The following is a 109767-nucleotide window of genomic DNA, read 5'->3' on the forward strand; positions in this document are numbered from 1 at the left end:
ATTTGGGCCGGGCAGGGCGTTGCGAAGCTGCGGGAGATGCCGGCCGCCGCCCTTGTGGAGAAACTCGTCACGGAAGCAAGCGGCATAGATCGGGCCGATAGGGGAGTAGGGGAGTAGGGGAGTAGGGGAGTAGGGGAGTAGGGGAGTAGGGGAGTAGGGGAGTAGGGGATGTGTTCCAGAGTGCATCTACACCACTCACATACTGCCTTACTCCCCTATTCCCTTACTGGTCTCAAATGCCTTCGCCGGCAAGCTCTTCGGAAAGTGCGGCGACCTGGTCCTGGGCGCTGCGCATCATCGGATAGATGCCGAGAACGCGCTGCCAGGCCTCGAGCGCCGACTGCTTGTGGCCGGTTTCGGCCATGATCTGGGCCAGGCCGGAAAGCGCGCCGAAATGGCGTGGTTCGAGCTGCAGGGTACGGTCGATGTCCGACATCGACTTCCCGTAGTTCTTCATCATGAAATGAACCGTGGCGCGCCGGTTCCAGCCTTCCGCATAGGTCGGCTGCAGGGTTACCACCTGATCGAGGAAATCGAGCGCAACATCGAATTTCTGGTTTTCAGTCGCCTTTTGCGACCATTGCATCATCAGGTCGATCGAGGCACTGCCCGACTGGGACCACTCGCTGCCGATGCGCCCGGCGATGCGCTCGGCCGCCTTTTCGTTGCGTTCGCGCTTGAGATCGGCAAACAGCTGATCGAGCCGCGCCTGTTTCGTCATCACAACCGGAGGTGCTGTCGGCCGATTTGCTGTCGGATCTTCAGCCCACGCCGGCAGCGAGACAGCGCTGGAAACGAAGAAAGCCGTGAAAAATGCAAAAAGAATCCGCATCGCGGGAATCTAGCCCCCGACGCCGGATCGTCAAACTGAATTTAGCGTGAGAGGCGTATCATGCGCACGGAGGCACGCAGCCTCCGGTCAAAAACTCAACCCTGGCGCGCCTTGTAGCGCGGAGCGGTCTTGTTGATGATGTAGACGCGGCCCTTGCGACGAACCAGCTGGTTGTCGCGGTGACGCGCCTTCAACGCCTTGAGCGAATTCTTGATCTTCATGGTCTTGCCCGTCGGTCTGGGCCCGGTCCCGGGCCGAACTATTAAGGCGCGCCCACAGACGCGCCTTTGAACTGTGCGTGGCTCATAGACGAGGAGCCTTGCCCGTGTCAACCGCAAGCGCGTTGCCTAAACGATACGGACCGTTTCGTATCATCGAAATACCCGCCAACGGCGCCTTGCGGCATTGCGCGGGCTTGAGACGGCTGGAATGATGCGGTTGCGAATTGGAGATCACCATGCGCCGAATTCTTGTGTCCGCCTGTCTTGCCGTCCTTGCGGCAGGTTCTGTTGCCCATGCGCAGGAATGCGACCGCAACGACGACAGCCAGCAGATGATGAACATCTGCGCCGACGCGGACTACAAATCCGCCGACGCCAAACTCAACAAGGCCTACCAGGAGCTCATCAGCGCAAGCGATGCAAAAGCCAGGAAGCTGTTGCAGACGGCGCAGCGCGCGTGGATCGCCTTTCGCGACGCGGAATGCAGCTATTCCGCCGCGGACAGCGAAGGCGGCTCGATCTATCCGATGCTGATATCGGAATGCCTGACGCGGCTGACCGACGACCGCACCAAACAGCTCACCGCCGATTCGACCTGCGCGGAAGGCGATGTGAGCTGCGCCAGCCCCGACGAGGACGAGAGCGGCGACATCCAGTAAGCGTAGGTTCTAACTTTTGTTTGAGCATGATCGTTCCCGAAAACCGGATTCCACTTTTCGGGATCATGCTCTAGCTGCGGCGGCTCACGCGCGTGAAATGGCCCATCTTGCGGCCGGGCCGCGCCTCGGCCTTGCCATAGAGGTGCAGCATCAGATCGGGCTCGGCGAGAAGTTCAGGAACGCGCCGGATGTCGTCGCCGATCAGGTTTTCCATGACGCAGTCGAACTGCCGTGCGGGATTTCCCAGCGGCAGGCCGGCGACGGCGCGGATGTGCTGCTCGAATTGCGAGATGGTGCAGGCGGCCTCCGTCCAGTGACCGGAATTGTGGACGCGCGGCGCAATCTCGTTGGCCAGCAGCGAACCGTCGGCCAGGACAAAGAATTCGACGCCGATGACGCCGACATAGTCGAGCGCTGCAAGTATCTCGGCCGCCGCCGTTTGAGCCGCAGCCGCCGTGTCGGACTTCACCCCGGCCGGCAGCGTCGAACTGTGAAGAATACCGTTGCGATGGACATTCCAGGCCGGATCGTAGGCGGCGAGCGAACCGTCGATGCCGCGCGCGGCGATCACCGAAATCTCGCGCTCGAAGGCGACGAATGATTCCAGGATCAACGGCACGTTGCCCATCGCCTCGCAAGTGCCGGCAAAGCCGCCTGTTTCCATGTTGCGGAAGACACGCTGGCCCTTGCCGTCATAGCCCATCCGGCGCGTCTTCAATATGCCGCTGCCGTTGAACTTTTTCAGCGCGGCCGTCAGTTCCTCGTCATTGTCGACGGGGCTGAAATCCGCGGTCGGTATGCCGATGCCGTTGAGGAATTTCTTTTCCGCCAGCCGGTCCTGAGCCACTTCCAGTGCGCGTGCCGGCGGATAGACCGGGACCGTGGTGGCAAGTGCCGCGGCGGCCGCAACCGGAACGTTCTCGAATTCGTAAGTAACGACGGCACTGGCCGCAGCCAACTCGCCGAGCGCGGCCGCGTCGTCATAGGCGGCGACGATCTGCCGGTTGGCGACCTGTGCCGCCGGGCAGTCCGGCTGCGGCTCCAGCACGACGATGCGGTAGCCGAGGCGGGCCGCGGCCATCGCCAGCATGCGGCCGAGCTGGCCGCCGCCAATGATGCCGATGGTCGATCCGGCGGGCCGGCTCACGGCGTGTCCGTCGGCTCGGCGGCCACCTTGGCGGTCTGCGCGGCGCGCCAGCTGTCCAGCCGGGCGGCAAGCTTTTCGTCGCTCAGCGCCAGCACCGCGGCGGCCAGAAGGGCGGCGTTGGCAGCGCCGGCCTTGCCGATGGCCAAAGTGCCGACCGGAATGCCGGCCGGCATCTGCACGATCGAAAGCAGCGAATCCTGGCCGGACAGCGTCTTCGATTCCACCGGCACGCCGAACACCGGCAGTGGCGTCATCGCTGCCGTCATGCCCGGCAGATGCGCCGCACCGCCGGCACCGGCGATGATCACCTTGTAGCCGGCGCCCTTGGCGCCCTTGGCGAAGTCATAGAGCCGGTCGGGAGTGCGGTGGGCCGAGACGATCAGCCGCTTGTGCGGAATGCCAAGCGCCTCAAGCGTTTCGGCGGCGTGGCGCATCGTCGCCCAGTCGGACTGGCTGCCCATGATGATGGCGACGTCGGCGCGGTGATTGTCCAAGCTTCTGCTCCCCGGCGGCAAACGCGCGCATTAGCGGAAATCGAGGGGAGCCGCAAGGATAGGAGCGTCCCGCACTCGGGCGAATGGCGCCATCGCTACCTAATCCGGCCAGCGCAAAGCCCCGGCAGACTGCTTGCGAGCGGACTTCATCGCATCCGCGGGCCGCTCAGCAGCGCTCAACACCGCCCGCAGGCGCTCGGCGACGATCTCCGCCTCGCCGGGGTGCAGATTGCACGGATCAAGGAAGAAGTGGCCGCGCTCGACCTCGTGGTTGCGAACGATAATGGGGGGCGAACCCGCCGCCAGTGCCGAGGCCAGCCCGGCGGCGGTGAACCGGCTTTCGGGCGCAACAAACACCTGCAGGCGCTCGAGAGGATTTCCGGTCGGATCGGGAATGATGTTTGCTGCGATGCCGGGCAGGCCCTGCAATGCGGTTTGCCACAGATGCAGTGCGGCTTCTTCCCGCTGGCGGATGCCGGCATGGTCGCGCCGTTCCCAGGCTTCCAGGGCCGCCATGGTGCCGGCAATGCTCTCCTTGCCGACCTTCATGGCGCGCGCAACGCCGCGGTTCTGGAGATAGGCGGCCCGCACCAGATCCTTGCGGCCGGCAACGATGCCGCTTGTCGGCCCTGAGAGAAATTTGTGCCCGCTATAGACGACAATGTCGGCGCCGCGCGCCAGAAAGCCGCGCAAATCGTATTCCGAGGCGGCGTCGACGATCACCGGCACGCCCTTGGCGTGGCAGATCTCGCAGAACTCTTCGAGCGAGAGCATGCCGTATTGCACGGTGTGGTGCGCGACGACGTAGAGGGCTGCCGCCGTCCGGTCCTGGATCGCCTCGCCTACATGATAGTCCTGCGTAACGCTGACCGTGCCGGCGGGCACTGCCTTGGCTCCGGCAAGCCGGATCGACTGGTCGATCGGCGCGCCATAATTGACGATGTGGCCAAGCTGGACGATGACCTCCGATTTGAGGCCCTCGGTGTCGTCCGGCAGCCGCTCGATCGCAAGAAGGCTGGTTCCGGTCATCGCGCCGGCAATCGCCATGGTTATGCCGCTGGCGCAGCATGCGGTGATAAAGCCGGCCTCGCCGCCGGTGAGGCGTGCAATCACCGTGCTTGCGGCGCGCTGCAGATCGTCCATCTCCACCCATTGCGAGGCGATTTCCGACATTGCGGCAATCGCTTCCGGCACGATGATCGAAGCGCCGAGCGCCGTCATCGTTCCGGAAACATTAATGATCGGGCGAAGGCCGAGCCGTTCGCGGATTGTCGTATTGGAACGGTCAGCGGAATAGGTCGTCATCTCTGTAGATCCTGTTTTCAGGCGGCGATCTCGACGACCGCCTCGATTTCAACTGTGATGTTGCCCGGCAGCGAGCCGACACCGATCGCGGAACGGGCGTGTCCGCCAAGCGTATCAAAGACGGCCGCGAAAAGATCGGAACAGCCATTCACCACCTTGGGGTGCTCGCTGAATGTCGGCGTTGCATTGACAAAGCCAAGCAGCTTGACGACGCGCACGATGCGGCCGAGGTCGCCGGCCGCGGCATGCATGACGGCGAGCAGGTTCAGGCCGGTGAGACGGGCATGCCCATAGGCCTCCTCCACGGAAACATCCTCGCCAACCTTGCCGGTGCAGAGCGCGCCATCAGCGCGCAACGGCCCCTGGCCGGAGAGGAAGATCAGCCGTCCGCTCTCGGCATAGGTGACGAAGTTGGCGATGGGCTTCGGCGGCTCGGGCAGCGTCAGGCCCAATTCCGCGAGCCGGATGTAAGGCGTCATAAAAGCTCCTTGCGACAGCTTTCGCCGTCCGGTGTCAAAAATGCGAGGCGCGAAACCGCGCCAGGAAGCTGCGAAGGCGTTCATTGTCGAAGTCCGCAGCCAGAATCTCGGCGGGAGGTCCGACGGCACTGACGCCGCCATCCGCCATGAAAACGATGCGGCTCGATGCGTCGCGTGCAAAAGCCATCTCGTGCGTGACCATCAGCATCGTCATGCCGTCTTCGGCCAGACTACGTACGACCTCGAGCACCTCGCCAACCAGTTCGGGGTCGAGCGCCGAGGTTATCTCGTCGAGGAGCAGGATCTTCGGCTCCATCGCCACGGCGCGGGCGATGCCGACGCGCTGCTGCTGGCCGCCGGAAAGCTCGGCCGGCAGACTGTCGGCCTTGTGGGCGAGCCCGACCCGGCCGAGCCAGTGCTCGGCAATGGTGCGGGCCTCGGCATTGCTCTTGCCGCGCACCTTGCGCAGGCCGAGCATGATGTTGCCGGTCGCAGTCAAATGCGGAAACAGATTGAAGCTCTGGAACACCATTCCGGTCTCGGCGCGCATCGCCGCAAGGTCGCGCTCGCTGCGTCGCTGGCGTGTTCCCGCCTCGCGGTAGCCGACCTCTTTACCGTCGATACGGATCGAGCCGTTATCATAGCTCTCCAGGAAATTGACGCAGCGCAGCAGGGTGGTCTTGCCGCTGCCGGATGGGCCGATGACCGTCACCACCTCGCCGCGCGTCACCTTGAGGCTGACCGAGCGCAGGACCTCGACGGATCCAAAGGCTTTGGAGACCTCGGAGATATCGAGAAGCGCCGGATTTGCGTGCGAGGCTTTGGACATCTTGTTATTCCCGGATGAAGGAGAAACGCCGCTCCAGCCGCCGGCTGGCCAAGGAGAGGGCGTAGTTGACGGCGAAGTAGACGAGCGCGCCGAGGATGTAGAGCGGCATCGCCTCATAGGTGCGGCCGATGACCTGGTTGATCGCTTGCATCAGGTCGGTGATGCCGAGCAGCGAGACCAGCGCGCTGCCTTTCACCGCGTCGGTGACGCCGTTGATCCAGGGCGGCAGGAAGCGCCTGAACGCTTGCGGAAAAATGACGTAGGCCAGCCGCTGGCGGAAGGTCAGCCCGATCGCCATCGCCGCCTCCGACTGACCCTTGGGAATCGAGCCGACGGCGCCCCTGAGATACTCGACGACTTGTGCGGTCTTGAAGAGGGTGAGGGCGAGTACGGCCGCCCAAAAGGACTCAAGATGCAGTCCCACCGCGGGCAGGCCGTAATAGACGAAGAAGATCAGCACCAGGATCGGAATGCCGCGTATGGTGTCGCTGAAGACGCGCACTGCCCAGCGCAGCGGAGCCGGACCATAGACGAGGCCGACACCCATCAGCACGCCGGCGATAAGCGATAGCACCACAACCAGCAGCGACACCCACAAGGTTACGGCAAAGCCTTCGGCGAGGAACGGCAAGGCATAGATGATCTGGCTCAGCATGTCAGCGCGCCGCCTTGAACCGGCGCTCGACCAGCCGCAGCGCGAAAAGCAGCGCGTAGCCGGTCAACAGGTACATCGCAGTCACCACCAGATAGACCTCGACAATGCGGAAGGTGTTGAAGTTGATCCACTGGGCGCCATAGGTGAGCTCGGGTACCGAGATGACCGACGCCACCGACGTGTCCTTGAAGAGCGATATGAAAGTGTTGGAAAGCGCCGGCAGCGTTATGCGCAGCATCGTCGGCAAGCGTACATGGAGCAGTCTCTGCCAAGGGGTCAGGCCAATCGCCTTGCCGGCGTCGAGTTGTCCGCGCGGCACCGCCTCGAGCCCGGAGCGAAATACCTCGACCAGATAGGCGCCGCTGTAGAGCGACAGCGTGGCAATGAACGAGGTTTGCGCGCTGTAGGCGATATCGACCACGGTCGGCAGGCCGTAGAAGACCAGGTAGACGAGCAGGATCAGCGGCACGTTGCGGATGAACTCGACATAGCCCGCGATGACGGTCCGCACCGCTCGCCCGGCCGACACGTACCAGACCGCCAGAAGCAGCCCGATGACGATGCCGATCGCGATGGAGATGACAGCCAGCTCAAGGCTGAGCAGCAGCCCCCCCCAGAGCTTGTCGAAATGCCGCCAGATCAGGTTGAAGTTGAGGGTATAGCCCATGCGTCCTGCTTAGTGCCGACAGTCCGGGAACGAGGCGGAAGGGCGCCGGAGGCATCCTTCCGCCTGATGGATCAGATAACCGGGAATCCAGGATGGCGGGCCGGCGGCTCCTGTCCGAAATAATCCTTGAACGCAGCGTCGTAGAGTGCCGTTTCATGGCCGAACATGGCGATGGTGAAGGACTGGTTGACGAAGGTCAGCCAGTCGAGGTCGCCCTGCCGCAGTGCGGCACCATAAAGCATCGAGAACCAACTCTTGCCGGCATCGAAGTATTTGTCCGGATTGCGCGAGGCGAGCCAGCGGACCGTCGACAGATCGACGGCCGCGGCGTCGGATCGCTTCGATTCCAGTGCCTGCAGCACGTTGGCCTGCGTGTCTATCTGCATCACCTGCGCCTCCGGCAGGACGATGCGCACGTTTGCCTCGGCATCGACGTTTTGCAGGATGGAAATCCGGGTCGCCGAACCGGCGGCAAGCAGCTTGTCGAAGGTCTTATTCTCGGCGTTCGGAAGGGTCAGCAAGGCGATGCCTTCGACATAGTAGGGCCTGGAGAAGTGGATCAGCTGCGAGCGCTGGGCGGTCATGGTCATGAACTGGATGGTGATGTCGACCTTGTTGGTGGTCACGTTCGGAATGCGCTGAGCCGGATCCTGCATGACGAATTCGACTTTGGTCGGATCGTCGAAAAGCCCCTTGGCGAGAATGCGACCCATGGTTATGTCCATGCCCACCAGTTCGCCGGCATCGTTCTCGAAGTGCCAGGGCGCGTTGGTGCTGCCGGTGCCGACGATCACCTTGCCGCGCTCGAGAACGGTGCGCAGCAGGCTGTCAGGCGCTGCCTGGGCCGCAGCTTTCTGGACATCGACCGCAGTGGCGGCACTCATCACTCCGGCCGTTGCAAGCCCGGCCATTCCCAGTTTCAGAAATTCACGCCTTTTGGATGTGTCGTTCACGGCGACCTCCTTCGTGTTGTGTTCCCCGTTGGACCAGCAGCGCAGGCATCGGTTGCAACTGACGTCATTGTCCCTTACAAGGGACGCCTGTACTCTGTACAAGACAGATTAACATCAGGAATCGATAATGCAAGAAGGCAATGCCTTGGCCGCTCGACCGGACGCCGGTCTGGACGAAGACAAGAATTCGGGCTCGCGGGAGAAGGGCCTCAACCGGGTCCTCCAGATTCTGGAGTTTCTCCACGCGACCCAGCGCGCGATCGGCATTGGCGATCTTGCCAGAGGGGTGAACGCACCGCGGTCGACGACCTATACGCTGGTGCGCTCGCTGGTCGACGCAGGCCTGCTGGAGATGGCCGGAGACGGCAATCGGGTCTATTTTGGAAAGAAGCTCTATCTCTACGGAATGGACTATGTGCGGGGCAACGACCTGCTCAGGCGAGGGCGGCAGGAAGTCGACCATCTGTCACGCGAGTCCGGCGAGACCTCGGAGCTGTGCATGCTGCAAAGCGGCCGCTACACCATCGTCCATTCAAGCCCGGGAACCAGGCCATTCAGGATCAGCTCGGCGACGGGTCTGCAAATACCGCTCCCCTGGACAGCTTCCGGGCGACTGCTCCTCGCCGGCTTCGAAAGGGCAGCGATCGAGGATATGGTCTCGGAAGACGACCTCGTACTGCCGGACGGCCGCAGGTTGCAGCTCGACGATTTCATAGCCGATATCGCGGTGGCCAAGTCGGCCGGCTACTGCGTCACCTCCGGCCTTGTCGATGCCTACACGAAATGCCTGGCCGCGCCGGTCTTTTCAGCGCCGGGCAGGGTCGAGGCGACGATGTGCCTGGTGGTTCCCATCGATACCTCGACCGAAAAGACCGATGACCTGATAGAGCTGTTGCTCGAGCGCGCCGCGCGGCTTTCGATCGCGGCATAGGCCGCCTTTCCAGCAGGCCAGCGCCGGCGTCCGTTCAAGCGATAATGTCTGGAATGATCTTGTCTTCGAGCGCCATCAGCCTGTCCTTCAGGAAAAGCTTCTTTTTCTTCATGCGCTGGATCTGCAGCGGGTCGCAATTCATGGCGATCATCGCATTGATGGCCGCGTCGAAATCGGCGTGTTCCTGCTTCAGCCGGGAATATTCGAGGCGGATATCTGCCTGTTCCTGATCGGACATTTTTACCGTCTGCACGTCTGCGGCGCCCAAACTATGGGCCTGATTGGGCGGGACCGGGGGTCTTCTTGCACCGGCGCGCAGCCCATACCACATTTCATATTGTCGTGGAATGCTACCACGCAGCATTCGACATCGGTGCGCGATGGTGGCACACTGTCATTATGCCGTCACAGAAGCGAGCCTGCGGTGGACGTGCCATGACGGCTGCAATCCGAGGAAACCATGAAAGGGAGAACCAATCATGTCTCTTGCATCCCATCTTGATGAGCTGCAGCGGAAACACGGCGACATCGAACGCGAAATCGACGATGCGATGACCCATCCGTCGGTAGACGACCTCGAAATCGTGAATCTCAAGCGGCGCAAGCTGGCGCTCAAGGACGAGATTGAAAAACTGAAGGCGAAACCGACGACGCATTGACGCCCATCCAGGACTAGCTGCGCCGCCTGGCGCGCGATTTCTTTCCGGTGACATGTCTCTATGCTGCCGGAAACGCTTATGGATTTGCGGCAAGCTGCCGTCTTGCCATTTCCGATTTGCTAGGTCTGCGCGCCAGTCGCCATTGACAAGCCATCTTTGCTCCTCCACCTCATGCCCGGACCTTCAAGATTAAAGGCAGCCGGCATGACCGGATATTTTTCCTCACCCTTCCCGCGCCGCAGGTCGGTCGGTGTCGACGTCGGCGGCGTGATGGTCGGCGGCGGCGCCCCAGTCGTCGTCCAGTCGATGACCAACACCGACACGGCCGATGTCGACCAGACGGTGGCGCAAGTGGCGGCGCTGCATCGCGCCGGCTCCGAGATCGTGCGCATAACGGTCGACCGCGACGAAAGCGCTGCCGCTGTGCCGGCCATCCGCGAGCGACTGGAGCGGCTCGGGATCGACGTGCCGCTGGTCGGCGATTTCCATTACATCGGCCACAAGCTCCTGGCCGATCATCCGGCCTGCGCCGAGGCCTTGGCCAAGTACCGCATCAACCCCGGCAATGTCGGTTTCAAGGACAAGAGGGATCGGCAGTTCGCGGCGATCGTCGAGATGGCTATCCGATACGACAAGCCGGTGCGCATCGGTGTCAACTGGGGTTCGCTCGACCAGGAGCTGCTGACCCGGCTGATGGACGACAACCAGGCCCAAGGCTTTCCGCTGACCGCGCAGGAAGTGACGCGCGAAGCGATCGTGCAGTCGGCGATCCTGTCGGCCGAAATGGCCGAAGAGATTGGCCTTGCGCGCGAGAAAACCATCCTCTCGGCCAAGGTCAGCGGCGTGCAGGATCTGATCGCCGTCTACACCGAGCTTGCCACCCGTTCCAACCATGCGCTGCACCTCGGCCTGACCGAGGCCGGCATGGGCTCGAAAGGCATTGTCGCATCATCGGCTGCGATGGGCATCCTTCTCCAGCAAGGCATCGGCGACACCATCCGCATCTCGCTGACGCCGGAGCCGAACGGCGACCGCACACGCGAAGTGCAGGTGTCGCAGGAGCTGTTGCAGACCATGGGCTTCCGGCAGTTCGTGCCGATCGTCGCCGCCTGCCCGGGCTGCGGCCGCACGACCTCGACCGTGTTCCAGGAGCTTGCCCAGAACATCCAGGCCGACCTGCGCAAGAACATGCCGGTGTGGCGCGAACAATATCCCGGCGTCGAGAACCTCAAGGTCGCGGTGATGGGTTGCATCGTCAACGGTCCGGGCGAATCCAAACATGCCGATATCGGCATTTCGCTGCCCGGCACCGGCGAGATGCCGACCGCCCCGGTATTCGTCGACGGCAAGAAGGCGGCGACGCTGCGCGGCCCGTCGATTGCCGCGGATTTCGAGAAAATGGTTTCCGACTACATCGAACGGCGGTTTGGGCAACACGGCAAAGCCGCGGCGGAGTAGTTCGATGCGGCGTTTGCTTGGGGCGACGCTGGCTGTCATTTGCGGGCTGGGCTGGGCGACGGCCGTCCAGGCCGATCCGCCGCGGCCGGCCAAGCAGAAGCTGATCGATCGAGTTTGCGATCTTATCGAGACGCATGCCGACCAGAACGGCCTGCCCCGGGATTTCTTTGCCCGGCTGATCTGGAAGGAGAGTCGCTTCGATCCCAATGCGGTCAGCCCCGTCGGTGCGGAGGGTATCGCCCAATTCATGCCGGGTACCGCCAAGATGCGCGGGCTCGCCAATTCGTTCGATATCGAGCAGGCTATCCCGGCCTCGGCAAAATACCTCGCCGAAATGAAGACCGGCTTTGGCAATCTGGGCCTCGCCGCAGCCGCATACAATGCCGGCGAGAGCCGGGTGACGCGCTGGCTGAATTCCGGCGGCTTCTTGCCGATGGAGACCGAAAGCTACGTTTTGGACGTCATGGGCGAGCCGGCCGACAGGTTCACCGATGCCGCGTATGCCGGCGTCATCCGGCCGCTCGACAAGAAGGCGAGCTTCGCTGCCGCCTGCCGCACGCTGCCGGTGATCATGTCCAGAACCGTGCCGATGTCGTCGATCAACATCAAGCCATGGGGCGTGCAGGTGGCCGGCAATTTCCGCCGCGCCGCGGCGCTCAATCAGTGGAGCAATGTGAAACGGCGGTTTCCAGCCTTGCTCAGCGGTCGCAATCCGGTGGTCAGCCGGGTGCGCACACCGATCGGCAGGCGCGGCATCTATGCGGTGCGGATCGGCGCCGACACCAAAGCCAAGGCCGACGATATTTGCCAGAAGCTGCACAGCGTCGGCGGCGCATGCATTGTGGTGCGCAACCGGTAAAGCCATATGTCGGCGCGTTTCGCGCCATTGCTGCCCATCTCGCTCCCGCTGGGCGCTTCATCTTCGACACGCGATCACATTTTCCGTGAACCCTTAAGCAGAACCGTCAGGCAGGTCTTGCATCGTCGTTGATGCGGGGTAAGGTCCCCGCGATTTTTCGCGAAAGGGATCAGCATGGCCGACTTCAAGACACTGGACGACATCGGCAATATCAGCGGCAAGCGTGTGCTGGTGCGTGTCGACCTCAACGTTCCCGTCACTGAGGGCAAGGTCACCGACGCCACCCGCATCGAGCGCATTGTACCGACCATCGCCGAGCTGTCCGGCAAGGGCGCCAAGGTCATCCTGCTTGCACATTTCGGTCGTCCCAAAGATGGACCGGCGCCGGAATTCTCGCTCGAGCCGATCGCCAAGGCGACGGCGGACGTGCTCGGCCGTCCGGTTGGCTTTGCCACCGACTGCATCGGCGACAAGGCCGCGAGCGCCGTCGCCGCCATGGAAAGCGGCGATGTGCTGCTGCTCGAGAACACCCGCTTCTACAAAGCCGAGGAGAAGAACGACCCGGCCTTCACCGAAAAGCTCGCCGCCAACGGCGACATCTTCGTCAACGACGCCTTCTCCGCTGCGCACCGCGCCCATTCGTCGACGGAAGGGCTGGCGCACGTGCTGCCGGCCTTCGCCGGGCGCACCATGCAGGCCGAGCTCGATGCGCTGGAAAAGGGCCTCGGCAATCCCGTCCGCCCGGTTGTCGCCATTGTCGGCGGGGCCAAGGTCTCGACCAAGATCGACTTGTTGATGAACCTGGTGAAGAAGGTCGACGCGCTGGTCATCGGCGGCGGCATGGCCAACACGTTTCTCGCGGCACGCGGCACCGACGTCGGGAAATCCTTGTGCGAGCACGATCTCGCGACCACCGCCAAGCAGATCATGATCGAGGCGGCCGAGGCCGGCTGCGCCATCATCCTGCCCGCTGACGGCGTTGTCGCCAGGGAGTTCAAGGCCGGTGCCGCAAGCGAGACCGTCGCCATAGCAGACGTACCAGCCGATGGCATGATCCTCGATGTCGGCGCGAAAACCGTGAAAACCATTGCCGAATGGATCGACCGTGCCGCGACGCTGGTCTGGAACGGGCCGCTCGGTGCCTTCGAGATCGAGCCGTTCGACCATGCGACGGTGGCGACGGCCAGGCACGCGGCAGCGCGCACCAAGGCCGGCAGGCTGGTCTCGGTGGCCGGCGGCGGCGATACGGTGGCCGCCCTCAACCATGCCGGCGTCAGCGATGATTTCACCTATGTCTCGACGGCCGGCGGCGCTTTCCTCGAATGGATGGAAGGCAAGCCCTTGCCCGGCGTCGACGTCTTGAAGCGCTGAGCGCGGCGTTAATAACAGCGCGAAGCAGTGCGCTCGCGATTTTCAATCGATTCGCGCTTCTCCGACGAAAGGGTTCGACTTGAACCTGCGTTGCTCTGGTGGTCTGCTGGGTACGGGTCAATTCTTTCAGGAGAAGCACGATGAGCGAACGTCTCGAGGACATTGCCGCCGCGATGGTGGCCAACGGCAAGGGCCTGCTGGCTGCCGACGAGAGCTCCGGCACTATCAAGAAGCGCTTCGACGTCATCGGCGTCGAGTCGACCGCCGACAGCCGCCGCGACTATCGCGAGATGATGTTCCGCGCCAGCGATGCAATGACCAAGTACATTTCCGGCGTTATCCTCTATGACGAGACCATCCACCAGAAGGCCGCCGACGGCACGCCGCTGGTCGACATCATCAAGGCATCAGGCGCCATTCCCGGCATCAAGGTCGACGCCGGCGCCAAGCCTCTGGCAAGATTTCCCGGCGATACCATCACCGAAGGCCTGGACGGCCTGCGCGAACGCCTCGCCGACTATTACAAGCTTGGCGCCCGCTTTGCCAAATGGCGCGCGGTAATCGACATCGATGTTGCCAAGGGGGTGCCTTCCGCCACCTCGATCGGCTCGAATGCCCATGCGCTCGCCCGTTACGCCGCGCTTTGCCAGGAAGCCGGCATCGTGCCGATCGTCGAGCCGGAAGTGCTGATGGACGGCGCTCATGACATCGACACTTGCTACGAGATCAGCAAGGCGACACTGACAAAGCTATACACCGAGCTCTATGCGGCCCGCGTCGTCCTCGAAGGCACCATCCTGAAGCCAAACATGGTTCTCGCCGGCAAGAAATCGGGCAAGGTCAGCAGCCCCGACGAGGTCGCCGAAAGGACGATAAAACTGTTCCGCGAGACGGTGCCAGCCGCGATCGGAGGCATCGCCTTCCTTTCGGGCGGACAATCGGACGAGCAAGCGACCGCCAACCTCAACGCCATCAACGCCATCGGCCCGCATCCGTGGAAGCTGACCTTCTCCTACGGCCGCGCCTTGCAGGCCGCTCCGCAGAAGGCCTGGAGCGGCAAGGCGGCGAACGTCGCCGCCGCGCAGGCCGCCTTCGCCCATCGCGCCCACATGAACCATCTGGCAGCGCTTGGACAATGGCAGCCGTCGCTGGAGCAAGCCGCTTAACCGAATCCATCTTGCGTTTCTCCCGACCCGGGCCACGTGCCCGGGTTTTGCTTGAAAGCAGCAAGGGCTGCAATTTTCTTGCAACTGAAATGCAGCTCGGTGTCGGCATTCCTCGCTGCCGAACGTCCTCCGTGAAAAGAGGAGCAGACCTATGCCAAACAACAAGACCGTTTCGCAGGAAGACTGGTTTCAGGCGCACAAGGCGCATCTGGCGCGCGAAAAGGAATTGACGCGCTTTCGCGACCGCGTCGCCGCCGAACGCCGCGAATTGCCATGGCTGAAGATCCGCAAGGACTACGTCTTCGAGACCGAGCAAGGGCCAAAGAAACTGCCCGACCTGTTTGGCGGCAACAGCCAGTTGATCGTCTACCATTTCATGTTCGGGCCGGGCGCCGATTATCGTTGCGAGGGCTGCTCGTTCCTTGCCGACCACATCGACGGCGCCAACCAGCATCTCAGGCACCACGATGTTTCGCTTGTCGTGGTGGCGCGGGCGCCGCTGGCCGAGCTTCTGCCCTACAAGCAGCGCATGGGCTGGAAATTCGACTGGGTGTCGTCCTACGCCTCGGACTTCAACTTCGATATGCAGGTGTCATTCACCGACAAGCAGATCGCGGCCGGCGACACGACCTACAATTTCGAGCGGCGCGCGCGGAGATCGAAGGACCTTCCCGGCACCAGCGTGTTCTATCGCGACGAGAAAGGCGACATCTTCCTGACTTTCATCTCGCGCTCCAGAGGCGGCGATCCGCTGATCGGCGCCTATCACTATCTCGACCTGACGCCGAAAGGCCGCAACGAAACCGGGCCGCATCATAGCCTCGCCGACTGGGTGCGGCTGCATGACGAGTATGAAGACCAATCCGGGACGCATGACTGCTGCCATTGAGGCGACAGGCTGTCGCTGCAAGGTCGTTCACCTTCAGTGCAACATGCGCTAAGTGCTGTTCGCTGTGCCCTAAAAGGGATTTGCCATGCGGCGCTTTCCGACCCTTCTCACCTGGCTCGCCTTTCCGGTCTATGTATGGCAAGGACTTGGCGTGCGTCGCCGCACCACCCGCATGCTGCCGGCACAAGGTCCGGTCATGCACGAGATATCAGGCCAGGCGCCGGCAATCTCGCTGCTGGTGCTCGGCGATTCCTCCGCCGCCTCAGTCGGCATCGGCAATTCCGAAAACGGATTGGCCGCGCAACTGGCCGTTCTAATTGCGCAACGCACCGGCCGCACCGTGCGCTGGCGGGCAGCCGGCTTCAACTCGGCAACCTCTGGCCAGATCCGCGATCATGTGCTGCCCAATCTGTCGGCCGATCCGTGGACGCATATCGTGCTCGCCATCGGCACCAACGACACCAAGAATTTTCATTCGGTACCGCGCTTCAAGCGCGATTTTGGCGGCCTGCTCTACGCGCTGCGCGCCAAATGGCCGGAGGCGCGCGTGGTGTGGTCGCCGGTGCTGGAGTTCACCCGGGCGCCGGCAATGCCGCCGCTGCTCGGCAAGATCCTCGAGATCCGCGCCGGCGAGATGAACCGGATGGGCGAGCGCCTTTGCCTCGAGCGCGGCGCCATACCGGCGCCCCGCCTGCCGATCACTGACGCCGAGGCCGGCTTTGCGTCGGATGGATTTCATGCTTCGGAAGCCGGCTACCGCGCCTGGGCGGAACATCTGGCCGGCTTGGTGCTCGCCAACGAACCGGGCGTCGCGTAGCGGCTGCCGGCACTAAAGCGCGTCGCGTTCGATTGGCCTCATGCGACGCGCTTTAGGTTCTTTGTTTTACGTATGTCGTTGGCGCAAAACCGCTGCACACTTTTGCGCGACATGCATTACGTCCAGTGTCCGAGCACCGCCGTAATCGAAATCGCGGCCATAGCCAACAGCGCCAGCTTCCAGAAATCGCTGCGCCGCTTCAGCCCCGGCCAGCCGAGCGGCTTGATGAGCTGGATGACCATCATGGTGATGATGACGAGCGCGAGAAGTTTCGACATGCAGCCTTTGATCAGCATCGCGGCTGGCTGTCAAAGCGGCTCCGCGATCGCGGTCTTTCCACCGCGGCACGCCTCTTTTCAGCACTGTTCGATCACTTCGGTGGACAAATTGGAACGCCGGTCATGAGAGCCGCACCCTCCTGACAGACTGTTGTCAGTAGGGGTGTGCGATAGTGCCTGCATCGAAAGAGAGGAGACCAGCCATGAACGGTTTTACCATTCTGCGTAGCGTGCAGCACTATGTCGGCAAGATCCGGACGATGCGCAATGAGATCCGCACCCAGCGTTTCATGAACACCCTGCCGGCGGACATCCGCAAGGATATTGGCTGGCCGGACATGTATGGCGACCGCCACAATGGCGGCAATTGAGGCAATCTTTCTGCCCGGCGTTTGGATGCGGCCCGGCGATGAGCTTAAACAGGCATGCTGAAGCCTCCTGACAGTATGGTGTCAGGAGGCTCGTGCCATAGTGGGATGGCCGTCAGAGACGGACGGCCGAGAGGACGATCGATGAAAAGCTGGACCGACAGGCTGAACACGCCTGGCATCAACGGCATAACACCGTCGCCACGCACCATCGCTGATGTCGTCGAAGGCCAGCCGATGCTGGTTCCTACAGCTCGCCAGGTCGATGCATTCATCCGCGCCATCCCCGAAGGCATGGACATGGATATCCGGGCTTTGCGCATGGCGCTCGCCATCGAGCACAGTGCCGAGGTGACATGTCCGGTCACCATCGGCTATCATCTGCGTACCGTCGCCGAGGCCGCCAACGAGGATCTTGAGCGTGGCATGGCGCTGGGCGACATTGCGCCGTTCTGGCGGGTGCTCGACGCAAGCACGCCGACAACGAGGAAACTGTCCTTCGGCGCGGCCTCCGTCGCCGCGCAGCGCAAGCGCGAAGGGCTGGAGCAATAGACGCCGAGGGACCATACGATGCGCCGCGCCGACAGGCTCTTCCAGATCGTGCAGCACCTGCGCGGTGGCCGTCTGGTCACCGCCCAGAAGCTGGGCACGTGGCTCGAGGTTTCCGAGCGGACCATCTATCGCGACATCGCCGACCTGCAGTCGACCGGCGTGCCGATCGACGGCGAAGCCGGTGTCGGCTACATGATGAGGGAGGGTTTCGACCTTCCGCCGCTGATGTTCACGCGTGACGAGATCGTCGCGCTGGTCGCCGGCGCCCGCATGGTGCGCGCCTTTGGCGGCGCGGCCATGGCGCGAGCCGCCGACGAGGCGCTGGTCAAGATCGGCGCCGTGCTGCCCGACGCCGAAAAGGACCGCATCGCCCGCACCGAGATCCACACGCCGATGTGGGTGGTAAGCGACGCCGCCCGCGAAGCCATCGACCTGATTGAGCGGTCCATCGAGAAACGTCAGGTGCTGACCATCGACTATTCGGATGAGGCCGGCCGCAGCACCGCGCGCGACATCCGCCCGCTCGGCCTGTGGTTCTGGGGCAAGGTGTGGACCTTGGTCGCCTGGTGCGAGATGCGCGGCGATTTCCGCGCCTTCCGCATCGACCGCATCGCCTCGGTGGTCATCGCCGGCCGCACCTTCAAGCCGGAGCGCGGCAAGCAGCTCGCCGATTTCTACCGCGCGGTGGAACGCAGCGAGGACTACGGCATGGCACCGGACCGGGCGGCGCGAAGCTGACACGGAAGATCGAAAAAAAAGCCCGCTTGAAAGCGGGCTTTTTGTTTTGGATGCGAGACCTCTATTCCTCTTCGTCCGTATCCTTGTCCTTCGACTTCAGCGCCGAAAGCTTGGCGAAGACGGCGTTGGCGTCGAGTTCGCGGTCCTCGTCCTTCGGCTTTTCCGGCGCCGGCACCAGCCGTTCGGTCAAGGCGGCCGGCAGCAGCGTATCGCCGACCGGCTGCGCCTGCTCGCGGCCGCGCGAGGCGCGGTTGATTTCCATGTCGAGGTCGATCTGCGACGTCAGGCCGAGCGTCACTGGATCCATCGGCTGGAGATTGGCGGAGTTCCAGTGTTTTCTGTCGCGGATCTGGTCGATCGTCGACTTCGTCGTGCCGACAAGGCGGGAAATCTGCGCATCCTTGAGCTCGGGATGGTTGCGCACCAGCCAGAGGATGGCGTTGGGCCGGTCCTGGCGCTTGGACAGCGGCGTGTAGCGCGGACCCTTGCGCTTGGATTCCGGCACCCGCACCTTGGGGTCGGAGAGCTTCAGCCGGTGGTTCGGGTCCTTCTCGGCGCGCGCGATCTCGTCGCGAGTGAGCTGGCCGGTCATGATCGGGTCCATACCCTTGATGCCTTGCGCCGATTCGCCGTCGGCGATCGCCTTGACCTCAAGCGGATGCAGTCCGCAGAACTGCGCGATCTGCTCGAAGGAAAGCGCTGTGTTGTCAACCAGCCAGACGGCGGTCGCTTTTGGCATCAGCAGCGTATTGGCCATTACAAAAATCCTTCTCGTTCGCCCGCGTTCCCGCGCGGGCGGTGGTTTACAGCCACCAAAATGGGAAAATCGCGGTCTATATAACTGCTCACTCGCCATTTCGCAATGTTTTTGGCAGGCGCGCGTCAAGGACGGCATGGCGGCGCGACCAGCAGACCGCGAAGGGTCGGCACATGAAGCCATGCAGTCGAAAGCTTCAAAAAGACAAAGCCCGCCAGACCAAGGTCGGGCGGGCTCGGAACCGACGACGGAAATCCGTCTGCTACGGCTCTGGCTTCTAAGGCTTGATCCCGAACCGCGGCTCGGCGTTGCGGAAAAGCAGCGCCCGGTCTTCGGACAGGATCGTGCTCGAGATCAAAGCCCTTGGCGGGCGATTCTCTCTATGTCGCCGCGGTTGATGCCGAGATCATTGAGCTGACGAGCGTTCAGCCGGTTCAGTTCGCGCACGGTTTCGTTGTACATGCGCCAGTTACGGAAAGCGCGGATCGGGTTCATGGTAGTCCTCCATCGTTTCGATGCCGCGCAAATAGGCATCGGCGATGAAAAATTGAACAGACGCTTTTGCATGGCGGCAATGCGTTTGTTGCATTGCACCATTAAGCCTTCGTTCAGCCTGTTTACCGGCCGTCAGGCGACATCGAGCACAATCTTGCCAATGTGCTCACCCTCCTCCATCCGCTCATGCGCCCGCCAGGCTTCCTTGAGCGGGAAGATCGTGTCCATCACCGGTGCAACCTTGCGCGTGCCGAGCAGCGGCCAAACCTGCGCCTCCAGCGCAGCCGCGACTGCCGCCTTGAAGTCCACCGTGCGTGGCCTGAGCAGCGAACCCGTGTGCACGAGTCGCTTGGCCATGATTTTGAAGAAATCGGCGCTCGCCACCGCTCCGCCCTGCGTCGCGATCTGGACGATGCGGCCCTCCACGGCCGCAGCCTCGTAGTTTCGCGCGACATAATCGCCGCCGACCATGTCGAGGATGACGTTGGCGCCCTTGCCGCCGGTTGCCTCCTTGACCGCGGCGACGAAGTCCTCCTCGCGGTAGTTGACCGCCCGGTCGGCACCGAGCTTGAGGCAGGCGTCGCATTTCTCCTTGCTGCCGGCGGTGGTGACGACATAAGCGCCGAAAGCGGCAGCAAGCTGAATCGCCGTCGTTCCGATACCCGATGAGCCGCCATGCACGAGCAGCGTCTCGCCGCTCTTCAGGCCGCCGCGCTCGAAGACATTGTGCCAAACAGTGAAGTAGTTTTCCGGCAGCGCCGCCGCTTCGGTGTAGGTAAAGCCGGCGGGCAGCGGCAGCACGCTGCCGGCATGAACCTTGACATATTCGGCATAGCCGCCGCCCGCCGTCAGCGCGCAGACCCGGTCGCCGACGCGCCAGCGCGATATCTCGTCGCCGAGGGCGGCGACTTCGCCCGCCGCTTCCAGGCCCGGCAGATCCGACGCACCTGGCGGCGGCGGATAGGCGCCCTTGCGCTGCTGCACGTCGGGCCGGTTGACGCCGGCGGCACGCACCCGGATCAGGATCTCGCCAGGGCCGGGTACCGGCACGTCGCGGGTTTCCGGTTTCAGCACCCGCGGCCCGCCCGGCTCCGAGATGGCGATCGCCATCATCCTGGCCGGAATTTTCTGTGCGTTCGCCATGAATTTTCCCGTCGTGTTTCGCCGGTTTCTAGCGCCAGCTATTGCCTGCCATTTGCATCCATACCCCTGCCCTATGTATGCTCATTGGCAAATCAGGCAAATGGGCAATCAGGGAGGAGCGACGATGGCGGTCTTCGACGACGAACCCAAGAAGAAAGCGCGCCCGCACGAGATCGGGCAGGATCTGTCGCTGCTTTCTGTCGATGAATTGTCCGAGCGGATCGGCATCCTGCGCGGCGAGATCGCCCGGCTGGAAGCCGAGCTCATGACCAAGGGCTCCACCAAGTCGGCGGCAGAGGCGCTGTTTCGCCGCGGATAGTACTGCGGGCAATTCCAAAAGCTCGGGCACGCCGCCGAAAAGCCCGAATGCCGCTGTCTCCAGACCTGTGCCCCGAACCCCAGCCGGATTGAACAATGTTCGCAAGCTACAGACCGATCCTCTCGCTGCTGCGCGGCACCGCGTTCCTGCTGGCGGCATCCGGGCTGCACGGGCTGCTGTTGCCGCTGCGCGGCCAGGTGGAGGGCTTCTCGACCGCATCGCTCGGCCTGATGGGCACGGCTTGGGCCGGCGGCTTCGTCACCGGCTGCTTCTTTGCGCCACGCATCGTGCGCCGCGCCGGTCATGTCAGGGCTTTCGGCGCCTTTGCCGCATCGGGAGCGATCGTCGCACTGCTCACCGGCCTGATCATTGATGAATATACCTGGATCCTGCTGCGCGCCTTCACCGGCTTCACCATGGCCGGTGCTTTCATGGTCATCGAAAGCTGGCTGAACGAGAAGGCCACCAACGAAAACCGCGGCACCGTCTTCGGCCTCTACATGATGGTCACCTATGCCTCGATCATGGGCGGTCAGATGATCGTTGCCGGCGGCGATGTGAAATCGGCGTCGCTATTCATGATCACCGGCATTCTGTTTTGCCTATCACTGATCCCGACGGCGGTCTCGACGGCGTCGCACCCCAAGCCGCTGCAGGACGTGTCGCTTGACGTCAAAGGGCTCTACGTCAATTCGCCGGTGTCGGCGATCGCCTGCGTGCTGATCGGCATCGCCAACGGCGCCTGGGGCACGCTTGGTGCCGTTTATGGAGCTCGCATCGGCATCTCGACGGCCGAGATCGCGCTCATGATGAGCCTGGTGGTCATCGCCGGCGCCGCCATGCAGCTTCCGGCCGGGCGGCTCTCCGACACGACGGACCGTCGTTTCGTGCTGGCGGGCGCGGCTTTCGGCGCTGCGCTGTTCGCCATCGCCATCTTCCTGTTCGAACCGCGCTCCGGCGTCTTCGTTATCGTCTGCACCGCCGCCTACGGCGCCTTCGCCTACACGCTCTATTCGATCGCGGTGGCGCATGCCAACGACCATGCCCGATCGGAAGACTTCGTCAAAGTGTCGGGCGGCCTGCTGCTGCTTTATGGCTTCGGCACGATGATCGGCCCGCTGCTGGCCGCCGGCCTGATGGGCTGGATGCGTCCCGAGGGGCTGTTCCTGGCTACTGCGTTGGCGCATCTCTGCCTGGCCGCCTATACGCTGCTGCGCATCAGCCGTCGCGCGCCGGTGCCAATCGAAGGCCGCGATGCCTTCAAGACCCAGCCGGCCGACCGCTCGGTGACGCCGGAAGCGTTGCGGCTCGACCCGCGCAGAAAAGCTGAAACCGACGGTTGAGATTCGAGACGCTTTGCCCCACAAATAAGGCATGATGCTTTCCGACGCCTTCATGGCGATTGCCGATCCCAACCGGCGCTATCTCTTGGAAGAGCTCCGGCGCGGACCGAAGACCGTCAACGAACTGGCCTCTGGCTTGCCGGTGTCCCGCCCGGCCGTTTCGCAGCATCTGAAGGTGCTGCTTGATGCCGGGCTGGTCAACGCCAAGCCGGAAGGCACCAGGCGCGTCTATACGGTCAGCAATGCCGGCTTCCTAAAGCTCAACATCTGGCTCGACCAGTTCTGGGATGCAGAGCAGCTCGGTTCACCCGGAAGCTGAGAGGCGTCGTCCGCGCGTCGGGCAGCTCGTGCAGCCTCGGGCCTGGAGCAATTCCAGGAAAAGTGTGAAACGGTTTTCCGTCCGGAATTGCGCAAAAAACAAAAGGATCGAGCGGTTCGGCGTTTCCGTGAAACGATGAACCACTCTCTAGCCGTTGTTGTAGGGGAAGAGCTTGAAATAGGGCTGCGCTTCCTCGATCACACGGGCAACCGACGGGCGCCGCAGCAGCCGGTCGTGATAGCGCCTCACCGCAGGATATTTGTCGCCGAACGGCTCGACCTTGTTAGCGTAGAACAGCGCGGGGGCGGCGGCGCAGTCGGCCATGGTGAAGCTCCCGCCCACCGCCCATGTCCTCGACTGCATGTCCTGTTCGATGACGGCGTAGGAGCTGCGCAGCTGGGCGCGCGCCTGCTCGACGCCGAACGGATCGGTCTTGCCCTCCGGCCGCAGCCGGTCGCCGACGATCTTCTGCATCGGTTCCTGGACGTAGAAGTCATAGAAGCGGTCGGCGAGCCGGGTCTGGCGAGCGAGATCGACATCGGCGGGGATCAGTTCGGCCGGCCCAGGATAATACGCGTTGAGATATTCGATGACGATTGTCGATTCCGGCACGGTCCGATCCAGCGCTTCATCACGCAGTACCGGCATCTTGCCGAGCGGCCACAATTTCAGAAACGCCGCGCGCGACTGTTCATTGCCGAGATCGACGACAACGGATGTGAATGGCGTGCCGTTCTCATAGAGCGCGATCAGCGGCTTCCAGCAGAAGGAGGCCAGTGGATGAAGATGCATAGTCAGGGACATTGGTTGTCGTTCCTTGGGTGGTTCGTCTCGCGGAAATTCGGTGTTGAGGTCAGGCTTGGTACTATTTGGCTTGGCTGTGGGTGACGATGGCATCGATGATCGCGGCCCAGTCGTCGGGATGCAGCTCGTGGCCGCCGCTCTCGATCCGGACCAGCCTTGCGCCGGCGACCGCGTCGGCAAGAGCGGCGCCATGCTCGACTGGAAAGATCGGATCGTCGGTGCCGTGGATAACGAGGAGCGGGATCTTCATCTCGTGCAGCCGCCCCGTCCAGTCCTGGCCGCTCCGATCTTCGCCGCTCCCATCTTCGCCGCTCTTGAGCATGAAATGATTGGTGGCGCTTAGAAAGCCGCCGGACCGGTCGTAATCCTGTTCGACGAAAGCCCGCGTGCGCTGCTCGTCGAATGAGCGTGCGGTGCCGGTGAGCGCATACGCGTCCTTGACGATGAAATCGACCGCCTGGCCACGGTCAGACCAGTCGACCTTCGCGCCTTCGGCCGAATGTTTCCTGTAGGCCTCGGTGGTTCCGGGCAGATGCGACGTATTGATGCCCAAGGGCGAGCTGCTGATCACCGTAAGCGAAGTGACACGCGACGGGTATTTCAACGCAACGAGCTGCGCAATCACGCCGCCCATCGACATGCCGACCACGTGCGCCTTTCGGATTCCCTGGTCGTCAAGGACGCGGATGGCATCGTCCGCCATGTCGTCGAATGTATAAGGCGGCTCGCCCGGCGCGTATTTGGTCGAACGGCCGGTATCGCGATTGTCATAGCGGATCACGAAGCGACCCTCGCCGGCCAGCTTTCGGCAAAACGCTTCCGGCCACCAGAGCATGGAAGCCATGGCGCCCATGATCAACAATACCGCCGGATGTGCCGGATCGCCGAACGGCTGGGATACGATTTCGGGGTGTTCGGCGTTTCTCATGGCTTTCCTCCTCGGGCCGCAAATCCGATTGCAATTTGCAATCGGTTGCACGATATTAAAACCGATACGATAATGCAACCGGTTTTTGGAGATTCGCATGAACATTGATCGCCGGTCCGGATGTCCGATCAACCTGTCGCTCGAAGTGTTCGGCGATCGGTGGAGCCTGATCATCCTTCGCGACATCATCTTCGGCGGCAGACGCCACTTTCGCGAACTGCTCAATGGCTCGATGGAGGGCATCGCCTCCAACATCCTCGCCGACCGGCTGAAGCGGCTGATGGAGCTCGGCATGCTGACCAAGGCGGACGATCCCTCCCACAAGCAAAAGGCGATCTACGGCCTGACCGAAATGGCGATTACGCTGGTGCCGATCCTGGCGCATCTCGGCGCCTGGGGCCGCGTCTGGCTGCCGGTCAGCGAAGATCTCTCTATCCGTGCCGAGCTTCTGGAAAAAGGCGGCCCGCCGATGTGGGATAAGTTTATGAACGAGTTGCGCCACGAGCATCTGGGTGCGTCTGCCGCCCCATCTGGACCCACCGTGCGCGCGACCTTGCAGGCCGCATACGATGCGGTGATCGCCCGCAATGCGGAGCGAGTCGGGTGCGATCCGGCGCCATGACCAACTTATTTTCCCAATTGCGGGCTGGCTCTGCTATCAAGGGACTGAAGATAATTTACCGGATTGGATAACGCTCTTGGTCGAGAACTCTAAGGACACTGCCCGTGCGCGGGCCGATTTGCGTTTCAAGAAACAGGAAGAGGCAGCCACGGTGCGCCAGAAGGCCATGGCGGAATATGTCGCCGAGAGCGACGCTCGCCAGGCCAAAACCAACAAGCTGCGGGCGCTGCGCCTCGCCAAGGAAGCGGAAGACCTGGCCAATGCGCCTCCGGCGCCGGTGAAGAAGTCCCGCGCCAAGAAGAAATAAGCCGGCGCTCCTTGGATCGCATTGCTTCGTTTCGTACGCGGAACAGTTTTCACCGCGATCTGTTCTGCCGGTTGATAACTGGCGCGTTTAGGAGGCGGCCATGACCGCACTGACGCTCGACAAAGCCCTTGAGATCATCGCCGCCGCCTTTGCCAAGGGTGCCGAGCTCGAGCTCAGGCCGCTTGGCGTCTCGGTGCTCGATGCCGGCGCCCATCTGGTCTCGTTCCAGCGTCAGGACGGCGCCTCGTTCCTGCGTCCGCAAATGTCGGCCGGCAAGGCCTATGGCGCGCTCGCTATCGGCATGGGCTCGCGCCGGGTGGAGGCTTTCGCCAAGGAGCGCCCGCATCTGATAGCCGGCGTCTCCGACGTGTCGGGCGGACGCGTCCTGCCGGTCGTCGGCGGCGTGCTGATCCGCGATAAGGCTGGCACGATCATCGGCGCCGTCGGCATTTCCGGCGATACGTCGGACAATGATGAAACGGCAGCCATCGCTGGCATCGAGGCGGCTGGCTTCACCGCCGACCCGGGCTGAGCCGGAATCCTTAATTCATGTTGATGTCGCGGCTGGCCGACCGCATCGACACCGAAAAGCCGGCCAGCACGTCGATCAGTGCTATGACCATCAGTGTGAAGAAAACGGAATGGGCGGCGCCCTTCACCAGCAGGAATTCGACCAGATAGGCCACAAAGACGAAGGTCGACAAAAGGTGGTCCATGATCGAGGCATTTGTCGTTCGCGTCGACTTCACCACTTCGACGAACAAGAAGATCAATGCGATCAGCACGATGAGATCGCCGAGGGTCATCGAGAACACCCCGCCCGACATCATCCGGACCGAAAACATTTCGGTCGCCCACGGGTCGTCGCCGCTGCCGAATATTCCCAGAAGCCCGAGATTGTAGAGAATGAAAGGCACGATCAGCAGCGGAATGGCACCGAACATGTGGCGGCTCCGGTTGGACTGATCTTTGTAGAGTGCGCCCGGCGTTCGCCGTCAAGAATTTTCGTGCGGCCCATAAACACGGACAAAGACGGCGTGAAACAACAATGTCAGCCCCGGTCGACACGATCAGTTGTCGACGAACGCAAAAAGACCGGCCAGTGGCCGGTCTTTTGCAATAATAAACCGTCGAAAGCTGTCTCAGCTTTCCTTCGGCTCCAGCACCTGGCGACCGCGATACATGCCGGTCTTCAGGTCGATATGGTGCGGACGGCGCATCTCGCCGGAGTTCTTGTCCTCGACATAGGTCGGGGCCTTCAGTGCGTCGGCGGAACGGCGCATGCCGCGCTTCGACGGAGAGGTTTTTCGTTTCGGAACGGCCATGGATATGCTCCACTACATGGTCAAAACGCCCCGGCGGCCCTCGTGAAAGGGCCACGTCAGGGGCCGGAATCTGAGAAAGTCGGCTGCCTATACACGCCCGATGGCGTTTTGGCCAGCGTCGCGGTGTTTTTTTTTGACACTATCGCAGGCAGCCGACATAGGCGCCGGCGCGGCCCGCGCGCCGTTCGATCAACGCGGCAAGCCGCCTCAGTCCCGGCCCGGGCTTCGCCGGATTGCGCACGATCGGGTTCGGCAAGGTGACGGCAAGCAGCGCTGCCTGTCGGCGCGACAGCTGTTTTGCCGAGACGCCGAAATGATGTTGGGCGGCGGCCTCGATGCCGTAGATGCCCGGTCCCCATTCGGCGATGTTGAGGTAGATCTCCATGATCCGCCGTTTCGACAGCACCGCATCGAAATAGACGGCCAGCGGCAGTTCGACGACCTTACGGACCGAGCCCAACGGCCGCGACCATAGATAAAGGTTCTTTACCGTCTGCATGGTGATGGTCGAGGCGCCACGCGTCATCTCGCCGGCGAGCGCATCGTCGACGACGCCGCGCAACTCACCTAGATCTACGCCGCGATGGAAACAGAACTGCCCGTCCTCCGACATGATGACCGAATATGCCAGCACCGGCGCCACATCATCGATAGAAACCCAGCGCCGATCGTAGCCGGAAAACGTCGCGAGGTCCTTCAGCATCAATGTCGAAACCGGGTGCACGAATGACGGCAGGTACAGAAAGGTCAGAACCACCGGCATCAGCGCCAGCACGATGGCGACAGCGATGCCGCGCCGGACCCAGCGTTGAAGACCGATGCGGCTGCCGCGTCTCGGTCTCGCCATGTCCAACCCTTCGGTTTCGTGATCGACGATCGGTTCCGCCAAGCCACCCAATCCGCGCTACTCCCTGCCCCCGGCATAATGGCGCTTGGCTTCTTGCGCAACGTCTGAGTGTCGGCTACCGCTCCCGACCATGACGAAAGACGACCAAATGGCGTTCGAGGCTGCACTTATTGCCCGGGCAGTTCCGCTCGAGGCGCTGCTGAGGCGGTTGCTCGACGGACGCACGCTTTCAGGCGAGATCGCGCGGCCGGAACGCCTGATGGCCGCGATGCGACATGGCGTTCTGAACGGCGGCAAACGACTGCGCCCCTTCCTGGTCATGGAAAGTTCTGCACTGTTTTCAGCCGACGTCGAGCCGGCGCTGCGCGTCGCGGCAGCGCTCGAATGCGTGCACTGCTATTCGCTCATCCATGACGATCTGCCGGCCATGGACGATGACGATATGCGCCGTGGCCAGCCGACCGTGCACAGGGCTTTCGATGAAGCGACAGCCATTCTTGCCGGCGACGCCTTGTTGACGCTTGCCTTCGACATCCTTGCCGACGAGGCGACAATGCTGCCGGCCGAGCGCAGGGCAGCGCTGGTGCTGGCATTGGCCCGCGCCGCAGGGGCCGGCAGCATGGTCGGCGGCCAGATGCTCGATCTCGAGGCCGAACAAAGCCGGCCGGACGAGGCTGGCATCATCCGGCTTCAGGCGATGAAAACCGGTGCGCTGATCCGCTTTGCCTGCGAAGCGGGCGCCATCGTTGCCGGCGCGCCGTCGGGCGACCGCGAAAGGCTGGCCGAGTTCGGCTCGGCGATCGGGCTTGCCTTTCAGCTTGCCGACGATCTGCTCGACCTGACCGCCGACGCGCATCAGATGGGCAAGGCAACCGGCAAGGATGCCGCGGCCGGCAAGGCGACGCTGGTCGCGCTGCACGGACCGGACTGGGCGCGGGACCAGCTCCATGGCCTCGTCGACCAAGCTCATGCGCTGCTCGAGCCCTATGGCGAACAAGCCGCGCTTCTGAAACAAGCGGCGCAGTTCGTTGCGGCCCGCAACAATTAAGCTGCCCCCTATGGCGCACCGTACAGCCACGGAGGATTGGCGACTGTTCGGCCAGATGCCCTCGCAGCCGGCCGATCGGGATGATTTCCGGCAATGTCGGACCACATGGACTCGCCACTCCAGTTGCCGAACCATTCTTCAGCCTCGCGGCAGGGCTCCGCGGCTCGGGTCGACGCGGTCAGCCTTCGCCAGTTGTCTTTTCCACCACGGGCTGCGGAACCGGTTCCATTTCGGCCACCGCCTCGACCGCTCGCGCTTCGGCCGGCTTGCGCCGGTTGCGGATAAAGGCGGCGATACGGTCGCGGATTTCGCCGGCGCTGAGGAACACCGGAACGCGTGCCACCGGCGCGGTCGGCTCGAAGGATAGGCCAAGGCCGGTGATCCTGCCCTTGTCGTCGACGTCGCGGACGATCAGCTCGATCGGACCGAGCAGCACGCGGTCGGCATATTCGGCGTGGCCGCCGAGCCGCGCCGTGACCAGATCGCCAATGGTGAGCTTGCGTTCCGCTTCGGTCAGGCCCGGCGCGTAGGCGGTCTCCAGTTCCTCGGCGGAGCGTGACGGATCGACGGCAAAGGCGCCGAAGAAATCCGCATCCTCGGGATCGACCACGGCACGGCTGGCGAACAGCTTGTCGAGCAGGCGCGGATAGCGGTCCGGCACGAAGATGTAGACATGATCGCCGGCCGCCAGCCGGCCCATATCCTGGAAGCGCATCGAGCGTCCGTCTCGCAGCACAAGCGACGGCCGCGCCCAGCGCGGAATGCGTTCGCCGCGCGCCACCGGGCTGCCGGGTGCCACGCGGTAGGCAAGAAGCTCATGATGGGCGGAGCCCGGCAGTTCCAATTCGACCTTGTCGAGCGGTCCCAGGCGGGCCGGCACGATAAGGCCGAGGCGGCGCGCCAGCGGCCCGACGGTCCATCCCTGGATGACCAGAGAGACCAGCACGATGATGAAGGCGGTGTTGAAGATGAGGCGGCCGTTCTCAAGACCGCCGAGCAGCGGCGTGATAGCAAGCAGGATCGACACGGCGCCACGCAGGCCAACCCATGAGACAAAGGCGACTTCCGGGCGTGGCAGACGGAACGGCACCAGGCATAGCCAGACGGCGACTGGCCGTGCGACAAATATCAGGAACAGTCCGAGCAGCACCGCCGGCACCAGGATCGCCGGAAATTGCGAAGGCGTCGCGAACAGGCCGAGGATCAGGAACATGATGATCTGCGCCAACCACGACATCCCGTCCTGAAAGCGCTTGAGGATGGTGACAGCCCGGATATCGGAATTGCCGGCGATCAGGCCCGCGAGATAGACCGCCAGGAAGCCGGAGCCGCCGACGGCGCCGGCGGCGGCAAACACCATCAGCGACAGCGTCAGCACGAAGATCGGCAGCAGGCCGTGATCTAGATTGAGGCGATCGACAAGGCGCACGATGGCCATGCCGCCGAGAATACCGATGACCGCACCGAGCCCCATGTTGACAAGGAAACCGACGGCAAGATCGGTAACCAGCACCTTGGCCTCGGGGTGGGTGTTGGCGGCGATGACCTCGACCAGCGTGATGGTCAGGAAGATGGCGATCGGGTCATTGGTGCCGGATTCCACCTCGAGCGTCGAACGCACGCGCTCGCGCAAATTGATCTCGCCGGCGCGCAGCAGGAAGAACACCGCCGCGGCGTCGGTCGAGGCGACGGCGGCACCGAGCAGGAAGGATTCCAGCCATGTCAGGTCGAGCAAATAATAGGCGGCGGCCCCGAACAGGCCAGTGGTCAAAAGGACGCCGAAGGTCGCCAGCGACAGCGCCGGCCCGGCCGCCTGCCGCAAGGCATTGAGCGGCGTGCCGAAGCCGGAATCGAAAAGGATCACCGCCAGCGCCAATGAGCCGGCAAAATAGGCAAATCGGGCATTGTCGAAATGGATTCCGAGACCGTCGGTTCCGGTGGCAAGGCCGATGCAGAGAAACAGCAGCAGGAGAGGGGCGCCGAAACGGAAGGCGATCAGGCTCGAAAACGCGGCGGCAACGACAAGTGCTGCGCCAACGAGCGTCACCAGATAGATACCATGCTCCATTCGTTGGTCGCCCCTAGTCGATATGCTCCGGCATCACGGGAGAGTGGGGCGAAGACATGGCCGCTGCAAGGCAGCAGCGCGGCTTTTCGCCCTACGCTGCCGATAGTCGAATGTTTTGGCACCTCCGAGCAGCGGAGGCTGCCTCGGGGGGGCGTGCTGCAACGAAAAACGCCCGGACTGAGCCGGGCGTTGTCCAAGTCGAGAAGATGGTTCTGCGATCAGGCGATGGTCTTGCCGAAGGCGACAGCGGTGTCGCCCATGCGGTTGGAGAAGCCCCACTCATTGTCGTACCAGGCCAGCACCGAAACGAAATTGCCGTCCATGACCTTGGTCTGGTCGAGCGCCACGATCGAGGAGTGCGGATCGTGGTTGAAGTCGATAGAAACATTGGGATGACGAGTGACGGCAAGGATGTCCTTCAGCTTGCCGTTCGAAGCCGCGATTACCGCGTCGTTGATTTCCTGGACGGTGGTCGACCGCTTGGCGATGAACTTGAAATCGACCAGCGAGACGTTCGGGGTCGGCACGCGGATGGAGATGCCGTCGAGCTTGCCCTTGAGCTCGGGCAGTACCAGGCCGATGGCCTTGGCGGCACCGGTCGAGGTCGGAATCTGCGAAAGCGCGGCGGCGCGGGCGCGGTAGAGGTCCTTGTGCATGGTGTCCAGCGTCGGCTGGTCGCCAGTATAGGAGTGGATCGTCGTCATCATGCCCTTCTCGATGCCGACGGCCTCATTCAGCACGGCCGCCAGCGGCGCCAAGCAGTTGGTGGTGCAGGAGGCGTTCGAGATGACGATGTGGTCCTTGGTCAGCTTGTCGTGATTGATGCCATAGACGACGGTGAGGTCGGCCCCCTCCGCCGGAGCGGAGACGAGAACGCGCTTGGCACCGGCGGTCAGATGGGCGGCGGCCTTGTCGCGGGCGGTGAAGATGCCGGTGCATTCGAGCGCGATGTCGATGCCGAGTTCCTTCCACGGCAGTTGCGTCGGATCCTTGATCGCGGTGACCTTGAATTTTTCCTTGCCGACGATGATCTGATCGCCGTCAACCGTCACCTCATGCGGAAAGCGGCCATGCACGCTGTCGAAGCGCAGCAGATGCGCGTTGGTCTCGACCGGGCCGAGATCGTTGACGGCGACGACGTCGATATCCTTGCGGCCGGATTCGTGGATGGCGCGCAGGATGTTGCGGCCGATGCGGCCGAATCCATTGATGGCAACTCTGACGGTCATTGTTCTCTCCCTGGGAGTTGGGGGCCGAAGATCAAGTCCGCAGCTTCATAACGGCGGACGGGCAAAGAATCCAGCCGCCGAGGCTCGGATTTAAATCGATTAGTGCTCCGCCGGCCGGCAAAACCGCTATGCCAGCCTTTGCGGATCGGGGCTTAATTTCATTTGCCGTGCAGACGGGCTTCCGCCGCCTTCACCGTTGCTTCGGCGGTGATGCCGAAATGCGGATAGAGCTGTTCGATCGTGCCGGAGGCGCCGAAGCCGGTCATACCGATAAAGATGCCTTCGGTGCCGATGAAATAATCCCAGCCCTGACGGATGCCGGCTTCGATGGCAATCTTGAGCGGCGCATTGCCGATCATCCTGCTGCGATAGTCGGCGCTCTGCTTGTCGAACAATTCGAAGCACGGCACCGAGACGACGCGGGTAGCATGGCCGTGCTTTTCCAGCGCCTCGCGCGCGGCCAGCGCGATCTCGACCTCGGAGCCCGAAGCGAAGATCGTCACCGCCGCCTCGCCACTTGCGGCGGCAAGTTCATAGGCGCCGCGGCTGGAGAGGTTTTCCGCAACGAAGTCGTTGCGTACCGTCGGCAGGTTCTGCCGGGTCAGCGCCAAAGTCGAAGGCGTCTTTTCCGATTCAATGGCCAGCTGCCAGCATTCCGCGGTTTCCACCGCGTCGGCCGGGCGGAAGACATTGTGGTTCGGGATGGCGCGAAGTGCTGCCAGATGCTCGACCGGCTGATGGGTCGGGCCGTCTTCGCCAAGGCCGATGGAATCATGGGTCATGACGAAGATCGAGCGGATGCCCATCAACGAGGCAAGCCGCATCGCCGGACGGGCATAATCGGAAAAGCACATGAAGGTGCCGCCATAGGCGATAATGCCGCCATGCAGCGTCAGCCCGTTGAGCGCGGCCGCCATGCCGTGCTCGCGAATGCCGTAGTGGACATAGCGCTGGCCGTAATCGTCGGCAGTGATGTTCTTGGTCTGGCTGGTCTTGGTGTTGTTGGAGCCGGTCAAATCGGCCGAGCCACCGATGGTTTCGGGCACGGCGCCGTTGATGACCTCCAGCGCCATTTCCGACGATTTGCGGGTGGCGACCTTCGGCTTGTCGGCGGCGAGCTTCTTCTTGTAATCGCCAATGACAGCATCGAAGTTGGCCGGCAGCGTGCCACCGATGCGGCGTTCGAATTCGCCGCGCAATTTGGCGTCGGCCTTGGCAAGGCGGCTTTCCCAGTCGGTGCGCGCCTTGACGCCGGCCCGGCCGGCGGTACGCCATGCGTCGAGGATATCGGCCGGAACCTCGAACGGCGGATAATCCCAGCCGAAGAATTTTCTGGCGCCGGCGATTTCCTCGGCGCCGAGCGGCGAGCCATGCGCCTTGTTGGTGCCGGCCTTGGTCGGCGCGCCGAAGCCGATCGTCGTCTTGCAGGCAATCATCGTCGGCTTGTCGGAGTGGCGGGCCGCTTCAATGGCATAGGTGATCGCTTCCGGGTCCTGGCCGTCGATATGGCTGGCGTTCCAGCCGGACGCCTGGAAGCGGGCGACCTGATCGGTGTTGTCGGCCAGCGACACCGGGCCGTCGATGGAGATGTTGTTGTTGTCCCAGAAGACGATCAGCTTGTTCAGCTTCAGATGTCCGGCAAGCGCGATGGCTTCCTGGGACACGCCTTCCATCAGGCAGCCGTCACCGGCCAGCACATAGGTGTAGTGGTCGACGAGATCGTTGCCGAAAGCGGCATTCATGATGCGCTCGCCGAGCGCGAAACCGACCGAATTGGCAAGGCCCTGGCCGAGTGGGCCCGTCGTCGTCTCGATGCCGGCGGCATGGCCGTATTCCGGGTGCCCCGCGGTCCTCGACCCCAATTGGCGGAACTGCTTGATCTGGTCGATGGTGATGTCTTCGTAGCCGGTCAGATAGAGCAGCGAGTAAAGCAGCATCGAGCCGTGGCCGGCCGACAGGATAAAGCGGTCGCGATCCGGCCAATGCGGGTTCTTCGGATCGTATTTGAGAAAGCGGGTGAACAGCACGGTGGCGATGTCGGCACAGCCCATGGGCAGCCCGGGGTGGCCGGAGTTTGCCTTCTCGACGGCGTCCATGGCGAGAAAACGGATCGCATTGGCCATCCGGTCATGTTGTTCGCGCGAGGTCATGCTTCCTCCAAAATGGGGGTTTGGGCTTTGGGAAAGCCCTTGAAAAGGGTGCGCGACACATAGCAGGCGCGGCCTTTTAGTCAACAAATCGGTGTGCTTTTGCCGGTCTTGTGATGGCCATGCACCACTTACATTAGCGTTAGCAGGGGACAGTCGCGATCGCTTTATTGACGTGCGGTTCACACGGCGCGTAATGTTTCAGGGATAACGCGTTCTGAACGTGGATGATTCGGTGATGGGCAGGGCGCAGGACGAAAGCCATGACCGGGGAAACGACCCTCAAGGAAGTCATTGCCAGGCTGGGTAAGGCCATCGAAGGGCTGGAAAACGCCGTCGCGGCCAAGCTCGAGCACGAGCGGGACTATTCGGAAGCCGAGGCCGAAGTGCAGCGGATGAACGCCGACCGCTCGCGGCTGGCGCAGGAACTCGACAATTCCGAGGCCCGCGCCGAACGGCTGGAAGATGCCAACAAGGAAGTGTCGCGAAGGCTGGTGACAGCCATGGAGACCATCCGCGCGGTACTGGACAGGTAGGCCAATGGCACAAGTCACGGTTTCCATCGACGGCAAGCAGTATCGGATGGCCTGCGACGAGGGCCAGGAAGAGCATCTGATCGATCTTGCCGAGCGCTTCGACCGCTATGTCTCGCATTTGAAGGATTCTTTTGGCGAGATCGGCGACCAGAGGCTGACCGTGATGGCCGGCATCATGGTCATGGACGAGCTTTCAGAACTGCAAAAGCGGGTCAAGGGCATGGAAAGCGAAGTGCTGACGCTGCGCAAGACGCGCGACGACGCACTGACCAAGGCCGACAAGAACGATTCCGTGCTGACCGGGGCGCTCGGCGCGTTGGCCCAGCGCATGGAAGACCTGGCGACGACGTTAGCAGTGAGCAAGGCCTGAGCCAGCGCAGCGAAAATTCCTGCTGCATTTGCCGAGAAGCAATGAAAATATTTCGCCGCCGGCCTCGATGCCGGCGCAACAGCCGTTTGAAGGATGACGCCGGAGTGGTAGAAAGGCAAAAGCAGCGCCGGTCAACGCCGGCTGCGATCTGCACTCACAAGGTAGGGACATGTCATGAGCCTCCGCATCAACGATATCGCGCCGGACTTCACCGCTGAGACCACGCAAGGACCGATCAGCTTCCATGAATGGATCGGCGACGGCTGGGCGGTATTGTTCAGCCATCCGAAGAACTTTACGCCGGTTTGCACAACCGAACTCGGCACGATGGCCGGGCTCGAAGGCGAGTTCAGGAAGCGCAACGTTAAGATCATCGGCATCTCGGTCGATCCCGTCGAAAGCCATGGAAAGTGGCAGAACGACATCAAGACGGCGACCGGCCATTCGGTGAACTACCCGCTGATCGGCGACAAGGATCTCAAGGTCGCCAAGCTTTACGAGATGCTGCCGGCGGGTGCCGGCGAGAGCTCCGAGGGCCGCACGCCCGCCGACAATGCCACGGTGCGTTCGGTCTACGTCATCGGGCCCGACAAGAAGATCAAGCTGGTCCTCACCTATCCGATGACGACGGGCCGCAACTTCGACGAAATCCTGCGCGCCATCGATTCCATGCAACTGACCGCCAAGCACCAGGTGGCGACGCCGGCGAACTGGAAGCAGGGCGAGGACGTCATCATCACCGCTGCTGTCTCGAATGAGGATGCCATCAAGCGCTTCGGCGCCTACGAGACAATCCTGCCATATCTCAGGAAAACCAAGCAGCCTTCCGCCTGAGCAGGCAGAGGCGGCACGGAGAAATTTTTGGTTTTCCTAGCCGTGTGAGCACGGGGTGCTTGACGACGCCTGGTTGACGGACAACCATGCCTTTCATTTGCCGTGGCTGAGAAAATCATTCCTGCCACGGTGAGAGATCAAGGGGGCTGGGATTGGACGCATTATCGGCTAGGTCGCAGGTCACCGGCTTCTATGACAAGCCGAGCGGGTCCGTCCAGTATGTGGTCGCCGACATGGCGACCCGCAAATGCGCCATCATCGATCCGGTGCTCGACTTCGACGAAAGGTCCGGTGCAACGGCAACGAAAAACGCCGACGCCCTGCTCGACTTCGTCAGGGAAAGCGGGCTGGAGGTCGAGTGGATCCTCGACACGCATCCGCATGCCGACCATTTGTCCGCCGTCCATTATCTGAGGGGGAGAACCGGAGCGCCGACGGCAATCGGCGAGAGGATCATCGACGTCCAGAAATTGTGGAAGGTGATCTACAACTGGCCGGAATTCCCCGCCGACGGTTCGCAATGGGACAGGCTGTTCGCCGACGGCGCGACTTTTTCGGTCGGCTGCCTTCCGGCAAGAGTGCTGTTTTCGCCGGGCCACACCCTGGCCTCGATTACTTACGTCATCGGCGACGCCGCCTTCATCCACGACACGCTGTTCATGCCGGACAGCGGCACCGCAAGGGCAGACTTTCCCGGCGGCAGCGCCGAGCGGCTCTGGCGTTCGATCGAGGACATCCTGGCACTGCCGGACGAGACACGTCTGTTCGTCGGTCACGACTACCAGCCGGGTGACCGCGAAGCGCGCTGGGAAAGCACGGTCGCGGAACAGAAAGGCGGCAACATCCATGTTGCCGGCTGCAAGACGGAAGCCGACTTCGTCGCGCTCCGCCAAGCCCGCGACAGGACGTTGCCGATGCCGCGGCTGATCCTGCACGCGCTGCAGGTCAATATGAATGGCGGACGCCTGCCGGAACCGGAATCCAACGGGCGGCGCTATCTGAAATTTCCGCTCGATTGCCTCTGAGGAGATGGGTCGCTGGCACTACAAATGCCATTTCAAACTCGGCGCCCGCTCATCGTTCCGAGATGGTCATCTAAGTTATTGATTAAGTTATTGATCCTGATTCGATTTTTGCGATGTGTGAATCCGATAGGTCGCCATACGGGAGAAGGTGGCGGCAGCCGGATGAGGAGCGGCGCAGACGCCAGCTAAGTGTTTAGTCCAGCGTCAGGGTTTTGTTCGGCGGGCTAAATGTTCATACGTGATTTGCCAAGGATCGCTCTCGGAAGATCTTTCCTCGCCAATCCAATGGAAGCTGTTGGCAGTGATCTCAGTGAAACGCCATCGAGTTTTCAGACCGCGCGAGTCATTGCCGAGCTGGACAATGTCCTTACCCTCGGCCCGGCCGATCTGGCGCGAGTGATCCCGGTTGAGCGGGTCGTTCCATATGATATGCCAGCCATCGATCCCAGGATCGAAGATGCGCAAGGTTGTGCCATACATCGTCGACGGCGCAGGGCGCTTGGGCCTGATCCAAACGTCCTGAATCGCGCGGCCTTCGAGCACCCAGCCAAAATGGCATTCGCCATCCCATTTCTGGATTGTCCCGTCATCGAGGTAGTGGACCGTGTCCATTTCCCAGCTTCCAATTAGCCATCCATACAGGTCCATGTCTTTCGCTCGGTCGGCTGGGGGACCTTCGGATCCGAGAGCGGTCAGAAACGGAGAAATCGTCATCGTCATATCGCCTTTCGTTTCCGAACAGACGAGTTCAACTGCCCGGCGCGGCCCGGCGGCCCGTTGTCGCCCGCCTGCCGCAAGCGCCGCCTTGTGGAATTTTGCAACGGAAGCCCGTGTCGGCGCCGGAACATTGCCGCCACAGCTTGCAGCGTTGCGGTTTCCAGGGCTTGGGGAAAATTGCGGTAATGCCGCTATCGATGAGATCGTCTGCGGACACGATGGCGAGGCTACTGAGCAGTTTGTGGCAGTGGATCGGACATCCGCGAAGGCGCCGCGGAACTGGCAACCCTCTAAAATACAGGCGGCGCCAGTTACGTGGCGCCGCCGTTATTTGTTTCTATCGGGAGGCTTTACGCCGCCGGCTGCGCCTCGATGGTGCGAAGCGCCTGCATCTGGCGCTTGGCCGCGGCCTTGACCGCGTCCTGCACCTTCTCGAATGCGCGCACCTCGATCTGGCGCACGCGCTCGCGGCTGATATCGAACTCGGCCGACAGCTCTTCCAGCGTCAACGGCTCATCGGCGAGGCGGCGCGCCTCGAAGATGCGGCGTTCGCGGTCGTTGAGCACGGCAAGAGCGCCCGACAGCATGCCGCGCCGGTTTTCCAGCTCGTCCTGCTCGATCAGCATCTCTTCCTGGCTTTCGTGGTCGTCGACCAGCCAGTCCTGCCATTCGCCGGATTCGCCTTCGCTTGCCCGGATGGGCGCATTGAGCGAGGCGTCGCCCGACAGACGACGGTTCATCGACACGACTTCCGCTTCCGAGACGTTCAGCCGGGTGGCGATCTCGGTGATCTGGTCGGGCTTCAAATCGCCTTCGTCGAGCGCCTGGATCTTGCCCTTCACCTTGCGCAGGTTGAAGAACAGGCGCTTCTGGTTGGCGGTGGTGCCCATCTTAACCAGGCTCCACGAGCGCAGGATGTATTCCTGGATCGAGGCCTTGATCCACCACATCGCATAGGTGGCGAGACGGAAGCCGCGCTCCGGTTCGAATTTCTTGACGGCCTGCATCAGGCCGACATTGCCTTCCGAGATCACCTCGCCGATCGGCAGGCCGTAGCCGCGATAGCCCATGGCGATCTTGGCGACGAGCCGAAGGTGGCTGGTGACGAGCTTGTGCGCAGCCGTGGTGTCCTCATGCTCGGCGTAGCGCTTGGCGAGCATGTACTCTTCCTGCGGCTGAAGCATCGGAAAACGGCGGATTTCTTCCAGGTAGCGGCTGAGGCCGCCTTCGCCGGAAACGATACTGGGTAGTGACTGGGCCATTATAGCGCCCCCTCTCTATTGGAGTGATGCCCCCGAAACGCGGCAGGCATGTGGCGCGAATGCCAAAGGCACATTCGCGCCAACCGACATATATAGGAACAAAACCAGAAAGACAGGCATTTGTTCAACACGAAACAGTGTGTCACGCTGAAGTGAACAACGCCGGTCAGGTTTTCAGGTGGTTGGTTCAAAGCTTGCGGAAGCCGTCGACGAGGTTCTCCATGTCCCACGGTATCGGTGCTTCGAACCTCATCGTTAAATGGGTATCCGGATGCCGAAATGCAAGGAGGCGGGCGTGCAACGCTTGTCGCGGAAATGCTTTCACTTTGCTGGTTAGCGGCGCAGGCAACCGGTTGGCCTTGGTGCGGAAAGCCTGGCCGTATTCGGGGTCGCCAATCACCGGATGGCCGATATGGGCCATGTGGACGCGTATCTGGTGGGTGCGACCGGTTTCCAGCCGGCATTCGACCAGGCTCGCCGTGGCGAATTCCTGCTGCTGCTCGCCAAAGCGCTCAATGACGGTGAAATGCGTTATGGCGTGGCGGGCATCGTCGCGGCCTTGCGGCACCACGGCGCGGCGTACCCGGTCGGCGGCGCGGCCGAGCGGCGCGTCGACCATCCCCGTCGGCCTTGCCGGTATGCCCCAGACCAACGCCAGATAGGCGCGCTCGAGATCGCCGGTCAGGCCGTGGTCGGCAAAGGCCTCCGACAACGCCTTGTGGGCGCGATCGGTCTTGGCGACGACCATGACGCCACTGGTCTCCTTGTCGAGGCGATGGACGATGCCCGGCCGTCTCACCCCGCCGATGCCCGACAGGCTGTTGCCGCAATGATGGATCAGCGCGTTGACCAGCGTGCCGGTCCAGTTGCCGGCGCCGGGATGCACGACCAACCCGGCCGGCTTGTTGATGACGATCAGCTCGCTGTCCTCGTAGAGGACATCCAGCGCAATATCTTCGCCTTGCGGCTCCGCCGGTTCCGGCTCCGGCATGTCGACCGACACGCTGTCACCTTGTGCCATCTTGCGCTTCGTCTCGCTGGCTGGCCTGCCGCCGATCCTGACCGCGCCCTGCTTTATCAGCATCTGCACCCGGCTGCGCGACATGTCGGGGCCGAGCCTGGCCGCCAGCCATTGGTCGAGCCGTTGGCCGGCCGCATCGGCGCCGGCCTCCAGCACGATCTGTCTGGCCCCTATTAATTGTCTGACCTCTTCGTTATGAGCGCTCATCGAAAACAGTTCCGGAATCTGCTGCCATGGCCCAGCCGCTTGCCGACGAAGACGAGGAAAAGCCGCTCGACCCCGAGGTCGAAAAGGTGCGGAGGAAGCTCGTCCGCTTCGTCGCCATCAATCTCGGCCTGCTGTTCCTCGCCCTTATGGTGGTGATCGCGGCGCTTGTCTACAAAGCGCGCAATGCACCGCCTGCCGCCCCGCCGTTGACGAGCGACATCCAGGTGTCGGCAGGCGAGCCGGTCAGTGGCGACATCGTGCTGCCGGTCGGCGCCAGGGTGGTCAGCCAATCGCTCTCGGGCAATCGCCTGTCGATCGACGCCGAGTTGGCCGACGGCAGCCGCGCCATTTTCGTCTACGACACCACTGAGCGCCGCATCGTCGGCCGCTTTTCGATCAGGAACAAATGACCGGTTTTGCCGAACACCGCAGCATTGCCACGGTCGCGCTCGTCGTCGCAAATTATGACGAGGCGATCTCCTGGTATGTCGACCGGCTGGGTTTTGTCCTCACCGAAGATGTCGATCTCGGCGGCGGCAAACGCTGGGTCACGATCACGCCGGGCAACGGGCAGGGCGCGCGGCTGCTTCTCGCCGAGGCATCCGGCGATGCGCAAAGGCACGCCGTCGGCAACCAGGCCGGCGGGCGGGTTTTTTTGTTCCTCGAAACCGACGATTTTGCCCGTGACCATGCGCTGATGCTCGAAAAGGGCGTCGAATTCCGTGAGGCGCCCCGGCACGAGACCTATGGCACTGTGGCGGTTTTCGCTGATCTCTACGGCAATCTCTGGGACCTGATCGAGCCAAAACGCTAGGCTTGCAGCGGATATTTCACCGGCGCGACAGGCAGCCTTAAGCCTAGTTGCTTTTTCCCAGCCGTCAGCCTATATCGCCGGTTCTTGAACGCGCCCATCGTCTAGCGGTCAGGACACCGCCCTCTCACGGCGGGAACAGGGGTTCGATTCCCCTTGGGCGTACCAATCGTTTCAACTACTTAGCGGGCCGGCAGGTAAAACCGTCAAATAACGGTCAAATAAGCCATTCGTAGGATCCATTTTTGAGGTGCCTAGAGCGCCGTGAGCCGCGCCGCTTGGCAAGCAGTTGAGCAAAACCGTTGAGCAAGGATGGGGACCATCACTATGTGCCGCAGTTTCACCTCCGGCGGTGGGCCGACACTGCTGGCTATGTGACACAATGGGGCAGAATCAAGCACAATGGAAAACTGACTAGAAAGGGGGTAGCTCCTGCTGCCACCGGATACGTCCCAGGTCTTTACGCTTTGGAGCACGTCCCCGCGGACAAGGTCCACCTTGTGGAAGAACGGGTTTTCGGTTTCGTAGACGACAAAGCAGCACCCATCCTCGAGAAGATGGTCGTTCGAGGGGCAAAATCGCTCTCCATTGAAGAACGATACTGGTGGGCGATCTATCTGAACGCGGCGCTGCTGCGTGTCCCTCATGTTGTCGCGTCGATATCAAAGCGCATTGAAGAGATGCAGCAAAAAATACTTTCGGAACCCGATGCAGACTTCGACGCTGCAAAAGGGTCCGCACCCGAACGAAACCTACTCGAATGGGCTCAGAATCACGCACCTAGTGCATTGGCCAATTCTGGCATGGAAACCTTGTCCAAGATGATCGGCGAGAGCCGGCCAATTGAGCGCCTGCTTTCCTTCTGGTGGACAGTACGCGACGTCAGCAATTCAAGTCGGCCTCTCATGCTCGGCGACGACCCACTTGAACGCATTGGAGACCTCTACCGTCCGAAATGTCTCATAAATCTCCCCATCTCCCCTGGTCACGCCTTTTTCGCAACAAACGCGCGGTCAATCGCAGAAAACATCGCTAAGATGCCCGATAGGCGCGTGGTAGACGCCACGAACATCTCCACCATCTCCACAGCGAAGAAATTTGTGTATGGCGACGCAGAGCCCAGCTTCGTCGATCGTTACCTAACAAGAACGGAGTCGTCCTCACACTTGGTCTAACTCCCTTCGCGGGGAGGCGGCAAACCGTTGAGGGGCGCTTGCGCGCCCGGCAGAGCTGCGTCACTTTCAGCCGAAAGGCAGCGAGGAAGGAGACCCGATGGCCGCAACGAAAGACCAGTGGAAGGCTTTCCGCGAAGAACTTAGCCAGCAGCTCGAAGAGGAGCGCCGGTTCATCACCAATGCCGAAGCAGGGAAAACGGGCATTTGGACTGTTCAGCCAGGCAAGGGAAAAGTCGATACCACGGCTGCTCATGTTGAGATATCGAGGCGCGCAGTCCAGGCTCTTGAGGGGGTAATTGCCAAGATCGATCAGGACCATCTGGCAGAATAACTCTTGCGGTCGAATTAGGAATATGGTCCTCATTTGCGCCGGTGCGGCGATCCACTTAACGGAGATCGCAAAATGGCCAGAACCAAACCATCCAAGCAACTTGCACAGGCCGAGATCGACCGCTTCATGGCGGCTGCGGAAGAGCTTGAGGCCGTAGCGTTGGAAGTACGCTAAACAACAGCAAGACGTCGTTGGCAACTTAGTACAGATTGAAACAGGTAAGATGCGGTTTTCGGAGGAATTGATGCATTACACACTTCATGCTGCGCCAGGCTCTTGCTCTTTTGCACCTCACATCGTCATGGAGGAGATTGGAAGGCCCTATTCGCTGGCGTTGATGTCGCCAGGTCATCCCGAAGCCAAGACCGACGAATTTCACCGCTTAAACCCGAAAGGGCGAATCCCTGTTCTCATTGCCGACAATTTCACTCTCACTGAAGCGCCGGCAATCTTATTTCACCTGGGCCTGACGAATCCAGACGCGCGGCTCCTGGGAGCGAATGCAGAAAACATCATCCGTTCCATCGAATGGTTTAACTGGCTATCGAGTGCGGTTCACGCGGTCGCCGTCCGAATGATCTGGCGCGCCGACTTTTTCTTACCGGATCAATCGATGTACGAGCCCTTGGTTCATAAAGGAAAGGAGCACTTGGCTTCCGCGTTTGCGCTTATAGAATCCAAGTTGACGGATCGAGATTGGGCCGTAGGAGAGTCCTATTCAATAGTTGATCCGTATTTGCTCGTATTCTACAGGTGGGGAAATCGCATGGCCGTAGACATGCGAAATACCTACCCCGCTTGGACCTCTCATGCACGTCGGTTGGAGGAGCGAGCGGCTGTGCAACGAGCCTTAACGCAAGAGGGAATATCCCTCTGGGAGTAGCTGTCGCGTTGCCGAATCCAAAAATTCGCAAGACCATCGATCCTACGCGGTCGTACTTAAATGTCTGGTAGCGTTGTTTAGCGGGAAACCAACGCTACGGCCTCAGCTTCACAAGAGCATTGTCCGGCCGCTGCTATCGCCTACCTGCGACCATTATCGGGCGCTTCGAGCGGTCCATGAACCCTGTTGAAATCGGTGAAGGACATTACCGGCAAGGATGCAGCTTTCATCCGATGGCACGGCTCGGGGCCAGCGATAGCGGCAGCGGGGAAGCGCCTCATTGCCACCTTAACGCCACCCATGTTGTTCTCCTTCCCTGAAATATAGCTCAAGTATCCCGGCCCCGAAACGGGGGCGACATATGTGAGTATTGGGTCCTCAGGAAACAAGATGGCGTCGTCCGTGTCGACTATCCGTTCCGTGACGCTGCCCGCCGCATGTCCGATGCCTGATTGGCGAGGATTCGGGCTTCCGTCCGTTTGAAGCTGTCCGGCTGATTTGACTCAGCGCACTATCCACGGCCCCGGCGACGCGATCGGCAAGCATGCCGACGGCATGGCTGGGCTCTAAACGCGCCATACTCCAGTTGCAGTATCGTAGCTTCTTTGCCGTTCGAATTTCTCTCAGTCATGGCTTCGCACGATACCAAGATATGCTGCGAACGACACATCCACGGCGGGCTCAACCATTCGATCTATTCCGGCAAGCCGAAAAGTGTTTGCGCGCCTGCTATTCCTCCGAGCGGATGACTGCCCATGGCGATCATCGGCTCGGTAGTTTCTGCCTCGAACACTGTCGACGCGAGCACCGTCCGTCCCAACGGCTTGCACAGCCCTTCGATGCGGCTGACAAGATTTACAGCCTTGCCGATCGCGGTGAAGTCCAACCTGCCGGCAGTGCCGATGTTCCCCCAGAGTATCTCGCCGACATGCAGGCCAATGCCATATCCGAGCTCAGGGCCGCCATTGCGGCGCCGAGTTTGGTTGAGATGATCTATCCCGGCGCGCGTGGCCTTCACGGCGCGTACCGCAGCGTCACATGCGGCATTTGCATCGCGCTCGCCAATCGGGAAAATCGCGAGGACGCCATCACCTATAAACTTGAGAACCTCACCACCAAATGCGTGCACCGCGCCCGCGACGCAATCGAACCAGGCATCAAGTACCAATACGATCTCGTCTGCATCATGAACCTCGGATAGATCGGTGAAACCTCGAAGGTCCGCGCACAGAAGCGCAGCCCGTATCGTCTCTCCCTTTACTCGACGAGAATGACCGTTGAGCACATGTGCTGCACTGCGCTTTCCCAAATATGCTTCGAGCAATGCGCGTTTCGCGGACCGTTCTGCGAGTGCGGTCATCGGAGCCGCAGCAAACCGGGAGATTTGCCGCAGCAGCTCTGACTGCGCCTCATCCGGAGTATGATCGAACGCCCACACCAAAGTCGGTGCGACACCGCCCGCTCGCTCGTCGAACACCATCGCCCGCGTCGTGCCAAGCCACTCCCGCAGCACGAGCCGGGGATCGGCACTCTGGCGGTCGGCGCCTATGCCCAAAGCCTCGACCACTTCATTCCCAGGCGCTCGCCAGAGCCAGATGCGGCGTGAAATGATCGGGTCGGGAGCATCCTGCGCCAGCGCGCCGGCGATGATCGGCAGGCCGTCTTCCATCAAATGCGTTGAGAGCTGCAATAGAAGTCGCCCACCGTCGCCAATATGCGCGGCGTCGTCCAGAAGGAATGAAAGCGAGTTTGCGAGAAGCATCGGCAGAAGGTCACTCGGCACAGGCTTATGCTTACGCCTCGAACATCTTCTTGCAACTCCCCACATTCGCTTCAATCATGCACGGTATTCGATGCGGATGTGACCTGGAGTGAGCGATGGCGGAATCGGTTTACACAGAGATTGAGGTCGCCGCGCCACAAGCGACCGTGTTCGCGCTTTTGACGGATCCGGACCAGATCGTGCGATGGATCGGGACCGAAGCGAATTTGGATGCATCGCCGGGCGGTCTGTTCCTCGTCAATGTCGGTGGTCGCCATATGGCCCGCGGTGAGTTCACCGAGGTGATCCCGGTCCACCGTCTTGCCTACAGTTTTGGCTGGGAAGACAACGAGACCGTGCCGCCCGGCTCCAGCCATGTCGAGATCGACCTGATCGCGAGGGATGCGGGGACACTGATCCGCTTCACGCACAGCGGACTGCCGAACGCAAAGGAGCGTGACAGCCACCGAAGGGGATGGGAGCACTACCTCTCACGGCTGAAGATCACTGCCGATGGGGGACATGTCGATCCCGACGTGCCGATGAAGAATATGTGATTTTCATCTAAGGGCCGCGGATGCCCGTAATCCGAACCAGGCGCGGCATGCGTCAACGAGGCCTCTTTGACCTGCCGTCGCCAAACCGGCCGCTCGGGAAACCCAGCGACCTGCGGGCTGCCGCACCATTACAGCTGCCGGCGACGGATCGTTTCGGCGAGCTCGGCGAAGGCGTCCGCGATCCCGGTGCCGCTCTTGGCGCCTGCGTGGAGTTCTTGAAACTCAGCGCTTCTGGCGCAACGCCTCGGATTGAATTAGCATCCGTTCATCAAAGCTCCGGCCGCACTCCTGCAGGATGCGGAATGCGGAGCGCAGGCGAGCGAGGCCGGGCGCGGTCACATGCCGGGCGCTGATCCAAGCGCGACTGGGCATCCGAACTTCCGTTCGGCGGCAAGACGGCGTGGCCGGGAGGAGTCAGATGCAGAAGCTGCAATCACAAGGCGTCCATCACATCACGCTGGTCGGCGCCGATCGCCAGAGCTCCATCGATTTCTGGGAAGGCGTGCTCGGCATGCCTTTCATCTTCGAGCAGCCCAACCTCGACAAAGCCAGCGAAAGCCATCTTTATTTCGATCCGGGCGACGGCCGGCTGATCACCGTCTTCACCGACGAGAGCCGCACGCCGGTCAAGCGGCGCACGCCAACCGATACGGGCTGCGTCCATCACATCGCTTTCGCGGTGTCGCGCGTCACCTTTTTGCAGGCGGTCGGCCGGCTCGACGAGCGCGCCATCAAGCACAGCGGCGTCAAGGATCGCGGCTTCATGGACTCGATCTACTTCGAGGATCCGCTCGGCCTGCTGATCGAGCTCGCCTCCTACCGTTTCGAGCCGCCGGCGGGCTTCACCCATGCCGACGTGTTGATGCAGGCGCACAAGATCCGCGTCGCGCGCGGCGACTACGCAATAGCCGAGGTGCATCTCGCCGACGCGATCCAGGCGCTTGTCGAGCGCTCCCGCGCGACCTTGTCGGAAGACCGCGCTCCGAAAGATCCATACTGACGACAGGCCAAACAAAGGGAGGACACAATGGCAAAGACGACAACGAAGAGTGCGAAGAAGCCGGCCGCCAAGGCCGCTCCGAAACCAGCTGCCAAGGCCGCGACAAAGCCTGCTGCCAAGGCGTCGAAAGCGTCCGCCAAGTCGGCAACGAAAGCCGCCGCAAAACCTGCAGCCAAGGCATCCGCGAAGTCCGCGCGGAAGGCCGTAGCGAAATCAGCGAAAAAACCCGCGCTGATGCTCAGCATGCTGAAGCCGAGCGTCAACAATATGAGCGTACGGGTGTTTGCGCGCGCGGCCGGGCTCGACCATTCCGAGACCGACGTATGGGGCCACACGCGCTCGCCTGAATATATGGCGCGAAACCCGGCCCACCTGACCCCGATGATCGAGGACAAGGGCCTGCCGAGAGGTGTCTTGTGGGAAAGCTGCGCCATCATGCAGTACCTCGCCAACAAGCACGGGCTGGAAAAATTGTACCCTAAGGAACCCGCCAAGCGGGCAATGATCGACAGTGCCATGTTCTACCTGATCGGCACGCTCTACCCCTATGTGGCGCGCGCCACCTATCCAGCACTGAATTTCCCGCAATATGCCGGCGAGGTCGGCCACAGCGACGCTCATCCCGACAGGAAATCGGAAGCCCAGAAGGCCGCGGCGGCCGCAATTGCCGAGCCGCTGGAGGTCTTTCACAGCTTCTTCAGGAACGGCAAGCCGTTCATCGGCGGCAAGAACCCGTCGATCGCCGACATCCGTCTGGCGGCGACGCTCGAGTTCCTCGCCGTCATCGACTATGCGCTGCCCCAATGGGCAAAAGACTATATGACGGCGATCGAGAAGAAGCTCGGCAAGGCCTATGCCGAGCCGGCCGGCGATGTGCGCGGCTATATCGCCTATGTGCGGTCGCAGGCCAACGCCTGAGGCACGTGCAGGCCGGCGATCGTCCGTACGTTCTGCAGGAGCCGGTAACGATCTGGGGTAATTCTTTTTACTCTCCCCTGTTTGCACGATGTGGGGAGCTTAAGGTTTCGTTAACCGAAACCCTTTCTACTGTATCCACCTCCAGCCCGCGACCACGGATGTACTGGCGCGGATGGAAAGCAAAGGTCGGCTGCTCGCCGGCCTTTTGCTTGTTGCAGCCCTGCCGAAGTTGCGGTCGACGGCGCTTCCCGACGCCTGCATGGCTGATGAAGCGCGTTGCTGGCACCTTGTCATCGCCGATGTCGGCCCTACCATCGAAGTTAGTCACGTCCTCGAGGGCGGTTCAAGGACAGAGGCCCTGTCATGAAAAGCATTGCTGGAATGGTGGTGATTGCAGGCGCCATGCTGGCGGGTGCAGCCGGTCAATCGAATGCAGCGACGCTCAACACCATGCCCGAGGTCGGGGCTGCCATCCAGGCGTGCTGGACCCCCCCAGCGAATGCCGGGAATTCCACCGTCACCCTGAGCTTCAGCTTCAGGCGCAATGGCACGCTGATCGGCCGGCCCAAGCCGACCGCCATCCGCGTGGCCGGCGACGACAAGGCGCGGCAAGCTTTTGTCGACGCGGCGATTGCGGCCGTGGACCACTGCCTGCCGTTGAGCCTTTCACCGGCGCTGGCTGAAGGCATCCCGGGCAAGGTGTTCACTCTGCAATTCAACTCGCCCAAACAAAAACAGCCTGCAACGCGGGTGCAGGCTTCGCCTTGATCTTTTCCGACAACCGGATTCTACTTTTCGGGATCTAGCGCATGTCGAGCAAAAGTGTGCAGCGGTTTTGCGACAACGACATGCATAAAACAAGAACCTAAGCGCGTCGCATGAGGCCCGGTCGACCGCGATGCGCTTTAGTGGCGGCTTCGTCTGGCCTCGACATGTCGCGCCAGTTCCGGCATTTCGAAGACATAGTCGCTCCAGGCCGATTCCGGAATCTGGCCGGCGAGATAGCACTCCAGCAAAAGCCTCTGCTCGTGGTCGAGCGGCCTCGGTGTGCGTTCATGGTCCAGCCCAAGTGAATGGAACAGATTCCTGGTCAGGCCCGCGACAGTGAAATGAATCGACATTTGCGGTCTCCTCCTTTGGCCGCTCAACGCCGAACTTGGGGCTAAGGTTTCAGCAACGGCCGGCCGGTAACGCCGGATTGATCGCGGTGCGGAACCGGCCGGGTGCTTCAAACTTCGCCGTGGCGCGAGTTCGCCGGCGTTGCTGCCGGTTCGTCTCAATCTTGAAATAAAAATGTAATATTGAATTTACGCCAGTGGATATAATACACTAGAACTAAAGTCTCTGGTGGCGGGGCGGTCTACTTCAATTAGGTAAAACTGATTTAGCCAGTACTTATCCATAGTCGACAAAGAAATCCTGTTCTCGGCGCAACAAGGACAATGGTCGCTCCAATGACACGCTTCTGGCTTCTCACGATTCTGATGCTGGTGTCGGCAATAGCCGTTGCGCTCGGCACGTCCTCCTCCTATGCGGATAGCTGCGGCGCGATCAGGAGCCAATTGCTTTCGGCGGGGCGTGGCGCCGGGACCAGCCCCGAGCTTGCCCAACTACGCCGGCAACTCGCCGCGATTCAAAGGCTGGAGAGACAGCGCCGATGCACGGCGAAAACGGCCGGGTTCTTCTTCAACCCCTGCGCCGACCTCGTAAGCAGCAAGGCGGAGGTGCAACGGCAGATCGCCAGACTGTCGAATTCGGGCAGGGACACCTCCGGCCTGAAGGCCAGGTTCGTCGCGCTGGGCTGCGCCGCCCCCGCTGCCAAGAAGCAGCAGGCGCAGCAAGACCAGCCGCCGGCGCAGCAGCGCACAGCACCCAAAACCCAGTCCGCAGGCGCAACAATGGGTGGCAATCGGATGCTGTTTTGCGTTCGCTTGTCGGACGGATATTTCTTCCCCGCGCCAAAATCGCAGTTCGCCAAGAACGACGATCTGAAGGAAACGGTCGATCAGTGCCGCTATATCTGCGACGATGCCGGCGTCGAACTCTATACGCTGAGCGATGCCACCCGCGAGACCGAAGAGATGATCGCGCTCGAGACGCAAAAGCCCTATGTGGAGCTTGCGACCGCCTTCAGGTACCGCGACGACGCGAACTTCAAGGCCTGCGACGTCAAGCGCTATTACCAGCGCGTCGCCGAACTCAGGGCACGAACCGTGACACCGGCCAACATGAGCAACGCCATCATTCCGTTGCCGACGGCAAAGCCGGATTTTGGCAGCGTCGCGGAAATTCCTGAATCCGGGATCGAAACCGCCGGTACCGCTCTCGCAGGGGCAAAAACGCCGGTTGCCGAGGTGCCAGGGGCTGCCCAGCATCAGTCGGTCGAAAGAGCGATCGGCGCGCGGCCGGTGAGAGTGGTCGGGCCGGCCTTTTTCCCGGCGGACTGACCAGGGCAGGCGATGTCCCGAGACGGCGAACGGCTGGCCGGATAGCCGCTTCAAGGCCTACAGCCGCACGTATCGACCGACGGCCGGTTGGTTATTCGCAGACCATGCGGGCCCGTTTGCCGGGCAGGCTGACATTCCTGCAGGTGAGCGGCTTCGCCGGCTCCGATGACAGCATGGGCGGGTTGGCGACGACCTTCCTTCGTGGCGCTGCAACGGAAGCTGCGCTCCTGCGCACCGCCGGCCTTTTCGGCGTTTGAGGCGCCACAGGAAAGACATCGGTCTCCAGCTGCGACTGTTCGGCTTGCGCCTGCGGAGAAGGCCGGTCCCAGAAACGGCGAACATCGAGCGGCTTGGGAATGATCACGGTGCCGTCATAGCTGCGCGCGCAGCCGGTTCCCAGAAGCAGCGCCAGGCACAGGAAGACAGGCAGAATCCGTCGAAACATCAGCAACACCCCTGCAAGCTTATAACGCTGCTTCGGCCCAACCGACAACCGGCGGAATAGTGCAGAGGGAGTAGGTAAGGTGAAGTAGAAATCGCCGCACTTCCAGTCGAAGGCCCCGCTCGAAAGATCGATCGCCGGGTCGGGCGCGGATGGAGGTCCAGCGCGAGGCGAATTAAAACCTTGCGATTCGTCACCGCTTCCAGCGTAAGGCCATGGTGCGATCGCACCATACCCAATGGCGCGCTCAGTCGCGACAATGGGATATTCGAAGTTCCGCTCCTCCAGTTACGGGCGGGAGCAGCGACCGCCGGCAAGAAACAGGGTCAGATTTACCCCAACGGACCTGTTTCGGCGATGGCGCGGCCATGACACGTTCTGGCTGCATGCAACGCGCTCCCGTCCGGCTTTTTTCTTCTCAAGGTCAGTGGCTGCTATCGTCGAGCGGACAAAGCCGGCCGGAATTCACGCAAGCTGCTGATTCCAGCGGCAAACCGCGGCCCATGCCGACAAAGCCCGCGGCCGTTCCTTCTTAACCCGGCTGGACGACGTTACCGGAGCGACATGAAACTGTCATGCGACTGTAATAATCGGGGGCTATTGGCCTCAGCGGGCGCCGGAGGAATGGCGCCGAGAGACCATATTCCGAACAGGAGCAGGCCACATGAGACATTTCATCCGCTCGGCGGCCGTTGCGATTGCAATGGCTGCGGCGACGACTACCCTCACCCTGTCCGCCGCGCTCGCCGCGGACATCTCCGGCGCCGGCGCCACCTTCCCCTACCCGATCTATGCGAAGTGGGCCGACACTTACAAGAAAGACACCGGCATTGGGCTTAACTATCAGTCGATCGGTTCCGGCGGCGGCATCAAGCAGATCAAAGCCAAGACCGTTACCTTCGGCGCTTCTGATGCGCCGCTGAAAGGCGAAGAGCTTGAATCGTCCGGATTGGCTCAGTTCCCGATGGTGATGGGCGGCATCGTTCCCGTCGTCAACCTCGAAGGCATCAAGCCGGGCGAGTTGGTTCTCGACGGCCCGACGCTGGCCGACATCTTCCTCGGCAAGATCACGAGCTGGGATGACGAGGCGATCAAGAAGCTCAATCCCGACGTCAAGCTGCCTTCGCAGGCGATCGCGGTCGTTCACCGTTCCGATGGGTCGGGCACGACGTTCAACTTCACATACTACCTCGGCGACGTCAGCGCGGACTGGAAAGAAAAGGTCGGCGTCGACAAGGCCGTGGAATGGCCCGTGGGCATCGGCGCCAAGGGCAATGAGGGCGTTGCCAACAACGTCTCCCAGACCGGCGGCGCGATCGGCTATGTCGAATACGCCTATGCCAAGCAGAACAAGCTCACCCACACCGATATGATCAACAAGGACGGCAAGAAGGTCGAACCCACCGCGGCGGCATTCTCGGCGGCAGCGGCCAATGCCGACTGGAGCTCGCAGCCGGGCTATGGCGTCATCCTCGCCAACGAGCCGGGCGCCGAGTCCTGGCCAATGACGGCGGCGACGTGGATCCTCCTGTACAAGAAGCCGGACGACGCGGCGACCACCGGCGAAGCGCTCAAATTCTTCGCCTGGGCATACGACAAGGGCGACGAGATGGCCGGCGAGCTGGACTACGTTCCGATGCCCGACAAGGTGGTCGAGAGCGTCAAGGCCATGTGGGCCAAGGAAGTCGTCGGCAGCGACGGCAAGCCGCTCTACTCGGCTATGTAATCTCCTCCAGGGAGGGCGTCGACGGCGCCCTCCCTGTTGCCTTCAATCGCGAGGACCCAATGACCATCGCTTCCGATGCCATGCTATCATCTGCAGCCCGGGCCAGGGAAGCTACGGTGCGGCGCTTCGCGCTCACAGACGCCATATTCCGCGGACTCACCCGCGCTTCCGCAATTCTTGTGCTGGTCATCCTCGGTGGTGTCGCAATCTCGCTGTTTGCCGGCTCATGGCAGGCCCTGTCGTCCTTCGGGTTCTCTTTCCTGACGACTGAAAGCTGGAATCCGGTAACGGAAAAATTTGGCGCGCTGGCGCCGATCTACGGCACGCTGGTCACGGCGGCCATCGCCATCCTGATCGCGGTTCCGATCGGCATCGGCATTGCCGTGTTTCTCACCGAACTCTGCCCGCGCCCGCTCAGGCGCCCGATCGGCATAGCGGTCGAGCTGTTGGCCGGCATTCCCTCGATCATCTACGGCATCTGGGGCCTGTTCGTGTTCGCGCCGTTCCTGCAGACGACGATACAGCCCTTCATCATCAACATCTTCCACGGCGTGCCGGGACTATCCAGCCTTTTCGCCGGCCCTCCTTACGGCATCGGCCTTCTGACCTCGGCGCTGATCCTCGCCATCATGGTGCTGCCCTTCATCACCTCGATCACCAAGGACGTCTTCGATACGGTGCCGGCGGTGCTGAAGGAATCGGCCTACGGCATCGGTTGCACGACCTGGGAAGTGACCCGGCGCGTGGTCATTCCCTATACCCGCATCGGTATCATGGGCGGCGTCATGCTTGGCCTCGGCCGCGCGCTCGGCGAAACCATGGCGGTGACCTTCGTCATCGGCAACGCCCACCGCATCAGCGCCTCCCTGTTCGCGCCGGGCACGACCATCTCGGCGACCATCGCGAATGAATTCACCGAGGCCGACGGCGATCTCTACACCTCTTCCCTGGTTTCGCTCGGCCTGATCCTGTTCGTCATCACTTTCCTGATCCTTGCCGCCGCCCGCTATATGCTGATGCGGATCGACGCCCGTACGGGAGCCTGACCGATGTCGACATCCTCATCGCTCCACAGCCGCCGCAAAGCCAGAAATTCGGTGATGATGGCGCTTTGCGTCGTCGCCGCCGGCATCGGGCTTGCCTGGCTGGCGCTCATTCTCGGTGCACTGGTCTATAAGGGCACAGCCGGGCTTTCGTTCGCGGTCTTCACCGAGATGACGCCACCGCCAGGCGAGGCCGGCGGCCTGCTCAATGCAATCGCGGGCAGCCTGCTGATGACGATCATCGCCGTTGTCGTCGGCACGCCGATCGGCGTGCTGGCGGGAACCTACATGGCCGAATATGGGCGTTTCTCGCGCATCACCACCGTCGTGCGCTTCATCAACGACATCCTGTTGTCGGCGCCGTCGATCATCATCGGCTTGTTCGTCTATGAGTTGATGGTGCGGCCAATGGGGCATTTCTCGGCCATAGCCGGCGCCGTTGCGCTTGCCATCCTGGTCATTCCGGTGGTCGTGCGCACCACTGAAGACATGCTCAACCTGGTGCCGAACGCGTTGCGTGAAGCCGGCGCCGCGATCGGCGCGCCGCGCTGGGTGGTGATCCGTTCGGTCGCCTACCGCGCCGCATTGTCCGGCATCGTCACCGGCATATTGCTGGCGATAGCACGCATTTCCGGCGAGACGGCGCCGCTGCTCTTCACCGCGCTCAACAACCAGTTCTGGAGCAGCAATATCAACGCGCCGATGGCCAGCCTGCCGGTGACCATCTTCCAGTTCGCTCTCAGCCCTTACGAGGAATGGCAGCAACTGGCGTGGACCGGCGCACTCATAATCACCCTGACGGTTCTGGGCTTGAGCATCCTCGCCCGCAGCCTTACCGGACGCAGAGAGGACAGATGACACAGATGTTGTCCGCGGACATGACGATGACCGAGACGGTCGCCGAGAAGACGAAGATCGAGGTCAAGAACCTCAACTTCTACTACGGCCAGAGCAAGGCGTTGAAGGACATCACCTTGTCGCTGCCCGAGCGCAGCGTCACTGCCTTCATCGGCCCTTCGGGCTGCGGGAAATCGACGCTGCTGCGTGTGTTCAACCGCATCTACGAACTCTACCCGAAGCAGACAGCCGAGGGCCAGGTGCTGCTCGACGGCAAGAACATTCTCGACCGCTCGCAGGACCTCAATCTCCTGAGGACCAAGATCGGCATGGTGTTCCAGAAGCCGACGCCGTTCCCGATGTCGATCTACGAGAACATCGCCTTCGGCGTCAGGCTTTATGAGAATCTGGGCAAGTCCGAAATGGACGGCCGCGTCGAACAAGCGTTGAAGCGGGCCGCGCTGTGGGGCGAGGTCAAGGACAAGCTCAACGCCAGCGGCTTGAGCCTGTCAGGCGGCCAGCAGCAGCGGCTTTGTATTGCCCGCACCGTGGCGGTGAAGCCGGAAGTCATTCTGCTCGACGAGCCGGCTTCGGCACTCGACCCGCTGTCGACCGCCAAGATCGAGGAACTGATCGACGAATTGCAAGCCGACTACACGATCGTCATCGTCACCCACAACATGCAGCAGGCGGCGCGCGTATCGCGCCAGACCGCCTTCATGTATCTGGGTGAACTGGTAGAGTTCGACCGGACCGAGAAGATCTTCACGTCGCCCCGCGAGAAGCGCACGCAGGATTACATCACCGGCCGCTTCGGCTGAGCCGTTCCGATCACGCATATGAGGACAGGACCATGGGCGAACACACAGTCGCTTCTTTCGACGAGGATCTCGAGCAGATCAGCAAGCTGATCCGCGACATGGCCGACCTCGCCGGTTCGATGGTCGGCGGGGCGACCAAGGCCCTGTTGAATTCTGACAACGTGCTGGCGCAACGCGTCGTTTCCGACGATGCCATCATGGATGCGCGTCAACGCGAACTGGACGACCGCGCCATCACCCTGATCGCCAAGCGCCAGCCGATGGCCCACGATCTGCGCCATGTCGTCGGGGCGATCCGCATGGCCGGCGATCTCGAACGCATCGGCGACCTTGCCAAGAATATCGCCAAGCGTGTGAGTGCGGTCGGCCTTAGCGTCACACCGCGCGACCTATCGCATTCCATCGATGCGATGGCGCAGCTGGTGCTCATCCAGGTGCAGGGCGTCATCGAGGAGTATGCTGCAGGCGATGCGGCCGCGTTGGCCAAGCTACGCGCCGCCGACGAGCGCATCGACGTCAAATATACGTCGGTGTTCCGCGAACTGTTGACCTACATGATGGAAGACCCGCGCAACATCACCGCTTGCACGCATCTGCTGTTCTGCGCCAAGAATCTGGAGCGGATCGGCGACCATGTCACCAACATCGCCGAAAATGCGTATTATGTGCTGACCGGCGAGCAATTGCCGGTCAATCGTCCGAAGCAAGACGAAACGACAATGTCCGCACCGGCGACATGATGGGGGTGCCCAGCCGATGATCGCACCACGCATAATGGTGGTGGAGGACGAGGAGCCGTTGGGTGTGCTGCTCCGCTACAATCTCGAATCCGAAGGCTACCAGGTCGAGGTGGTGACACGCGGCGACGAAGCCGAGATCCGTTTGCAGGAGAATGTGCCCGATCTTCTGGTGCTCGACTGGATGATACCAGCGGTTTCCGGCATCGAGCTCTGCCGCCGGTTGCGGGTGCGCCCCGAAACCGAACGGCTGCCGATCATCATGCTGACCGCGCGCGGCGAGGAGAGCGACCGGGTACGCGGTCTTTCGACCGGCGCCGACGACTATCTGGTCAAACCGTTTTCGACACCGGAATTCATGGCCAGGGTCAAGGCGCTGCTGCGCCGCGCCAAGCCGGAAGTGCTGTCCAGCGTGCTGAAGGTCGGCGACATCGTGCTCGATCGCGAATCGCACAGGGTGTATCGCAAGAAGACCGAGATCCGGCTCGGGCCGACCGAATTCCGGCTGCTCGAATTCATGATGCGGCATCCGGGCCGCGTCTTCTCGCGCAGCCAGTTACTCGATAATGTCTGGGGCGAGACGATCTATATCGACGAACGCACCGTCGACGTGCATGTCGGGCGGCTGCGCAAAGCCGTCAACAACGGCCGCATGCCTGATGTCATCCGCACCATCCGCGGTGCCGGCTACGCGATCAGGGAAGATTGACCCGCCCAGTCAGGCTACGTTCTTTCTGACGCCGGGCCTCATTTGCGCGCCCGGCGCGAAAATCTGCTGGTCGACGAAGCTTAACGCCCGCATTGCACAGCCTTCGCGGATCAGCGGCAATTCGTTCGGCTCGGTATCGAAGGAGATCGAGCCCGAATGCTGGCCGCCGGCGGTCTGGGCGATGGCCTTCCGCAAGGCCGGCTCGATCAGATCAAAGGCGGCGGCACTGGCGCCGACCATTGCGACCGGTGCCGGATCGATCAGCGCGAACAGCGAGCCGAGACCGAAACCCAGCGCTTCGCCGGCCTTGCGGTAGGCTTCGCGTTCCGGCCCGTCCTTCTCGCGCGCCCGAACCGCCAGCGCGCGCATGTCGGCGTCGCTGACGTCGGCGACCGGTTGGCTGTCTTCGCTCATCTGCGTGGCGTTGCGCCAGATGGCGTAATTGCCGGCATAGGCCTCGATGCAGCCGCGCCGCCCGCAACGGCAGAGCGCGCCGCCCGGACGATGGATCATGTGGCCAAACTCGCCGCCCGAGGAATGCGTGCCGGTGAACAGCTCGCCCTTCAACACCAGCCCCATGCCGATGCCGTGCGAAAGCAGGATGGCGATGAAGTCGTCGCGATAGCGATCCGGATCGCGCCAGCGCAAAGCCACCGCCATCATATTGCAGTCGTTCTCCACCGTGGCCGGGATGCCGAATTCATCTTCCAGCATGTCGGCAAAGGCGATGTCCGTCTGCGGCGTGATCGGCGACCACAGCATGGCGCGTGCAGGGGAGTCGGTAATTCCCTGAATCGCCAGGGCGATGCGGGCGACACTGCGGACGTCAAGATCTGGATCGTCCAGCCGGCGCCGGACGATGGCCATGCATTCGCGGATCAGTTCGTCGCGCGGCATGGTCAGCGTGTCCAGCCGGCGCTGTTCCTCGGCGACCACCTGCCCCGCATAGTCGATGATGGCGGCCGACAGGAAATTCAGCGACAACACCACGGTCAGCACCGCCGCCGCTTCCGGATTGAGGGCGAGGCCGACCTGCGGACGACCGCGTTTCAACGAAACGGGTTCGCTTGCCTTGCTCTCGGCGAGGATGCCTTCCCGTATCAGGTCGGAGGAGATCGCCGATATGGTCGAATGGCTGAGGCCGGTGGTTGCGGCGATCTCCGTACGCGATGGCTGGCCGGCCCGGCGCACGGCCGAGATCACCATCGCCCGGTTGCGCCGGCGCAAATCGTCATGGCGGATTCCGACCGACATCGTTTTGCTTTCCTCCCGGTTTGCCGCGGCCGCTCATGAACCGGAAGCCGTCGGTAATGCCGACAAATAGTGTCAGATGAGGCAAATAGTGTCAGATGCAGGTGGCGCTGTCATCGTTTATTCCGAAGCTCGAAAAAACTCGCAGCAACATCAAAATCCATCAGAATCGATGTTGACAGCAGCGGGAGATCGGGCCACTATTTTTTCGAGGCTCGAAAAAATTAGCGCCTCTAAGCTGGCCTTTGGGGCCAATTGGTCACGCCGTACGCGGCGCAGGGAGGATATGATGAAGAAATTCACGACCGCCATTCTGGCGGGTGTCGCCATGACGCTGGCGCTTGCGTCGGTGGCGCAGGCTAAGGACAAGGTCATCGGCGTTTCCTGGTCGAACTTCCAGGAAGAGCGCTGGAAGACCGACGAAGCCGCAATGAAGGCGGCCATCGAGGCCGCAGGCGACAAGTATATTTCCGCCGACGCACAGTCCAATCCGGGCAAGCAGCTCACCGACGTCGAGAGCCTGATCTCGCAGGGCGCCAACGCACTGATCATCCTGGCGCAGGACGCCTCGGCGATAGGGCCGGCCGTGCAGAAGGCGCTGGACGAAGGTATTCCGGTTGTCGGCTACGACCGGCTGATCGAGAACAAGGACGTCTTTTACCTGACCTTCGACAACAAGGAAGTCGGCCGCATGCAGGCCCGCGACGTGTTCAAGGTGAAGCCGGAAGGCAACTATGTCTTCATCAAGGGCTCGGGCGCCGATCCGAATGCCGATTTCCTTTTTGCCGGTTCGATGGAAGTGCTGAAGGACGCCATCGACAGCGGCAAGATCAGGAATGTCGGCGAGGCCTATACCGACGGCTGGCTGCCGGCCAACGCCCAGAAGAACATGGAACAGTTCCTGACCGCGAACGACAACAAGGTCGATGCGGTGGTCGCCGCTAACGACGGCACTGCCGGCGGCGTCGTCGCCGCACTGACGGCGCAAGGGTTGGCTGGATCGGTTCCGGTCTCGGGCCAGGACGGCGACCACGCCGCGCTGAATCGCATCGCGCTCGGCACACAGACGGTCTCGGTGTGGAAGGACGCGCGCGAGCTCGGCAAGAACGCCGCCGAGATCGCCTCACAATTGGCCGACGGCAAGCAGATGACCGACATTGCCGGCGTGAAGGATTTCACCACGCCCGGCGGCAACACCGTAAAGTCCCTGTTCCTGACCCCGGTCGCCATCACCAAGGACAACCTCAACGTCGTCATCGACGCCGGCTGGATCAAGAAAGAAGAGGTCTGCGCGGGCGTGGCGGCGGGCGCTGTTCCGGTCTGCAACTGATCCGAGTTTCCGAGAAGTCCGAACGCCGCGGCCGCTTGCCGCGGCGTTTTTTCAAGAAAGAATTGTTTTTCCGCTTCCGGCGGATAACTTCTAGGCTGCTTCCGGCATCCGCGGCAGACGGCAACCCGGCGGGAGAAACATCATGACCGACACGACTTCCAACACGCCGGTCGACAGCTCGACGGCAGACCGGGCGCGGGAATCGGAGCTCGGCGTCGTTGCCCGATTTCTCAAGGCAACCGAACTCGACACGCGCATGCTCGGCATGGTCGGCGCGCTGCTGGTCATCTGGGTCGGGATCCACATACTGTCGGGCGGGCTCTTCCTGACGCCGCGCAATCTCTGGAACCTTTCGGTGCAGACCTCGTCGGTGGCGATCATGGTGACCGGCATGGTGCTGGTCATCGTGATGCGCAACATCGATCTTTCCGTCGGCTCCGTGGAAGGCGTGATCGGCATGGTGATGGGCGTGGCGCAGGCCGAATTCCTCGTCCGCATCATGGGATTTCAGCTTGGCAGCCCCTGGCTGTGGGTCATCGCACTGGCCGCCGGCCTGGTGCTCGGCCTGGCTATCGGAGCGTTTCAGGGTTTCATCATCGCCTATCTCCAGGTTCCTGCCTTTATCGTGACGCTCGGCGGATTGCTGGTCTGGCGCGGCATGGCGTGGCTGATCACCAGCGGGCGCACCGTTGCGCCGCTGGACAGGACCTTCCAGCTGATGGGCGGCGGACCACGGGGCTCGATCGGCGCCACCTGGAGCTGGATCGTCGGTGTCCTCGCCTGCGCGGCCGTTGCCTTCATGCTCTTCAACGGCCGCTCGCAGCGCAAGCGCTTCAACTTTCCGCTGCGCCCTGTCTGGGCGGAAAGCTTGCTCGGCGTGATAGCCTGCGCCGCCATCCTCGGCGCCGTGTGGATCGCCAATTCCTATCCTTGGCCGGTCGGCATCGTACGCCAATATGCCCAGCAGAACGGCATCACCGTTCCCGAGGGCGGGTTGTTCATCGCCCACGGCATCGCCATACCTGTGCTGATGGCCGTGGCCGCGGGCATCGTCATGACCTTCATCACCAGACGCACCCGTTTCGGCCGCTATGTCTTTGCCATAGGCGGCAATCCGGAAGCGGCCGAACTCGCCGGCATCAACACACGCTGGGTCACCATGAAGGTGTTCATGATCATGGGCGTGCTGGCCGCGATCAGTGCGGCGATCGCATCGGCGCGCCTCAACGCGTCGACTAATGCGCTGGGGACCCTGGACGAGCTGCTGGTCATCGCGGCGGCCGTGATCGGCGGCACGTCGCTCGCCGGCGGCTCCGGCACGGTGCTCGGCGCCATGCTCGGCGCGCTTTTGATGCAGTCGCTGCAATCCGGCATGGTGCTGCTCGGCATCGATTCGCCGCTGCAGAGCATCGTTGTCGGCGCCGTGCTGGTGGTCGCGGTGTGGCTCGATACCGTCTATCGCAAACGGGTCTAGTGAGGAGAACGAGCATGGCAGACAGGACCGCTCCCACGGGCACGCCGCTGATCGACATGCGCAACATCTCGATCGCCTTCGGCGGCATTCGCGCCGTCGACGATGCCTCGGTCGATCTTTTTCCGGGCGAGGTGATGGCTTTGCTCGGCCATAACGGTGCCGGCAAATCGACGTTGATAAAAATCCTGTCCGGCGCCTACAAGCGCGATGCGGGCCAGATTTTCGTCAACGGCGAGGAGGCTTCGATCTCCAATCCCCGCGACGCCAAGAAGTACGGTATCGAGACGATCTACCAGACGCTGGCGCTGGCCGACAATGTCGACGCGGCTGCCAACCTGTTTCTCGGCCGTGAGCTGATGACCGGCTGGGGTACGCTCGACGACGTCGCCATGGAGGCTGAGGCGCGCAAGGTGATGGGCAGGCTCAATCCGCGCTTCCAACGCTTCAAGGAGCCGGTGGTAAAGCTTTCGGGCGGCCAGCGGCAGTCGGTTGCGATCGCCCGCGCCATCCTGTTCAACGCCCGCATCCTGATCATGGACGAGCCGACAGCGGCACTCGGGCCGCAGGAGACGGCACAGGTCGGCGAACTGGTCAGGCAGCTCAAGGCCGACGGCATCGGCATCTTCCTGATCAGCCATGACATCCATGACGTGTTCGAGCTTGCCGACCGCGTCTGCGTCATGAAGAACGGTCGGGTTGTCGGCACGGCGCGCACGACCGATGTCACCCAGGACGAGGTGCTCGGTATGATCATCCTCGGCAAGTGCCCGCCCGGCGCCATCCCAGGGCCGGGCGCCCTGAAGATCGCGGCCTGAACGAGAATTAGCCGGCTAATCACAAGTCGCCAAAATGTGCCAGCAGTCACCATGCTTTGGCCTCGCCATTGTGTTGGCGTCGGGAGTTGCCCATAAAGATGCCGAACCGTCCACGGGACGTATCGGCAATTGAAGAAACTCTTTCCGACCGTAGCTTTCATCGCCGTCGCGCTGATCAGCCTGACGATGGCGGGTTTTGCCTATTTTGCCACCCAGGAAGCCGCCCGTATAAAATTCGAGGCGACGGCGGACGACGCGCTTAACCGGATCGAAAGCCGCATCGACCTGGACCTGTCGCTGCTGCGCTCAACCCGGGCATTGTTCGATGCGCGCAATGGCGGTATCTCGCAAGGCGAGTTCAAGGCTTTCTTCAACGCGCTCGACATCGACAATAATTTCGCCGGCCTGCGCGGCATCGGCTTCCTCCGCCTGGCGAAAACTGAAAACGAGGCGGCGGTCGAGCGCGATATCCTGCACGATCACGGCGCAAGCCATCCGATCTATCCCGACACGAACTTGCCGTGGCGTACGCCCATCGTGCTGTTCGAGCCGCTGGACCCGTCCAATAAATCCAGCATCGGTTATGATATGTTCACCGGGCCGGTGCGGCGCGAGGCGATCGAAAAGGCGATGGTCGACGACCAGCTGCACGCCAGCGGGCTCGTGCAGCTCGGCAAGGATACGGGTGCCGCGCAGACCTTCACCGGGTTCCTCGTCTTCGTCCGGCTCAATGTCGAAACCGCGCCGGACGCCGTCAACGCATCGAGATCTTCGACTGCCGGCTTCCTCTATGCGGCCTTCCGCTCCCGGGACCTGTTCCAGGCTGCGCTCAGCCGGGCACCTCTGTTGCCGGTCAACACCGAAATCTATGACGGCGCTGTGAACAGTGACAACCTGCTGTTCCAGTCGGAAACGCCGCCTGTTTCAGCCCTTGGCGACAGGCTGCTGATCACCCGCAAGATCACCGTTGCCGGTCGGCCGTGGGTCGTCCTGTTCAGGCCGACAAGTGCTTTCTCGCAACCTTCCTCGCGTGCCATTCCGGTGATGCTCGGATTGTTCGGGCTACTGCTTGCGGGCGCCATCGCGCTGGTGGCCCGCTATCAGGAGCGGGCCTATGAGGCGGTCTCGCTGCTTCACGAAACGACCGAAAAGAGCCTGCTGGAAAAAGACCTGATGCTGCAGGAGATGAAGCATCGCATCAAGAACTCGATCACGCGGGTGCTGGCAATCGCGCGCCAGACAGCATCGCACACCGCCGACGTCCAAGAGTTCTCGGCATCATTTTCGGCTCGGCTGCAGGCGATGGCGGCTTCCCAGGACATGCTGACGCGCTCACGCTGGCAGAAAGCCGATCTCGGCGACCTGCTGCGCATCGAGCTTGGCCAGGTGTTCGGAAGCGAGCTTCCTGAAGGGCTGTTGTCGGGACCGGAGGTTCTTCTCGACGAAAAGACGACGCAGGCACTCGGCCTCGTCTTTCACGAACTGGCGACGAATGCGCTGAAGCATGGCGAAACCGGCAATTCAGTCGGTGCGCTCAAGGTCGACTGGTCGCTCGAAGGCCGCGGCGGAGCCCGGACATTGGCTCTCAACTGGCGCGAGGCCGGGCAGAGGAAGCTCGAGACACCGGCGAAGAGCGGTTTCGGCACCAGACTGATCGATCTCAACGTCACACGCGAGTTGCGTGGCACAATCAGGCGCGATTTTCACGAAAACGGCTTGAACGTGGAAATCAAGGTTCCGCTGCCGGCTTGAAACGCCGTCTCGTGAGCCGCATCGCGACAGCGCTTTGGAAGTGCAAACGCGGAGACAGGTGGTCTGCCTCCGCGTTTGCTGTTCGCCTGGAACTCGAAACTAGTTGCAGCGAGCTGTGTAGATCCGGCCGTGACGATCTCTGTATTGGCAGTAGCCATTTTGCAGGCGGCGAACCAGCAGACCGCCAATCGCACCAGCGCCAGCGCCGATCAAAGCGCCCTTGCCGCCGCCGACAGCGCCACCAATAAGCGCGCCGCCCACAGTGCCGATACCCACGTTCTCTTCCGTGGTGGTGCAGCCGCTGACCGCAACCACGGCAACCATGGCAATAATCATCTTCCGCATGGAGTCATCCTCACTTTGTCCTCACTTTAACAAGCTCCAGCCGCCATCTAGCATGAAAGTGCGGCCTCTGCGCGCACGATTTCATTGTTGATTAAGATAGTCTTTTCGGACGTGCGCCGTTCGATGCTACCACGAACTCGGAAATCTCCAAGGACGCATCGAGCGTGGCGTCGGGATGCACATTCCAGACAATCCTGTCATAGCCGTCCTCGAGCGCAGGATCGACGGCAAGACATTTGGCGCCGACATGTTGGGCTTGGCCCTGCCGGTCGATGACCGCGAACGGGGGCGCGCCGCCGTGCACTCGGCCGCGGTTTCAAAGGAATCAAGCAGAGGCGAGCTCGATCAGATCAACTGGGACGCGGCGGTCAGGACGATCGCGGCCATAAGCGCAAAGGCGGCGAAGCGAAGGGGCAAAGCACGAGGCGCGGGCGCTGCGGACACGTCGGGATCCTGAAAACCGCCCATCGAGACGCGAGCGGCCTGTTCCAGTCTGTTCAAGTCGGCAGCCGTCAAGGCCCATTCCTTTCATATTGTGCCAAACTCAATCAATGTCCGCTGAATCGGCACGTTCGGACAGGATCGGACTTTATGGTGAACAGTCGGTTAAGGCGGGGTGATGCAGCCAGCCTTCTTCCTGCGGCCGCCGTTCGTTCAATCCGTCTCGAAATTGCCGTGAGGAACGACAAGACGGTATTCGAGGCGGTTCCCGGTGATCTCAAGTGTCGCCGTTCCATTCAACGAAGTGGGCACGACGCGTTCAAGTGCGACGCTGCCAAAACGCTTCTCGCTGCGTTGATTGTCGTTGGCTCCGATCACTTCGGCCCATGTCAGCGACAGCGCAGGCTCGCCAGCGGAAGCGGCCGTCAGATCGGCCGTCACCTCGACGAAACCATCGCTGCGCGACAGCGCGCCATAGCTGACCGAATTGACGGCGAGCTCATGCATGGCCAAGCCGATGTGCAAGGCAGCATTGGGATTGAGATATGGATTTGCGCCGCGGAAACGCAGGCTGTGCATGGGGTCCGCGCCGTACCTTCCGACCTGACCGGAAACCAGCTCGCGCAGCGCCGCTCCCCGCCAGTTGGATGACGTAACTAGGTCCTGCGAGGAGGCCAGCGACTGCAATCGGCCCCGGAAACGCGTCAGGAAATCGTCAATGCTGCCGGAATAACGCCCCGTCTGGGTGGCGATGCTCTGGATGATGGCCAAAAGGTTCTTGGAGCGGTGACTGACCTCGCGCAGCAGCGCCTTCAGCGTCTGCTCCCGGCGTTTCTGCTCGGTTGTTTCGACCATGGTGGTCACGACGCCCTGCACCGCGCCGGTCTCGCTGCGGTCGGCGTCGATCCATACCTGAAACCAGCGGGCGCCATCATCGGCCGGCACGCTGAGTTCGAGATGTTGAGGATTGCCGGAGACGATGACGTCGTGCTTGGCGGCGCCGATACGCTCTGCCTGCGCCGGCGGCAAGATGCCGTTGTTGTCGGAGGCATCAGAGGTCCATGGTGCGCGCATGTTGCGCGCCCACACCGTCTTCATCTCGCGATCCTGGTATAGAACGGAAATCCCGGCATTGTGCAAGGCGTGGAGAAGGGCTCGGCCAAGCTGCATTCCGCTTTCGGCGGGATGCAGAGCGATGATCTCATCCCTCTGGCCGCGGTCTTTCATTTTTCCGACTCTGGAACGCATCGGTAATTTGCTCAACCCACGTCGGGCTGAACGGCTCACGGAAAAATGGGTTCCAAAAGGAGGAGCTTCGGATCGAGCCCTAAAAAGCGGTCCGCCGAGCGGCATCCCGTTGGAGGACACTGCCCGGCGGTGGCTGGAAACCGTTTGAGGGGTGCGGCTTCCAGTGTTCGCTTGAATGGCCGCTTGGCATTCACGCCCGTCTGATCAGGCCGGCAATAAGCGATATGATCAGGAAGGCGAGAAAGATGAAGAACAATATCTGCGCTATGCCGGCCGAAGTGCCAGCGATGCCGCCGAAACCAAGCGCACCGGCGATGATCGCCACGACGAGAAATACGAGCGCCCAGTAAAGCATGATCCATCTCCTTCCAATGCTGCGGTGAAAACGTGATTCGCCTCCGTTTGTTCCACCATTTCCCGAAAAAGACGATGCTGAAAATCGTTACGGCCCGAATTGCTGCGGTGTGTGCGAAAAGGTTCTCGTCAGGTTCGGCAGCAGTTGGCTGTCGTGTGTTAAGTCGGCGTCACGCCCCCATCCGGTCCAAGGGGAGTGGCTATCCCACACCCTGGCGGCCGCAACTCGGTCGCCAGCTGTTTTATGCCGCGGCCTTCGCGTGCCGGTCAAAGAACAGGGCCTGGCTGATAAGAGCCTTGACCATATCCGGGTTGAATGGCTTGGTGACGAGGAAAGCCGGTTCCGGCCGCTCGCCGGTGAGCAACCGCTCGGGAAAGGCGGTGATGAAGATCACCGGCACCGAGGTGGACGACAGGATTTCATTGACGGCCGCGATGCCCGAACTGCCGTCGGCGAGCTGAATATCGGCAAGCACCATCTTTGGCCGCGCCTTGCCGAACATCGCCACCGCCTCCGCGTGGGTGCGCGCTGTTCCGACGACGCGGTGGCCGAGGCTTTCGACCATTTCCTCGATATCCATGGCGATCAGCGGCTCATCCTCGATGATCAGCACGTCGGTTGCCACCTGACGGGAGATCTCGTTGCTCGCCTGAGCGAGAAGTTCTGAGAATTCCTGTTCGTCGACGTCGAGAATCTCCGCCGCCTCGTCTTCGCTGAAGCCTTCGACGGCGACCAGCAGAAAGGCCTGGCGGGGACGAGGCGCGATTGCATTCAGATTGGCCGCGGCGCGCTGCTCCCATGCCGATTGGGCATGCTCCTGCGGAACGCGAATGGCCACCGAGGTGAAGAGCTTGGCAAAGACCTTGTAGAGTGCGATGCGGTCGTTCGATGCGTCCGGAAAGATATCGACATCGGCAATGATGGCCTCGAGCATTGCGGCGACCAACGCGTCGCCGCTCTCCTGCGATCCGGATACCGCGCGCGAGAAGCGGCGCAGGAACGGCAGGTGCGGAGCGATGGTTGCTGATAGGCTCATATCGGACGTCTCCCTCATATGACGTGATTACATGTTACAGCTAAAAACGGTTCGCAAGCCCAAAGTTAAAAACGCGGGTTGTGCGAAAAAGTTCCGGTCATGCGGAACTAAGTATGCGGGCTGGCGTTTAGGGCGGGGTTGGGCAACCAGACGAGGCTGCCGCTTGCCTTGCGTTATGTGTTGAAGGGCGGCTTAAGGCTGGGACAAAGGGCGAAATGAAGAACATGACGAAAGCTACCACGGCTGGCGTTGGCAACGGGCGCCGGGCTGCTTCCCGCGACCCGCTTGGGCCGAACTCGGAAATCGGCCGCAAACTCAAACAATATTACGACGAGCTGGTCTCCGACAATGTGCCGGATCGCTTCGCACAACTGCTCAGCCAGTTGGAAAAGGCCGAACCTGTACAGAAGAAGGACTGAGGCATGGCGGCCGTCTCCCAGGGCTTCAAGACCGACTTGCTCGGCTCGATCCCGAGCCTGCGGGCTTTTGCCGTGTCGCTGACGCAAAATGCCGACAAGGCCGACGACCTGGTGCAGGAAACATTAGTCAAGGCCTGGGACAAGCATGAAAGCTTCCAGCCCGGCACCAATCTGAAGGCATGGCTGTTCACGATCTTGCGCAACGAATTCTATTCGCAGATGCGCAAGCGCGGCCGCGAGGTGCAGGACAGCGATGGCGTCATGACGGCCAGACTTGCCGTTCATCCGGCCCAGCACGGCCAGCTTGACCTCGAAGACTTTCGCGGCGCGCTCGAGTTGCTGCCCGAAGACCAGCGCGAAGCCATTATCCTCATCGGCGCATCGGGCTTTTCCTACGAGGAAGCGGCCGAGATCTGCGGCTGCGCCGTCGGAACGATCAAGAGCCGCGTCAGCCGCGCCCGCACGCGGCTGCAGGAAATCTTGAAGATCTCCGGTGAAGACGAGTATGGCCCGGACGCAATTTCGGCTCAGGTAACGGGGTCGACGGCAGCGTGAAGCGTGGGCGTGTTCGAGCCGCTCCGCGCCTCAGCGCCTGCAGGCCGCTGCCACTGCCTCGACGAGATCGTCTCCCGAATAGGGCTTGGTGACCAGTCTGACGCCGGGAAAGGATTTCTTGATCTCGTCCATATCCGACTGGCCCGAGGCGAAGACGAACGGGATGCCAGCTTCACGCAGCCGTGAAGCAAATTGAAGCGTCGAAACGCCGCTCAGCATGAGGTCGACGATGGCCACGTCGAACTGCGCGGCAACGTCTTGCTGTTCGATCTCAGTCAGATCACGGGCGATGACCACATCGAGCGCGCCGTAGTCGCGACAAAGCTGCTCGATATCCATGGCAATCAGGAACTCATCTTCCAGGATAAGAATCCGCAAACCGTCAAGCGATGGGCCCACGCAGCAATATCTCCTTAAATGCGTCTCTATCTTGAAACCGGGGAAGTCATGATCGCTATTTGGCATGCTGTCATTTAAAAAAGACATGCCGGCGGATGCGTCGGCCTCGGCCCTTGCAAGGCATTTGCAACGAGCGCTGCCGGAGATAGGGTTAGAAGAGGTTCGTGCCGGAACCTTGGGGTCTGTTGGGCGTTTTCGACCGAGCAAAAGCAAGGAGAGTGAAGCAATGGCGACTGCCGCAGGAAAGGCCGCGAACGAAGCCCGCACGAATTCCGATATTGAGGCCGACATCGCACAACTGAAGGCCGACATCGACCAACTTACCAAGCTGTTGGCCAAAACTGGCGAACATGGCCACGGGGCTGCGCGCCGCGCCGCCGCCGAGGGCGTCGAGCAGTTGCGAACCCAGGGCGAAGCAGCCTTCGACAGCCTGCGCAGCAACGCCAAGGACATCGAGGCGCAGCTGATAGCCCATATGCGCGAAAAGCCTGTGACTTCGCTGGCGATCGCCGCAGGCGTCGGGTTCCTCTTCGCGCTCCTCGCGCGCCGCTAGTTCTGCACGCATGGGAATGCTTGCATCGCTGATCTCGGGCCTCGCCTCGGGCGAAACCATTGCGGCGATACAACGCGCGCGCGTCGCTGCGATGGTCTATTCGGTCGCAGCACTCGCGGCGCTGTGCGGCCTCGGCTTCCTGGTCGGGGCGGCCTATATCTGGACGGCGGCCCGCTATGGGCCGGTGGCAGCGTCGCTGAGCTTCGGGATCGGCTTTCTGGCAATCGCCGGTCTCATCCTGCTCGTCTACCGGATGTCGGCCGGCTCGCGCGCCAGACGCCGGGCGAAGCGACGCAACGCTGACATGAAGGCGGTCGGCATCGCCGCTGCACTCGCCGTGCTGCCGGCGCTGCTCAAGGGCAAAGGTGGCGTGGCGAAGGGCGGATTGGGCGCCATTCTCGGCCCGGCGATAGCACTCGCAGCCTACGCCATCTACCGCGAGAACGTGAAGCCCGACTCCGACGATCCGGATACCGGCAAAGGGAAGTAGTTCGGAAGCGGATAGTTCGGCGCAAACGATTCTGGCGCCCGGTCGTAAAATCCTCGCGTCAAAAATCGTCGAGCGGCATCGATATTTCGGCGATTACGCCGTCGGGCCGGAATTCATGGGTCACCTCGCTGGAAATGACCTTGGCCAGGCTGCGGCGAATCAGGATCGAGCCGAAGCCATGGCGTTCGGGCGGCGCAACCCGCGGGCCGCCGCTTTCACGCCAAGCCAGCAACAGACGTCGTGCACCCTTCCTGCCTTGCACCTTCCAATCGAGATCGACCTTTCCGGAAGAAACCGAGAGCGCCCCATGTTGTAGTGCGTTACTTGCCAGTTCATGCAGGATCAGGCCGAGTCCGACTGCCTGGTCGGGTGAGAGCAGGACATCGGTGCCGGAGATCGCCATGCGCGATTGTCCAGCGGTTTGAAACGGCTTTACTTCGATCTCCACCAGCTCCCGGATGCCGATGCCGCGCCACTCGCGGTCCGACAGCAGGCTGTGCGCAACGCCCAGCGCCTGCAGCCTGGCGCTGAAAGCTTCAAGGAATTCGCTTGGCTGACGGGCATGGCGAACGGTCTGCGTCGCCAGCGCCTGTACGGTTGCCAAAGTGTTCTTGACGCGGTGATTGAGCTCGCGCAGCAACAGCCGTTGACGTTCGTCGCCAAGCTTGCGTTCGGTGATGTCGTAGTTGACGCCGAAGATCAGCGTCGGCTTGCCCTCGCCGTCGCGCTCTATGACGCGGCCGCGCGTTGCGATCCATCGCGGCGGATCGAGGCCTTTGACCCGGTATTCGCCAAAATAATCGTCGCTGCCGGTCAGCGCGTCGCGAAAGCGTGTTTCGGTCTGATGAACGTCGCGCGGGTCGATGGCGGTCAGGATGTCGCGCGCCCTCAGCCTGTTCGACTTGGGCAAGTTGAACAATTCGGACAGCAGGACATCGCAGTCGATCATGTCGCTGCGGATATCCCATGCCCAACTGGCGAGCGAAGCTGCATCGAGCGCAATAGCGCGCCGCTTTTCCTCTCGAGCCAGTGCGGCCTCGGCAATCGCTGCGCTGCGGGTTGCATCCTTCAGCGTGAACAGGCTCGCGGCGAGGCCAGCTAGCGCCGACAGTTGGTCGAGCTGGACAGAAGAGGGACGTGCGTGCGGCTTCCGGTCGAGCACGCAGAGCGTGCCGATCAGTGCGCCGTCGACTACGATCGGCACGCCGGCGTAAAAGCGGATATGATGTTCGCCGGTGACTAGCGGATTGGCTTTGAACCGCGGATCCGTCGCCGCGTCGGCCACCACCATCGGCACGTCGCCGGCTGCGATGGTATAGGCGCAGAACGATGTCTCGGTTGCGGTTTCGGTCTCGTTGAGGCCGATACAGGACTTGAACCACTGCCGCTCGGCATCGATCAGCGTGATCAGTGCGACAGGCATTTGCATCGCCGAAGCGGCAAGACCGCTGATACGGTCGAAATCAGGGTCGGCAGCCGTATCCAGCGCGTCGAGGCCGTGCAGCACGGCAAGGCGGTCCGCGGCGCCCACCACACGGCGAATATCGACCGGCAGGCCCGGCTTTGTCTGGCTATTGTCGTCCACTACGCCCCCAGTGGCCGGCCCCGCTGATTGATCAGGCCAACCGGCCCGTTTGCCGCCTTGTCGAGCCGGAACTTTCGCAGCGGGGAGCCGTTACCAGCCAATGCCCTGCTAGCTACGCCTGCCGGCGCCAAATATGGAGCCAGACCATGCCAAAAATCGTTCCTGAAAACAAAGCCCGTCAAGGGCGGCGGGGTCAGCATGTCCTTCGTATCCTGATCGCCGCGCTGTTGCTGGCTTTTATCGCCTGGGGCGTCGCCGAAATCTACGGCTGGATGATCGAGACGCCTAAGACCGAGCAGGGCAACACACCCAGCGGCTAGACTCTCTCCATCTCTCGTGCCAACCCGCATCACGCAACCCCACATCACGCTACCTCACGTCAGGCAACCTTTGCCTCGGCGGCGCGCGCCGGGACGAGAACATTCAACGCGCGCGGATGGATTTCGACGGTCGTCTCGCGATCGAGCTTTACCAGTTCGCCGTCCATGACGGCCTGAACTTTCCTGTTCGTCGAATGGATTTTCAAAACGGCGCGGTTTGCCTGATGGATTTCGACATGCTCGTTGCCGCGCCATTTCCCACGGGCGACGTCAAAGAGGAACCTGATCAATTCGCCGCGCCGCCGTGCCACGGTGACATAGATGCCCAGCACGCCGCCTGCCGGATCGTCGGCATAGGGCAGGTGGCCCTCGCCGAACAGATTGTTGGTGATGCCGATACCGGTGATCCGGGTTCTAATCTCGGCCTCACCGACCGTCAGCGTTACGTTCATCGCCGGTGGATTGTTGATCGTTGCCCAAGCGGCTCGCACCGAGGCACGCATCTTCCCCAGCCGCGAGCCGAATTCCATCTTCTGGCGCAGTTGCACCATCCTGGCGTGCATGCCGATCGAGAATTGATGCACGAAAGGCCGGCCGTTGGCTGTTGCAATGTCAATCGCCATCACCTCGCCGTCCGCAAACGATTTCAGTGCCGCATCGAGGGTCTGCGGAATACCGAGGCCGCGCGCAAAAAGGTTCATTGTGCCAGCCGGCAGAATTGCCAGCGCCTTCTCCCCGTTCATCAAACGGGCTGCCGCGGCCGAAATGGTGCCGTCGCCGCCGCCCGCCAGCACGACGTCGATGCCGCGCCTGGAAGCTACGCCGTCCAGCGTGGCGACGATATCCTTGCCGGCGACGATTTCGATATCGATCGAGTGGCCGGCAGTCTCAAGCGTGCCGCGCATCCGGCTGGCGAAGGCCTCAAGATCGATGGTGCGCAGGGTGCCCCCGTCCTTGTTCAGCACCGCTGCAAACCGCATGGCCGTTCCATTTTCCAGCACCTATCGGGCCGGGGCGGGGCCCCAGCCGGGAGTGGAACGGGGCGGCCGAGAAAATGTTCCGTTCGACCAGCGCGGCGAATCCGAGAACCATTGACATCGCACAGGGTGCACCGCGGCTTTTTTCGGAACAACAGTGTGGTCACAACGTTGTGAACATGCAGAAGACGCTGCGCCCGCAGTGACGCCAGGCGGGCAGGGCGTGCACGAAATCACCGACGAGGAGACACTAAGATGATCCGCACCCTTTTAACCACGACAGCAGTCGCAACATTGATTGCGACGGGTGCATTTGCGCAATCGGCGACGACCCCGGCGCCGGCGCAACCACCCGCCGCCCAGGATACCGCTCCGGCGATACGTGCCGAGGGCAGCCTTGCCACCAACATCATCGGCGAATCCGTCTATAATGGCACCGGCGACGATGCCCAGAATATCGGCAACATCAGCGACGTCGTCTTCGACGAGCGCGGCGAGGTAAAATCCGTCGTCATCGGCGTCGGCGGTTTTCTTGGCATAGGAACCAAGAACGTCGCTTTCGACTACAAAAAGATGCAATGGGCCGAAAGAAATGGCGACCGTTGGCTGATAGCGCAAACGACGAAGGATGAGTTGACGGCTCAGCCGGATTTCGACCGGAGGCCTTACGATCCGCCTCCGCCACCAGCTTCGGCGGATAATGCGGCGCCTGCCGCCCCTTCCACCAGCGCGCAAAATACAACCCCGGCGCCTGCCGCGCCGGCTGAGCCAGTGAAGCGCGCCGAGGGCAATCTCGCCACCAATATCATCGGCGAGACCGTCTATAACGGCACCGGCGACGACGCCCAAAACATCGGTGACGTGAACGACATCGTCATCAACAAGGAAGCCAAGGCGCAATCGCTGATCATCGGTGTCGGCGGCTTCCTCGGCATCGGCGAAAAGAACGTCGCCTATGATTTCGACAAGGCGCAGTGGGCCGAGAGGAACGGCGATCGCTGGCTGGTCGCGCAAACGACCAAGGAAGAGCTGCAGGCACAGCCGGACTTCAACCGCAAGGCCTATGATCCGGCCCCGGCAACCACTGCGTCGAACGATGCCGCGGCTACTGCGCCTGCCACCGTCACGCCTACCGTGACGGCCAGCAACACCGCGACGACCAGCAACACTGACCAAGCCAGTAAAACGGCTCAAAATGCCCCGGCGCCGGCGCCCACGGCTAATTCCGCGGCCGACCAGACCAAGACCGGCTCGATCGACAAGTCGACGCTGACTGAAATGCCGATAGGCGAAATCCGGGCCGAGGATCTGGTTGGAACAACCGTTTACGGCGCCAATGATGCCAATGTCGGCGAGATCGGCGACGTCGTGCTGAGCGGCGACAAGAAGGTCGACGCAGTCATCATCGACGTCGGCGGCTTCCTCGGCGTCGGCGAGAAGGAGGTGGCAGTCGGTACGGACAACCTGAAATTCATGACCGACAAGAACGGCAAGCGCTATCTCTACACGAACTTCACCAAGGAGCAGCTCGAGGCGCAGGCCGCCTATGACAAGGGCAGCTATGCGCAAAACCGCGACAAACAGCGCATGATCATGCGGTAAGCTGCATCTCAGTCGACAGGTAAGCCCGCGCCGGCAACGGCGCGGGCTTTCTCATGTCGACGCAAAAGGCAGGCCCGCGACATGGCCGGTAACGCCGTCATGCGTCAATTCGGCGAGCGCCAGCGACTGGTCGAGATGCTCGGCCCGCCAGGCAAGGAGCTTTTCGGCAAGTTCCAGCCGCGCCGGCCGATAGGCTGGGTCGTCCGCGACGCTGGTCACCTCGCCGGCGTCTTTCTCGAGGTCGAAGAGCAAGGGCGGCAGGCCACCGCCGAAATGCACATATTTGTACTTTTCCGTACGGATGACGGCGAGATTGCACTGGCGTTGACCGATGCCAAAATACCGTTCGGCATCACCATCCGCGATCGAGCGGAAATCGAACTCCCAATGGGCCGCGTCGCGCCAGGCGTCCGGCTCCGTCGCGTCCAGGAAAGGCGCCAGCGAGCGGCCGTCGAGATGCGGCAGCACTTCGCCGCCAGTGAGCTCGAGCAAGGTCGGCGCCAAATCCACCGCCTCGGTGAAGCGGTCGACGCTGCTGCCGACAGCCTTTCGGCGGCGCGGATCGCGAATGATCAGCGGAATATGGAAGCTGCCGTCGAAGAAGCCGCCCTTGCCCAGCATGAAATGGTCGCCCATCATCTCGGCGTGGTCGGAGGTCAGCACGATGACGGTGTCGTCCCATGCATCGGCCGCCTTGACTGCTTGCCAGACCCGGCCAAGCTGCGCATCGCTCTCCGAGATCATGCCGTAATAAAGCGCCCGAATGCGGCGAAAATTATCGTCGCCCCAGTCGCGCACCTTGCCCTCCGAGCCGGGCCGGAATTTCGACCGTTCCTGCCGGTCAAGTTCATAGGCGAGATAAGGGTGGCTTGCTGCTTCGGCCTGCCAGCTTTCGGCGCGGTCAAAAGCTGGACCGATGGCCAGATCGTACATGGCGTTGTAAGGCGCCGGCACGATGAAGGGTGGGTGAGGACTGATGAAGGAAAGGTGCGCGAACCACGGCGCATCGCGCTCCTGTTCGCCGAGCCAGCGGATAAATTCGCCGGCCAGGAAGGCCGACGGCGTTTCGTCCTTCGAATAGACGGGCGGGGCGTTGCTAACCCCGCCGTCGTTTTCCGGGATTTCACCCACCGGGAGATGGATGTCGGGGGAGCCGGCGCCGGCATCGACGCCGCGCGCCTTGAGCCATGACAGCCAAGGCTTCTGGTGCTCGGGCAGAAGCTGACGTACGGTGAAGCCGGGCAGCACGCCTTCATAGCTCTTCAGCTGCGGGTCGCCAGGCGCCAGCGTACGCGGATCGCGTGCCATATCAGTATAGCCGAACAGCGTCGGTTCATAGCCGAGGGCACGCGCCCGGAGCGCTATGTTGCCGTGGCGGGCGTCGAGCGGTGTGCCATTGCGGCAGACACGATTGTTCATCTGGTAGAGGCCGGTGTAGAGGCAGGCGCGAGCCGGCGAGCAAGGCGCGGCGCCGCCATAGTGCTTCTTGAAAAGAATGCCCTCTGCAGCCAACGCGTCGGCATTCGGCGTTCTTACCACCTTGTGGCCAGCAGCCGATAGGCAGTCGCCGCGCCACTGGTCGCAGGTGATCAGGAGAATGTTGGGGCGTTTTCCAATCAACCGCTATATCCTCATGCCGGCTACGTCGCTCATGGAGCGCAATTTCGGCGAATATGCAAGCCGGTCCAGTTTGCCGAATGGTGAACAAAACCTGTTTGATCGTTCACTTTAACAGCACAGTCCATTCTGTGTTTGCCATCTTTGCAGCCAGGAGCCGGATCCTCATATTTGCGTGGACAGCGGCAAGGGCCGCACCAGTACAAGGGAAGGAGCAGAAACATGCTCGACCAGGTCAAGGGCCTGCATCACGTCACCTCGATGGCCACCGACGCGCGCCAGAACAATGAATTCTTCACCGGGACGCTCGGCCTGCGGCGGGTCAAGAAAACCGTCAATTTCGACGCGCCCGACGTCTACCACCTCTATTACGGCGACGAGGTCGGCATGCCCGGCTCGGTGATGACCTATTTCCCCTTCCCCAACATCGGCAAGGGCCGCCATGGAGTCGGCGAAGTCGGCACAACCACTTACTCGGTGCCCGAGGGCACGCTCGGCTATTGGGAGAAACGGTTTGCCGAGCAAGGTGTCACAGGGCTTTCTCGCGAGGAGACGTTCGGCGAGAAGCGTCTTGCCTTCGCCGGTCCCGACGGCGACGGTTTTGCGCTGGTCGAGGACAGAGCGGACAGCCGAGCGCCCTGGGCCAAGGGTGGCATTCCCACTGACGAGGCGATCCGCGGCTTTCACTCAGTGTCGCTCAGGCTGAAAGATAGTGGCGCCACCGAAGAGCTGCTGAAATTCATGGGTTATGAGGAGGTCGACAAGTCCGGCAATGTCAGGCGGCTAACGGTGAAGAACGGCAACGGCGCCGATGTCGTCGATATCGAATCGCTGCCAGGGGCCGGCTTCGCCAATCTCGGCGCCGGCTCGGTCCACCATGTCGCCTTCGCCGTCGAGAACCGCGCCAAGCAGCTCGAAGTGCGCAAGGCGCTGCTCGATACCGGTTATCAGGTGACGCCGGTAATCGACCGCGACTATTTCTGGGCGATCTACTTCCGCACACCGGGCGGCGTGCTGTTCGAAGTCGCTACCAACGAGCCCGGCTTCGACCGCGACGAGGACACCGCCCATCTTGGTGAGGCGCTGAAGCTGCCGTCACAACACCAGCATTTGCGGCCCTATCTCGAGCAGCATCTGCAGAAACTGGAAGACTGAGGGCAACGTCGTGAGTAAGGATTCGTATATTCACAAGGTGCTGCCCGGTTCGCCTGATGGACCGCTGCTCTTCGTCTTCCATGGCACCGGCGGCGACGAGGCCCAGCTTCTGTCGCTTGGACGCGATCTTGTGCCGCAAGCGACGATCGTCGCTCCGCGCGGCGATGTTTCGGAACAAGACGCTGCACGCTTCTTTCGCCGCGCCGGCGAGGGCGTCTACGACATGGGCGACCTCACGCGAGCGACAGAGAAGATGGCCGGCTTCGTCAAGGCACATGTCGAGGCGGCAAAGCCATCTTCGGTGCTCGGCCTCGGTTACTCCAACGGCGCCAACATCCTGGCCTCGGTGCTGTTTGCCGAGCCGTCGCTGTTCGACGCAACGGTGCTGATGCATCCGCTGATCCCGTTCGAGCCGGAGGTCAAGGGCAGCCTTGGCGGCAGTCACATCCTGGTCACCGCCGGCAGGCGGGACCCGGTCTGTCCGCCTAATTTGACGGTGCGGCTCGAAGCCTATTTGCGCGCCGATGGCGCCGATGTCACAGTCGAGTGGCATGACGGCGGCCATGAGGTGCGGCCGAGCGAGATCGAGGCGGCGCGGCGGTTGTTCGCCGTGGCGCCGGACGAAAGGACCGCAAGCCATGTCTGACCTATTGCCGGAGATCGAACTGGAGGACCGCGGCTCGAAGGGCCGCTATCTCCTGCGTGGGCCGGGCGGCGCCGAGGCGGAGATGACTTTCACCAAGATCGGCGAGCACCAGATCATCATCGACCATACCGAAGTGCCGGATGCATTTCGCGGCCAGGGCGCGGGGCTTCGCCTGGTCACCCGTGCCGTCGAGGATGCGCGTGCGGCGGGCAAAACGATCATCCCGCTTTGCCCGTTCGCCAATGCCCAGTTCCGTCGCCATCCGGAATGGGCGGACGTGCTGAAGCGGTAAGAGACAGCCATCGATGAATGACAGGAGAAAGGGTGCGCGGCTTTACCGCGGGCCTCTTCGGCCATTGGAGGCGTACAAACACAGCGGCAACATGCGGGATTTGCGAAGAGCGCCCGTCTTGCCTAAGTATTGCCAACAAACCGGCTCGCCGTCTGCGGCCCGACCACTTCAACCGAATGGCCCTCCATGACCGAATCCGATCTCGTTCCCGTCTTCGACGGCCACAACGATACGCTGCTCAGGCTCTACCAGTCGAAGGATGCGGACGTCGAAAAGCTGTTCGTCGAGGGGACGCCGGGTGGCCATATCGACCTGCCGCGCGCGAAGAAAGGCGGATTTGCCGGCGGCATGTTCGCGATCTTCCCGCCGCCTGTCGAGAAATCCAAACGCGGCTCGGTGCCGCTGGCGCCGAGTGACAGCGAGCCCTTGCCGCCCGAGGTTCCGCGCGCCGATGCGCTCAACTCCACCATGGCGATGGCCTCGATCCTGTTCAGGCTGGAGCGGGCTTCGGCGCTCACCGTTTGCCGCAGCGCCGGCGACGTGAGGAAGGCGATGACGCAAGGCTCGATCGCGGCGGTGTTCCATATCGAAGGGGTCGAGGCGATCGATCCTGAGCTCACCCTGCTTGACGTCCTCCACGCAGCCGGCCTGCGTTCGCTCGGTATCGTCTGGAGCCGTCCCAATGCCTTCGGCCACGGCGTGCCGTTCCGTTTTCCGTCGTCGCCCGATACAGGGCCAGGGCTGACCGATGCCGGCAAGGCGCTGGTGAAAGCCTGCAACCAGCTGAAGATCATGATCGATCTTTCGCATCTCAACGAAAAAGGTTTTCGCGACGTCGTCGAAATCAGCGATGCACCGCTGGTCGCGACCCACTCCAACGTGCACGCGATTTGCGGCCATTCGCGCAACCTCACCGAATGGCAGCTCGGCGCAATCCGCGACTCGGGCGGCATGGTCGGGCTGAACTTCGCCACCGGGTTCCTGCGTGAGGACGGCAGGATGAACGCCGACACCAGCCTCGACATCATGGTGCGCCATGTCGATTCGCTGCTGCAGGCGCTGGGCGAAGACGGCGTTGGCCTCGGCTCGGATTTCGACGGCGCCATGATTCCTGCCGTGATCGGCGACGTTGCCGGCCTGCCGAAGCTGCTCGACGCGTTCGCAGCACGCGGCTTCGGGCGCGCGTTGATCGAGAAGATCGCCTATCGCAATTGGCTCAGTATGCTGGAAAAGACCATCGGCTAGGGCACCCAAAAGTACGCTCCGCTCCGGTTCTCGGAACCCACAATTTTCGACTCGGCCTGACCTGAATCTCAACACGCCCCAGGGCGAGTTATTCAAAACCTATGCGTTTAAGCCAGTCCTGGCCAATGCCGCGATCGCGGATGATCGGCAGCGGATCGGTCGAGTCCAGCCTCGCACAAATGCGGTAGACCTCCAGCGTTTCAGCGCTCATCTCGCCACGTTTGTAGAAGAACATGGCCGCTGCATAGCGGGTGCGGCCCGACCATTTTTCGCCGAGCGGCGTGTTGACCAGCTGCCACTGTTCGGCGGCTTCGGCGTCATCCTCATGACGTTCGGCTTCGTCGGACATGCTCAGAAATCCGCGGGCGGATTGGCGGTGCGGCGGTCGAGCCTGACGAACGGCCGCGCCACGATTTTGGCCCGCTTCATCAGCTTCTGGTACTGCAGTTCGCGCATGGCGTAGATCTCGACCCAGAGGTCGTCGACGATGGTCTCGCCGAACGGCCGCGTCAGCGAGGCGATGGCGATGTTGCGCTTGGCCATTGGCGACCACATGGCGGCGCTGACCAGCCCGACCTCCTGGCTTTTCCTGTGGTAGACGATCGCATGCTCGGCCGGGATATTGCCCTCGATCTGCAACCCGACCAGGACATGGCGAAGACGCTTCTTCGCCCGTGCGTGGAGTATTGCGCGGCGGCCGTTGAAATGACCCTTTTCCAAGTCGACCATGAAGCCGAGGCCGATCTCGTCCGGCATGCGCAGGCGATCGGCGCGGATGGCATGCTCGGCGGTGACGAAATCTGCATTGGCGACGATCAGCCCGGCTTCGAGCCGGGCGCGGTTCAATGCGGCGTAGCCGATGGCGCGGATGCCGCGCAGCTCGCCCGCCGTCATCAGCCGATCCCAGAGGCTGAGCGCCTTATCCGTTTGCACGAACAACTCGTAGCCGAGATCGCCGGTGAAGCCGGTGCGCGAGATGGTGATGGTGACGCCGTCATGCGGAAACTCGGCCAGGTCGAATATTTTCAGTTTTTCTATACCTGCAAAACCTGCATCGCGCAGCACGGCAAAGGAGGTCGGGCCTTGCAAGGCGAGGCCGGCGACGGTTTCGGTCTCTTCTTCAACCGCCACGTCGAAGCCAATGGCGCTGTCCAGAAGCCACGGCAGATGCCGCTCCTGCGAGCACAGCCGGAACCGTGTCGGCGATAGCCGAAACAACGTGCCGTCGTCGAGGACAAAGCCCTGATCGTCGCACCAGGCGGTGTAGTTGACGCGGCCGGGCTTCAGCCTAGTCACGTCGCGCAATGTCAGGCGGTCGAGGAAGGTCTCGGCATCCGGTCCCTCGATGCGGTACTTCGTCATCGGCGAGATGTCGAACAGAGCGGCCTGGCTGCGGATGGCGAAATATTCGAGATCCTCGTCCCATAGGGAATGTGGGGCGCGATAGCCGGCCCAATTGTACCAGTCGTTCGTCTTCGCCAGCGCATCAATGCGCGCCTGGAACGGCGTGTCGAGGCGCAAACTGCGGAAATGGGATTGTGCCGCGATGCGGGCATCGGATGGGCCAATGGGCTGATGGTTCATCACGGCGTTCTTTCGCCGTGGAGCACGGTCTTGGCTCGTTGCACCATGACAGCTACCCCCTCACCGTAATGATGCGCCTTGCGGCATTCAGGCCCGGCACGCCGGAGACCCCGCCGCCCGGATGCGAGCCGGCGCCTGCAAGGAACAGCCCGTCCACCGGCGTGTCGTAGCCGGACCAGCCGGAGATCGGCCGTGACATCAGCATCTGGTCGGCCTGCAGTTCGCCGTGGTGCCAGTGCCCACCCGGCATCCGGTAGCGCGCCTCGATGTCGGCCGGCGTCAGCAGGTCGGCATGGAGCACGCTGCCGCCGATTCCCGGCGCATAAGCCTCGAGTTCAGCCATCAAGACTTTGAGGAATTTCGGCTTGCCGACGCTCCAGCCCTCTTTCAAGGCATAGGGGGCGTATTGCACTACCGCGGACAGCACGCAGGCCCCCTCGGGCGCGAGCGAGGCGTCCGACAGCGAGGGCAGCGTGATCTCCATCACCGGTTCGGGTGAGAACTCGCCATATTTCGACGGGTTGAAGGCGCGCTCGACATGATCGGTCGAGGGCGCGATGACGAGACGGCCACGGTGGCCGGCGGCATCGACGCCGACGAATTGCGGTGGCTGGTCGAGCGCCAGATTGAGCTTCGCAGCATCGCCCTTCATGCGGATATTGCCGACCTTGCGGACGAAGCCGGTGTCGACTTCACGCGGGCCGACAAGGTCGACCATGGTCGTCGCCGGGTTGATGGCGGACACGACCGTTGTCGCGCGGATTTCCTCGCCGCTGTCGAGCAGCACGCCGACGGCGCGGCCCTTCTCGACGATAATCTTTGCCACCGGCGTCGCGGTGCGGATGGTCACGCCGGCCTGTTGCGCCGATGCGCGAATGGCGGCTATGACGGCGCCCATGCCGCCCTTCGGCAGCATCTGCGCGCCGGCGGAACCGCCGGTCTCGCCGGCCAGGCGGTAATAGAGACCGAGCAGCGAGGTCGGCGAGCGCGGGCCAAGATGGCTGCCGAGCGTAGCGTCGAAGGCAAGCAGGCCCTTCAGCCGGTCGTCGGCAAGCTGCTCGTCGAGCAGGTCGGCAACGTTCATCAACAGCACGCGCAGGAAATCGCGCATGTCCTCCTTGCCAAGCTTCTTCAGCGCCAGTCCGGTTTGGCCGAGCGCTGCCGTGTTGGCGAGCGACATGGCGCCGAGATCGGGCGGCCGGCGTGACAAGAACAGCTTCAGGATGCCGGCGTAGCGCAGCAGCTGTGCCCGCAACTCCTTCCAGGCGGACTGCTCGGCAGGACTGGTGCCGGTCAGCACCTCGCCATAGGCGCCATGCAGGAAAAGCGGCGGACCGCTTTTCGCCAGCACCACCGACGGCGCGAAGTCGCCGCGTGCGACCTGCAGCCCGTGCTTCTCCAGCTCCAATACCTTCACCACATCGGGGTGCAGCCGGTTCAGCAGATGGGCGATCGACGAAACACGAAATCCGGGCGCGAATTCCTCCGTGCGCGCGGCGCCGCCGACCTCGCCGGCGGCTTCCAGCACCAGCACCTTGCGGCCGCTCTTCGCCAGAACGGCGGCGGCGACGAGGCCATTATGGCCGCCGCCGATGACGACAACATCCCATTTGTCAGATGACGTCATGGGCCGGGCTCATATGCTGATTTGGCTTGGCGAGATCACGCAGGATCTCGGCGGCGGCATTGCGGCCCGGCGCGCCCATGACGCCGCCACCGGGATGGGTCGAGGAGCCGCAAATGTAGAGTCCATCGACCGGCGAGCGGTATTGTGCGTAGCCCGGCACGGGGCGGTTGAACAACAACTGGTCGAAGGTCAATTCACCCTGGAAGATATTGCCTTCGGTGAGGCCGACCTCGGCCTCGATCTCGCGCGGCGTGCGCACTTCCATGTGGACGATGCGGTCGCGGAAGCCCGGCGAATAGTCCGATATCTGCGCGATCACGCTTTCGGCAAAGCCGTCGCGGTCGGCGTCGGTCCAGCCGCGGCCGTCCACCTTCGGTGGCGCATATTGCACGAAGCAGCTCATGAAATGCTTGCCGGGTGGAGCCATGGTCGGGTCGAGCGTCGTCGGGATCACCATGTCGAGGAAAGGATCGGCCGACCAGCGCCCGGCCTTCCAGTCGTCATAGGCACGCTCCATGCGCTCGATCGAATCGGTGAAATGCATGTCGCCACAATAGACGGGCGAATCCTTCGGCAGCGCCGGGAATTCCGGCAGTGAATCGAGCGCGATGTTGACCTTGCCTGACGAGCCGCGGATCTTGAAATTCCTGACCCGGCGCAGGAAAATCTCGGGCAATTCCTTTTCCTCGACCAGCTTGAGGAAGGTGCGCTTCACGTCGGCGTTGGAAACCACGAGCTTGCCGTATATTTCCTCGCCGCCGGCCAGCACCACGCCATTGGCCTTGCCGCGCCGGATCAGCACATGGTCGACCTCGGCGCCGGTACGGATGGTGCCGCCCGAAGCCTGGAAGGATGCGGCGAGCGCCTCGGTGACCGCGCCCATGCCGCCGCGCGCATAGCCCCAGGCGCCGACCGAGCCGTCGACCTCGCCCATATAATGATGCAGCAGGACATAGGCGGTGCCGGGCGACATCGGCCCGAGCGCGGTGCCGATGATGCCGGACAAAGCGAAATTCGCCTTGATCACGTCGGTCTCGAAATATTCGTCGAGAAAGTCGGAGATCGACATGGTCCAGAAGCGCAGCGTCAGCGCCATTTCCTCCGCAGTGAGCCCCGTGAACTTCTTGCCGAGATAGAGCAGTTCGCCAAGGTCGCGCGGCCGCAGGCTGGTCGGGTCGGGCGCCGTGCGCATCAGCAGCGGCTGGATGAAGCGGCACTGCCGCGTCACGTCGCGGGCATAACGATCATAGGCCTCGGCATCGCGTTTGGAGAACCGCGCGAATTCGCGCCGGTGGGCATCGTGGTCGCGGTAGTTGGCGAGATAGTCGCCATCGCGGGTGAACACCGCGCCGCCCTCATAGGAGATCACCTGCAGGCCGAAGCGCGGCAGCTCGAGGTCGCGCATGATCTCCGGGCGGAACAGCGAGCAGACATAGGAGCAGTTGGAATAGAGGAAGCCGGGCGTCAGCTCGCGGCTGGTGGCGGCACCACCGACCCAGTCGTTCTTCTCGACGACCAGCACGTCGAGCCCGGCACGCTGCAGGTAGCAGGCATTGACCAGCCCGTTATGCCCGCCGCCGATGACGATCGCGTCCCAGCTCTTCACTTTGGCCCAGCCTTCATCGTGCCCGACCTTCTTTTCGTGTGATGCGCCCCCAATAAGCCGAATTTCGCACGAAGACGGTCATCCTGTCCAGCCATATTGAATGAATGTTCAACAAATGATGTTGCGTTTTCGTGTTTATGCGCTAGGCTTTGGCTCATTCGAGGATAGCCTTGGGACCAGGGTTTGATGATCGAAACGGCAGAGGCCGAACCGGAGTATGACGACACCGCCATCCGCTTCCTCGAGGCGCTGTGGGGCGACGGCTATTTGTCGCCGGGTGGGCCAGAAGAGGTCGACCGGGTCGTCGAAGGGCTGTCGCTTGCGGGCAAGACAGTCCTGGACATGGGCTGCGGTTCCGGCGGCATCACGCTGCATCTCATCGAGCGTCACCGCGCGGCCCACCTCACAGGCTTCGACGTCGAACGGCCCGTGATCGAGACGGCCAGGAAGCGGGCCGCTGCGCGCGGGCTCGCGCGTCGCGCCGATTTCATCCAGGCGGCGCCAGGACCGCTGCCTTTTGCCGACGGTGCCTTCGACGTCGTATTTTCCAAGGACGCGCTGCTGCACGTGGCGAACAAGGATGCATTGTTCGCCGAGATATTCCGCGTCCTGAAGCCTGGCGGCGTCTTTGCCGCGTCGAACTGGATGATCTCGCATGATGGCGAGCCGTCGCCCGAGATGAAGGCCTATGTCGCCGCTGAAGGCCTGTCCTTCGCCATGGCATCGCCGGCCCGCTATGTGCAGGCGATGCGCCAGGCCGGCTTTGCCGACATCACCGTGCGCGACCGCAATCCCTGGTATCGCGAGATCGCGGGGGAGGAGCTGAACCGCTTGAAGGGGCCGCTCTACCCGGTGGTCGCGGCTGCCGTCGGCGCGGCCTATGTCGACAAGAATATACGAACCTGGGAAGCCATGCAGAAGGTGCTTGACACAGGCGAGCACCGTCCCACTCATCTTCGCGGCCGAAAGCCGGTTGGCTAGCCGGCGATGCTGGAGACCATCAATCCCATGAAGACAACAGAGGCGCGCGAAGCCCTCCTCGAGGCGACGCGAAAGAGCGACACCGAAAAGCGTGGCCGCAAGGCGTCGAAAGAGACCAGGCAGCTTCAACTGATCGAAGCGACGATCGATTCACTGGCCAAGCGCGGCTATTCGGATACGACGATGGCCGACGTTGCCGACGGTGCCGGCCTGTCGCGCGGCATCGTCAATTTCCATTTCGAAAGCAAGGAGAAGCTGCTCGTCGCGACTTTGCAATACATGTATGACGAGTATTCGGCGCATTGGCGCAGCGCCTTGCAGAAGGCCGGCGATGATCCCGCCCGCCAGTTGCAGGCATTGGTCGCGGCCGATTTCGACCGCTCGATCTGCAACAAGCGCAAGCTGGCGGCCTGGTGTGCGTTCTGGGGCGAAGCCAAATCGCGGCCGACCTATCAGGCGCTGAGCAGCGCACGCGACGCCGTCTATCAGAACATCTTTATCGACCTTTGCGCGACGCTCAAGCAGAGCGGCGGCTATTCTTATGAGCCGCAGGTGATAGCGCTGGCGCTCAGCGCCATGCTGGAGGGACTGTGGCTGCGGCTGATGATGGGCACCGAAGACACCACGCGCGAGACTGCGCTGCAGGCCGCGAACGCGTTCCTGTCCGCGGCATTTCCCAAGCATTATCCGTGGCCGACAGCCGGCGGTGCCAAGCCGGCGTGAAACAATCAAAAGAGGATGGAACAGCAATGAAGACAATGACGCGACGCCCGACGCTGACATTGACGCTGACATTGGCATTGGCCGGAGCGCTCGCCGCTTCGGCGGCGGCGCTGGCTGCGGACAGGGATCTCGTCGTGTTCGACTGGTCTGGCTACGAGGAGCCCGGCTTCCATCCGAAATATGTCGAAAAGAACGGCGATTCGCCGACTTTCACTTTCTTCGGCGACGAGGACGAGGCGTTCGAAAAGGTCCGCTCCGGTTTCAAGGCCGATCTTGGCCATCCCTGCTCGCAAAGCGTGGTGAAATGGCGCGAGGCCGGCCTGCTGCAGCCGCTCGACACCTCGAAGATATCAGGCTGGAAAGACCTCAATCCCGGCATAATGGCGATGAAGGATCTCGCCACCACCGCCGACGGCAAGGCCTGGTTCATGCCTTGGGACTGGGGCAACACGCAGCTGACCTACAATTCCGACAAGATCGATGCGAAGGACGTGCAGTCGTTGAAGGCCTTCGCCGATCCGAAGTTCAAGGGCCGGGTTTCCGTCGGTGACAATGTCGACGACGCCTACGCGCTGGCCAGTCTCGCCATCGGCCTGAAGGACTGGACCAAGATGACGGATGACCAGTTCAAACAGGCATCAGGCTTCCTGCGCCAGGTGCACAAAAACGTCCGCTCCTACTGGACCGACTCAACCGATATCGTGCAGCTGTTGAGCGGCGGCGAGGTCGATCTCGCATGGGCCTGGAACGACGCGACGGTGCAGTCTGTCGCCGCCGGCGTGCCGATCAAGGCCAAGAAGGACACCGACGAGGGCATTTCGACCTGGGTCTGCGGCTATGTGCTGTTCAAGGATGCGCCCGGCAATGCCGACAAGGCCTATGATTATCTCAACGCCGTCAACGATCCGGAAGTCGCCAAGGTCCTGGTCAAGGACTGGGGCTACGGCCAGGCCAATGCCAATGGCATGGCCGGCGTCGACCAGGTGGTGCTAAAGGAGAAAGGCTATGACGACGTGCAGAAGTTCGTCGACAAGACGCTGTTCCAGTCGCCGGTTCCATCCGATCTCAAGCTCAAGATGATCGCCGAGTTCGAGAAGATCAAAGCCGGCTATTGAGCTCTCCTCGCTTGGCCCGTCTGCCCACGGACATAGCGGGCGGACGGGCTCGCCAAAGCTCCCGAATTCTCCTAACGTCGCCGCGGTGTTTCCCGCGATGAGGAGCTTTGCGCCATGAATTCCGTGCTTCGCCGCCTGGCCATCGCCGCGGCCTGCGCAATCGGCGCAGGCACAGTCGCGGCACTTGCGGCAGGCGGCGGCGACCTCGTCGTGTTCGACTGGTCGGGCTATGAGGACCCGCTGCTGCATCCGGCCTACACCGCCGAACAAGGCGCCGAGCCGACCTTCGCCTTCTTCGGCGACGAGGAAGAGGCCTTTCAGAAAATGCGGGCCGGCTTCAAGGCGGACATTGCGCATCCCTGCTCGCAAAGCGTGGTGAAATGGCGCGAGGCCGGCATGCTGCAGCCGCTCGACACCAGCCGTATCGCCGGCTGGAAGGATCTCAATCCCGGCATCATGGCGATGAAGGATCTCGCCACCACCGCTGACGGCAAGGCCTGGTTCATGCCTTTCGACTGGGGCAATACGGCCCTGCTTTACCGCACCGACAATGTGACGCCGGATCAGGCGCAGTCGCTCAGGATCTTTGCCGATCCGAAGTTCAAGGGGCGCGTTACCATTGGCGACAATGTCGACGACGCCTACGCGCTGGCCAGCCTGGTCATCGGCCTCAAGGACTGGAACAAGATGACCGACGCGCAGTTCAAGGACGCCTCGGCATTTCTGCGTGACGTGCACAAGAACATCCGCTTCTACTGGACCGACGACACCGATATCAATCAGGCCTTCTCCGGCAACGAGGTCGATCTCGCCTGGGGCTGGAACGAGACTTTCGTCACCCTCAAGGGCCAAGGCGTGCCGATCGCCATGAACCGCGATACCAAGGAAGGCCTGTCGACATGGGTGTGCGGCTATGTGCTGATGAAGGACGCACCGGGTGATCTCGACCAGGCCTATGATTTCCTGAACGCTGTCAATGCGCCTGCTGTATCCGACTATCTGGTCAAGACGTTCGGCTATGGCCATGGCAACGCCGCTGCCATGGCGGCGATCGATCCCAAGATCCTGGCCGAGCGCGGCTTCGACGATCTCGACAAGTTCCTCGACAAGACGCTGTTCCAGCAGCCGGTGGCGCCGGAGCTCAAGCAGCGGATGATCGCCGAATTCGAGAAGATCAAGGCCGGCTATTGACGTCCGAGATCGAACGAGCCGAGGTGGTCGTCGTCGGCGCCGGCTTCACCGGCCTGTCGGCGGCGCATGAGCTGAACAACGCTGGCGTCGATTTCGTGCTGCTCGAAGCCCGCGACCGCGTCGGCGGACGCGTCGAAGCCATGCCGAACGGGCTCGGCGAGCGCATCGACAGCGGCGGCCAGTTCCTGTGCGAGGACATGCCCGAACTGATGGCGCTGGTGCGGGCACGCGGCAAGACGCTGGTCGGGACGCATTTCGCCGGCGAATTCATCACCCAACCGCGGATGAGCGAGGCGCAAGCCGAGCGCACTTATGGCACCGCCATGCGAATACGCGAGCGGATGAACGCGATTGCACCGGACGATCCGGCCATTGCCGGTTTGACCGTCGCGGCATGGCTCGATCGCCAGAATGATCCCGATGAAGCCAAGGCGGTCTTTCATTCGCTGATCGAGGGCCTTTGGTGCCTGGCAATGGAAAGGCTGCCGCTGTGGTACCTGATCGACAACGACCGCCGCATCACCAACGAGGTGTCGGAACTGCAGTATTTCGTGCGCGAAACCATGCATTCGCTGGCAGACGACCTGGCCCGCGACCTCGGTGGTCGCCTGCGGCTGAACACGCCGGTCAAGACCATCGAGCGTCGAGCGGAAGGGGTTCGCGTCGTCTCGGCCGCAGGCTCAATCGAGGCGCGAGCGGTGCTGGTCGCAGTCCCGCCGATGATGGCGTCGAGACTGGATTTCGTACCGCTGCTGCCGGCTGCGCTGGAAGCAGCGCTCGGCGTCTGGCAAAGCGGCGCGGTAATCAAGATGCTGGCGCGTTATCCCACGGCCTTCTGGCGCGACAGGGGCTTGAGCGGCATGGTGATGTGGCGCGATCCGCACGGGCTTTTTGCCTGCGACGCCGGCAATGACGACGGTCATCCAGCACTTGTCGTCTTCATCGGCGGGCCGCTGGCCCGGCGCTGGCGCGAACTGGGCGAGGCGGAACTGCGCGCTAAGGTGACGTCAAAACTGGAGCAAGCGCTCGGCGCCGAGGCGGCCGGCTTCTCCGATCTCAGCTACCGTGACTGGACGGACGATCGCTGGAGCGGTGGCGGCTACAGCGACCTTATCGTCGATGCGACGGCAACCAATGCCGAACGCATCATCCGCGCCGGCGCGCCGCCGGTCCATTTCGCCTCGTCGGAGCTGTCGCCGTCATTCCCAGGCTATGTCGAGGGTGCAATCGTCGCCGGGCGAAAAATGGCGCGGCGGTTGATCGAGGAGATCTGAGCGGTATGAAAACGGTCTCGAAGATCGTACTCACCGGTGCGGTCATGGCAGTTACAGGATTTGCGGCTGGCTATATTCGGCGCCCCACCCAATCGAGATTGGTGAACTCGACAATACCTTAAAGAAGGTCTGCGAATACTCGGCAAGCTCACTTAAAGCTGACCTTCAGGGCGGCTGGCCGATCAACTCATTTGCTGTTTGGAAGTCCGGCGACCGTGCGCATTATCACGTGCTTAGCCAATTGGGTAATCTCAAGTGCGGGTTCGACCCGGAGCTTACAGTCGTCTATTTGCAGAACCATGGATTGGTCGACATTGATGATCTTAAAATGCTGCTGGAGGATTCAAAGAAGGCAGGCGACAATCGATTAAGTGACTATCTGTCCGCCGAATTGGAGGTGAGATAGCGTCAATCTGCCATCGCCACCAAGGCCTCTGGGTCGTAGGCGAGGCGGATCGTGGTGCCGACCGGAATGTCGTCGGCGCCGAAGTCGTTGGTCTCGGTCACCGACAACGGCTTTTCCAGCCCTGGTATCTCGACGATCAAATGGGTGATCTCGCCAAAATAATGGCGCTCGACCACCTTGCCGGCGACCTCGAATTTTGCCGTCGCATCGTCCCACAGAACGCGCAGGCGCTCGGGCCGGATGCCAAGCGTCGCGGCGGTGCCATTGCGCACAAAAGCTTTCGGCTTGTCGGTCTTGACGCGGCCGAAGCCCAGCGTGTCGAGCACCAGCGAGGCGCCGTTCTCCTCGACGATCTCCGCTTTGACGAAATTCATGCCGCCGAGGAAGTCGGCCACCTGGCGATTGACCGGCCGCTGGTAGATCTCCTTCGGCGATGCGACCTGCGCAATCATGCCGCCGAACATCACTGCGATGCGATCCGACATCGCCAGTGCCTCATATTGGTCGTGGGTTACCAGGACAAAGGTGATGCCGACCGCCTGCTGCAGGCGGCGCAGTTCGACCTGCATCTGCTCGCGCAGCTTCTTGTCCAGCGCCGACAGCGGCTCGTCGAGCAAAAGCACTTTTGGGCGCATCACCAGCGCGCGAGCCAGCGCCACGCGCTGGCGCTGGCCGCCGGAAAGCTCGGTGGCGAGCCGCTTGCCGAGGCCGGTCAGCGACACCTGGGCGAGGGCTTCCTCGACGCGGCGCCTTTCCTCCGTGCCGGCCAGCTTCAGCCGCTTCAAGCCATAGGCGACGTTCTGCTCGACATTGAGGTGCGGGAAGATGGCGTAGTTCTGGAACACCATGTTGGTCGGCCGGCCGTTGGCGGGGATGCCTTCCATCGGTTGGCCATCGACGGAGATCGAGCCGCTGGTCGGGTTGTCGAAACCGGCAATCATACGCAACAGCGTGGTCTTGCCGCAGCCGGACGGGCCAAGCAGCGAAAAGAATTCGCCCTCCCTGATGGTCAGCGAGGCGTCGTCCAGCGCCTTGAACGAACCATAGCTGCGCGTGACGTTGCGGATCTCGATCATAGAGCGCTCGATTTGGGGCCGCTCAGGCATGGAGGCCTCCCTCGTTCTGGGTGCGTCTGGCCGCGCGGCGGCGCAGGATTTCGGCGATGGTCATCAAAAGAAACGAGGCAACCAGCAACAGCGTGCCCAGCGCCAGCACGCCGGGCAGTTTCGCGGCGAAACGCAACTGGCCCCAGATATAGATCGGCAGTGTAGCCTCGGTGCCGGTCAGGAAGAAGGCGATGAGGAACTCATCGAGCGAAATGGTGAAGCAGACGAGCAGGCTTGAAATGATCGCCGGCGCCACCATCGGCAGCGTCACCCGCCGAAACGTGCCGAAGGCGCTCTCGCCGAGATCGGCGGAGGCTTCCTCCAGGCTGCGGTCGAAGCCCTCGAAGCCGGCGGTCAGCACCGTCATCGAATAGGGAACGCAGACCAGGACGTGGCCAAGCACGACGGTGAACAGCGACAGGCTCAAACCGAGTTGCAGGATCACCAGTAGCAAGGAGATGGCAACGATGATTTCGGGCAGTACCAGCGGCGCCATGATCAGGCCGTTGATGGCGCGGCGGCCGGGATAGCGGTAGCGGGTGATCGAGCGCGCGGCGAGGATGCCAAGAACGGTCGACAGGATGGAGGCCGATACCCCGACGACCAGGCTGTTCCAGGTGGCGTCGAGCAGCGCCGGCGTGCGCGGCAGGTCGTGGTACCATTTCAAGGTGAAGCCGGAGAGCGGGAATTTCGGCGTCGCGGCGGTGTTGATGGAGAAGATCGGCAGGAAGATAACCGGCAGATAGAGAAACACGACGTAGAGGAACGCATAGGCCGGCAGCAATCGGCCCGGCAGCAAGCGGCGCATCGCCGTCATCGCGCCGGCCTCATCGCGCCAGCCTCATCGTGCCAGCCGCTGGGCGGCACGGATGATCAGAACCGTGGCGCCTGCGATCAGCGTCACAACCAGCATCGTGGTGACGGAGAGTGCAGCACCCAGCGGCCAATTGGAGGCCTTGCCGAATTGCGCCTGGATGGCATTGGCGATCATGACGCCGTCCTTGCCGCCGACAAGCTTCGGCGTGACGTAATCGCCGACCGTCGGGATCATGACGATCAGCGCTGCCGAAATGATACCGGGCGCCGAAAGCGGCAGCGTCACGCGCAGGAAGGAACGGACAGGGCCATCGCCGAGGTCCGTGGCCGCCTCGACCAGCGTGCGGTCGATTTTTTCCAGCGAGACGAAGATCGGCAGGATGGCGAAGGCTGCCCAGGCGTGGGTCAGCGTGATGATGACGGCAGTCGAATTGTAAAGCAGCGCGGTCGACGGCTCGTCGATGATGCCAAGGCCCATCAGGCCGGAATTGAGCACGCCATTATAGCCGAGGATGACCTTCCACGACATTACCCGCAGCAGATAGCTGGTCCAGAACGGGATGGTGATCAGGAACAGCCACAGGCCCTTGTGGCGGCCGCCGTGGAACGAGATGAAATAGGCGATCGGATAGGCGAGCACGACCGTGAAGAAGCTCACCGTCAGCGAGATGTAGAGCGAGCGCCACAGCAGGTCGCGATAGATCGGCTCGGTCAGCGCAAGGCGGTAGTTTTCAAGCGTGAAGGTATGGTCGACAGTGAGGTAATTCTGCGTCCAGAAGGAGTGCGCGATGACCGCCAGGATCGGCAGCACCAGAAGTATCAGCGCATAGACGAAGGTCGGGCTGATCAGGGCAAGACCCTGAACGGGTTCTGATTGCAGAAGGGCGTTTCGCCTCGCCCGCGTCATGCCGAAAGCGGGCGACCCTTCCGCGGCCACCATCATTGCAGGCCCTCGGGCAGGGTCTCCGGCGTGATTTCGGTTGCTGGCGCGGACTGTCCTGCCATGCGGCATCCCATTGCTGAAACCGGCTATCTGTTCCCACTTTATGCCCAGGGCGCAATCGTGCTCCGAGCTTGCCGGCTTTCTTTCATCATGCGCGCATCGGCGGATTGAAATCAAGCGCTATTTCTGCAATATTGATTGAACGGCCATTCAAAATGAACGAAGAAAGCCGAGCTTTCCTGGAGCGTGAACCAGCTTCGTGTCCGGTGAAATTGCGGCATACAATGCGAGGCGAAGATGGCGGCGGCAAGAGACATCACTTCGACCGAAATGGCTGGAGCCGGCGCTCAGGATGCCGTCGAACTGGCCAAGCGCCATCTTGTCCAGCCCTGGCCGTTCGCCGGCTCGGTCGGCGCGGAGGCACGCGCCCTGATCGGCGCGGGCGAGGGCATCTACATCACCGATGCCACCGGCAAGCGGCTGATCGACGGACCGGCGGGCATGTGGTGCATCAATGTCGGCCACCGTCGCGAAGAGCTCGCCAAGGTAATGTACGACCAGGCGATGGCGCTGTCCTACAACACGCCGTGGTACACGATGAATGCGCCGTCGGCGGAACTGGCCATGCGAATCGCCGGCCACGCGCCGGGCGATCTCAGCCATGTTTTCTTCACCACGGGCGGCTCCTCGGCGGTCGAGACGGCGCTGCGCTTTATGCAATTTTACAACAATGTGCGCGGCCGCCCGGAAAAGAAGCTGATCCTGAGCCGGGGCGGCGCGTATCACGGCTCGACCTATCTGTCGGCCTCGCTTAACGGGCGTCCGCGCGACCGTGACTGGATGGATGGCGCAGACGAGCTGGTCGTCAAATTGTCCTCACCCGATCCGTTCCGCCGTCCGAAGGGCATGAGCGTTGCCGCTTTCACCGATGCGCTGGTCGCTGAATTCCGCGATATGGTCGCCCGTGTCGGCGCCGACAGGATCGGTGCTTTCGTCGGCGAGCCGGTGCAGGCGTCGGGCGGCGTCATCGTGCCGCCGGAGGGCTATCTCCAGCGCATCCGGACGATCTGCCGCGACAACGACATCCTCTATATTTCCGACGAGGTGGTGACCGCCTTCGGCCGGCTTGGCCATGTCTTTGCCTCCGGCGAGGTGTTCGGCATCGAGCCCGACATGATCACCTTTGCGAAAGGGGTGACCTCAGGCTATTTCCCGCTCGGCGGCGTCATCCTTTCGGAACGGCTGCTGGAGGAGCTGCGCCGCTCGAACCATCCGGACGCCATGTTCGGCCATGGCCTGACCTACACCAGCCATCCGGTCGGCTGCGCGGTGGCGCTGAAGAACCTCGATATTCTGGACGAAAGCGTGCTGGCCCATACGCGCGAGGTCGCGCCCTACTTCCAGGCGCAACTGAAGACGCTGGAGGAATTGCCGGTGGTCGGTGAGGTGCGCGGCATGGGGCTGATGGGCTGCGTCGAATGCGTCGCCGACCGCGACAGCAAGGATCCACTGCAGCTCGACAAGGATGTCGGCAAACGCATCGACGCGCATTGCCACGAGCTCGGCCTGTTGGTCCGGCCGCTGATTAACATGTGCGTGATGTCGCCGCCATTGATCATCACGCGCGAGCAGATCGACGACATGGTGTCGATCCTGCGCGAAGGCATTTCGCGCACGATGGACGATCTGCGCCGGGAAGGCGTCTGGCGGGGATAAGCGTTTATCGCCGGCAATCTCGCCATTGCTGACAGCGGTCGTTCGCGCTTACGATGTACGGCAGGGCCTCGATCGCCTGCATCTGGCCGCATCTCTGGGAAACAAACATTGACCGACCTATCGGACCTGTTCGGCCTCGCCGGCAAAACCGCTTTCATCTCCGGATCGAGCCGCGGAATCGGCTTTGCCATGGCGAAGGCGCTGGCGAGCGCCGGCGCGACGGTGATCATCAATGGGCGGGACGAAGACCACGTTCAAAAGGCACTCGGATCGTTGGCCGAATCCGGTATCCAGGCGATCGGCTCCACCTTCGACGTGACCGTGGCTGAAGACGTCGAGCGTGAAATCGGCAGGCTGGAAGCAGAGCGCGGCCCGATCGATATTCTCGTCAACAATGCCGGCATGCAGCACCGCGCGCCATTCGCCGATTTCCCGCTCGACATGTTCGACAGATTGATGCGGACAAACCTTTACAGTGCATTCTATGTCACCCGGCCGGTGGTCCGCTCGATGATGGCCCGCAAGACCGGGTCCATAATCAACATATGTTCGGTGCAAAGCGAACTGGGGCGTTCCTCGATCGTGCCATACACGGCATCGAAGGGTGCGATGAAAATGCTGACCAAGGGGCTTGCCACCGAGCTTGGCCCACACGGCATCAGAGTCAATGGTATCGGCCCAGGCTACTTCCGGACAGAACTGAACGAGGCGCTGGTGCAAGACGCCGAATTCTCGCGCTGGCTGGTCGGGCGCACACCGCTGGCCAGATGGGGCGAAGTCGACGAACTGGGCGGCGCCGCGATCTTCCTGGCATCCAATGCATCGAGCTTCATGACGGGCCAGATCATCTATGTCGACGGCGGCATGACCGGCTCGGTATGACCGCGGTTATCGCTGTCAGTGCGTGGGAGATCGGTCGACCTCGAGCCGCCCTGCAAAAGGCAGAGCCGTCATTTGCACACTCTTACCTTGACCGCTAAGCTTCTCCGGCTGGGGTATTTTCCTCAGATCACATTCGCCATCCCAAGGACCCCATGACACCCGACACAGCAGCGCGCGAACAGTTCGCCATCGATCTCGCGCGGCGCGCTGGCGCGCTCGGCCTGAAATATTTTCGCGATCTCGACAGCCTCGCCATCGAGAGCAAAGGTCATCAGGATATGGTTTCGCAGGCCGACCGCGAGGTCGAGCTGTTCATCCGCGCGGCAATGAAAGCCGCCTACCCGACCGATGGAATTGTCGGCGAGGAGCATGCCTCGGTCACCGGATCGAGCGGGCATGTCTGGGTGATAGATCCGATCGACGGCACCGCGAACTTCGTGCGGGGCATTCCGGCCTGGTGTGTGGTCATCGCTTGCGCCAAGGACGGCGACACTGTCGTGGGCGTCATCCACGAACCCTCCACGGGCGAGACTTTTCATTGCCGTAAGGGCGGCGGCGCCTTTCTCGACGGCAAGCCGATCAGGGCAAGCGCGGCCACCAGCCTGACCGACGGTTCGTTGGGCACCGGGTTTTCCAACCGCGCCGATATGCAAAACGTCGCCACGCTCATCGGCTTGCTGTTTTCCAAAGGCGGCGTGTTTTTCCGTAACGCATCCGGTGCGCTGATGCTCGCCTATGTGGCCGCTGGCAGGCTGCTCGGCTATGTCGAAGAGCATATGAACGCGTGGGACTGCCTGGCAGGCATGCTCCTGGTGGAAGAAGCCGGCGGCACGATCGTCAAGCCCGACCCAAAGACGGTGCTGGAAGGAGGCGCGCTGGTGATTTGCGGCGGCAGCGGCGTGTTCGCCCAGATCCGCCAACTCTGCGTGCAATCCTTCAAGCTTTGATCAGAACCGGTCCGCGCTCCGGAAAGCCGATCCCGACGCTGTCGCCTGCCTGAAATGGCGCATCGATATTGGGCGATATTGCAAACACCTGGCCGTGCGGTGTGCCGATGATCAGTTCGAGATGGCTACCGACATAGGTGACCTTTTCGAGACTGCCGGCGATCGTCCGCGGCGTGCCGGCAGCCCCGATCCCGATCCGGCTCGGCCGGACCGCCAGCTTCGCCGGGCCGGCCCGGTGGCCACGCGCCGGCAGTTTCAAGGCCAGCGAACCCAGCCGGACGGTGGCTTCATCGCCTTCTACCGAAACCACCTCGCAATCCAGGATATTGGCTTCGCCGATGAAATCGGCGACGAAAGCGTTGGCCGGCGCGTCATAGAGTTCGCGCGGCGTACCGTCCTGTGCGATCACGGCTTTGTTCATGACGATGATACGGTCCGAAACCGCCAGCGCCTCTTCCTGGTCATGCGTGACATAGACCACCGTCAGCCCGAGCTTGGTCTGGATTTCCCTGATTTCCTCGCGCACGTGTCGACGTAGCTTGGCGTCGAGATTTGAGAGCGGCTCGTCGAACAGCAGCACTTGCGGTTCGAGCACCAGCGCCCGCGCCACCGCCACGCGCTGCTGCTGGCCGCCAGACAATTCGCTGGGCAGGCGCGCCTCGAAACCGGTCAGGCCGACCATTTCCAGCCCGGCACGGGCACGCGACGCAGCCTCCTTCTTGTCATGGCCGGAGAAGCGCAAGCCATAGGAGACGTTCTCCATCACCGTCATATGCGGGAACAGCGCATAGGATTGGAAAACCATGGACACGTCGCGGTCGGTAGCGGGCAGGCGCGTGACGTCTTTGCCGCCGATCAGAATGCGGCCGCTGGAAGGCATTTCGAGTCCGGCGATCATGCGCAACGTCGTCGTCTTGCCGCAGCCGGAGGGCCCGAGAAGCGTCACCAGCTTGCCGGCTTCGATCGCAAGCGAGATGTCGTCGACCGCCGCCGTGCTGGCGCCCGGATATGTCTTGGTGACATGGTCGAAGGTCACCGAGGCGGCGTTGCCGCGAATTTCGGCCATCACCCAGCTCCTGCTATCGTCGTCGGGCCGCCTGCCGTTCCGGGCAGGCTGACATTGGTGCGCACGCTCCAGCCGTCGCCCGGCTGGATGCCGCGCCGGCCGATATTGCGGCTGCCGACAACCAGCTGCATCAGGCCGATCACCATCAACGTGACGACGATAAGCACCGTCGAATAGGCGATGGCGATGCCGTATTCATTGTTCTCGACGCGTCCCACGATGTAGCTGGTCGAAAGATCGTAGCGCGCGCTGACCAGGAAAATGACGGCGCTGATCGCGGTCATGGCGCGCACGAAGGAATAGACGAGCGCCGCCAGCATTGCCGATCTCAGCAAAGGCAGGATGACGCGTCTGAAGGTCTGCCACGAGTTGGCGCCAAGCGTCAGCGAGGATTCATCCAGGCTGCGGTCGATCTGCGACATCGAGGCGACGCCGGCGCGCACGCCCACCGGCATGTTGCGGAAGATGAACGACAATACGAGGATGATGCCGGTCCCGGTCAGTTCGATCGGCGGCACGTTGAAGGCAATGATGTAGCTGACGCCGATTACGGTTCCCGGAATCGCGAACGAGAGCATGGTCGCGAATTCGAAGGCATTCTTGCCGCGGAAATTCTGGCGGACCAGAAGGTAGGCGGTCAGAAGCCCTATTCCGGCCGTCAGCGGCGCCGATATCAGCGCGATCTCCATGGTCGTCCAGAAGGAGCTCCATGCCGAGCCCGACCAGTGGATGCCGAACTCATTCCAGCCGACGGAAAACGCCTTCCTGTAGTGCTCCAATGTGAGGCTCTGGTCGACCCCCCAGAGCTTGACGAAGCTGCCGTAGAAGATCACCGCGTAGACCAGCACCGTGAAGGCCGTCCACAGTCCGGCGATGACATAGAGCGCGTATGTCAGCCCGCCCGGCAGGCGCGGATGGACGCCGGCGTCGCCCTTGCCGGTGACGGTGGTGTAAGGGCGCCTGCCGATCCAGAAGCGCTGGGCATAAAACGCGCCGAGCGTGAAGGCCAGCAGCACCAGCGCCAGGATCGCGGCAAGTGCCGCATCGTTCTGCGCGCCGACGATGGCGAAGAAGATTTCCGTCGACAGCACGTCGTAATTGCCGCTCAGCACCAGCGGATTGCCGAAATCGGCCATGCTCTCGATGAAGCCGAGCAGAAAGGCGTTGGCCAGGCCCGGCCGGATCAGCGGCAGGGATACGGTCCAAAAGGTCTGCCAGCGGCTGGCTCGGAGCGTCTGCGAGGCCTCTTCCATGGACGGGCTGACGCCTTCGACGACGCCGATCAGCACCAGGAAAGCAATCGGCGTGAAGGCGAGGACCTGGGCGATGAGCAGGCCGGGAAGTCCATATACCCACCGTGTCGGCTGAATGCCGAAGACGCCGGCGACGCTCTGCGTCACCGCGCCCGACAGTCCGAACAACAGGATGATGGCGAGACCGATGACAAAAGCCGGCGTGATGATCGGCAACACGGTCAGCGCGCGCAGCAGCTTGCTAAAGCGGAAACCGGTACGGGTCACGACCAGCGCGAACACCAGCCCCAGAAACATGGTCAGCAGGCCGACGAGCACGGCCAGCAGCAGCGAATTCCAGGCCACGCCGCAGCGGCTGCCGTCGGCAAGACAAGCCAGGCTCCACAGCCGCGAACTGAACAGTTTGGCCAGGAACGCGACAGGCGAGTAGCCGCCATCGTCGGTCTGCATGGCATTGGCCAGCATCATCAGGATCGGCATGAAGATGAAAATGGCAACCATGGCGACGACAAAGCCGATCGAGCCGACGACGAAGACGTCACCAGAGATGGCGCCGCGCGCGGCAACACCCAGGGTGAAAAGGAACAGAAAGGCACCGCTGACCAGCAAGGCGCCGTAGCCCAGGCCGAATTGGCGGTCGCCAAGTTCGCCGAACAGGCTGGTGAGCCAGCCGAACTGCCAGCCGCGCAGCCCGATGGCGAAGCCCTGGAACAACAGCCAGCCAAATCCGGCGGCGCCGACAATGATCAGCAGTCGGCTGAAGAACGGATCGGATTTGGTGCGCCCCCACAGAAGCAGCGGCACCGCCAGCAGCAAGCCGAGCGGCGCCAGCCACAGTTTCTCGCCCTTGAGGGCCAGAATCAGGGCCGGCGCGAACTCGCTTTCGGACGGGTAACCGTCGAACAGCCAGGAAAAGCCGAAGAACCCGTCCTCGATGCCGTACCAAGGCAGCACGGCAAACCCCAGCCATCCGACCGCCATCCAAAGGAGGGCGACCGGTTCAATGGGCCAGCGGGTTTCGCGGAAGCGCATCTGCTATTGCGGCAGCGATGCGACCTCCTCGTCCCATTTTTTCAGCAGCCGCTTGCGCTCTTCGCTCGAGCCATACTTCTTGAAGTCATAGTCGATCAGCTTGATGGTGGAGAGGTCGGGCGCCTTGTCGGAGGTTTTTGCCGCCTTGTTCGACGGAACCTGGAACGACCCCGCCTTTTGCGCCATGGACTGGACGTCGGCCTCGAGCGCCCAGTCATAGAATTTTTTCGCAGCCTCCAGGTTCCGCGCCCCCTTGATGATCGATTCCGAGCCGATCTCGTAGCCGGTTCCCTCGCAGGGAGTGACCGGAACGATCGGGAAACCTGCGACGACCTGCGACACGGCGTCGTGGATGAAGACGATGCCGATGGTGGTCTCGCCGAGACCGGCGGCCTTGATCGGCGCCGAGCCCGACTTGGTGTACTGGTTAACGTTCTTGTGCAGGGCTTTCATGTATTCGAAACCCTTGTCCTCGCCAAACAGCTGAACGATGGTCGCCAGCATATTGTATGCGGTCCCCGAGGAATTGGGGTTGGCGACCTGGATGTGCCCCTTGTATTCGGGCTTGATCAGATCGGCCCAGCATTTCGGTTCGGGAAGATTGCTCTTGGCCAGCAGATCCTTGTTGTAGCCGAAGCCCAGCGCACCCGAATAGATGCCGACAGTGCGGTGGCCGGATGTTTCCGCCTGCTTGATCGCCCATGGCTGCAACTGGTCGAGCAGCGGCGATTCATATTCCTCGGTCAGGCCCTCCTCGGCTGCCTGCAGATGCGGGTCGCCGGTGCCGCCCCACCAGATGTCTCCCTTTGGGTTGGCGGCCTCAGCGCGCAATTGCGCATAGATTTCGCCAGCGCTCTTGCGGGTCATATTGACGGTGATGCCGGTCTTCTCCTCGAACGCCCGTGCCGTCTGCTGGCACCAGACCTCATCGACGCCGCAATACATGGTCAGGCTTTCGGCGGACCCCGATGCCGACGCGGCGGCGAGGATGCCGGCGCCAAGAATTGCCCTTTTTATCATGTTGACATTCCTCCCTAAGTTATTTGCCGACTTATGAAACCCAGATACGCGGAAAATTCAAGTTGGAAGGGTGCTGCGGCCTTTGCGTCTTTCGCCGACTTCCCGCTCAACATGTTCGACAGACTGATGCGGATCAATCTTTGCAGTCACCTGGCGGATCGTCCAGCGCTGCTGAACATCCCTTAGACGATGGCTCGGTCCCAGCCGCCATAATGCGCGGCGCTGCGCGTGCCGCGCGGCAGGCTGAGCCCGACCAGCAGCGCTCCGATCGCCAGATTGGCTAGGCTCGCCGCCGCACCGCCGGCGAGGATAAAGGGAGAGAGGGCGATCCAGGCTCCAAGCGCGATGTTCAGAAAGCGGACGGCGCGCGCCACTTCGGCCATCGCAGTAACGGCGACCATTATGACCAGGCAGCCGGTGACATGGTCGCTGAAGTAGAGCGGCGGGCTTGTGCCGAAGGCGAGCGGCGTGATCATCAGCAGGGCGCCGGCGAGGGTGCTGGCGACTAGGGTCCATGGGAAGTTCACACCGCCGGTGACGAAGTCCCGCGCCACTTCCGACAGCGGCCGGTCGAGATCCGGCGCCGGCGTCTGGTCCTCCGAAAGTGCCGGGCCTCCGCACCAGAATGTGCGCCAGAACGGCTCTCCCGCCTGTTTCGCACGCCAAAGATACTGGCAGCTCGCCAGCACCTCGTCGACCGAATAGGGGATGAGCACGACGGTGACGGCAGCCTGGACGATGCAGAGCGTGCACAGCGCTCCGATGAGCGGCGGCTGGATGATGATGAAGCTGACGCTGACCACGCCGAGCGGGACGACCAGCAAGCCGAACAAAAGCACCATCCACGGTATCGTGCGCCAGCGGCGGCGGTCGCCGATCGCGCCGGCGAGGATGTCCAGCGCATAGGCAAAGGCGCCCAGCCCGGCATCGGCGATCGGAAAGCCCTTGGAGACCCAGGAGGTGACTACCGCCTCGCTGCCATTGCCGGCCGGCGTTTCGCCCGGGCCAAAGAACGGTTCCCAAAGGCCATCGATATGGCCAAGCTGATAGGCAGCGAGATAACGCGAGACGAACAGGCCGACAAAGGCGAGGCCGATTATGGGAATGCGCTGGGTGAAGAGCGAGGGCGAATAGCTCCAGCCGAGCGGCCGGTCGTCATCGGCGGCAAGGGCACGCCGGCTGATACCCGGCGTTGGCGGGACCATCACCGCGAACGCGACGATCAGCATGCCGGCCAGCGTGTCGGTCGCGTAGGCTCCGGCGCTGGTGGTCCAGAACAGGAGCGGCGCGAACATCACCCAAACCCCGATCGAGGCGGTGATCCATTGCAGTCCGCGCCAGCGCCGGCGCATGCCTACAAGCGCCAGCGACAGGATGGCGAGGCCGGATACGATCTCACTGATGCCGAGCCTTCCGTCGCGCGTCTCCGGCGAGGCGATCTCATGTCCGAGCGCCGGCGGAATCGGTGCTGAAGCGGGATCGAACAGGCCGAGCGTGAAGGGCGCCGCCACGAGCCACAGTCCGATGGCAACATTGGTCAGTGGCGCCCAGAGCGTTGCGGCCCGGTGGCGTTCGGTTTCCACCTCGACCTCGTCGTCCGAGCGCTCGAGCGGACGCCGCAGCCTTGCGGCGGCCTGGTCGAGCTCGGGCGCGGAAGCGGCGACCGCCGACGGTTCAAGCTTGTTCTTCTTGTACCAGTCGGTGGGATCCGCCTTCAGCCGCCGGATCATTTCCGGCAAGGTAGCGGTCAGGCTGTGCCGCGGCTTCCAGCCAAGCAGCCGCCTGGCGCGGGAGATGTCGATCTCGTAGTGATCGTCGGCGTTCTCGATCATCCATGGCTTGATGTCGGTCTCCTGGTCGAAAACCTTCTCCTGCATCCAGGCGCCGAGCTTCGTCACCTCCTTGGGCAGGGACAGGTCCGCCAGATCTCGCCATGCAGGAGCCGCCCAATCTGCTTCTGCATCTCGTCGTAGGACGGCGTCTGCTCTTCGCCGATCAGCAGTACGGTCTCGTCGGGAAGCTCGCTGCGCCGGTCGACGGTGCGCACTACGGCGTCGACGAGGTCGTCCAGGTGCAGGTAAGGCTGTCCGGTGGTGATGTCGCCGGTGAAAAGATAGGCGGTCGGCATGCGCTCGAAAATGCGGGCGATCTGCTGGGCGATGAAGGCGGCGTGGCAATCCTCGTCATAGACACCCGCCAGTCGCAGGATCGCAACCTTGATGTCGCCGTGCTCCTTCAGGATCAGTGTCTCGGTCTCGGCCTTCGATCTCGGATAGGCCCAGGCCGGATCGATCGGCGATCGCTCGTTGATCTTGGCGCCCTTCACCGGGCTCGGCGCATGCACCAGCAACGTGCTCGAAAACACGAACTGCTCCGTTTCGAGCCCCCTCAGCGCGTTCAGCAGCCGACGCGTTCCCTCGACGGTCACCGCGCCGTATTTCGGATTATCCTCGCCGGTCGTGTCGTAATAGGCCGCGAGATGGATCACCGAGGCAATGCGGCCGCCACTCCGTTCGCGCACCTCGGCCAGCGCCTTCGCCGCGCTCGTATCCGAGGTAAGGTCGATCTCGATCGTCTCGACGCCGGGCAAGGACCGCCTGGCAACATCAAGGCCGATGATGTCGTGGCGCTCCGTCAGGCCGCGAGCGATGGCCTGGCCCAGAAACCCGCTGCTGCCTGTGATCAGGACGGTGGGACGGGTTTTGCCGGTCATGGCGAATCTCCTTGGCGGTAGCGAGATGAAAGGGGCCAAATGCTTTCAGTCGCACACTCGGAACCATGTTCGTTGAGAACGGTTCCCGATGAGGTGGCATCACGGAATGGATGCGCGCGGCGATCCGTCAGACCGACTGCCATTCGCTCCGGCGGATTGCATTCGTGCACAAGTGCAGGACGACTGCCATTGGCCTACCGGTCGCGAAGTGCAGCAGTCAGAATGTCGATCAGCAGCTTGCCGCAGCGACGATCTGGATCGCGGTCGGGATCATAGATCGTCACCTCCATCCCAATCACGCGTGAATCATTGCACCATGTGCGAAGAGCTTCGACGGCTTCGTCGGGCAAGACACCGCCGGCTTCCGGCGTATCGACAGCCGACATGATCTCGCTGTCCAGCACGTCGACATCGAAGTGAACGAATACACCCTCGACGTCCTGCCCTGCGACCGCGTCAAGCGCTACGCGTGCAGCATCGGCGACGCCGCGCCGCCGCACTTCAGCCAAATCCATCCGGTGAACATCGGTGTCGAAGACGGCCTTGGACGTGTAAGTCGCGGGGTCCTGCACATCGCGATAGCCAAACGCGACTACATCGGCCTCACGGACCAAAGGAGTGTGCTCGCCGAAATCGGTCAGGAGCTTCGGTCCATGGCCGGTCACGAAGGCCAAATCCATGCCCGCGGCTCCCTTTGAGGGCGAGGTATCCGGCAATTTGAAATCCGTGTGCCCATCGAAGAAGATAAGGCCGTAGCGGCCACGACGCCGTAGCGCTAGCGCGGGGCCAAGCAACACGCTGCAATCGCCGCCGAGTATGAGCAGGAACCCTCCCGAGTTCAGCTCCTCGCCGACGGCTTCGGCAAGCGTCTCGGAATACTGGCGCAGCGCCTGGGCATTGCGCACGCCCGTCGCAGGGTCCACCTCAGGCCGATAGGGCGGAGCCCGAACCGTGCGCAACGGACCGGCGCCCAAACGGTTGGCGAGACCAAGCGATTGAAGTACCTCCGGCGCCTTCCATGCGCCGGGCTCCGGCTCACCCTCCTGCGGCATCAGCCCAAGATTAGAGGGCGCGCCGAGCAAAGCGATATGTCTCGCCTGAGGGGTGGTTCGTGGCATTGTCGTGCTGGCTACTGAGGACATGATCAGAGTTCTCCGCGTTGTGGGCAATAGGCATCTGCTCAAGAAACAGGCTGCGCTTTCCTCCCGGTCTCCCGTCGGCTTTGCCGCCGAGTACCTCCGGGGCCTTGCCGCCGAGTACCTCTGGGTCGGTGTTACGCGTAAGGGAACATTTCGAGCGAAGACGTCGATGTTGTCCCGCAGATGCAGTCACTGATTCGCCTTGGGCAGCGGCACCGTCCCACGCTGCAGGAGCGGAGCTCGATACCGGTCGTTTGGGCCATATCGGGTTTCCTAGAGCCGAACTGCCATCTTTGAACTATGCGTGGTGTGCCCGCGTTCTGGCGGCCTTTTGCGCCGCCGCCTTCCTTCCGCTGGCGCCTTTCGTCTCGGCGGCTTTCTTTGCGGCTGCGGAACGCTCCTCAGCCGTCCGGCGCGAGGCCGCACGCTTTGCCTGCTGCGCCAGCGCCTCGTGCGACGCTGTGCTCTTCGGCTCGTGCTCGAGCACCTTGGAGACGGCTTTCGAGACCCGCGGGCGGCGTTTCGGCGTGCGTTCGCCCTGGCCGGCCTCATAGGCGTATTCGGCGCTTTTGCGCGTGCTCTCCTTCACCTTGCCCTTTTTGGGCGGGGGCAGGTCTACGCCTGCGCGTCTCGCCTCGGAAAGCCCGATGGCGATAGCCTGCTGGGTCGAGCGCGCGCCGTGCTCGCCGCGGCGGATTTTATCGATCTCCTCGTGCACGAACTCGCCGGCCTGCGTGCTCGGCGATTTGCCCTCGCGCTTGTCCTTTCGGGCCTTCTCGATGGTTTTCTTGTCCGGCATTGTCTTTCTCCCAACTAGGGGTTGCGACAGCCATTTGGGTTGCAGCTGCGCGCGGTTTTACGAGGACCTTAACGCGTTGAGGACGCAAATGATCCCGGGACTGGTGATCCAACCTCCAGCTGTCAGGACGTGGACGCCGATCTGTCCGAAATCAGATGGCGCAAGAACCATCGGCTCGCGAGATCCGCGACTTCGTCCAGCGCTGCCATGGGCGAAGAGCACAAGGCCGCGGGCATCCGGGGTAACGAAAGATTGCCCTCGTGCGTGATAGGCCCCGCGGGAACATGCACGACGTGCTCGCTATCCCGGTCCATATCCACCTCCGCTATGTCGATCTGGTGCCAGGCGCCGGACCCGCACTCGCGTGCCCAGCCAATTCCTCTTCGGAAGCGGCAGGTTTGTCGGAAGCGGAAGGCTTGGGCACGGACCTGGCGAGGAGCGCGCGGACCTCTTCATCGCTCGTCTGTGAGAAATCCACGTACCACCGCCCGACACCGAGCAGCGGCTCTGGTGTCGTCGCGCAAACGACCTCGTCTGCGTCCGCCCGCATCGCGTCGCAAGTGTCGGGGCTACCGACGGGAACGGCCGCGACGATATGGGCGGCGTGGTTTTTTCGCAGCGCCTTGATCCCGGCCCGCATGGTCGATCCGGTCGCAAGCCCGTCATCCACGAGGATAATGGTTCGTCCGTTCAACTGCGGTGGGGGCCGCCCGTCCCTATAGAGGTGCTCGCGGCGCAGAAGCTCTTTTTCCTCCGTTGCGGCGACTGCGTCGATGACATGTGGCGGGATCGCGAGACTGCTGACGATTTCGTCGTTGAGGACGCGTACGCCGAAGGGCGCGATCGCTCCCATGGCCAGCTCCTCGTGACCGGGGACGCCGAGCTTGCGCACGACGAAGACGTCGAGCGGTGCCTTGAGCGCCTGCGCGACCTCGTAGCCGACCGGCACGCCGCCTCTGGGCAGCGCCAACACGGTTACGTCGTCGCGCCCGGCAAAGCGAACGAGCTCTCCGGCGAGTCGCCGCCCGGCCTCGCGGCGATCTGAAAAGATGATAGCCATGATCTTCAATCCGCGTGCATCTGTTTTTCCGGTGGATGTTTTTCACCAGCCTGCGGCGACATCCCGTGGGATGGCGGCGACGCCGGTTACCGTTTTGGAACTCGCTCGCTGCCTGGACGTTCCAAGAATAGTTTCGATCGCGAGGTGCCGGTACGTGCATTGGCGCGGGATCGAGAGGATAGCGATCGCAGCCTCGTCCGGCCAGCTGGCAATCTCGCGATGCGCGGCAACAGCGCCTTTGGCAACTTGTTGCCTCAGCAATCAGAGAGAGGAAATATCCCATGCAAGTTCAGGAGATCATGAGCCGTCGGACCGAACTGGTCGGCCCGAACACGACAATCAGGGATGCCGCCCGGAAAATGCGGGCCGACAATCTCGGTGCCCTTCCGGTCGGCGAGAATGACAGGCTGGTCGGCATGGTGACCGACCGCGACATCGTGATGCGCGGCGTCGCCGAGGAGCGCTCAGCCGGCAACACGACCGTTCGCGAGGTCATGTCCGAGCATGTCTATTGGTGCTTCGACGATGCCGATATCACCGATGCGGCGAAGATCATGGCCAAGCATCAGGTGCGTCGTCTTCCGGTGATCAACCACGACAAGCGCCTCGTCGGCGTCATTGCCTTGGCCGACCTCGGGCGGACCGATGAGGAAGCCGCCAAGATCGCTCTCGAAGGCGTTTCCGAGGCGACGGACGATCCCCGGCGCTAGACGCTCGCCCTGAGCGGTTGCCGCCGTGCTCGCCGCTCTCCTTCCACAGGGGCTGAACGCCGCCTGATCAGGCAACCTTCAGTTTGGCAACTATCGCGCTTTCACTTCTATGCAGCGTGTTTTGTCCTTTGCAGCGGGATTGTTCGGAAGCTCGACAGCCAAAACGCCGTTCCTGAAAGTGGCCTGCACCTTATCGGCATCGATCTCCGTTTCTCGGGGGATGGTCCGCTGAAATCGGCCATAACTGCGTTCGCTGTAAGTGCGGCCACCGTCGCCTTCCTTGTGCTCCGAACGCTTCTCGCCCGTAATGGAGAGGGTGTTGTCGCGCAGCTCGAGCTCAACATCCTTCTGCTCGAGCCCCGGCAATTCGGCGGTGACCTTATAGGCTTGGTCTGTTTCGTATACGTCGACGCTCGGCCAAAGACCGCCGGCCGTAGTCGCTTCGGCCATTGGCGCAAAGAAGTCGTCGAACAGGCGATCAATCTGCCGGTGAAATGACGTGAGCGGGTCTCGCGCGGATGGGTAGAGGCTGCGCGATGGCGTCCTGGGCGCCAAATCGTGATGTGCCATGGTTCTTCTCCTGTTTTTCGTGTCTGCATCACTCGTCGCCATGTGATCGGCGACGGCAAATAAAACTCGTCCGCCCAGGAGGATGTTCCGAGCGCGCCGGCCAAGAAAGGCGGTCGAAAAAACAGCGGCAAAAAGCCGGCCCAAATTCCTTCATGACGGGACCTCCGACAATGAATGCGCGTCAGATGCCCATCGGGGAACAACGGGCAGGTACGGCTGTTTGGTCACATCGGGCGTAGTCGGATTTGAACGGAAGGAGGATTTCGATGAACGCCACCGGACTCGACGTATTCGACAAGACGCTGCAGACCACCAACACCTGGCTCGACGAGATCATGGACGAGATTGGACCGGATCGGCAGGTCGACTGGCACGTTCTCGGCGCGGTGCTGCACGCGCTGCGCGACCGTATGCACCCGGACCTTGCAGCCCACCTCGGCTCGCAGCTGCCGATTCTGGTGCGCGGCGCCTTCTATGACCAATATCAGCCTTCCAAAGCTCCCGAGAAGGTGCGGGCGCTCGACGAGTTTCTGGCCAAGATCAAGGCGGAGCTGGAATTCACCCGTCCGGTCGATTCCAAGGATGCCTTCAGGGTCGTGTCCAAGGTGCTCGCCCATCACGTCGGAGAAGGACAGATGCACAAGGTCTGGGAATCCCTGCCAGGAGAGATCAGACGCGTCGCCGAAGCTCAACAAGCGGCGTGAACGGCGCCGGCGCGGGTTTCTCGGTCGCAACCTCCTTGGGGAAATAGCAATGCCACTTACCCTTATCAGCCCGGCGTTCCCGGCAGGCGGAACAATTCCCGAAAAATATGCGCGTGACGGCCAGAACGTCTCGCCGCCGCTGAAGTGGTCCGGTGTTCCGGATGGTACCAAGAGCCTTGTTCTTGTCGTGCAGGATCCCGATGCACCAAGCGGGGTTTTCGCGCACTGGGCGGTCTTCAATATCCCGCCGGATGCCGGCGGACTCGCCGAGGCCGAAGACGGCAAGCCCGGCCCGTCGGCACTCAGGCAAGGCACCAACGATTTCGGCAATGCCTATTACGATGGTCCGCAGCCGCCTGCAGGGCACGGCGTCCACCATTACCACTTCCTACTGGCCGCGCTCGATGTGCCGAGCCTCAGCGTACCAGGACAGGCGGGCGTGCATCAGGTCTGGAAGCAAGCCCAGAAACACGCATTGGAGGAGACGGAGTTGGTCGGAACCTACGAACGGCCGGCGTGACGCGGGCCGCGCCGATCGCCGCCTTCACAGTGGCCGCCTTCACAATGTAATCTGGGCAAGCGGTTTTCGGGCAGGGCCGTGGATGACCGAACCGTCGGCGGCGAAGATCGAGCCGTGGCAGGGACAATCCCAGGTGTGGTCCGCATTGTTCCAGGTTACGGTGCAGCCTTTGTGGGTGCAGGTCGCCGAAACCGCCTGGAGTGCGCCTTCGGTGTCTCTCCAGGCCGCAATCTTTTCGTCTCCCCTGACGATCACGCCACCCATGCCGGGCGCAATGTCGTGGGTGCTCGAGACGATCGATTGACTGCGGCCATTCTTGTGGAAGTCCTCGGGATAGGGCCGCGCCGGATCGTAGAGTTTTTGCCATGGGCTCGGGCGGGCGCAGATCAGGTCGGCTATCATCGTGCCCACGGCCGTTCCGTTGGTGATGCCCCAGGCGTTAAAGCCCGTGGCAATGTGGAAGCCGGCGGCCTTGGGATCGGGTTCGCCGGCGTATGGGATCCTGTCGGCCGTATCATAATCCTCATTGCACCAGCGCCACGCGACGTCGCCGACCGGAAGGTTCTTTCTTGTCCATTTTTCCAGTTCGACAAACCGCTTCGCCACGTCGCCATCCCAGCCGGTGTTGAATTTGGGGCCAAGCGTGACCAGTAGTGGACCTTCGGCATCACGGCCTGTGCGAATGGAATGCGTCGGCTCGTCGATGCCGATGAACATGCCGTCGACAGGGAGGGGATCATCGGTCCGAAAGGCCATCACGGTGTGGCAGCGCGGTTGCGTCCGGTTCGCCATGCCGACGGGGCTCTTCACCGTCATGTTGGTGGAGACGACGACGTGCCCGGCATCAACGGCGCCGCCATCGGTGACGACGCGCCAGCGGCTTGCTTCGTCGATCGAGGTGGCGCGGCTGTTTTCAAAGATCCGACCGCCACGGGCCGTCACCGCTTCCGCCAGACCAACCAGATACATCGCCGGATTGAACTGCGCCTGGTCGGGGAACCGTAATGCCGCGGCCGTTTCGAAAGGCAGCGGTGCGCGTTCGAGAACCTCGGCCTCTAGCCCGACCTGGCGCGCGGCCTCCGCCTCGGCCGCGACCTCCGCGCGCCGGCGATCGTCGCAGGTGTAGGTATAGGCTTCCTTGCTCTCGAGATCGCAGGCGATGGCGTAGTTGTTAACCCAATCGCGGATTTGTCGGGCGCCGGCGGAATTCGCATCGGCGTAGACCTGGGCCAACTCCCGGCCGACAGTGTCGATGAGATGACGATAGATCAGCGTATGCTGCGTGGTGATCTTGGCCGTCGAGCGGCCGGTCACCTGGCCGCCCGTGCGCAGGCCTTCGAGGACGACCACCGATCGGCCCGCCTCGCAAAGCCGAAGCGCCGTCGTCAGCCCGACAATTCCAGCCCCCACGACAACGGCGTCCGCATGGATCGAACCTTCGAGCTGGGGATAGTTCGTGGATCTGGCTGCCGCCACCCAACAGCTTCCCGGTTTTCCCAAGAGAATGGCCATTTCAACCGCGTTCCTTGCGTCTCGGTGCACTTCCATCGACAACCGCGCCGGCAGAGGAACGTTCCCGAGCTTGGTCGCTTTCAATCATTGTCTCGCCGCCCCGGGTCAGAAAAGCACCAGGAAGATGTGAGGTGCAGGCCATCACCCACGTGATCGCCTCGCGGTCGTATTCGTCGCCGGAGCGCCAGTCCTCGAAGAAGGCGTTCAGCCTATCGACACGCCCCGGCCAGATACCGGCGGCCTGCAGGCCGAGCGAAACGCCGTAATTGGTGAAGGCGAACTTGGTGTCGCCCAGCCATGGCGCACGGCTGAAATAGCCGGGCGGGTCGACCCATATCGTTTCCAGGGTTCGCAGGGAACGCCTCGTCTGGGCCTCGGCCCACGGCTCGTCGGGAAAGAAATGGGCGAGCCACAGCATCATGCCGAGGCCGAGGTCCTGCTCGATGTCGAGGGTGCGCCAATCGCGCTGCATCAGATCACGCATTTGCGCGATCTCGGGCGCCAGTGCGTCCTCATCGAGCGTCCGGTAAGAGACGTAGCCGTCATAGGCATCCATGCTGCCGAGACCGTAGCCAGGATATGGGCTGCTTAGATCCTCCTGCATCTTCCAGATCACACCGCGGCCGGGGACCACAAATGCCGGGTGAATGT

General features: G+C 62.3%; 120 protein-coding genes, 1 tRNA gene and 1 pseudogene (2 of these 122 only partly in view). 66 read left to right on the top strand and 56 right to left on the bottom strand.

Annotated elements, in window-relative coordinates:
* Positions 1 to 117, top strand: partial view of an NAD(P)H-dependent flavin oxidoreductase gene (locus NKH29_RS04675; protein WP_352494179.1) — the final stretch only. The gene continues 966 nt to the left of window position 1, outside the view; the window shows 117 of its 1083 coding nt (coding positions 967-1083); its start codon lies beyond the left edge, outside the window; its stop codon occupies positions 115 to 117.
* Positions 118 to 232: 115 nt separating this feature from the next.
* On the opposite strand, the gene NKH29_RS04680 is transcribed toward NKH29_RS04675, so the two are convergent.
* Complete coding sequence (locus tag NKH29_RS04680; protein ID WP_023720995.1) at positions 233 to 832, bottom strand: tetratricopeptide repeat protein; 600 nt, start codon at positions 830 to 832, stop codon at positions 233 to 235.
* A gap of 95 nt (positions 833 to 927) precedes the next feature.
* The gene (ykgO, locus tag NKH29_RS04685) at positions 928 to 1053 is read right to left on the bottom strand and encodes a type B 50S ribosomal protein L36 (RefSeq protein ID WP_006327841.1); all 126 of its coding nucleotides are present in this window, start codon (positions 1051 to 1053) and stop codon (positions 928 to 930) included.
* A 236-nt stretch (positions 1054 to 1289) separates the two neighbouring features.
* On the opposite strand from ykgO, the gene NKH29_RS04690 reads away from it, so the two are divergent.
* A complete protein-coding gene (locus tag NKH29_RS04690; protein ID WP_023720994.1) occupies positions 1290 to 1712 on the top strand; it encodes a lysozyme inhibitor LprI family protein in 423 nt (140 codons plus the stop codon).
* Between the two features lie 70 nt (positions 1713 to 1782).
* Here NKH29_RS04690 and NKH29_RS04695 read toward each other — a convergent pair whose 3' ends face one another.
* The 8 genes from NKH29_RS04695 to NKH29_RS04730 all read right to left on the bottom strand — a co-directional run bounded on the left by NKH29_RS04695 (position 1783) and on the right by NKH29_RS04730 (position 8241).
* Positions 1783 to 2859: a 5-(carboxyamino)imidazole ribonucleotide synthase gene (locus NKH29_RS04695; protein WP_352480890.1), complete on the bottom strand. Its 1077-nt coding sequence runs from the start codon at positions 2857 to 2859 to the stop codon at positions 1783 to 1785.
* Positions 2856 to 3353: a 5-(carboxyamino)imidazole ribonucleotide mutase gene (gene purE / locus NKH29_RS04700; RefSeq protein WP_023720992.1), complete on the bottom strand. Its 498-nt coding sequence runs from the start codon at positions 3351 to 3353 to the stop codon at positions 2856 to 2858. Before purE ends, NKH29_RS04695 begins: the two co-directional genes overlap by 4 nt.
* A gap of 99 nt (positions 3354 to 3452) precedes the next feature.
* On the bottom strand, positions 3453 to 4658 hold the full coding sequence (locus tag NKH29_RS04705; RefSeq protein ID WP_031194547.1) for an aminotransferase class V-fold PLP-dependent enzyme: 1206 nt from the start codon (positions 4656 to 4658) through the stop codon (positions 3453 to 3455).
* Between the two features lie 17 nt (positions 4659 to 4675).
* On the bottom strand, positions 4676 to 5137 hold the full coding sequence (locus NKH29_RS04710) for a RidA family protein (protein WP_023678474.1): 462 nt from the start codon (positions 5135 to 5137) through the stop codon (positions 4676 to 4678).
* A 34-nt stretch (positions 5138 to 5171) separates the two neighbouring features.
* Entirely contained in the window at positions 5172 to 5966 is a 795-nt protein-coding gene (locus NKH29_RS04715; RefSeq protein ID WP_352855444.1) for an amino acid ABC transporter ATP-binding protein, read from the bottom strand.
* Positions 5967 to 5970: 4 nt separating this feature from the next.
* The gene (locus NKH29_RS04720) at positions 5971 to 6621 is read right to left on the bottom strand and encodes an amino acid ABC transporter permease (protein ID WP_352640167.1); all 651 of its coding nucleotides are present in this window, start codon (positions 6619 to 6621) and stop codon (positions 5971 to 5973) included.
* 1 nt (position 6622) lies between these two features.
* Positions 6623 to 7288 carry an amino acid ABC transporter permease gene (locus NKH29_RS04725; RefSeq protein WP_023720988.1) on the bottom strand — a complete coding sequence of 222 codons (666 nt, stop codon included), beginning with the start codon at positions 7286 to 7288 and terminating at the stop codon, positions 6623 to 6625.
* Between the two features lie 71 nt (positions 7289 to 7359).
* On the bottom strand, positions 7360 to 8241 hold the full coding sequence (locus NKH29_RS04730) for a transporter substrate-binding protein (RefSeq protein WP_352999121.1): 882 nt from the start codon (positions 8239 to 8241) through the stop codon (positions 7360 to 7362).
* A gap of 127 nt (positions 8242 to 8368) precedes the next feature.
* On the opposite strand from NKH29_RS04730, the gene NKH29_RS04735 reads away from it, so the two are divergent.
* Positions 8369 to 9172 carry an IclR family transcriptional regulator gene (locus NKH29_RS04735; RefSeq protein ID WP_352999122.1) on the top strand — a complete coding sequence of 268 codons (804 nt, stop codon included), beginning with the start codon at positions 8369 to 8371 and terminating at the stop codon, positions 9170 to 9172.
* 34 nt (positions 9173 to 9206) lie between these two features.
* Here NKH29_RS04735 and NKH29_RS04740 read toward each other — a convergent pair whose 3' ends face one another.
* Complete coding sequence (locus tag NKH29_RS04740; protein ID WP_023678480.1) at positions 9207 to 9410, bottom strand: YdcH family protein; 204 nt, start codon at positions 9408 to 9410, stop codon at positions 9207 to 9209.
* A gap of 241 nt (positions 9411 to 9651) precedes the next feature.
* Between NKH29_RS04740 and NKH29_RS04745 the strand changes: the two genes are divergently transcribed.
* The 7 genes from NKH29_RS04745 (at position 9652) to NKH29_RS04775 (ending at position 16391) form a co-directional block, all read left to right on the top strand.
* Positions 9652 to 9831, top strand: a complete 180-nt coding sequence (locus NKH29_RS04745) for a YdcH family protein (RefSeq protein WP_023678481.1) — start codon at positions 9652 to 9654, stop codon at positions 9829 to 9831.
* 204 nt (positions 9832 to 10035) lie between these two features.
* Entirely contained in the window at positions 10036 to 11289 is a 1254-nt protein-coding gene (ispG, locus tag NKH29_RS04750) for a flavodoxin-dependent (E)-4-hydroxy-3-methylbut-2-enyl-diphosphate synthase (RefSeq protein WP_352999124.1), read from the top strand.
* 4 nt (positions 11290 to 11293) lie between these two features.
* Positions 11294 to 12148, top strand: coding sequence for a lytic transglycosylase domain-containing protein (locus tag NKH29_RS04755; RefSeq protein WP_352961795.1), 855 nt, complete (start codon positions 11294 to 11296; stop codon positions 12146 to 12148).
* 174 nt (positions 12149 to 12322) lie between these two features.
* Positions 12323 to 13519, top strand: a complete 1197-nt coding sequence (locus NKH29_RS04760; protein WP_352999125.1) for a phosphoglycerate kinase — start codon at positions 12323 to 12325, stop codon at positions 13517 to 13519.
* Between the two features lie 140 nt (positions 13520 to 13659).
* Positions 13660 to 14685 (top strand): class I fructose-bisphosphate aldolase, encoded by a 1026-nt coding sequence (locus NKH29_RS04765; RefSeq protein ID WP_023720982.1) that lies wholly within the window; start codon positions 13660 to 13662, stop codon positions 14683 to 14685.
* A 151-nt stretch (positions 14686 to 14836) separates the two neighbouring features.
* Complete coding sequence (locus NKH29_RS04770; protein WP_023720981.1) at positions 14837 to 15574, top strand: DUF899 domain-containing protein; 738 nt, start codon at positions 14837 to 14839, stop codon at positions 15572 to 15574.
* Positions 15575 to 15659: 85 nt separating this feature from the next.
* A complete protein-coding gene (locus NKH29_RS04775; protein WP_023720980.1) occupies positions 15660 to 16391 on the top strand; it encodes an SGNH/GDSL hydrolase family protein in 732 nt (243 codons plus the stop codon).
* 116 nt (positions 16392 to 16507) lie between these two features.
* Here NKH29_RS04775 and NKH29_RS04780 read toward each other — a convergent pair whose 3' ends face one another.
* Complete coding sequence (locus NKH29_RS04780; protein WP_352999128.1) at positions 16508 to 16669, bottom strand: hypothetical protein; 162 nt, start codon at positions 16667 to 16669, stop codon at positions 16508 to 16510.
* Between the two features lie 203 nt (positions 16670 to 16872).
* On the opposite strand from NKH29_RS04780, the gene NKH29_RS04785 reads away from it, so the two are divergent.
* The 3 genes from NKH29_RS04785 (at position 16873) to NKH29_RS04795 (ending at position 18327) form a co-directional block, all read left to right on the top strand.
* Positions 16873 to 17040 carry a hypothetical protein gene (locus tag NKH29_RS04785; protein WP_023720979.1) on the top strand — a complete coding sequence of 56 codons (168 nt, stop codon included), beginning with the start codon at positions 16873 to 16875 and terminating at the stop codon, positions 17038 to 17040.
* A 141-nt stretch (positions 17041 to 17181) separates the two neighbouring features.
* Entirely contained in the window at positions 17182 to 17589 is a 408-nt protein-coding gene (locus NKH29_RS04790; protein WP_352815082.1) for a hypothetical protein, read from the top strand.
* Positions 17590 to 17607: 18 nt separating this feature from the next.
* Positions 17608 to 18327, top strand: coding sequence for a helix-turn-helix transcriptional regulator (locus NKH29_RS04795; protein ID WP_023678491.1), 720 nt, complete (start codon positions 17608 to 17610; stop codon positions 18325 to 18327).
* Between the two features lie 61 nt (positions 18328 to 18388).
* Here the strand turns inward: NKH29_RS04795 and NKH29_RS04800 are convergent, their stop codons facing one another.
* From NKH29_RS04800 to NKH29_RS04810, 3 genes are all read right to left on the bottom strand, one after another.
* Complete coding sequence (locus NKH29_RS04800) at positions 18389 to 19084, bottom strand: DUF1013 domain-containing protein (protein WP_023720977.1); 696 nt, start codon at positions 19082 to 19084, stop codon at positions 18389 to 18391.
* Between the two features lie 354 nt (positions 19085 to 19438).
* The gene (locus NKH29_RS04805; RefSeq protein WP_023720976.1) at positions 19439 to 19579 is read right to left on the bottom strand and encodes a DUF1127 domain-containing protein; all 141 of its coding nucleotides are present in this window, start codon (positions 19577 to 19579) and stop codon (positions 19439 to 19441) included.
* Positions 19580 to 19711: 132 nt separating this feature from the next.
* The gene (locus NKH29_RS04810) at positions 19712 to 20722 is read right to left on the bottom strand and encodes an NAD(P)H-quinone oxidoreductase (RefSeq protein WP_031194545.1); all 1011 of its coding nucleotides are present in this window, start codon (positions 20720 to 20722) and stop codon (positions 19712 to 19714) included.
* Between the two features lie 124 nt (positions 20723 to 20846).
* Here NKH29_RS04810 and NKH29_RS04815 point away from each other — a divergent pair, with 124 nt between their 5' ends.
* From NKH29_RS04815 to NKH29_RS04825, 3 genes are all read left to right on the top strand, one after another.
* The gene (locus NKH29_RS04815; RefSeq protein WP_023720974.1) at positions 20847 to 21041 is read left to right on the top strand and encodes a DUF1192 domain-containing protein; all 195 of its coding nucleotides are present in this window, start codon (positions 20847 to 20849) and stop codon (positions 21039 to 21041) included.
* A 95-nt stretch (positions 21042 to 21136) separates the two neighbouring features.
* Positions 21137 to 22384, top strand: a complete 1248-nt coding sequence (locus NKH29_RS04820) for an MFS transporter (protein WP_352480880.1) — start codon at positions 21137 to 21139, stop codon at positions 22382 to 22384.
* 31 nt (positions 22385 to 22415) lie between these two features.
* On the top strand, positions 22416 to 22703 hold the full coding sequence (locus NKH29_RS04825) for an ArsR/SmtB family transcription factor (RefSeq protein WP_023720972.1): 288 nt from the start codon (positions 22416 to 22418) through the stop codon (positions 22701 to 22703).
* A 147-nt stretch (positions 22704 to 22850) separates the two neighbouring features.
* Here NKH29_RS04825 and NKH29_RS04830 read toward each other — a convergent pair whose 3' ends face one another.
* Positions 22851 to 23507, bottom strand: a complete 657-nt coding sequence (locus NKH29_RS04830) for a glutathione S-transferase family protein (protein ID WP_352480879.1) — start codon at positions 23505 to 23507, stop codon at positions 22851 to 22853.
* A gap of 61 nt (positions 23508 to 23568) precedes the next feature.
* Entirely contained in the window at positions 23569 to 24435 is an 867-nt protein-coding gene (locus tag NKH29_RS04835) for an alpha/beta fold hydrolase (RefSeq protein WP_352999130.1), read from the bottom strand.
* 97 nt (positions 24436 to 24532) lie between these two features.
* Here NKH29_RS04835 and NKH29_RS04840 point away from each other — a divergent pair, with 97 nt between their 5' ends.
* The 3 genes from NKH29_RS04840 to NKH29_RS04850 all read left to right on the top strand — a co-directional run bounded on the left by NKH29_RS04840 (position 24533) and on the right by NKH29_RS04850 (position 25896).
* A complete protein-coding gene (locus tag NKH29_RS04840; protein WP_352999131.1) occupies positions 24533 to 25057 on the top strand; it encodes a winged helix-turn-helix transcriptional regulator in 525 nt (174 codons plus the stop codon).
* A 76-nt stretch (positions 25058 to 25133) separates the two neighbouring features.
* Positions 25134 to 25364 carry a hypothetical protein gene (locus NKH29_RS04845; protein WP_023720968.1) on the top strand — a complete coding sequence of 77 codons (231 nt, stop codon included), beginning with the start codon at positions 25134 to 25136 and terminating at the stop codon, positions 25362 to 25364.
* 100 nt (positions 25365 to 25464) lie between these two features.
* Entirely contained in the window at positions 25465 to 25896 is a 432-nt protein-coding gene (locus NKH29_RS04850) for a GlcG/HbpS family heme-binding protein (RefSeq protein WP_352999132.1), read from the top strand.
* A 10-nt stretch (positions 25897 to 25906) separates the two neighbouring features.
* Here NKH29_RS04850 and NKH29_RS04855 read toward each other — a convergent pair whose 3' ends face one another.
* The 3 genes from NKH29_RS04855 to NKH29_RS04865 all read right to left on the bottom strand — a co-directional run bounded on the left by NKH29_RS04855 (position 25907) and on the right by NKH29_RS04865 (position 27587).
* Positions 25907 to 26308 carry a hypothetical protein gene (locus tag NKH29_RS04855; protein WP_023720966.1) on the bottom strand — a complete coding sequence of 134 codons (402 nt, stop codon included), beginning with the start codon at positions 26306 to 26308 and terminating at the stop codon, positions 25907 to 25909.
* Positions 26309 to 26506: 198 nt separating this feature from the next.
* A complete protein-coding gene (gene rpmF / locus NKH29_RS04860) occupies positions 26507 to 26689 on the bottom strand; it encodes a 50S ribosomal protein L32 (RefSeq protein WP_006203806.1) in 183 nt (60 codons plus the stop codon).
* A gap of 139 nt (positions 26690 to 26828) precedes the next feature.
* Positions 26829 to 27587, bottom strand: a complete 759-nt coding sequence (locus tag NKH29_RS04865; protein ID WP_031194544.1) for a transglycosylase domain-containing protein — start codon at positions 27585 to 27587, stop codon at positions 26829 to 26831.
* Between the two features lie 79 nt (positions 27588 to 27666).
* Between NKH29_RS04865 and NKH29_RS04870 the strand changes: the two genes are divergently transcribed.
* The gene (locus NKH29_RS04870) at positions 27667 to 28584 is read left to right on the top strand and encodes a polyprenyl synthetase family protein (protein WP_352494184.1); all 918 of its coding nucleotides are present in this window, start codon (positions 27667 to 27669) and stop codon (positions 28582 to 28584) included.
* Positions 28585 to 28762: 178 nt separating this feature from the next.
* On the opposite strand, the gene NKH29_RS04875 is transcribed toward NKH29_RS04870, so the two are convergent.
* From NKH29_RS04875 to tkt, 3 genes are all read right to left on the bottom strand, one after another.
* Positions 28763 to 30652, bottom strand: coding sequence for a potassium/proton antiporter (locus NKH29_RS04875; protein WP_023720962.1), 1890 nt, complete (start codon positions 30650 to 30652; stop codon positions 28763 to 28765).
* A gap of 218 nt (positions 30653 to 30870) precedes the next feature.
* Positions 30871 to 31881, bottom strand: a complete 1011-nt coding sequence (gene gap / locus NKH29_RS04880; protein ID WP_023720961.1) for a type I glyceraldehyde-3-phosphate dehydrogenase — start codon at positions 31879 to 31881, stop codon at positions 30871 to 30873.
* A gap of 158 nt (positions 31882 to 32039) precedes the next feature.
* The gene (tkt, locus tag NKH29_RS04885; protein ID WP_352999134.1) at positions 32040 to 34031 is read right to left on the bottom strand and encodes a transketolase; all 1992 of its coding nucleotides are present in this window, start codon (positions 34029 to 34031) and stop codon (positions 32040 to 32042) included.
* A gap of 260 nt (positions 34032 to 34291) precedes the next feature.
* Between tkt and NKH29_RS04890 the strand changes: the two genes are divergently transcribed.
* The 4 genes from NKH29_RS04890 (at position 34292) to NKH29_RS04905 (ending at position 36793) form a co-directional block, all read left to right on the top strand.
* Positions 34292 to 34564, top strand: a complete 273-nt coding sequence (locus NKH29_RS04890; RefSeq protein WP_006200774.1) for a DUF4164 domain-containing protein — start codon at positions 34292 to 34294, stop codon at positions 34562 to 34564.
* Positions 34565 to 34568: 4 nt separating this feature from the next.
* A complete protein-coding gene (locus NKH29_RS04895) occupies positions 34569 to 34934 on the top strand; it encodes a cell division protein ZapA (protein ID WP_292655609.1) in 366 nt (121 codons plus the stop codon).
* Positions 34935 to 35108: 174 nt separating this feature from the next.
* Entirely contained in the window at positions 35109 to 35768 is a 660-nt protein-coding gene (locus tag NKH29_RS04900) for a peroxiredoxin (RefSeq protein ID WP_023720958.1), read from the top strand.
* 152 nt (positions 35769 to 35920) lie between these two features.
* Positions 35921 to 36793, top strand: a complete 873-nt coding sequence (locus NKH29_RS04905; RefSeq protein WP_352999136.1) for an MBL fold metallo-hydrolase — start codon at positions 35921 to 35923, stop codon at positions 36791 to 36793.
* A gap of 204 nt (positions 36794 to 36997) precedes the next feature.
* Here the strand turns inward: NKH29_RS04905 and NKH29_RS04910 are convergent, their stop codons facing one another.
* From NKH29_RS04910 to NKH29_RS04920, 3 genes are all read right to left on the bottom strand, one after another.
* Positions 36998 to 37513: a hypothetical protein gene (locus NKH29_RS04910; protein WP_352480872.1), complete on the bottom strand. Its 516-nt coding sequence runs from the start codon at positions 37511 to 37513 to the stop codon at positions 36998 to 37000.
* Positions 37514 to 37860: 347 nt separating this feature from the next.
* Positions 37861 to 38772: an RNA polymerase sigma factor RpoH gene (gene rpoH / locus NKH29_RS04915; protein WP_023720954.1), complete on the bottom strand. Its 912-nt coding sequence runs from the start codon at positions 38770 to 38772 to the stop codon at positions 37861 to 37863.
* 187 nt (positions 38773 to 38959) lie between these two features.
* Positions 38960 to 40000, bottom strand: a complete 1041-nt coding sequence (locus NKH29_RS04920; protein ID WP_023720953.1) for an RluA family pseudouridine synthase — start codon at positions 39998 to 40000, stop codon at positions 38960 to 38962.
* Between the two features lie 26 nt (positions 40001 to 40026).
* Here NKH29_RS04920 and NKH29_RS04925 point away from each other — a divergent pair, with 26 nt between their 5' ends.
* The 6 genes from NKH29_RS04925 to NKH29_RS04950 all read left to right on the top strand — a co-directional run bounded on the left by NKH29_RS04925 (position 40027) and on the right by NKH29_RS04950 (position 43200).
* Entirely contained in the window at positions 40027 to 40410 is a 384-nt protein-coding gene (locus NKH29_RS04925) for a fimbrial protein (protein WP_352494185.1), read from the top strand.
* Positions 40407 to 40814, top strand: a complete 408-nt coding sequence (locus NKH29_RS04930) for a VOC family protein (protein WP_352999138.1) — start codon at positions 40407 to 40409, stop codon at positions 40812 to 40814. Before NKH29_RS04925 ends, NKH29_RS04930 begins: the two co-directional genes overlap by 4 nt.
* Before the next feature lie 90 nt (positions 40815 to 40904).
* A tRNA-Glu gene (locus tag NKH29_RS04935) sits at positions 40905 to 40979 on the top strand.
* A 161-nt stretch (positions 40980 to 41140) separates the two neighbouring features.
* Positions 41141 to 41986 (top strand): DUF4238 domain-containing protein, encoded by an 846-nt coding sequence (locus NKH29_RS04940; RefSeq protein WP_352588427.1) that lies wholly within the window; start codon positions 41141 to 41143, stop codon positions 41984 to 41986.
* Positions 41987 to 42083: 97 nt separating this feature from the next.
* Positions 42084 to 42317: a hypothetical protein gene (locus tag NKH29_RS04945; RefSeq protein ID WP_352494188.1), complete on the top strand. Its 234-nt coding sequence runs from the start codon at positions 42084 to 42086 to the stop codon at positions 42315 to 42317.
* A gap of 244 nt (positions 42318 to 42561) precedes the next feature.
* Positions 42562 to 43200, top strand: coding sequence for a glutathione S-transferase family protein (locus tag NKH29_RS04950; RefSeq protein WP_352588326.1), 639 nt, complete (start codon positions 42562 to 42564; stop codon positions 43198 to 43200).
* 694 nt (positions 43201 to 43894) lie between these two features.
* Here the strand turns inward: NKH29_RS04950 and NKH29_RS04955 are convergent.
* On the bottom strand, positions 43895 to 44962 hold the full coding sequence (locus tag NKH29_RS04955) for an adenylate/guanylate cyclase domain-containing protein (protein ID WP_352999139.1): 1068 nt from the start codon (positions 44960 to 44962) through the stop codon (positions 43895 to 43897).
* Between the two features lie 116 nt (positions 44963 to 45078).
* On the opposite strand from NKH29_RS04955, the gene NKH29_RS04960 reads away from it, so the two are divergent.
* The 4 genes from NKH29_RS04960 (at position 45079) to tolA (ending at position 48205) form a co-directional block, all read left to right on the top strand.
* Positions 45079 to 45519 (top strand): SRPBCC family protein, encoded by a 441-nt coding sequence (locus NKH29_RS04960; protein WP_023678521.1) that lies wholly within the window; start codon positions 45079 to 45081, stop codon positions 45517 to 45519.
* 418 nt (positions 45520 to 45937) lie between these two features.
* A complete protein-coding gene (locus NKH29_RS04965; RefSeq protein ID WP_023720938.1) occupies positions 45938 to 46519 on the top strand; it encodes a VOC family protein in 582 nt (193 codons plus the stop codon).
* A gap of 27 nt (positions 46520 to 46546) precedes the next feature.
* Positions 46547 to 47437: a glutathione S-transferase family protein gene (locus tag NKH29_RS04970; RefSeq protein WP_352588332.1), complete on the top strand. Its 891-nt coding sequence runs from the start codon at positions 46547 to 46549 to the stop codon at positions 47435 to 47437.
* A gap of 363 nt (positions 47438 to 47800) precedes the next feature.
* Entirely contained in the window at positions 47801 to 48205 is a 405-nt protein-coding gene (tolA, locus tag NKH29_RS04975; protein WP_352999141.1) for a cell envelope integrity protein TolA, read from the top strand.
* A gap of 137 nt (positions 48206 to 48342) precedes the next feature.
* Here tolA and NKH29_RS04980 read toward each other — a convergent pair whose 3' ends face one another.
* Positions 48343 to 48558 carry a hypothetical protein gene (locus tag NKH29_RS04980; protein WP_023720934.1) on the bottom strand — a complete coding sequence of 72 codons (216 nt, stop codon included), beginning with the start codon at positions 48556 to 48558 and terminating at the stop codon, positions 48343 to 48345.
* A 333-nt stretch (positions 48559 to 48891) separates the two neighbouring features.
* On the opposite strand from NKH29_RS04980, the gene NKH29_RS04985 reads away from it, so the two are divergent.
* Positions 48892 to 49884, top strand: coding sequence for a DUF2865 domain-containing protein (locus NKH29_RS04985; protein WP_352817760.1), 993 nt, complete (start codon positions 48892 to 48894; stop codon positions 49882 to 49884).
* Positions 49885 to 49975: 91 nt separating this feature from the next.
* Here the strand turns inward: NKH29_RS04985 and NKH29_RS04990 are convergent, their stop codons facing one another.
* Entirely contained in the window at positions 49976 to 50329 is a 354-nt protein-coding gene (locus NKH29_RS04990) for a hypothetical protein (protein ID WP_352494191.1), read from the bottom strand.
* A gap of 661 nt (positions 50330 to 50990) precedes the next feature.
* Between NKH29_RS04990 and pstS the strand changes: the two genes are divergently transcribed.
* Genes pstS through phoB form a run of 6 tightly spaced genes read left to right on the top strand, consistent with a single transcriptional unit; the run spans position 50991 to position 56199 of the window.
* Positions 50991 to 52052 (top strand): phosphate ABC transporter substrate-binding protein PstS, encoded by a 1062-nt coding sequence (gene pstS / locus NKH29_RS04995; protein ID WP_031194537.1) that lies wholly within the window; start codon positions 50991 to 50993, stop codon positions 52050 to 52052.
* 59 nt (positions 52053 to 52111) lie between these two features.
* Positions 52112 to 53098, top strand: a complete 987-nt coding sequence (gene pstC, locus NKH29_RS05000; RefSeq protein ID WP_502896305.1) for a phosphate ABC transporter permease subunit PstC — start codon at positions 52112 to 52114, stop codon at positions 53096 to 53098.
* 3 nt (positions 53099 to 53101) lie between these two features.
* Positions 53102 to 53953: a phosphate ABC transporter permease PstA gene (gene pstA / locus NKH29_RS05005; RefSeq protein WP_023720929.1), complete on the top strand. Its 852-nt coding sequence runs from the start codon at positions 53102 to 53104 to the stop codon at positions 53951 to 53953.
* Positions 53950 to 54753 (top strand): phosphate ABC transporter ATP-binding protein PstB, encoded by an 804-nt coding sequence (gene pstB / locus NKH29_RS05010; RefSeq protein WP_352494192.1) that lies wholly within the window; start codon positions 53950 to 53952, stop codon positions 54751 to 54753. Before pstA ends, pstB begins: the two co-directional genes overlap by 4 nt.
* Positions 54754 to 54785: 32 nt before the next feature.
* Complete coding sequence (phoU, locus tag NKH29_RS05015; RefSeq protein ID WP_023720927.1) at positions 54786 to 55493, top strand: phosphate signaling complex protein PhoU; 708 nt, start codon at positions 54786 to 54788, stop codon at positions 55491 to 55493.
* A 16-nt stretch (positions 55494 to 55509) separates the two neighbouring features.
* Entirely contained in the window at positions 55510 to 56199 is a 690-nt protein-coding gene (phoB, locus tag NKH29_RS05020) for a phosphate regulon transcriptional regulator PhoB (protein ID WP_031194536.1), read from the top strand.
* Between the two features lie 9 nt (positions 56200 to 56208).
* Here phoB and NKH29_RS05025 read toward each other — a convergent pair whose 3' ends face one another.
* Positions 56209 to 57453 (bottom strand): ROK family protein, encoded by a 1245-nt coding sequence (locus tag NKH29_RS05025; RefSeq protein WP_023720925.1) that lies wholly within the window; start codon positions 57451 to 57453, stop codon positions 56209 to 56211.
* 286 nt (positions 57454 to 57739) lie between these two features.
* Between NKH29_RS05025 and xylF the strand changes: the two genes are divergently transcribed.
* From xylF to NKH29_RS05045, 4 genes are all read left to right on the top strand, one after another.
* Positions 57740 to 58780 (top strand): D-xylose ABC transporter substrate-binding protein, encoded by a 1041-nt coding sequence (gene xylF / locus NKH29_RS05030; RefSeq protein ID WP_352641763.1) that lies wholly within the window; start codon positions 57740 to 57742, stop codon positions 58778 to 58780.
* Positions 58781 to 58922: 142 nt separating this feature from the next.
* Positions 58923 to 60254: a sugar ABC transporter permease gene (locus NKH29_RS05035; RefSeq protein ID WP_352641765.1), complete on the top strand. Its 1332-nt coding sequence runs from the start codon at positions 58923 to 58925 to the stop codon at positions 60252 to 60254.
* A 14-nt stretch (positions 60255 to 60268) separates the two neighbouring features.
* Positions 60269 to 61069 carry an ATP-binding cassette domain-containing protein gene (locus NKH29_RS05040; RefSeq protein WP_023720922.1) on the top strand — a complete coding sequence of 267 codons (801 nt, stop codon included), beginning with the start codon at positions 60269 to 60271 and terminating at the stop codon, positions 61067 to 61069.
* Between the two features lie 129 nt (positions 61070 to 61198).
* Positions 61199 to 62821, top strand: a complete 1623-nt coding sequence (locus tag NKH29_RS05045; protein WP_352547163.1) for a CHASE domain-containing protein — start codon at positions 61199 to 61201, stop codon at positions 62819 to 62821.
* A gap of 99 nt (positions 62822 to 62920) precedes the next feature.
* On the opposite strand, the gene NKH29_RS05050 is transcribed toward NKH29_RS05045, so the two are convergent.
* The 5 genes from NKH29_RS05050 to NKH29_RS05070 all read right to left on the bottom strand — a co-directional run bounded on the left by NKH29_RS05050 (position 62921) and on the right by NKH29_RS05070 (position 66246).
* Entirely contained in the window at positions 62921 to 63166 is a 246-nt protein-coding gene (locus NKH29_RS05050) for a YMGG-like glycine zipper-containing protein (protein WP_006328050.1), read from the bottom strand.
* Positions 63167 to 63511: 345 nt separating this feature from the next.
* Positions 63512 to 63682 (bottom strand): hypothetical protein, encoded by a 171-nt coding sequence (locus tag NKH29_RS05055; protein ID WP_352494195.1) that lies wholly within the window; start codon positions 63680 to 63682, stop codon positions 63512 to 63514.
* 138 nt (positions 63683 to 63820) lie between these two features.
* Entirely contained in the window at positions 63821 to 64855 is a 1035-nt protein-coding gene (locus NKH29_RS05060) for a sensor histidine kinase (RefSeq protein WP_352515608.1), read from the bottom strand.
* Between the two features lie 190 nt (positions 64856 to 65045).
* Positions 65046 to 65210 (bottom strand): DUF1328 domain-containing protein, encoded by a 165-nt coding sequence (locus tag NKH29_RS05065; RefSeq protein WP_023678541.1) that lies wholly within the window; start codon positions 65208 to 65210, stop codon positions 65046 to 65048.
* A gap of 241 nt (positions 65211 to 65451) precedes the next feature.
* The gene (locus NKH29_RS05070) at positions 65452 to 66246 is read right to left on the bottom strand and encodes a response regulator (RefSeq protein WP_023678542.1); all 795 of its coding nucleotides are present in this window, start codon (positions 66244 to 66246) and stop codon (positions 65452 to 65454) included.
* A 215-nt stretch (positions 66247 to 66461) separates the two neighbouring features.
* On the opposite strand from NKH29_RS05070, the gene NKH29_RS05075 reads away from it, so the two are divergent.
* On the top strand, positions 66462 to 66665 hold the full coding sequence (locus NKH29_RS05075) for a NepR family anti-sigma factor (RefSeq protein WP_023720919.1): 204 nt from the start codon (positions 66462 to 66464) through the stop codon (positions 66663 to 66665).
* Between the two features lie 3 nt (positions 66666 to 66668).
* Positions 66669 to 67220 (top strand): sigma-70 family RNA polymerase sigma factor, encoded by a 552-nt coding sequence (locus tag NKH29_RS05080; RefSeq protein WP_023678544.1) that lies wholly within the window; start codon positions 66669 to 66671, stop codon positions 67218 to 67220.
* A 30-nt stretch (positions 67221 to 67250) separates the two neighbouring features.
* Here the strand turns inward: NKH29_RS05080 and NKH29_RS05085 are convergent, their stop codons facing one another.
* Positions 67251 to 67619, bottom strand: a complete 369-nt coding sequence (locus tag NKH29_RS05085) for a response regulator (protein WP_352480853.1) — start codon at positions 67617 to 67619, stop codon at positions 67251 to 67253.
* Between the two features lie 226 nt (positions 67620 to 67845).
* Here NKH29_RS05085 and NKH29_RS05090 point away from each other — a divergent pair, with 226 nt between their 5' ends.
* Positions 67846 to 68172 (top strand): ElaB/YgaM/YqjD family protein, encoded by a 327-nt coding sequence (locus NKH29_RS05090; RefSeq protein ID WP_352999143.1) that lies wholly within the window; start codon positions 67846 to 67848, stop codon positions 68170 to 68172.
* A gap of 10 nt (positions 68173 to 68182) precedes the next feature.
* Complete coding sequence (locus tag NKH29_RS05095; RefSeq protein ID WP_352480852.1) at positions 68183 to 68662, top strand: hypothetical protein; 480 nt, start codon at positions 68183 to 68185, stop codon at positions 68660 to 68662.
* A 58-nt stretch (positions 68663 to 68720) separates the two neighbouring features.
* On the opposite strand, the gene NKH29_RS05100 is transcribed toward NKH29_RS05095, so the two are convergent.
* Complete coding sequence (locus NKH29_RS05100; RefSeq protein ID WP_352480851.1) at positions 68721 to 70247, bottom strand: sensor histidine kinase; 1527 nt, start codon at positions 70245 to 70247, stop codon at positions 68721 to 68723.
* Between the two features lie 146 nt (positions 70248 to 70393).
* Here NKH29_RS05100 and NKH29_RS05105 point away from each other — a divergent pair, with 146 nt between their 5' ends.
* Entirely contained in the window at positions 70394 to 70567 is a 174-nt protein-coding gene (locus NKH29_RS05105; protein ID WP_023720914.1) for a hypothetical protein, read from the top strand.
* A gap of 59 nt (positions 70568 to 70626) precedes the next feature.
* Here NKH29_RS05105 and NKH29_RS05110 read toward each other — a convergent pair whose 3' ends face one another.
* Entirely contained in the window at positions 70627 to 71547 is a 921-nt protein-coding gene (locus NKH29_RS05110) for a diacylglycerol/lipid kinase family protein (protein WP_352480850.1), read from the bottom strand.
* Positions 71548 to 71799: 252 nt separating this feature from the next.
* On the opposite strand from NKH29_RS05110, the gene NKH29_RS05115 reads away from it, so the two are divergent.
* Positions 71800 to 73146 carry a PRC-barrel domain-containing protein gene (locus NKH29_RS05115; RefSeq protein WP_352999144.1) on the top strand — a complete coding sequence of 449 codons (1347 nt, stop codon included), beginning with the start codon at positions 71800 to 71802 and terminating at the stop codon, positions 73144 to 73146.
* Positions 73147 to 73197: 51 nt separating this feature from the next.
* Here the strand turns inward: NKH29_RS05115 and NKH29_RS05120 are convergent, their stop codons facing one another.
* The gene (locus NKH29_RS05120) at positions 73198 to 74766 is read right to left on the bottom strand and encodes an alkaline phosphatase family protein (protein ID WP_023720911.1); all 1569 of its coding nucleotides are present in this window, start codon (positions 74764 to 74766) and stop codon (positions 73198 to 73200) included.
* 219 nt (positions 74767 to 74985) lie between these two features.
* On the opposite strand from NKH29_RS05120, the gene NKH29_RS05125 reads away from it, so the two are divergent.
* The 4 genes from NKH29_RS05125 to NKH29_RS05140 all read left to right on the top strand — a co-directional run bounded on the left by NKH29_RS05125 (position 74986) and on the right by NKH29_RS05140 (position 78101).
* Positions 74986 to 75918 carry a VOC family protein gene (locus tag NKH29_RS05125; protein ID WP_352999146.1) on the top strand — a complete coding sequence of 311 codons (933 nt, stop codon included), beginning with the start codon at positions 74986 to 74988 and terminating at the stop codon, positions 75916 to 75918.
* A gap of 10 nt (positions 75919 to 75928) precedes the next feature.
* Positions 75929 to 76564, top strand: a complete 636-nt coding sequence (locus NKH29_RS05130; protein WP_352480848.1) for an alpha/beta hydrolase — start codon at positions 75929 to 75931, stop codon at positions 76562 to 76564.
* Positions 76557 to 76856, top strand: a complete 300-nt coding sequence (locus tag NKH29_RS05135; protein ID WP_352476216.1) for a GNAT family N-acetyltransferase — start codon at positions 76557 to 76559, stop codon at positions 76854 to 76856. Before NKH29_RS05130 ends, NKH29_RS05135 begins: the two co-directional genes overlap by 8 nt.
* Positions 76857 to 77042: 186 nt before the next feature.
* Complete coding sequence (locus NKH29_RS05140; RefSeq protein ID WP_352480847.1) at positions 77043 to 78101, top strand: dipeptidase; 1059 nt, start codon at positions 77043 to 77045, stop codon at positions 78099 to 78101.
* Positions 78102 to 78189: 88 nt separating this feature from the next.
* Here the strand turns inward: NKH29_RS05140 and NKH29_RS05145 are convergent, their stop codons facing one another.
* Genes NKH29_RS05145 through NKH29_RS05160 form a run of 4 tightly spaced genes read right to left on the bottom strand, consistent with a single transcriptional unit; the run spans position 78190 to position 82918 of the window.
* On the bottom strand, positions 78190 to 78450 hold the full coding sequence (locus NKH29_RS05145; RefSeq protein WP_023720906.1) for a hypothetical protein: 261 nt from the start codon (positions 78448 to 78450) through the stop codon (positions 78190 to 78192).
* Between the two features lie 2 nt (positions 78451 to 78452).
* Positions 78453 to 79685, bottom strand: a complete 1233-nt coding sequence (locus NKH29_RS05150; RefSeq protein ID WP_352480846.1) for an aminomethyl transferase family protein — start codon at positions 79683 to 79685, stop codon at positions 78453 to 78455.
* Positions 79686 to 79737: 52 nt separating this feature from the next.
* Positions 79738 to 81312: a phytoene desaturase family protein gene (locus tag NKH29_RS05155; protein WP_352480845.1), complete on the bottom strand. Its 1575-nt coding sequence runs from the start codon at positions 81310 to 81312 to the stop codon at positions 79738 to 79740.
* On the bottom strand, positions 81299 to 82918 hold the full coding sequence (locus tag NKH29_RS05160) for a phytoene desaturase family protein (protein WP_352494202.1): 1620 nt from the start codon (positions 82916 to 82918) through the stop codon (positions 81299 to 81301). Before NKH29_RS05160 ends, NKH29_RS05155 begins: the two co-directional genes overlap by 14 nt.
* Before the next feature lie 186 nt (positions 82919 to 83104).
* On the opposite strand from NKH29_RS05160, the gene NKH29_RS05165 reads away from it, so the two are divergent.
* The 5 genes from NKH29_RS05165 to NKH29_RS05185 all read left to right on the top strand — a co-directional run bounded on the left by NKH29_RS05165 (position 83105) and on the right by NKH29_RS05185 (position 88202).
* Positions 83105 to 83899, top strand: a complete 795-nt coding sequence (locus NKH29_RS05165; RefSeq protein WP_352480844.1) for a methyltransferase domain-containing protein — start codon at positions 83105 to 83107, stop codon at positions 83897 to 83899.
* A 6-nt stretch (positions 83900 to 83905) separates the two neighbouring features.
* Positions 83906 to 84622 carry a transcriptional regulator BetI gene (gene betI, locus NKH29_RS05170; protein ID WP_502896875.1) on the top strand — a complete coding sequence of 239 codons (717 nt, stop codon included), beginning with the start codon at positions 83906 to 83908 and terminating at the stop codon, positions 84620 to 84622.
* Between the two features lie 26 nt (positions 84623 to 84648).
* On the top strand, positions 84649 to 85737 hold the full coding sequence (locus NKH29_RS05175) for an ABC transporter substrate-binding protein (protein ID WP_352480842.1): 1089 nt from the start codon (positions 84649 to 84651) through the stop codon (positions 85735 to 85737).
* Positions 85738 to 85851: 114 nt separating this feature from the next.
* Positions 85852 to 86928 (top strand): extracellular solute-binding protein, encoded by a 1077-nt coding sequence (locus tag NKH29_RS05180; protein ID WP_352480841.1) that lies wholly within the window; start codon positions 85852 to 85854, stop codon positions 86926 to 86928.
* Positions 86925 to 88202 (top strand): flavin monoamine oxidase family protein, encoded by a 1278-nt coding sequence (locus NKH29_RS05185; protein ID WP_352480840.1) that lies wholly within the window; start codon positions 86925 to 86927, stop codon positions 88200 to 88202. Before NKH29_RS05180 ends, NKH29_RS05185 begins: the two co-directional genes overlap by 4 nt.
* 408 nt (positions 88203 to 88610) lie before the next feature.
* Here NKH29_RS05185 and NKH29_RS05190 read toward each other — a convergent pair whose 3' ends face one another.
* Genes NKH29_RS05190 through NKH29_RS05200 form a run of 3 tightly spaced genes read right to left on the bottom strand, consistent with a single transcriptional unit; the run spans position 88611 to position 91473 of the window.
* Complete coding sequence (locus tag NKH29_RS05190; protein WP_352481109.1) at positions 88611 to 89684, bottom strand: ABC transporter ATP-binding protein; 1074 nt, start codon at positions 89682 to 89684, stop codon at positions 88611 to 88613.
* A gap of 22 nt (positions 89685 to 89706) precedes the next feature.
* Positions 89707 to 90531 carry an ABC transporter permease gene (locus NKH29_RS05195; protein ID WP_023720898.1) on the bottom strand — a complete coding sequence of 275 codons (825 nt, stop codon included), beginning with the start codon at positions 90529 to 90531 and terminating at the stop codon, positions 89707 to 89709.
* Positions 90532 to 90555: 24 nt separating this feature from the next.
* Positions 90556 to 91473 carry an ABC transporter permease gene (locus NKH29_RS05200; RefSeq protein WP_352480838.1) on the bottom strand — a complete coding sequence of 306 codons (918 nt, stop codon included), beginning with the start codon at positions 91471 to 91473 and terminating at the stop codon, positions 90556 to 90558.
* 297 nt (positions 91474 to 91770) lie between these two features.
* Between NKH29_RS05200 and NKH29_RS05205 the strand changes: the two genes are divergently transcribed.
* The 3 genes from NKH29_RS05205 (at position 91771) to NKH29_RS05215 (ending at position 95018) form a co-directional block, all read left to right on the top strand.
* Positions 91771 to 93189, top strand: coding sequence for an aminotransferase (locus NKH29_RS05205; RefSeq protein ID WP_352480837.1), 1419 nt, complete (start codon positions 91771 to 91773; stop codon positions 93187 to 93189).
* A gap of 108 nt (positions 93190 to 93297) precedes the next feature.
* Positions 93298 to 94071, top strand: coding sequence for a glucose 1-dehydrogenase (locus NKH29_RS05210; RefSeq protein WP_352494204.1), 774 nt, complete (start codon positions 93298 to 93300; stop codon positions 94069 to 94071).
* 152 nt (positions 94072 to 94223) lie between these two features.
* Positions 94224 to 95018: an inositol monophosphatase family protein gene (locus tag NKH29_RS05215; protein WP_352480835.1), complete on the top strand. Its 795-nt coding sequence runs from the start codon at positions 94224 to 94226 to the stop codon at positions 95016 to 95018.
* Here NKH29_RS05215 and NKH29_RS05220 read toward each other — a convergent pair.
* The 7 genes and pseudogenes from NKH29_RS05220 to NKH29_RS05250 form a co-directional block, all read right to left on the bottom strand.
* On the bottom strand, positions 95008 to 96084 hold the full coding sequence (locus NKH29_RS05220; protein ID WP_352480834.1) for an ABC transporter ATP-binding protein: 1077 nt from the start codon (positions 96082 to 96084) through the stop codon (positions 95008 to 95010). The genes NKH29_RS05215 and NKH29_RS05220 overlap by 11 nt on opposite strands.
* Positions 96084 to 98318: an ABC transporter permease gene (locus NKH29_RS05225; RefSeq protein ID WP_352480833.1), complete on the bottom strand. Its 2235-nt coding sequence runs from the start codon at positions 98316 to 98318 to the stop codon at positions 96084 to 96086. The genes NKH29_RS05220 and NKH29_RS05225 overlap by 1 nt, the downstream gene beginning before the upstream one ends.
* A gap of 54 nt (positions 98319 to 98372) precedes the next feature.
* Positions 98373 to 99389 (bottom strand): ABC transporter substrate-binding protein, encoded by a 1017-nt coding sequence (locus NKH29_RS05230; protein ID WP_352788850.1) that lies wholly within the window; start codon positions 99387 to 99389, stop codon positions 98373 to 98375.
* A 182-nt stretch (positions 99390 to 99571) separates the two neighbouring features.
* Positions 99572 to 102102, bottom strand: a pseudogene (locus NKH29_RS05235) (NAD-dependent epimerase/dehydratase family protein).
* Positions 102103 to 102296: 194 nt separating this feature from the next.
* Positions 102297 to 103184 (bottom strand): arginase family protein, encoded by an 888-nt coding sequence (locus NKH29_RS05240; protein WP_352855472.1) that lies wholly within the window; start codon positions 103182 to 103184, stop codon positions 102297 to 102299.
* Positions 103185 to 103539: 355 nt separating this feature from the next.
* Positions 103540 to 104040, bottom strand: coding sequence for a DUF6496 domain-containing protein (locus NKH29_RS05245; protein WP_023678569.1), 501 nt, complete (start codon positions 104038 to 104040; stop codon positions 103540 to 103542).
* Positions 104041 to 104365: 325 nt separating this feature from the next.
* Positions 104366 to 105100 (bottom strand): phosphoribosyltransferase, encoded by a 735-nt coding sequence (locus NKH29_RS05250; RefSeq protein ID WP_352999150.1) that lies wholly within the window; start codon positions 105098 to 105100, stop codon positions 104366 to 104368.
* Positions 105101 to 105381: 281 nt separating this feature from the next.
* Here NKH29_RS05250 and NKH29_RS05255 point away from each other — a divergent pair, with 281 nt between their 5' ends.
* Entirely contained in the window at positions 105382 to 105810 is a 429-nt protein-coding gene (locus tag NKH29_RS05255; RefSeq protein ID WP_023677862.1) for a CBS domain-containing protein, read from the top strand.
* A 90-nt stretch (positions 105811 to 105900) separates the two neighbouring features.
* Here the strand turns inward: NKH29_RS05255 and NKH29_RS05260 are convergent, their stop codons facing one another.
* Positions 105901 to 106380 carry an Hsp20/alpha crystallin family protein gene (locus tag NKH29_RS05260; protein ID WP_352999151.1) on the bottom strand — a complete coding sequence of 160 codons (480 nt, stop codon included), beginning with the start codon at positions 106378 to 106380 and terminating at the stop codon, positions 105901 to 105903.
* 266 nt (positions 106381 to 106646) lie between these two features.
* Between NKH29_RS05260 and NKH29_RS05265 the strand changes: the two genes are divergently transcribed.
* Both NKH29_RS05265 and NKH29_RS05270 read left to right on the top strand, forming a co-directional pair.
* Positions 106647 to 107084 carry a DUF2267 domain-containing protein gene (locus NKH29_RS05265; protein ID WP_352999153.1) on the top strand — a complete coding sequence of 146 codons (438 nt, stop codon included), beginning with the start codon at positions 106647 to 106649 and terminating at the stop codon, positions 107082 to 107084.
* 49 nt (positions 107085 to 107133) lie between these two features.
* Positions 107134 to 107604 carry a YbhB/YbcL family Raf kinase inhibitor-like protein gene (locus NKH29_RS05270; protein WP_023720888.1) on the top strand — a complete coding sequence of 157 codons (471 nt, stop codon included), beginning with the start codon at positions 107134 to 107136 and terminating at the stop codon, positions 107602 to 107604.
* Between the two features lie 39 nt (positions 107605 to 107643).
* On the opposite strand, the gene NKH29_RS05275 is transcribed toward NKH29_RS05270, so the two are convergent.
* A complete protein-coding gene (locus NKH29_RS05275; RefSeq protein ID WP_023720887.1) occupies positions 107644 to 109116 on the bottom strand; it encodes an FAD-dependent oxidoreductase in 1473 nt (490 codons plus the stop codon).
* A 1-nt stretch (position 109117) separates the two neighbouring features.
* Positions 109118 to 109767 carry the 3' portion of a hypothetical protein gene (locus NKH29_RS05280; protein ID WP_352999155.1) on the bottom strand. 400 nt of this gene lie beyond the right edge of the window, so 650 of the gene's 1050 nt are visible here — the last part of the coding sequence; its start codon lies off the right edge, out of view; its stop codon occupies positions 109118 to 109120.

It is taken from the genome of Mesorhizobium sp. M1295 (genome assembly GCF_040318135.1).
Lineage (GTDB): Bacteria > Pseudomonadota > Alphaproteobacteria > Rhizobiales > Rhizobiaceae > Mesorhizobium.

Bases quoted from the DNA above. Each gene is read 5' to 3' on its own strand.
- NKH29_RS05140 (WP_352480847.1), top strand. From the start codon at position 77,043: ATGACCGAATCCGATCTCGTTCCCGTCTTCGACGGCCACAACGATACG.
- NKH29_RS04925 (WP_352494185.1), top strand. From the start codon at position 40,027: ATGGCCCAGCCGCTTGCCGACGAAGACGAGGAAAAGCCGCTCGACCCC.
- NKH29_RS05270 (WP_023720888.1), top strand. From the start codon at position 107,134: ATGCCACTTACCCTTATCAGCCCGGCGTTCCCGGCAGGCGGAACAATT.
- NKH29_RS05180 (WP_352480841.1), top strand. From the start codon at position 85,852: ATGAATTCCGTGCTTCGCCGCCTGGCCATCGCCGCGGCCTGCGCAATC.
- NKH29_RS04705 (WP_031194547.1), bottom strand. From the start codon at position 4,658: ATGACGACCTATTCCGCTGACCGTTCCAATACGACAATCCGCGAACGG.
- NKH29_RS04680 (WP_023720995.1), bottom strand. From the start codon at position 832: ATGCGGATTCTTTTTGCATTTTTCACGGCTTTCTTCGTTTCCAGCGCT.
- xylF (WP_352641763.1), top strand. From the start codon at position 57,740: ATGAAGAAATTCACGACCGCCATTCTGGCGGGTGTCGCCATGACGCTG.
- NKH29_RS04770 (WP_023720981.1), top strand. From the start codon at position 14,837: ATGCCAAACAACAAGACCGTTTCGCAGGAAGACTGGTTTCAGGCGCAC.
- NKH29_RS05150 (WP_352480846.1), bottom strand. From the start codon at position 79,685: ATGAACCATCAGCCCATTGGCCCATCCGATGCCCGCATCGCGGCACAA.
- NKH29_RS05155 (WP_352480845.1), bottom strand. From the start codon at position 81,312: ATGACGTCATCTGACAAATGGGATGTTGTCGTCATCGGCGGCGGCCAT.
- NKH29_RS04950 (WP_352588326.1), top strand. From the start codon at position 42,562: ATGCATTACACACTTCATGCTGCGCCAGGCTCTTGCTCTTTTGCACCT.
- NKH29_RS04900 (WP_023720958.1), top strand. From the start codon at position 35,109: ATGAGCCTCCGCATCAACGATATCGCGCCGGACTTCACCGCTGAGACC.
- NKH29_RS04840 (WP_352999131.1), top strand. From the start codon at position 24,533: ATGAACATTGATCGCCGGTCCGGATGTCCGATCAACCTGTCGCTCGAA.
- NKH29_RS04960 (WP_023678521.1), top strand. From the start codon at position 45,079: ATGGCGGAATCGGTTTACACAGAGATTGAGGTCGCCGCGCCACAAGCG.
- NKH29_RS04910 (WP_352480872.1), bottom strand. From the start codon at position 37,513: ATGACGATGACGATTTCTCCGTTTCTGACCGCTCTCGGATCCGAAGGT.
- NKH29_RS04785 (WP_023720979.1), top strand. From the start codon at position 16,873: ATGAACGGTTTTACCATTCTGCGTAGCGTGCAGCACTATGTCGGCAAG.
- phoB (WP_031194536.1), top strand. From the start codon at position 55,510: ATGATCGCACCACGCATAATGGTGGTGGAGGACGAGGAGCCGTTGGGT.
- NKH29_RS05165 (WP_352480844.1), top strand. From the start codon at position 83,105: ATGATCGAAACGGCAGAGGCCGAACCGGAGTATGACGACACCGCCATC.
- NKH29_RS04875 (WP_023720962.1), bottom strand. From the start codon at position 30,652: ATGGAGCATGGTATCTATCTGGTGACGCTCGTTGGCGCAGCACTTGTC.
- NKH29_RS05050 (WP_006328050.1), bottom strand. From the start codon at position 63,166: ATGCGGAAGATGATTATTGCCATGGTTGCCGTGGTTGCGGTCAGCGGC.
- NKH29_RS04970 (WP_352588332.1), top strand. From the start codon at position 46,547: ATGGCAAAGACGACAACGAAGAGTGCGAAGAAGCCGGCCGCCAAGGCC.
- NKH29_RS05070 (WP_023678542.1), bottom strand. From the start codon at position 66,246: ATGAGCCTATCAGCAACCATCGCTCCGCACCTGCCGTTCCTGCGCCGC.
- NKH29_RS05175 (WP_352480842.1), top strand. From the start codon at position 84,649: ATGAAGACAATGACGCGACGCCCGACGCTGACATTGACGCTGACATTG.
- NKH29_RS04980 (WP_023720934.1), bottom strand. From the start codon at position 48,558: ATGTCGATTCATTTCACTGTCGCGGGCCTGACCAGGAATCTGTTCCAT.
- rpmF (WP_006203806.1), bottom strand. From the start codon at position 26,689: ATGGCCGTTCCGAAACGAAAAACCTCTCCGTCGAAGCGCGGCATGCGC.
- pstB (WP_352494192.1), top strand. From the start codon at position 53,950: ATGACACAGATGTTGTCCGCGGACATGACGATGACCGAGACGGTCGCC.
- NKH29_RS04990 (WP_352494191.1), bottom strand. From the start codon at position 50,329: ATGTTTCGACGGATTCTGCCTGTCTTCCTGTGCCTGGCGCTGCTTCTG.
- NKH29_RS04835 (WP_352999130.1), bottom strand. From the start codon at position 24,435: ATGAGAAACGCCGAACACCCCGAAATCGTATCCCAGCCGTTCGGCGAT.
- NKH29_RS05095 (WP_352480852.1), top strand. From the start codon at position 68,183: ATGGGAATGCTTGCATCGCTGATCTCGGGCCTCGCCTCGGGCGAAACC.
- NKH29_RS05025 (WP_023720925.1), bottom strand. From the start codon at position 57,453: ATGTCGGTCGGAATCCGCCATGACGATTTGCGCCGGCGCAACCGGGCG.
- NKH29_RS04775 (WP_023720980.1), top strand. From the start codon at position 15,660: ATGCGGCGCTTTCCGACCCTTCTCACCTGGCTCGCCTTTCCGGTCTAT.
- NKH29_RS05035 (WP_352641765.1), top strand. From the start codon at position 58,923: ATGACCGACACGACTTCCAACACGCCGGTCGACAGCTCGACGGCAGAC.
- NKH29_RS04715 (WP_352855444.1), bottom strand. From the start codon at position 5,966: ATGTCCAAAGCCTCGCACGCAAATCCGGCGCTTCTCGATATCTCCGAG.
- NKH29_RS04855 (WP_023720966.1), bottom strand. From the start codon at position 26,308: ATGTTCGGTGCCATTCCGCTGCTGATCGTGCCTTTCATTCTCTACAAT.
- NKH29_RS05105 (WP_023720914.1), top strand. From the start codon at position 70,394: ATGCCAAAAATCGTTCCTGAAAACAAAGCCCGTCAAGGGCGGCGGGGT.
- gap (WP_023720961.1), bottom strand. From the start codon at position 31,881: ATGACCGTCAGAGTTGCCATCAATGGATTCGGCCGCATCGGCCGCAAC.
- NKH29_RS04740 (WP_023678480.1), bottom strand. From the start codon at position 9,410: ATGTCCGATCAGGAACAGGCAGATATCCGCCTCGAATATTCCCGGCTG.
- NKH29_RS04870 (WP_352494184.1), top strand. From the start codon at position 27,667: ATGACGAAAGACGACCAAATGGCGTTCGAGGCTGCACTTATTGCCCGG.
- NKH29_RS04985 (WP_352817760.1), top strand. From the start codon at position 48,892: ATGACACGCTTCTGGCTTCTCACGATTCTGATGCTGGTGTCGGCAATA.
- NKH29_RS04890 (WP_006200774.1), top strand. From the start codon at position 34,292: ATGACCGGGGAAACGACCCTCAAGGAAGTCATTGCCAGGCTGGGTAAG.
- NKH29_RS04945 (WP_352494188.1), top strand. From the start codon at position 42,084: ATGGCCGCAACGAAAGACCAGTGGAAGGCTTTCCGCGAAGAACTTAGC.
- ykgO (WP_006327841.1), bottom strand. From the start codon at position 1,053: ATGAAGATCAAGAATTCGCTCAAGGCGTTGAAGGCGCGTCACCGCGAC.
- NKH29_RS05265 (WP_352999153.1), top strand. From the start codon at position 106,647: ATGAACGCCACCGGACTCGACGTATTCGACAAGACGCTGCAGACCACC.
- NKH29_RS05115 (WP_352999144.1), top strand. From the start codon at position 71,800: ATGATCCGCACCCTTTTAACCACGACAGCAGTCGCAACATTGATTGCG.
- NKH29_RS05225 (WP_352480833.1), bottom strand. From the start codon at position 98,318: ATGGCGGTCGGATGGCTGGGGTTTGCCGTGCTGCCTTGGTACGGCATC.
- pstA (WP_023720929.1), top strand. From the start codon at position 53,102: ATGTCGACATCCTCATCGCTCCACAGCCGCCGCAAAGCCAGAAATTCG.
- tolA (WP_352999141.1), top strand. From the start codon at position 47,801: ATGAAAAGCATTGCTGGAATGGTGGTGATTGCAGGCGCCATGCTGGCG.
- NKH29_RS05220 (WP_352480834.1), bottom strand. From the start codon at position 96,084: ATGGCCGAAATTCGCGGCAACGCCGCCTCGGTGACCTTCGACCATGTC.
- NKH29_RS05230 (WP_352788850.1), bottom strand. From the start codon at position 99,389: ATGATAAAAAGGGCAATTCTTGGCGCCGGCATCCTCGCCGCCGCGTCG.
- NKH29_RS05245 (WP_023678569.1), bottom strand. From the start codon at position 104,040: ATGCCGGACAAGAAAACCATCGAGAAGGCCCGAAAGGACAAGCGCGAG.
- NKH29_RS05110 (WP_352480850.1), bottom strand. From the start codon at position 71,547: ATGCGGTTTGCAGCGGTGCTGAACAAGGACGGGGGCACCCTGCGCACC.
- NKH29_RS05190 (WP_352481109.1), bottom strand. From the start codon at position 89,684: ATGATCGAGATCCGCAACGTCACGCGCAGCTATGGTTCGTTCAAGGCG.
- NKH29_RS04850 (WP_352999132.1), top strand. From the start codon at position 25,465: ATGACCGCACTGACGCTCGACAAAGCCCTTGAGATCATCGCCGCCGCC.
- ispG (WP_352999124.1), top strand. From the start codon at position 10,036: ATGACCGGATATTTTTCCTCACCCTTCCCGCGCCGCAGGTCGGTCGGT.
- NKH29_RS05075 (WP_023720919.1), top strand. From the start codon at position 66,462: ATGAAGAACATGACGAAAGCTACCACGGCTGGCGTTGGCAACGGGCGC.
- NKH29_RS05080 (WP_023678544.1), top strand. From the start codon at position 66,669: ATGGCGGCCGTCTCCCAGGGCTTCAAGACCGACTTGCTCGGCTCGATC.
- NKH29_RS04920 (WP_023720953.1), bottom strand. From the start codon at position 40,000: ATGAGCGCTCATAACGAAGAGGTCAGACAATTAATAGGGGCCAGACAG.
- tkt (WP_352999134.1), bottom strand. From the start codon at position 34,031: ATGACCTCGCGCGAACAACATGACCGGATGGCCAATGCGATCCGTTTT.
- NKH29_RS04765 (WP_023720982.1), top strand. From the start codon at position 13,660: ATGAGCGAACGTCTCGAGGACATTGCCGCCGCGATGGTGGCCAACGGC.
- NKH29_RS05145 (WP_023720906.1), bottom strand. From the start codon at position 78,450: ATGTCCGACGAAGCCGAACGTCATGAGGATGACGCCGAAGCCGCCGAA.
- NKH29_RS04745 (WP_023678481.1), top strand. From the start codon at position 9,652: ATGTCTCTTGCATCCCATCTTGATGAGCTGCAGCGGAAACACGGCGAC.
- NKH29_RS04800 (WP_023720977.1), bottom strand. From the start codon at position 19,084: ATGGCCAATACGCTGCTGATGCCAAAAGCGACCGCCGTCTGGCTGGTT.
- NKH29_RS05195 (WP_023720898.1), bottom strand. From the start codon at position 90,531: ATGACGGCGATGCGCCGCTTGCTGCCGGGCCGATTGCTGCCGGCCTAT.
- NKH29_RS05250 (WP_352999150.1), bottom strand. From the start codon at position 105,100: ATGGCTATCATCTTTTCAGATCGCCGCGAGGCCGGGCGGCGACTCGCC.
- NKH29_RS04725 (WP_023720988.1), bottom strand. From the start codon at position 7,288: ATGGGCTATACCCTCAACTTCAACCTGATCTGGCGGCATTTCGACAAG.
- NKH29_RS05060 (WP_352515608.1), bottom strand. From the start codon at position 64,855: ATGCGTTCCAGAGTCGGAAAAATGAAAGACCGCGGCCAGAGGGATGAG.
- NKH29_RS04955 (WP_352999139.1), bottom strand. From the start codon at position 44,962: ATGCTTCTCGCAAACTCGCTTTCATTCCTTCTGGACGACGCCGCGCAT.
- NKH29_RS04710 (WP_023678474.1), bottom strand. From the start codon at position 5,137: ATGACGCCTTACATCCGGCTCGCGGAATTGGGCCTGACGCTGCCCGAG.
- NKH29_RS05275 (WP_023720887.1), bottom strand. From the start codon at position 109,116: ATGGCCATTCTCTTGGGAAAACCGGGAAGCTGTTGGGTGGCGGCAGCC.
- NKH29_RS05255 (WP_023677862.1), top strand. From the start codon at position 105,382: ATGCAAGTTCAGGAGATCATGAGCCGTCGGACCGAACTGGTCGGCCCG.
- NKH29_RS05260 (WP_352999151.1), bottom strand. From the start codon at position 106,380: ATGGCACATCACGATTTGGCGCCCAGGACGCCATCGCGCAGCCTCTAC.
- NKH29_RS04780 (WP_352999128.1), bottom strand. From the start codon at position 16,669: ATGTCGAAACTTCTCGCGCTCGTCATCATCACCATGATGGTCATCCAG.
- NKH29_RS04930 (WP_352999138.1), top strand. From the start codon at position 40,407: ATGACCGGTTTTGCCGAACACCGCAGCATTGCCACGGTCGCGCTCGTC.
- NKH29_RS05040 (WP_023720922.1), top strand. From the start codon at position 60,269: ATGGCAGACAGGACCGCTCCCACGGGCACGCCGCTGATCGACATGCGC.
- NKH29_RS04760 (WP_352999125.1), top strand. From the start codon at position 12,323: ATGGCCGACTTCAAGACACTGGACGACATCGGCAATATCAGCGGCAAG.
- NKH29_RS04720 (WP_352640167.1), bottom strand. From the start codon at position 6,621: ATGCTGAGCCAGATCATCTATGCCTTGCCGTTCCTCGCCGAAGGCTTT.
- pstC (WP_502896305.1), top strand. From the start codon at position 52,112: ATGACCATCGCTTCCGATGCCATGCTATCATCTGCAGCCCGGGCCAGG.
- NKH29_RS04805 (WP_023720976.1), bottom strand. From the start codon at position 19,579: ATGAACCCGATCCGCGCTTTCCGTAACTGGCGCATGTACAACGAAACC.
- NKH29_RS04755 (WP_352961795.1), top strand. From the start codon at position 11,294: ATGCGGCGTTTGCTTGGGGCGACGCTGGCTGTCATTTGCGGGCTGGGC.
- rpoH (WP_023720954.1), bottom strand. From the start codon at position 38,772: ATGGCCCAGTCACTACCCAGTATCGTTTCCGGCGAAGGCGGCCTCAGC.
- NKH29_RS05090 (WP_352999143.1), top strand. From the start codon at position 67,846: ATGGCGACTGCCGCAGGAAAGGCCGCGAACGAAGCCCGCACGAATTCC.
- NKH29_RS04895 (WP_292655609.1), top strand. From the start codon at position 34,569: ATGGCACAAGTCACGGTTTCCATCGACGGCAAGCAGTATCGGATGGCC.
- NKH29_RS05065 (WP_023678541.1), bottom strand. From the start codon at position 65,210: ATGCTTTACTGGGCGCTCGTATTTCTCGTCGTGGCGATCATCGCCGGT.
- NKH29_RS04825 (WP_023720972.1), top strand. From the start codon at position 22,416: ATGATGCTTTCCGACGCCTTCATGGCGATTGCCGATCCCAACCGGCGC.
- NKH29_RS04830 (WP_352480879.1), bottom strand. From the start codon at position 23,507: ATGTCCCTGACTATGCATCTTCATCCACTGGCCTCCTTCTGCTGGAAG.
- NKH29_RS04965 (WP_023720938.1), top strand. From the start codon at position 45,938: ATGCAGAAGCTGCAATCACAAGGCGTCCATCACATCACGCTGGTCGGC.
- NKH29_RS05215 (WP_352480835.1), top strand. From the start codon at position 94,224: ATGACACCCGACACAGCAGCGCGCGAACAGTTCGCCATCGATCTCGCG.
- NKH29_RS05200 (WP_352480838.1), bottom strand. From the start codon at position 91,473: ATGATGGTGGCCGCGGAAGGGTCGCCCGCTTTCGGCATGACGCGGGCG.
- betI (WP_502896875.1), top strand. From the start codon at position 83,906: ATGCTGGAGACCATCAATCCCATGAAGACAACAGAGGCGCGCGAAGCC.
- NKH29_RS04795 (WP_023678491.1), top strand. From the start codon at position 17,608: ATGCGCCGCGCCGACAGGCTCTTCCAGATCGTGCAGCACCTGCGCGGT.
- pstS (WP_031194537.1), top strand. From the start codon at position 50,991: ATGAGACATTTCATCCGCTCGGCGGCCGTTGCGATTGCAATGGCTGCG.
- NKH29_RS04810 (WP_031194545.1), bottom strand. From the start codon at position 20,722: ATGGCGAACGCACAGAAAATTCCGGCCAGGATGATGGCGATCGCCATC.
- NKH29_RS04790 (WP_352815082.1), top strand. From the start codon at position 17,182: ATGAAAAGCTGGACCGACAGGCTGAACACGCCTGGCATCAACGGCATA.
- NKH29_RS05135 (WP_352476216.1), top strand. From the start codon at position 76,557: ATGTCTGACCTATTGCCGGAGATCGAACTGGAGGACCGCGGCTCGAAG.
- phoU (WP_023720927.1), top strand. From the start codon at position 54,786: ATGGGCGAACACACAGTCGCTTCTTTCGACGAGGATCTCGAGCAGATC.
- NKH29_RS04815 (WP_023720974.1), top strand. From the start codon at position 20,847: ATGGCGGTCTTCGACGACGAACCCAAGAAGAAAGCGCGCCCGCACGAG.
- NKH29_RS04735 (WP_352999122.1), top strand. From the start codon at position 8,369: ATGCAAGAAGGCAATGCCTTGGCCGCTCGACCGGACGCCGGTCTGGAC.
- NKH29_RS04820 (WP_352480880.1), top strand. From the start codon at position 21,137: ATGTTCGCAAGCTACAGACCGATCCTCTCGCTGCTGCGCGGCACCGCG.
- NKH29_RS04690 (WP_023720994.1), top strand. From the start codon at position 1,290: ATGCGCCGAATTCTTGTGTCCGCCTGTCTTGCCGTCCTTGCGGCAGGT.
- NKH29_RS05205 (WP_352480837.1), top strand. From the start codon at position 91,771: ATGGCGGCGGCAAGAGACATCACTTCGACCGAAATGGCTGGAGCCGGC.
- NKH29_RS05125 (WP_352999146.1), top strand. From the start codon at position 74,986: ATGCTCGACCAGGTCAAGGGCCTGCATCACGTCACCTCGATGGCCACC.